A 114525-nucleotide genomic window follows, 5' to 3' on the forward strand; every position below is an offset into this window, starting at 1 on the left:
CAGATTTGGCAGAACGCGAAGTGCGTTTGCCAGCTCTGAAAACAAAAGACAGCGTGAAGTGTGCGAAGCTGGATCCGACATCTCATGAAACAAAGCCACCGGCTCGTTACACAGAGGCCAGCCTTGTACAGACTATGGAAAAAGAAGGTATCGGTCGTCCGTCGACGTACGCCTCTGTCATCGGAACTATTATTGATCGTGGTTATGTTCGTAAAAATGGCACGGCTCTAGTTCCGACATTCACGGCGATGATTGTTTCAAAACTTTTGAGCAGCTATCTTTCTGAATACGTCGATTTGGGTTTTACTTCTGAAATGGAACAAAGCCTGGATAATATCGCGGATGGCGATTTAGATTGGGAAAAGTACCTAGCTTCGGTTTATAAAGGCCCTAAAGGTCTGCGTGCGCTCGTTGATACTCAAGAAGAAAAAATCAATCCGGATGAAGCGCGTACGATGACTTTGGAAGGCATGGATAGATATAAATTCCACGTCGGTCGCTACGGTGCTTACGTCACAACGACTCGTGATGGGGAAGATGTCAGTGCTTCTTTGCCGGATAATGAATCTCCAGCAGACATCACTCCTGAGATCGCAGAAAAGCTGATTGATCAAAAAATCAATGGGGCCGATGCTTTAGGAAAAGACCCAAAAACAGGCTTGCCGATTTATGTGTTGAACGGCCGTTATGGTCCTTATGTTCAGTTGGGTGATGTGAGTCCTGAAGATGACAAACCGAAACGGGCGTCTCTTCCGCCGAACACACAGCCAGAGCAAGTGGATTTGCAAATGGCCTTGGATCTTTTGTCTTTGCCAAAACTTTTGGGAACTCACCCAGGGACCGGCAAAGAGATCAAAGCGGGCTTAGGTCGCTTCGGACCTTTTATCGTGCATGACGGTGACTATCGTTCGATTCCTAAGGGCGAAAGCATTTTCACAATCACGCTGGAGCGCGCTCTTGAGATGCTGAGCCAGCCGAAAAAGGGTCGTGGAAAAGCAGCTCCTTTAAAAGAGCTTGGTGTTTATCCTGAGACTACAGACGCAGTCCAAGTTTATAACGGACCTTACGGACCATATATTAAATGCGGAAAGGTGAACGTGTCTCTGCCAGAGGGAACAACTCCGGACACAGTGACCTTGGAACAAGCGGTCGCTCTTATCAACGAAAAGGGTGGACCCGCGAAGGGCAAAGGAAAGGCCAAAGCCAAGGGTAAAAGTGCGGGCGCGGCGAAATCCGCAGCTCCCAAAGCGGCTCCGAAAAAGTCTTTAAAGCAAGCTGAGACGGCGAAAGAAAAAGCGCAAGTCTTAGGTGTCAAAAAAGTAGTCACTCGCAAGTCAAAAAAGTAATTTGTTCATCCCCCTTTTCCCAAGGGGGATTCTTTGCTAAATTTGCTCCACGTTATTCGGTCTATGCGTTGGAGTTCGTATGAGTAACAGTTCCCGTAAGGGACAACTAGAATTAGGGATCAACCGTTCCCCAGAGAAAGATAGAAACTTTCATCTGGGCGGTCGTAGTTTCTATTTCTTCGACTTCGACGACAACATTGCTTTCTTGACCACACCTTTGATCCTTTTCCATAAAACCGATCGTCATGAAGTGAAAATCTCCAGTGGAGATTTCGCCCAGTATCATCAGTCTATTGGGAAATCCGGTCCGTATGCGGACTATGATTTAGATTTCTGTGACATGACCGGGACGTTCCGTAATTTCCGTGACCATCACATCGAGGATATTGAAAAGCTTCAGGGAAAAAAACAGATCTTCGTGCAGGATGTGGCTGAAGCCCTAGGCTTTCCTGATTTTCAGTGGAAGGGCCCGTCATGGGAATGCTTCTATCATGCGACGTTCAATCAACGTCCTTTGTCGGTGATCACTGCCCGCGGACATCATCCCGAAACTTTGAAAGACGGGATTCGCGTTTTTGTGCAAAACAAGCTTCTTCCTTTGGAGCCCAATTACCTAAGCGTTTATCCTGTGAGTCACAAAGAGACACGGGCACTTTTGGGAGACGCAGAACTCAAAGAAGGAACTGCGGAGCTTAAACAACGCGCCATCCGTGCGAGTGTGGAAACTGCGATTGAAACTTATGGTTACAATCCTCATCATCGCTTTGGGATGTCGGATGATGACCCCAAGAATATCCAACTCATCGCCGAGGAGATGACTCGACTTAAGGCGAGATTCCCCGAGATGTCTTTCTTCCTGATCGAGACTCAGCATGGAAATTTCGTGAAACATGAAATAAAGTTGGGCGGGCTTCGCGGTGAAAAAGTGGAGAACCTCTCACAACTGTCATTCTTCGAAGAAGATCGACAAAAGTCTTAACAATAAATAACAAGTCCTAATTTATAACGTCCTTCATAAATTGCATGCCTCCTTCTAAATCTTTGATAATCTAGTGAAATCAGTATGGCTTCCTAGAGGGGAAGCTGCATGGAAGGATCAGCATGAGTTCATTCTCAAATGGCGTTAAAGGTTTCATTATTGCCGGCTCTTTAGCCGTTTCCTCTTTGGCATCTGCCCAGTTGAAAGAGGGCTTAGAGTGCCGATATCTTACTGTGATCGAACAAGGTTTCTTAGCGAATCACGTGAAATATTCTAACCGCGATACAGAATTGCAAGTTCGCGTGATGGATCAATATCTGAAGCGTTTAGATCCTTCCAAAATTTATTTAACTCAAGCCGATGTTGATTCCATTAAAAAAACAGCCGGAAATGTTTTTGATAAAACGAAAAACCGTGACTGTTCATTCTTAGAAGCCACTCAGAAAATCGTTCTGCAAAGAGTGCAAGATCGCGCGGAGTTTGCAAAAAAATATCTGGGCAAAGATTTTAAATTCGATGCGCAAACGGAATTTACTTTTGATCCGGATAAAAAACCTTGGCCTAAAGACTCTAATGAAGCCAATGAGTATTTGAAAAAATACATTCAGTTCCAGATTGGTAACTATCTAGCGACCGACATGAAACTTGATGAAGCCAAAAAGAATGTAGCTAAGAACTACGAGCGTGCAGTGAAGAGAACTCAAGAAACTTCATTGGATGATTTATTCTCTGGCTATCTTGATTCTTTCGCGAGAGCTTTAGATCCACATTCCAGCTTCTTCTCTCGTGACGTGCTTGAAGACTTTGAAATCCAAATGCGCCTTTCTTTGGAAGGTATTGGGGCGACACTTTCTTCTCAGGACGGTTTCACAGTTGTTGAACAACTTGTACCTGGTGGCGCCGCTGCGAAATCAGGTTTGATTGAACCTCAAGATAAAATCATCGCTGTTGGTCAGGAAAAAGGACCGATGGAAAACGTGATCGACATGGATTTAAAAGACGTTGTCAAAAAAATCCGTGGTAACAAAGGCACGAAAGTGCGTTTGACGATCTTGCGTAAATCCGGTGATGCGAAAAATCGTTTCGATGTTACTTTGACTCGTGAAAAAGTAAATCTTGAAGACGAAGCAGCTTCTATCATTTATCAAGATAAAGAAATCAACGGTCAGAAGAAGAAATTGGGTATCATCAACTTCCCATCTTTCTATGCGGATTCTCGCCGTGGGGGGCGCTCTTCAGCTTCTGATATGAAAAAGCTGATCAAAGAAGCGAACGAAAAGAAAGTTGATGGCTTGGTGCTCGATCTTTCTAATAACGGTGGTGGATCACTTGAAGACGCGGTGAAAATCGCCGGTCTGTTCTTCCAAACTGGAAACGTTGTAAAACAATCTTCTAAAAACGAAGGTCGTGCAGAGTCTGCATTGCGTGATACGGATCCGGCTGTGGACTGGGCGGGACCGCTTGTCGTTTTGACCAGCCGTATTTCTGCTTCCGCTTCAGAGATTGTGTCTGGAACTTTGCAAGATTATAAACGGGCCGTGATCGTCGGTGGCGACCACACTTACGGTAAAGGTTCTGTTCAATCGGTATTGCCGATTCCAAATAATTTGGGCGCGATTAAAGTCACTGTAGGTATGTTCTTCATCCCTGGTGGCAAGTCGACTCAGCACCGTGGTGTTGATGCCGACGTGGTTCTTCCGGGTCCATTCAGCACGGATGATATCGGTGAAAAGTACATGGATTACTCTTTGCCTCCGAAAACTATCGAGGCGTTCTTGTCTCCAGATGCTTACGTGAAAGAAGGCCCTGGAACTTGGAAAGAGCTGAAGTCCGATTGGATCAAGTCATTGAAAGAAAGATCTGCGGATCGCGTTGCTAAAAACGATGAGTTCAAAAAGATCGTTGATGAGTTGAACAAAGCCAAAGCGCGCGGAAAATTAATCCGTGTCAGCGAAGTGCTAAAAGATAAAAACGAAAAAGATAAAAAAGAAAAAGCGAAAAAGACTGCTAGTAAGGCTAAGAAAAATGAAGAGTACTTAAAGCGACCTGATATTCAGGAAGCGGAAAATGTACTTCTTGATTTGATTCAGCTGCAAGAGGGGAAAGCTCTCGTGCCCCCCAAACAAGCCAGCGCCAAGTAGCTTCGTTCCACGTTCGTTGTTGTTAAGCCCAGAAGAAATTCTGGGCTTTTTTTTGCTTCGAACGGAGGGAGGGGAGGCTTCGAGCGACGGATTTGCGGTGGCAAGGAGGGGGTGGCAGCTTATGGCTCCAATCGCTTCGTGCGGCACGCGTCCTTGCTCATCGCCGCCGCCCGTTCGGGCGGTTCGCGCATCCTGCGCCGGCGAAGGCCGCACTTCGCGCTTGGTCCCTAAGCTGCCACCCCCTCCTTGCCACCGCAAATCTGTGCTGGAATTCCTTTTCCTTTCTTTGAAAGAAAATCCCGGAATTTGTTTTGAGTTTGGTCGTTTTTTCGTGGAATGAAGTGGCCTTTCCGGTGTTTTTTTGGTGGGAGGGCGGTTTAATTGGTTTTCAGCGGGTTTTTGGGGTTCTTTGGCCGTGACAAAAGCTTCTCTTTTCGCTTAGATAGAGCGGCAATTTGGGTCCTATTTTAAGGGGTAGTTCATGTCTAAAAAGACCACTGTGAAAGCTGGCAGTAAGTCTGCGGCTAAGAAGTCTGTGAAGACTTCGGCTAAGACGGCTGTGAAGGCTTCTAAGAAAGCTTCGGCCAAAGCGGATAACTTTGGTGGGTTGTCGGAAGATCTTTTACTTCGTATTCATGATTTGATGGTGAAATCGCGCGTTCTTGAAGAGCGTTTGATTAAAATCTATAAAGCGGGTGAAGCTTATTTCTGGATCGGTGGACCTGGTGAGGAAGCTTTTGGTGTTCCGCTCGGGTTGTTGGCTCGTAAGGGGCAAGGGCCTGCTTATGATTGGTTCCACTTGCACTACCGTTGTACTCCGACGATGGTGGCTTTAGGAATGAACATGGTGGATTCGATTCGTTTGATTATGAATCGTGCGACAGATCCTTCAACAGGTGGTCGTAACTTTGCCAATCACTATTGCTTCCCTCAGTGGAACGTAGCTCCTGTGACTTCTCCTATCGAAGTTCAGTATCCATTGGCTTGCGGTACGGCTCACGTGCAAAAGCGCTTTGGTAAAAAAGCTCTTTCGATTGTGACTGGTGGTGATGCGGGTACGGCGGAAGGTGATTTCGCTTCGGCATTGATTCTAGCTTCTCGTAAGGGACAAGAGCTTCCGGTTCTTATCACTGTTCAAAATAATAAATTCGGTATCTCGACTCCGTTTGAAGGTCAGCATGGTGAAACGCACATTGCGGATCGCGCGAAGGCTTTCAACATTCGTGCTCGTGTGATCAACGGGAATGATCCTGTTGAGACCTACTTGGCGATGCAAGAAGAGATGGAATACATCCGTAAAACAGGTAAGCCTTCGTTTATCGAGGCTCACGTCAGTCGTTTGTATGGTCACTCCTCGGCCGATGGAGCTAATAAGAAAGCTCACTTGTTAGATCCGGTTTTCACTTTTGAAAATCGCCTGATCGACGCTGGAATCTTGACTGAAAAAGCAGCGAAGAAAATCTGGGAAATCTACGAAGCAGAAGGTGTAGCGGCTCAAGAGCAAGCTCGTACCGAGCCCGTACCGACACCAGAATCTGTTTGGGAACATGTTTACGTTGATAGCGAAAATGCAGACTGGAGAAAATTCTAATGGCAAGCGTAGCACAAGCTATCAGAATGGCCCTTCACTACGGTGAAACTAATTTGGGCGTAAAAGATATTTTCGGACAAGACGTGGGAGCTCCACTCGGTGGTGTTTTCACGGCGACTCAAGGCCTTAAGACAGCGTGGAATTCTCCGCTTGATGAGCGTGGTATCATTGGTATGGCGATGGGTATTGCGATGGGTGGCGACAAGTGTGTGGCTGAAATCCAATTTGCAGACTACATCTTTAACACAATCGACCTCTTAAAAATTGCTGGAAACACTTTGTGGTGTACGAACGGTCAAGTTCAGTTGCCAATGGTTGTGATGACTCCGGTAGGTGCTGGGATTTTCGGATCTGTCTATCACTCTCACTCATTTGATGCGTGGGCGTCTCGTCTTCCAGGTTGGAAAATCGTGATGCCATCAAATCCTTTGGATGCTTACGGCTTGATGCTGGCAGCGATCAAAGATCCAAATCCAGTGTTGTATCTTAAATCAAAAGCTTTGATGCGCCATAAGGGTGACGAATTGATCCCTGGTGAGCCTTCAGACGAAAAAGAATTAAAAGCGATGATTGATAAGCCTGTGCAAAACGCCGAAGGCTGGAAACCTCGCTGGCCGGATTTGGAAGAGTACATCGTTCCAATCGGTAAGGGTAAAATCACTCATGCAGGTGAGCACATCACGGTTGTTACTTACAGTCGTATGGTTCATCTCTGTGATGAAGTGGCTCACAAACTTGCGGGCGAAGGTATCTCTGTTGAAGTGATTGATCTTCGTTCGATCTATCCTTATGACTGGCAGATGATTAAATCTTCTATTGAAAAAACGGGTCGCGTTCTTTTCGTGAACGAAGATACTGAAGTGACAAACTTCGGTGAGCACTTGGCTTATCGTGCAACACAAGAGCTATTCTATCAATTGATGGCGCGCCCTCGTGTTCTTGCTGGTAAAAACTTGCCAGGTATTGGTTTGCATCCAAATCTAGAAAAGAATTCCGTTCCTCAGTTGCATGATATTGAAACGGCAATTCGCGAAGTTGTGGCGGAAGTACCTTAATGGCAAAAATGGATCTGGCTCATAAGAAAAAAGTTCGCCGTCGTGTGAACAAAAAAAGTTCGAAGGTTCACTTCGACAAATACGAACTTTATCGTAAGGCTGTTCAATCCGCTGAAAACGATGTGGTTTTTATCCGTGATACTTACAAAGAGTTGAAAGGGAAGAACCCACGCACATTCCGTGAAGACTTCTGCGGAACTTTTGCGCTTTCGACAGAGTGGATTAAACTCAATCCTCGTCACGAGTCGGTCGGGATTGATCTAGATCCAGAACCGATGGCTTACGGACGTCAGAACTATCTTGTTAAACTGCGTCCGGAACAGCAACGCCGTATGAAGTTGATCGAAGGCAACGTTCTTGATCCGAACTTGCCAAAGGCAGACATTATCGCTGCAATGAACTTTTCTTACTTCTGCTTTAAGCAGCGTGAAGTGATCAAAAAGTATTTCGTGAATGCATTAAAGTCTTTGAATAAAGACGGCATGTTCTTAGTGGATATTTTCGGTGGCAGTCAGTGTTACGATGCTATTGAAGACACCATCAAGCATGAAGGTTTCACTTATTACTGGGATCAAACGAACTTCGATCCGGTGACGAATGAAGCTCTTTTCCACATTCACTTCCGTGTGGGTGGAAAAAAGATCGAACAAGTTTTCACTTATGACTGGAGAATTTGGACGATCCCTGAAATTCGCGACATCATGATGGAGGCGGGTTTCAGAAAAACGCATGTTTATTGGGAAGGAACCGCGAAAGATGGTTCCGGTGATGGAAACTTCACTCGTGTCGATCACGGGGAAGCTTGTCAAAGTTGGATTGCCTACGTCGTAGGTGAAAAATAGGAAAGGCGGGGAGACCCGCCTTTTTTATTTTCCATTTTTCAGAAACAAAACATAGTAAGCTAAGGAAGCTCTTTCGTCTTCGCTTAAGGTCTTAAATGGTGCCATCGCAGTTCCTGGAATGCCGTCGCCGATCGTTTTAAGTACATTTTCTGGCTTATCACCATTCACGAATGTCGCATGTTTAAAGTCGCGAGGTTTGGGTTTCATCATTTTCCCTGCGGGACCTGCGCCATCTCCCTTTTCACCGTGACAGGCTAAGCAGTTTTTCTGATACAGCGCTTTTCCAGCTTCGATGCGTGCGGGAGTGGAGGGGGGCATTTCTGCGTGCGTCGTTGGCGCACAAAGAATTAGCAATAGTCCGAGGGTGGATAGGATCGCGCGATGTTGTTTCATTTCAAGGTCTCCTTTAGGTGAACTCTTTGTCCGTCTGATTTATCGGCGAGATTTTATGAAGATCCATCACGGCCCGAGGTGGATTTATTAAAATTTTATCGAGTGTCTCTTGATGAGGCTTGGTGATTGACCGAATAAGGGCCATCACTCATCAGGAGTTCTTGCATTATGAAGGTCAGTTTAGAGACGAAGATAGCTGTGCTTATCACCATTCCGCTTTTTGCTTTCGTCGCTTTAAGTGGATTCTATATTCATAATAATTGGCGCAGTTATAAAGAGGCCAATAATACACTCGTCATAACACAGCTTTTTGCCTCCACCGCAAAACTTGTTAAGGAATTGCAGTCTGAAAGAGCCAACGTGGGCCTGATCTTAATCGGGACCCAGAATCTGGAGGAGATTCAAGCGAAACGTCAAAGTTTGGATTCGTCTTTAGAGAAATTTCGATCTCTGCTTTATGAAAGCTCCTTGCCCGAAGAAATGAAAATGTCGCAGTTGAAGATGGCCGAAGACCTGGCGCATGTTCGTAAGGCTGTGGATACTGAGATTTCCGGTGAAGTATTTGAAAGCTATGATGGCTTGGTTTCGCGATTGATCCATTTTGAAATTTTAGTGGCGCGACAGATCTCTTTAGCGCATGTGCAGTCCAATCTTATCAATATTAATATCCTGGAACAGTCCCGTGAATCCGGAGCGCGCTTGCAGTCCATGCTGCTTCCGATTTTATTGTCGAATGCACCGTTAAGCACCACCAATGTCGGAAAGATGGAAAAGCTGTATAACGGCGTCGTGGGGAATATTGATAATCCCTTGTTAGATATCTCTCCTGAGGTCAAACAAAGTCTTGAGGCTTTTCGCCAGAATGAAGATTGGCAGATGATTTCGATGATCTATGAGGCGATCATTGCTAAATCAGCCGAGGGTCAGTACGGATTGGATCTTGGTGGGTTTAATGAAGCCATGGCAAAGGCCGTTTTGCTTTTGGATGGGCCGATTGACCAGATTTTAGTTGAAATCAAAGGGCAGGTGAATGTTGTTACTCAGAATGCCATCCGCTCAGCTCTGATTATGTCGGGAATTATTCTGGTTTCGTTATTGGTGATATTTATCGTGGTAAAGAGTTTCACCGCGAAGCTTTCTCGCACTTTGGTGAATATTGCAGAAAATCTGTTGTCGAATGCCGAAAATGTGGCGCATGCCTCGGAAGGTATGGCTCTGACGGCAGAGACTTTATCGGCAGCGACGTCAGTTCAATCGCAATCTTTACAGCAAACCACTGACAGTGTTGAAAATATCTCAACGACAATTGGTTTGAATGCGCAAAACGGTGTACAGGCCAGTGTGCTTTCAGGATCAGCAAAGTCAGCAGCGGAAAAAGGTGAAAGTGAAATCTCTAAATTGATTGCTGCGATGGAGGATATCGCAGGCAGTTCCAAGCGCATTGAAGAGATTGTCACAGTTATTGATGACATCGCTTTTCAGACAAATCTTTTAGCCTTGAATGCGGCTGTAGAGGCTGCTCGGGCGGGAGAGCAAGGAAAAGGTTTTGCCGTCGTCGCAGAAGCCGTTCGCAGCTTGGCACAAAGAAGTGCTTCTTCAGCAAAGGAAATCAGTGATTTGATCAAAGACAATGTCGAGAAATCTCATCACGGTTCTGAAGTCGCGCACTCCAGTAAAGTCGCTCTGTCGGAGATCATTGATTACGTAAATAAAGTCGCTTCGATCAACTCAGAAATTGCGACCGCCAGTCAAGAGCAGTCTCGTGGCATTGAGGAAATTACGCACGCCATGACCAGTCTTGATGATATCACTCAGAAGAACAATCAAACGAGCGAACAAGCCGTGAAATCCGCAGAGTCGTTGGCTGCTCAGTCCGTGGGACTTAAGGATGCGATCAACTCGTTGGTGGACTTGGTTCATGGAGGCAAATCACATCCTCAAAGCTGAGTTTTTGGTCCTGTCTTTGCTCTTTCAGAAACCGTGACATTCAAATGCTCTAAAACCTTTCTGGAGTCCTAAAGAGACGCAGGCTGGCGCTTGCTGTCTATTTATTAGTCGGTCTTTCCGGCAAGGGGATTTTCGGGTTTAAGGGCAAGATTTACGGTTTTTGAAAGGACGTCGTATGAAGTTAGCTGCAGGATTGATTCTGTCATTAAGCTTGGTTTCGCAATTGGCTTTGGCAAAAGTGCTGGTGATTTCGGATATTGATGACACCATCAAAGTCAGCAATGTTTTGAATAAAAAACGGGCGGCGACGTCTTTCTTTGATGACGACAGTCGTTTTGCCGGTATGACCGATCTTTATCAAGAGTTGAAAAAGACTTATGGTCGCAATATTGAATTCCATTACGTCAGTTTGGCTCCGCGAATTCTTATGGCCGATAAGCACGAAGAGTTTTTGGAAGAGAATGACTTTCCACTCACAAAGTTGCACACGAACCCTGGTATCGCTCAAGATCCCGAGTTAAAACAAAAAGTGATTCGCGAGCTCTTGGCGAAGAAGCGCCCTGAACTTGTAATTTACTTCGGCGACAACGGCCAGTTCGATGCTACGGTGTATGATCAAATGGTCAAAGAGCATCCGCACATTCCAGCGGTTCAGTACATTCGCGAAGCCTATTCGAAGCTTGTCGATTCCAAATATCCGACGATGGAAGGCCAAATCGGTTTTGTAACTTCCGTGGAACTGGCAATTGATCTGATTCAAAGAGAAATTCTGCCTGTCAGATCCTACAACCGCATCGAAAAAGTCGTCTACAAACGCCTCAAGCGCGACGACGGCTCTGAAAACTACGGCCACATGGTTTTCCCAAGCTGGCAAGACTGCCGCGACTTCAAATGGCAATGGGATGTAACAGGCACAACAGATAAACTCGAAGTCATCAAAGCCGCTATCGCCGAGCGCTGCTCGCAAGAATAATTTTTCTTCGGAGTTTTTATGAAAAGAACCCTAGCGCTCAATCTAATTTTAGCTTCCTCACTGGCTGTGAGTGCGTGTTCATTTCAAAAGAACCCGAACAAACTTCCACCGGCCACTCCAGAGCCAGTGAAAATCGGGATGACGAAGGAAGAAGTTCGTGAGCAAGTTATCAAAATGGAAGGTGCTTCATTTCCCGATAAGTTACTCGGAGCGATCAAACTTAAAGATGAAGATTTGCTTTTCAAATTGGTTAGAGACGTTGATCAAAATGAAGTTAATCAATACGCGGTAACAGGTGAAACGGCTTTAGAAATTGCTATCACTCATGGTTGGGAAGAAGTTATCATTGCTCTGTTGTCTAAAGGTTCCTCGCCCTATAAGCCACATAAGAAGGGCAGTTATACGCCTATTCAGATGCTTCAGGTGCCGGGGCGGTCATTCAATGAAGCAACCGGAATTATTACGGCGAATGAAGTAAAGTACTTTGAGCAAGCCAAGTCGTCTATGAATCTTGGTCCCGCGTACTTAATCAATTTTTATTCTGAAACTAGATTCCCTCTTCTTAAAGTGCTTAGCGATGGCTCTAGAACGATTGATTTTATTTACGAAAGCGGAACAGATATCGCGAAAAACGGTATAAATCTTTCTTCTAGGTGTGACCTGTACGTCGATTTTTTTGAGGCATTGGAGCGTCTCGAAGGTCCTTTGAATCTTGATCCAGAAAGACTTCTGAAGTTAGCTACCGATACGAAGAGCGCGAAGTTGTTAGCTTATATTTTATCCAAAAAGAGTTTATCCAGTGTCGAGATTTTAGAAAAGGTGAAAAGAGATAGCGTAGATTGGAAAGTTCAAGTGGCTGAAGTTCTTTCTCTTACGAGAGAAGAAAAAGAATCCGTTCAGGAAGAAATGATTAAAGTTATAGAGACAATCACACCTCAAGTCTTACAGAATGACCTGAGTAAGTGTGAGTCGGTCGTATCGCTTAAAGCGAATTTCCCGCAAGCTTTTGAGAGATTGGTTAATAAGCTAGGTGCGGACGTTATAGATGCAAAAGTGATCGACTGTTTACCTAGAGGCAAGCAGCAGGGTTGGCAGAAGCTTTACGAAGACATCTTAGAGGGAAATTTGGTTGGATACTGCGAATAAAAAAAGCCCTTTCGGGCTTTTTTTAGTTAATACCTTTTCCTGATGTTGCAGGTCTTGGTGGTGGAGGCATTCGGCCGCCGCCGCCGCCACTAAATGGTGGCGGCTGAGTTGTCGAAGCGGGGCGAAGTCCCATACCTCTGTGAGCACAGAAATCCAGTCCACGATCTAGTGAACCCCGTTGGATATCGCAAGAGTCAGCGATAACTCCGCACATTTTATAAGTTTCCTGATCTGACATTTGTTTTCTGAAGTAACGTTCGCGGATGTCAGACAAACATCTTTTTAGGCCTTTGCCTTCATCACCGGAGCGTACGAACTCGATGGATTTGTTCTTCTTATCTCCGGCTACCGTGTAGTCCGGCTCAAGCGCTTGATTTAGCTTTTCTTTAAAGAGGGAACGTTTTTCGTCTAAGGTCAAATTTTCCATGTGACCTTCAAATAAATAATCAAGACTTGCCTTCGGCCCTTTGTCGCTGCCGAAAAGACCGTTGTTAGATTTGAAGCCTAACTTCTTCGCAAACTTATCGTAAGTATCATCAGAGGGAACTTTGTCGCCGGTAATGAACATCGAGAACTCTTTCCAGTCCTGCGCTGTCATGTCGTGCATGTTTTTAGAACGGCTTCCCATTTCTGAAACCGTAAACTCGTTGCACACACCGTATACTTGGATTCTTTTGATAACCTCTTTCACGAAGACTTCATGGGCTTCAGTATCGCGAACGATGCCGCGACCGCCTTGCGGAGTCAGTTTGTTTTCGCGAACCATTAAACCTAGTAGAGCTACCCAACGGTGAGATGGGTTCATTTCAATTCCTTGATCGGCGTAGTACTTAGTGATTCCACAAGTCACGCATTCTAAGGAACTCAATTTTAAAGAACTATTCGTTACGCAACTAAACTCATCATACTCCGCAAGCGCACTTGCGGAAGACAAGCAGAGGGCTGCCGTTGTAAGGACTGATAGAAGCCTTTTCATTCGGATTCTCCTGGTAGGTAAACCAGTCCTTTTTATCGGCTAAAAATCGGATTTCTTGAAGAGCGGACTTAGGGCTAGGCCGATCTCGGTGAGCTTGGGCTCAGGAAAGACTGGGCCGCGATGGATCACGCATAAGACGTGGCTGATGTTTGCGCCGATAGAGCGTAAATCCGCTGTGGATAGAACCACTTGGCCGCCTGTGGTGACGACATCTTCAATCACGCAGACGTTTTTACCTTTGACGTCTAAGCCTTCAGCAAACTGGCAGGTACCGTATTCTTTGGCTTCTTTGCGAACGAAAACGCATGGCAAGCCCGTTTCTAAAGATAATGCTGTTGCGATCGGAATGCCGCCCATTTCAAGTCCCGCTAAAACTTCTGTTCCGGGAGGAATCATTGGAGCCATGTGTTTTGCAATTTCACGAAGCAAAGCGGGTTGTGCCTCAAAACGATACTTATCAAAGTACTCGTTTGAAACTTGGCCTGAACGAAGTTTGAATTCTCCGGTCAAGTGCGCGACGTCATAGATCTTTTTAGCGAGTTCTTGCTTAGTCATGATGGCTCCTGCGGTTTTAGGCCATCATATTGGCTACTTCATGCTTTCTTCAAGCCACTTCTTATAGGATTCATTGATTCCTAGGACGGGGAGAGTCATCACGCACGGAACTTCATAAGGATGCAGCTCCATCACTCTTTTTGTGACTCTTTCCTGTGCGTCAGATCTTTTCAATGTTTTTAAGATCAGGATATACTCGGAGCTTGTCTCGATTTTTCCTTCCCACCAATACATCGATTCCATTCCAGGAATGATGTTAGCGCAGCCCACAAGCTTTTCTTCCAATAAAGATTGAGCGATCTTTTGCGCGGTGACTTTGTCGGGGCAAGGAACATAAAGAAGGATCATGATTAACTCCGACGGAGTTTTTGTTTACGAAGTTGCCATTGTTCTAAAGCAAACTTACGCATGTCTTCGACGTTATCCAGTTCGTCGACAATTTCAACTCCCAGAAGAGTTTCCACCGCATCTTCAAGACTGACAAGACCCGCAACAATCCCGTATTCATCGACAGCTAAAGCAACGTGTTCTTTTTCTTTAATGAAAAAATCAAGCACTTGGGAAACTGTCATGCGCTCTGGAATGCTAGAGATCGGAGTCACCATCTCGCCGATCTTTTTTTCGTGTTGATCGTTCGACAGGGCCTCATGGATTTTATAGCGATAAGTCATCCCGGTGATGTTATCAAGACTTCCAGCATAGACAGGAATTCGAGAAAAGCGGATAGGGCGATACTTCGTGAAGACTTCTTCCACGGTCAGATCTTTTTCAAGGGCAAAGAACACAGATCGCGGAGTCATAATATCGGAAACGTAAATCTTATCGAGCATCAAAAGATTCTTAATAATGTTCGACTCTTTACCTTTTAAAGTTCCTTCTTCAACACCGATCTCTGCCGTCATAAGAATCTCTTCACGAGTCACTTCCGGATCTTCGGATGTTTTCTGGAATAACTTACCTAAATACTCTGACATGAGCACCAGAGGGTATAGCAGAATGATCATCAGTTGGATTGTGTAAGCCGCAAATGGCAGAAGAGACTTCCAGTGGGCGGCTCCAATAGATTTAGGAATGATCTCTGAAAGAACCAAGATCAAGAAAGTCAGAACGAACGACGCAATCGTTACGGCGTGCTCACCGTACTGCACTTGAATCTGATAAGCGATGGCTGCGGAGCCCAAGGTATGAGATACCGTATTCAAAGTCAGAATGGCAGAAATAGGGCGATCCAGATTTTCTTTAAGATGCTCTAGCAGTTTTGCACTTCGTCTGTTTTCTTTTACCAAAACGCCGATGTACGCAGAGGTCGAAGTCAAAAGAACCGCTTCGAGCATTGAACATAGAAATGAAATACCAATTGTGGTGAAGAATAAAACAATGATCAATGTCATAGATGAGAGTCGTCAGAGATGATTAATAGGATGGGCTTGCGCCTATAATGGTTCATGAGGTTTATAGTGTAACACAGGAGGCAAGGAGCCTGTCTATAACGCAACTTGCAACCCGGTCCTGTTTGCACCCCAAAGGACGCGCTTTTGCGTCAGAGCAGTTTTAGAAGCTCTCTTTTGACCAGAACGAGGAGTCTACATAGACTTTAGTCATAGAAAAGGAGTTCGAATGAAAGGCTTAGCATCAGCATTGGCTCTCGTGGGCTTTTTGGCAGCATCTTCATCCGTTGCTGCGATCAAAACAGAAACAGTGGAGTACAAGGACGGAAAAACCGCATTAGAAGGGCACATCGCATACAATGAGGATGTAAAATCGGCGCGCCCGGCAGTCTTGATTGTTCATCAATGGATGGGTTTAACCGACTATGAAAAAATGCGCGCTCAGCAACTTGCTGAAAAAGGCTATGTTGCATTTGCTATCGATATTTACGGAAAAGACATTCGCCCGACAAACCCGGAAGAAGCGGGTAAAACGGCAGGTCAGTACCGCAGCGGTGATATGAAAATGTACCGTCAAAGAATCAAAGCGGCATTGGATCACATCACGAAAGATAAAAAAGTAGATGCCAAAAACATCGTGATCATTGGCTATTGCTTTGGTGGAACTGGTGCTTTAGAGGCGGCTCGCGCAGGCTTCCCAGTCAAGGGCGCCGTCAGTTTTCATGGGGGCTTAAAAACAGCAAAACCTCAGGATACTAAAAGTATCAAACCAAAGCTCTTAGTTCTTCATGGAGCCATTGATCCCAATGTTCCTCGTGCTGAAGTCGAAGCTTTCATGGATGAAATGAATAAGGCTAAAGCAGATTATCAGTTCATCGCGTACTCCGGGGCTGTACACGCTTTCACCCAAAAAGACGCGGGAAATGATATCTCGAAGGGAGTGGCTTATAACGAAGCTGCGGACCGCAGATCGTGGCAGGCCTTCATGGATTTCATGAATGAAGTCAGCCCTGTGACTAAATAGTCGACACACGTGAAATTTTTCAAATGGAAGGCTTCTGCCCCTGGCGGAGGCCTTTTTTTGTGGTAAAGACTCCTTTCGATATCAAAAGGGGTTATTCATGAAATCAGTATTATTCGTAGCACTTATTGCTCTGTCATTCACAGCTCACTCTGCTGTAGCTACTGCATCTCAGGCGGAAGACGTTGTTTCCGCAAAAAAAGGAAAAGGTAAATCTGAACCAGCTCCTAAAGACCGCGATGAACGTGATGGCGGCGGTGAAGAAGTGGATCCTCGTCAAGAAACTTACGAAGGTAACGATCGCAGTGAAGGCGGCGGTTACTTCGATGGTGGTGGTTATAATGACGGCGGCGGAATGATCGGAGAGATCTTCACAGTTCCTTCTGGCAAAACATATCCTGTAACTACAAATGTGAAAAAAGAAGATCGCGGTGACGTAATCGTTTACACGACGACAGTTCAGGAAGACATCAGTGCTTCTGAAACTTGCACGACAATCGTAACGACTGTGGTTGATAAGGTGACAGGTAAAGCGATTTCTTCTGATAGCAACGAGTTCTGCAATCGCTGGCCTTTATAATATCTAATTTCAAGATTATTGAAGTAAAAAGGCTGACGTTATGTCAGCCTTTTTTATTTGGAGCATTCATTTTTTAAGAAGCTTCAGACTCTTTTTCTTTTCTTCGGCTCTGGCGTTCTTCTACAAAATCCATCACTAGTAAAGCGACAGCACTTTCGAGAGCACCACTTTTTCCTTGGCTACTCGAAGGTTTTTCACCAAAGCCCATAGCTTTAAGCCATGTTTGCCGGCGAAGGCTGTAAATTAAAACGGCCGCTGAGATCAACGTCATTCCCAAGTAGATCCACATGCCTGTTGAAAAATAAAAAGCTTCGTCACTGTCAAACTGACCAGCGATTCGAGAAATCAACAAAGAAAGCCCTACGCAGAAAAGCGCCAGTGCTCCAATGCACGAAGTAACGATTAAACCCAGCGATCTTAAATGCAAAACAAGTTGCTGAGTCAAAGCAACCCCAGGCTCTTTAAAAAGATTCTTCGCACTGCCCATGAAAAAAGAAAGAAGAGGTAAGAGAAGCTTCATCATACTAATCGTCCTTCCTTCTATAAATCATACGCGCAATAACGAACCCTGCCAAAACAGCCATGCCCACCGAAGCCCACGGATTTTCTTTTACAAAAGCCGTCGCAACGTCCTTGGCTTCTTTGGCTTGCTTCTTTTGTTCGTCAGGAATTTTGTCTTCCAAAGACTTTTTGTAGTGCTGCAATTCTTCTTGCAGTTGCTTTTTAATTTCCGCAATCAATTCACTGCGATCCATGCTGCCGTCCTAGGTTGATAAATATTTCTCTGTTTCGGCAGAATGAGCTCTCTGTTTTAGCTCGAAGGCGGACTCCAGGTCTATGGTCTGGAGCTTTCGATTAGAATTTGGATTTAGAGATCGCTTCTAAGATAGCTTTTCCGGTGGCGGTGCGCTTAAGACTGGGACGATAGACTACGCACAAGGAGTCCTTAAAGCTTGCCACGTGATCGTGGGCTTCCTCGATAGAAGAGAAGTTCGACATAATCACGCGTTTAGGAAGAATCGCATGCCCCGCACCTGCTTGCAGAAGAGTCGCGATGACTTCTAAATTTGAAGATGCAATCTTACGGGCGTAGCGAATGCCTTTTTTTTGAAGACGTTCCAGAATGGTTTGAGCCTGAAAAAGATTGGCATCATAAATCAATGTGTCCTGAATCGGAGCACCCTTCTTTTTCCAAACCGTCACTTCATCTGCGCAGATCTCTTTGATAACCAGATCAGGATGCCTTTCAGGATTTACGACAAGACCGATATCGACGAAACTATCACGAACCATTTGTAAAATATTTCGCGAAAGATCATGCATTAATTGTACGTTGAGTTGCGGATGATCTTTCAATAATGTCGGTAAAAAAACGGGCAGTGTATAGCGGCCTACGGAAGGGTGTACACCCAAACGCACAGTGCCTTTGACCGTTTGATCTAAAGATCCGGCTTCACGCACCATCTCGTCCCACAGCTCCAGCATTTGATCTGAGTACTGATAGATCTGAAGGCCCGTCGGAGTCAACGTCACACCTTTTTTTGACCGTTCAAAGAGAGTGACTCCTAACATGTCCTCGAGCTTACGCATAGCCACGGTCAGTGTCGGTTGACTGACATGGAGCTCTTGAGCCGCGCGAGACATATTTCCCGTTCTAGCGATAGTCTTAAAGTATTTAAGAACGTCAATATCCATAGTTAAAATTAATCACAGTTATAGATAATCATCAATTTTAATTATCATAGTTTATAGTAAATATAGCCCCGTGCTTTGCACATAACACCAAACGGGGGATATATGAAACTAGTTAAGATCGTTTTAGGGCTTGGGTTCCTTTTGACCGTGAGCTTCAATGCCAACGCGAACATCACAGAGACAGTTATTTCCGAAAAGACATTCCGCTTGCCAGTGGATATTTCAACGGCCCAAGTGCGTAAGACCAATGCGGGCTACGGCGAACTTTATTTGGTCAAAGTTCTAATTCCGGGACTAGCGGCCGTGACAGTTCTGAATCATCGCAACGTCGGCGAAAATGCCCCTTGCATGGCTACTTACGAAACAACAAGTATCGAAGACGTCATTCAGAATAATCCGGCAACAGAACATTACGACATCACGGTAACCCAAACTAAACTTGCTTACCCGGATTGGGAAAACACAAAATGTATAGTTCATTTGCAAGAAAAGGTATCTGCGAAGATCCGCGGTTATAACTTTGTGCATTCAGCCAGCACACCACTTCAAGAACGTCATATTGACGATTGTAAATAAACATGTCGGCGGGCTTTGATAAGAAGCTCGCCAAGGCCGTGCTTTTGAACCTCTACCTAGGTCTGGTATTGCCTCAAACCTTTGTCGTAAGACAAGCAAACTGCAAAACTGAGAAAAGTCTTAATACTCATTACCAAGAGGGGAACGTAATGAAGTTTTTGAATCATCTTGTTTTAGCAGTACTTATTCTGACAACGGGCACTTCATGGGCCGTTGACGACGTTCAATCAAAAATCGTAGGCGGAGTCGAAGCCACTCCCGGTGAATTTCCATTCATCGTATCTTTGCAGGGTTCAACAGGCCACTTTTGCGGCGGATCGTTGATTCGCAAAAACTGGGTGCTGACGGCTGCTCACTGTGTAAAAGGTTCTACCGTAAGAAGTGTAGCCATCGGATTGCACGACCAAAAACAAATCTCTAAAGCCGAAGTGATTAAAACAAAGCGCGTGATTCCGCATCCACAATACGATGATAACAATGCCGACTTCGACTACGCCTTGATCGAGCTGCAAAAAGATTCTACGTATGAGCCCATCGCGATCAACACAACCGAAATCGAAGTTCCTGAAACGGCTGATGGCGAAATCGTAGCGACAGTAGCAGGGTGGGGCGCAACGAGAGAGAACTCTTACAGCTTGCCATCACGTCTGCAAAAAGTAGATGTGCCTTTAGTACCGCACGAACTTTGCAATAAGAACTACAAAAACAACATCACAAGCCGCATGCTTTGCGCAGGTTATGCACGTGGTGGAAAAGACTCATGCCAAGGCGATAGCGGAGGCCCCTTGATCGCAAGAGGCGGCATGATGGGACAAAGTGTTCTTATCGGAGTCGTCAGCTGGGGTGAAGGCTGCGCTCGAGCAAACCTTCCAGGCGTTTACGCGAAAGTCAGCGAAGCAACAACATGGATTGAGCAAACAGCTCGCTAAAAAATAAAAAGGGAAAGGATCAAACCTTTCCCTTTTTTCTTTTCAAATTAAGAAACAAAAAATCAAATCATTCGACGAGTTACAAGAACGGCCACAAAAGCCGAAAGCAATCCCAACAAGGGACTAGCAATCAAATAACTAAGACTCAAAAAAGCCTTCCCTTTAAAAAGTAAATCCAGAGACTGAACCGAATAAGCCGAAAAAGTAGTGAACCCACCACAAAAGCCAACCATCAATCCCGTCAACAAAGCTTGCGACATGATCCCACGCTCCCCCAGAGCATAAATAACACCCGCAACAAAACATCCCAGAATATTGATTGTAAAAGTGCTTAGAGGAAATCCCGCCGAAGAAGGCGCAATCAAACGATCAACACCATAGCGACTCAAAACTCCCAAAACACCAAAGGAAATGACAAAAAGAATTTGCATGTCTCTATGAAAACAAAATTAAAACCTTAATGTCAAAACATACAAAAAGGGCACTCGAAAATATAATTTTCAGCGTCCTTCCAACCAAATGAAAGCCGAACGAAATCCTAATGAGAAACGTCTAAGATGCCGGTGTATTTTTTAGGTCGCTTTATTGACGAGAAGCATTTTTAGGAGTGACATCCTCGACAAGAAAAGAGGAGTTTATGAAAAAATATTTTTTCTTAGCAGCACTATCCTGCGCACTTATCACTCAGGGCGCTCAAGCCGCCACACATGAAATCAAAATGCTAAACAACGGCAAAGACGGCATCATGGTTTTCGAGCCAGGTTACCTAAAAGCCAACAAAGGTGACACCATCAAATTCGTCCCGACAGACCCAGCCCACGACGTCTCATCCGTATCGATCCCCACGGGCGCCAAACCCTTCCAAGCCGCCGTAGGTAAAGCCATCACAGTGAAAGTTAGCGAAGAAGGCATTTACCTCTACGAATGCAAAGCCCACTTACCAATGGCCATGGTCGGAGTCATCCAAGTAGGAACCCCCAAAAATCTAAGCGAAGTAAAAAAGAGCGCACAATCCTTATCACCCCAATTCGTGATGCACAAAGATCGCCTCGATAAATACCTAGCCCAAGTAAAATAAGAAAAAGAAAAAAAGCCGGATGGTTCAGCCTCCCATCCGGTTCCTTAGATAAACAATCAATCACGACACGACGGGCGCTGATAAAAAATCAGAATCTCTATCCCCCAAAAACACAGGCTGAATTTACAGAAGTAATTCCAAAAAATTGAACTCAAAACACTCAACACCAGGGACTTTTATTTTGCCTACCCGGACTTCGTCGAGATTGGAAGAGGGTTTAAGGGTTAACACGTAGAGCGGCCTTCGGCGGGGCCTGGACGGCCCGAACCAACGGCAAAGCCGTTGGCGCCGACTGAGCCACGAAGGCGTGCCGCACGAAGTGCTAACCCTTAAACCCTCTTCCAATCTCGCAACGACAGCCCGAAAAAGGCAAAAAAAAAGCCCCGTGTCTCCACGGGGCTTTGTGATTCAAAAAAGAACCAAGAATTACTTCTGCTCAGCTGCGCGCTTCGCTTGGTATTTCTTAACAAGTTCCTCTTGGATATTACGAGGTACAGCAGCGTACTTCGCGAATTCCATAGAGAACTCACCTTTACCTTTAGTCGCAGAACGAAGATCCGTAGAGTAACCGAACATTTCTGTTAGTGGTACTTCGGCTTCGATCACACAGTTACCTTCGAAAGCTGTAGTAGCTACGATAGTACCGCGGCGTTGGTTGATTTGACCAACAGCTGCACCTTGGTATTCGTCTGGAACTGTCGTCTCAAGCTTCATGATAGGCTCAAGAACAGTTGGTTTTGCTTGAGGGTACACTTCACGAAGAGCCGCCATACCAGCGATTTTAAACGCCATGTATGAAGAGTCGACGTCATGGTATGCACCGTCATCCAAGTGAACTTCAACACCCACGATTGGGAAGCCGATAAGAGGACCTTTAACAGTTTGCTCTTTGAAACCTTCTTCAACAGCTGGGATGAATTCTTTAGGGATACGACCACCGACAACGTTGTTAACGAATTTAAACGTTGAACCGTCTTCTTGTGGTGCAAGTGGAAGGATTTTACCCACACACTTCGCGTATTGACCCGAACCACCCGTTTGTTTTTTGTGAGTGTAATCGTAAGCAGCCTCTTGAGAGATTGTCTCACGGTAAGCAACCTGTGGTTGACCCACGATCACTTCACAGTTGAACTCACGTTTCATACGTTCGATGTAGATCTCTAAGTGCAACTCACCCATACCAGAGATGATAGTCTCGTTGGATTCCTCGTCACGGTGAACGCGGAAAGTAGGGTCTTCCTTACGGAATTTTTGCAACGCTTTAGAGAAGTTATTAGCACCGGCTTTGTCTTTTGGAGCAACAGCCAAGCTGATAACTGAATCAGGAACGTGCATTGATTGCATAGAAGCTTCAATTTTGTCGTCACAGAAAGTGTCACCAGACGCACAGTCGATACCGAACAATGCAACGATGTCACCAGCGTAAGCTGTGTCGATGTCTTCCATTTTATCAGAGTGCATACGAACCAAACGAGGAATCTTAACAGATTTCTTGTTAGATTGGTTGATGATGAAATCACCTTTGCCCATTTTACCTTGGTAAATGCGCATGTAAGTCAACTGACCAAATGGAGTTTCTTGAAGTTTGAACGCCAAAGAAACCAATGGTTTTGTGCTGTCTGGGAATAGGTCAAATTTTTCTTCGTTCTTAGTAAGATCAAGAGCTTGCTCTTTTTTCTCAGCTGGAGAAGGAAGGTAGTAAGTAACCGCATCCATCAAACGTTGAACACCTTTGTTCTTAAACGCTGAACCGCAAAGAACTGGAACGAACTTCAAGCTGATAGTTCCTTTACGGATAGCCGCACGGATTTCTTCAGTTGTTGGTTCTTCTTCCATCAAGAATTTTTCTTCGATAGCAGAGTCAACGTCAGCCAATTTACCGATCATGATTTGACGGTATTTTTTAGCTGTTTCAACTAGGTCTGCAGGGATGTCCTGAACAGAAACGGTTTCACCGTTTTCACCTTCGTTGATGTAAGCTTTCATGTCAGTCAAATCAACGTGACCACGATGTTGATCTTCCAAACCGATTGGGATTTGGATCATAACTGCGTTCAAACGCAATTTTTCGATCAAAGCATCAGTAACACGGTAAGGGTTCGCACCTTGGCGGTCCAATTTGTTAACAAAAGCCAAACGAGGTACGTTGTAACGTTTCATCTGACGGTCAACAGTGATGGATTGAGATTGAACGCCGGCAACACCGCAAAGAAGCAAGATCGCACCGTCAAGAACGCGAAGAGAACGTTCAACTTCAACTGTGAAGTCCACGTGCCCCGGTGTATCGATCAAGTTAATTGTATAATCCTTCCACTGAACCTGAGTCGCAGCAGATTGGATTGTGATACCTTTTTCTCTCTCTAGATCCATGGAGTCCATTGTTGCACCAACGCCGTCTTTTCCACGAACTTCGTGGATAGCGTGGATTCTTCCTCCATAGAACAAAATACGCTCAGAAGTCGTCGTCTTACCCGAGTCGATGTGAGCCGAGATACCGATGTTTCTGACCATATCAATATTCCACTTTTTGGACATATCTTTACCCTTCGTATTTGGTCGTTAAGTGATTTATCCAAACTCCGTTTCGGAGTCGATTTTAGCCACTGATTTTGTTAACTTTTATGAAAGTATTCGAAGTACCATCAATTACAAATAAGTGCAAAAGAAGATTCTACGCCACCCTTACGACGCAATGCCACAAAATTCTTTTGGCAGAGGGTAAAACCTTCTCCTAAAAGCCCCCTATGATAACCTCAAAACATGACCGATTTAAAAAGCCTTTTGAAAACCGCCTTCCCCTTTGATTCATTCCGGGGCGAGCAAGAGCACATCCTGCAAAAAGTCTGGGCAAACGAAGACTTACTCGCATTAATGCCCACGGGAATGGGAAAAAGTCTCTGCTTTCAGTTCCCGGCAAAACTCCGCGAAGGCCTGGTGGTGGTCATTTCCCCGTTGATCGCCCTGATGCAGGATCAGGTTTTTAAGGCCGAAAAATTCGGAATTCCGGCGACCTTTTTAAGCTCCACTTTGGGGAAAGATGAAAGGGAGGCGCGTCAGGCGCGATTGGCCAAAGGGGATTACAAGCTTCTTTACGTGACCCCGGAGCGATTTCGCAAACCCGAATTTTTAAAGGCTATTGAGGGTCGCAAGATCCAATTGCTGGCAGTGGATGAAGCGCACTGTATTTCTCAGTGGGGGCATGACTTCCGGCCCGATTACTCTCGCGTGGGAGAGTTTCGTAAAATTCTGGGAAATCCTCCCACCTTGGCGCTGACGGCAACGGCCACACCTGAGGTTCAAAAAGATATTCTGTCTAAACTTTTTATTCCCGAGGCACCGATTATTTCAGCGGGAATTGAAAGGCCGAATTTAAGTCTAAATGTTCATGATATCTACGGCATCGATGAAAAGATTCGCGGCATCGTGGGACTTCGTCATCAAAATCCCGGAGCAGCCATTATCTATTGTTCGCTGATCCAGACCTTGAAAAAGGTGTCTTCGGCATTACACCGAATGAACATTCCGCACCTGGTTTATCACGGCGACCTTTCACCTCAAGATCGCAAGCGCAATCAAAATCGTTTTATCAGTGAAGAAAATCCTTTGATGATTGCAACGCCAGCGTTTGGTTTGGGAATTGACAAAGAAAATGTCAGACTTCTGGTGCACATGGAAACTCCAAGTGCTTTAGAGTCCTATTTTCAAGAGGTGGGGCGTGCAGGCAGAGATGGCAAAGAGGCCTCTTGCCATTTGCTCTATGACCAGGATGATGTCACCATTCAGATGGAGTTCTTGAAGTGGTCTCATCCAGAGCCGGATTTCATTCGCAAAATCTATCAGTTGATCGAAGAAAAGCGCATGCAGGTCGATCAAGGTGGTTTTGATTTTCTGCGCGAGCAGATGAATTTCCGAAACCGTCGCGACTTCCGCTCTGAAGCGGCCGTGAGTATTCTGGAGCGCTGGGGATGTTTGGAAAAATCGGACGATCCATTTCCATACACTTGTGTGCACGCGCCCACGGATGAGCAGTTTCAGACGGAAAATGGCGTGGAGATTTTGAAAGCACAGAATACAAAGCTTTTGAAAATGGTGCAGTGGGCGTCGCAGAATTCCACGTGCCGCATGAATTTGATTTACGCTTACTTCGGACATATCCACGATGAGCCTTGCGGAAAGTGTGACGTCTGCAAAGCGTCAGTTGAAAACCAAAGATGAGATTTGGAGGAGTGATGGGACGTTTGATTTTTTTTGGAATTATAATTTTTATTTCTTTGAACTCACTTGCTGCGAAATTGCCCCTCGAAAAATTGAAAATGCCGAAGGGCTTTAAGGTGTCGGTGTGGGCCACAGTTCCTGGAGCTCGCTCGTTGGCGCAGACTGAAGATGGTCGTGTCTTTGTCGGTTCGCGCACCGGTGACAAAGTCTATGTCGTGCAAAATGGAAAAACTTCCGTTGTCGCAGAAGGCTTAGATTCTCCCAATGGAGTGGCCTATCGCGATGGTAAACTCTATGTCGCAGAAATTAGCAAGATCTCTGAATACGATGTCTCAAAGCCTATCACGAAGCCGTTGAAGCCTCTTCGTACTTTGGCGCAAAAGTTTCCTAGCGACACTCATCATGGCTGGAAGTTCATTCGTTTTGGTCCCGATGGAAAGCTGTATGTTCCTGTCGGTGCGAACTGCAATATCTGTGATCCGCAAAAGGATTACGCACGTATTTATCGCATCGACGTGAATGGAGATAGCAAAGAGGAAGTCGCACAAGGAGTTCGTAACACCGTCGGATTTGATTTTCATCCCACGACAAAAGAACTTTGGTTTACCGACAACGGCCGCGACTGGATGGGAGATGACCGTCCGCCTTGCGAGGTCAATCGTTTGACGAAAGTGGGTGAAAACTTTGGTTTTCCTTTCTGTCATGGAAAAGACACTTTAGATCCTGAATTTGGTAAGGGTAAAAAATGTGCAGACTATACGGCGCCCGTTGTTGAGTTGCGTGCTCACGTCGCTCCTTTGGGGATGCGCTTTTACACGGGAAAGATGTTTCCCGCAGAATATCAGAACAGCATTCTGTTGGCTGAACACGGATCATGGAACCGCTCGACTCCGCAGGGCTATCGTTTGACGTTTGTGAAGTTAGATGGTTCTAAGGCGCAAAAAACAGAGACCTTTGCTGATGGCTGGTTGCAAGGGGATTCTGCGTGGGGACGCCCGGTCGACATTGAAGTTTTAAAAGACGGTTCGATCTTGGTTTCTGACGACAAAGCGGGCGTGATTTATCAAATCACTTATCAAGGAAATTAATTTTTCATGTACATGCGTTCTTCCGTAGAGTTTCCAGATCCCCGTGACACCCTGGCAGAAGGAATCATCGCTGTCGGCGGGCGGCTTGATGTTGGCACTTTGTTTGCCGCATATTCACGCGGGATTTTTCCTTGGCCTCAACCGGGACTACCGATGCTTTGGTTCTCTCCTGAAAAGCGCGGCGTTTTAGAGTTTAAAGATTTCAAAGTCCCCGAGAGTTTGCGCCGTTTTCGTCGCAAAAATCCGCAGATTCAAATTACGGTGAATACCGCCTTTCACCAGGTGATTGAAGAGTGTTCCAAGCAGCCTCGCCCAGGACAAGAGGGAACCTGGATCACTCCCGCCATGCGCCGAGCTTACTTGGATTTTTATAAAGAGGGTTTCTGTCTTTGTGTTGAAGTGCGCGAAGACAACATCATGATCGGCGGCATTTATGGTGTTCTCGTTCAAGGTGTGTTCAGCGGCGAAAGTATGTTCTATAAAAAACCAAATGCCTCGAAGATCGCGTTGTGGGCCTTGATTGAGCTGCTTGAAGGGCAAGGTCACAAATGGATTGATGTACAGATGGTTACGCCTGTCGTAGAAAGTATGGGAGGTAAGTATGTGGATCGTGAGACCTATTTGGAAATGTTAGAAGAACGCCATCGGGAACTAGGACTTGCCTAGCGACCTGACGACCTTCAGACTTCGCGTCTCATTCTGAGACGTGTGAACCGTTAATTGTTCCTTGATTAAAATCTCGACATCTTGAAAGCCTCCCAAAGCAGGTTTTTAGCGGCACACCCGTTGCAAAAGTACTCACGAGTGTATGAAAGATACGGCGGGAGGTTCTGAAATGTCGAAAAAATGGATTACTAAAGGTTTGATGGCTTTAGGTATGCTGACTCAAGAAGTGGCGATGGCCCAGTCATCTTCAAGCACTCAAAGACCTCCTCAATTCGTTTTATTGGCATTTGATGGTTCTTATAACAACGATGTATGGCAGTATTCTCGTGATTTCACGAAGCTTAAGAAAAGCCATGGCGTCGACAGTCGTTTTACTTACTTTATCAATCCGGTTTACTTCTTAACACCAGACTCTAAAGGCAATTATCAACCTCCGGGAAGTCGTCTTGAATCTCGCAATGGTCAGACGGTGGCCGTGAAAAATCGTGGATCTGCGATTGGCTGGGGTGATGACAATGCCGACGTATCTATACGCATTGATCATATGAACGATGCGTATCTTGAAGGGCACGAAATTGGTTCGCATGCGGTGGGACACTTTGATGCAGGATACGCACAATGCAGTATGAATAAGCTGACACGCAAATGTGATCGCGATGAAAATAACAAAATTATTTGGAAATGGGATCTACGTTGGTCTGAAGCGGACTGGAGATCTGAGTTCGAGCAATTTTATACCATTTTAGATAACGTGTTCAGATTTAACGGTCTTCGCCCCACGGCGAAACAATCGCGCGGCCTTTTATTCCGCGATGAAATCAAAGGCTTTCGAGCTCCTGTTCTGGGGATCAGTGATGGTCTATGGCCGAATCTTCCTAAGTACGGTATTCAATATGACACATCCAAAACGAATTATGAAAACTATTGGCCTCAACGCAATGAATACGGCACTTGGAACTTCCCGTTGGCGGAAATCTTAGAGCCAGGTGGCGCTCGCCGCTGGATCTCGATGGATTACAACTTCTGTGTGCGTGATTCTGCTCGCGTTTTGACGGAAGAGCCAGAAACGATGAGTCTTATGAAGCGCGATGCCAATGGCCAACAAGTCAAAGCCAACAAAGCTCGTGATTGCTTGAATATGGTTTCGGCTAAACAAAAAGCCAAAGCAAAAGCGAATATGATGAATCTTTACCGCGCTTACTTTGATCGCAACTACTACGGAAATCGTGCGCCTATTCACATTGGTCATCATTTTTCGCAGTGGATGGGTGGCGCTTACTTTGAGACTTTCTTTGAGTTTGCAAATGAAGTCTGCGGTAAGCCTGAAGTGAAATGTGTGACTTATGCAGAACTTATGAATTTCATGAACAATAAATCTTCATCTGAAATTGAAGCTTATAAAAAAGGAAACTTTGCTAAACTTCCTCGTCCTAAATCAGTCACTTTGGCTCGCCACTGGGATTTGGATGTGGATATGACGGCGGATGAAAACGTGATGAAGTTCGCTCTTTCGGGTCGTGATGCTTCTCGCCGTGGGCTGACACAATTAGTGACGGTCAATGGAACGGTGGTTTCTGAAAGTTTAGAGACAAAGCTTTCAGAAGTCCGCAGAATCACGCCTGCGGGTGAGTCCGCTGACGTTCGTATGGCGATCTTTGATTTTAATGGCAAAGAAGTCGCGACGGCGACTTACAAAGTGATGAATGTGGGAACCAAAGACGAAGTGGTCAGCGAAGATAATATTGAAGAGCGTTGGACACAAGGTCACTTGCCTGAAGCTCACCAAGGCGAGATGGACTTTACAAGAGGACACTAATGCGCAATTGGGCGAAGGCCTTTTTAGGAATCATTTTTATTCAGATGGCAGGGTGCGGGTTTGATGCCGCACCCACATCTCTTTTAGACTCTGGGAAAGCGTCTCGGGCGCATGTAATTTATGGTGCTGATTCCATCAAAGATGTTTCGTTGGAAACTAAAAATTCCGACACCAGCGTGGCTTTGATGACGAAGCCAATGGCTGCAAGCCTTTTAAAACACGATAAAGTTCAGACAGTCCAAGATGTTTTTGGATTTTTGGGATTAACTTGGGTTGAGCAACCCTCATTGGCTTTTTGCTCAGGCGTTTTGGTGGCTCCGGATCTGGTTTTGACCGCAGGCCACTGTGTTCAACGCATAAAATGTGAAAACATCGCGCTGGTATTTAATTACCAAAAAGAATCTCTGGATCTTGCTGCGATGGTGGAATGCAAAGAAGTGATTGCTAAGAAAGACTCTTTAGAAATCGGTTTGGATTACGCACTTATTCGCCTTAATAAAAAAGTGGAGTCTTCCGTTGCGAAGCTTTCAAAAAAACAGGTGAAGGTCGACGACAAAATTTATTCCTTGGGTTATCCCTTGGGAAGTCTTAAGAAATATGCTGAAGGCACCGTTCGCGAGCTTTGGAGCGATCCGACTTTGATAATTTCCAACTTGGATGTGTTTGAAGGGAACTCTGGTTCACCTGTGTTCAATGCTGAAACGCACGAGCTTATCGGTCTTCTTTCATCCGGAGAACGTGATTTTGAAACAGATAGCAATGACCCTTCCCAGGACAATCTTAAAATCTGTGAAGAAAAAGGCTGTACGGGCGAATTTATTGTTCCTATCGAAAAAATCCTAGCGGACCTGCCTAAATAGACGTACTTTAGGTCCATGCTTCTTATTAGTACCTATAAATTAGAAAAAGCTTTTGCCGGGAAAACCCTTTTTAAAAATGTCAGTCTGGGCATTGAAGAAGGAGAACGTGTAGGACTTGTCGGACCTAACGGCGCTGGTAAATCGACTCTTTTGCGTATTCTTGCAGGAAAAATGGAAGCAGACTCAGGCGATGTGACGGCGAAAAAAGGTCTGCGCATGGGATTCCTTGAACAGACTCCGCTTTTTAAAGACGACGAAACAATTCTGGATGCCATCTTAAGCAAGTGCGCGGACTATCATGAATCTTTGGCGGATGGTTACGAATGGATGGCTCGTTTAGAGCTTTCTCAGTTTGGCGAAAACTTTTTGGTGAAGGATCTTTCTGGGGGATGGCGTAAACGCGTTGCCCTGGCTCGAGAGCTTGTCCTTGAACCTGAACTTTTGATGCTTGATGAACCGACGAATCACCTGGACGTCACAAGTATTCTTTGGTTGGAAGAATTTCTTTCGCGTGCGCCTTTTGCAACTTTGATCATCACGCATGATCGTTTGTTCCTACAAAGAGCGACGAATAAAATTTTCGATTTAGATCCGAAGAATCCCAACTATCTTTTGTCTGTAAAGGGCGGGTACCTAGAATATCTTGAAGCCAAAGATCAATTGCTTCAGGCCCAAGAGCAGCGTGAAGTTGTTCTTAAGAACACTCTCCGTCGCGAGACGGAATGGCTTCGTCGTGGGGCAAAAGCTCGTCAAACCAAACAAAAAGCACGCATCGAAAGAGCGGGCGATTTGAAAGAGGACGTTCAAGAGCTGGCTGCTAAAAATGCGGCACGTGTGGCTAAGATTGAATTCAAAGACGCTGAAAGAAATCCCCAGAAGCTCATGGAAGTCGATCATATTACGAAGGCCTACAATGGTCGCGTGCTCTTTAAAGATTTCTCTTACTTGGTAAATCCAAAAACACGCTTGGCTCTTTTAGGAGACAACGGTTCGGGTAAGTCGACGTTGATTCGCATCCTTTTAGGTGAAGAGCAGCCCGATACCGGACGGGTGGCTCGCGCCGACAAACTGAAAGTGGCGTACTTCGAGCAGAATCGTGAAACCTTGAAGCCGAAAGAGTCTGTTTTAAAAAATATCTGCCCTGAAGGTGATTACGTTCATTATCAAGGTCAGTACGTTTTTGCGCGCAGTTATTTGGAAAGATTCCTCTTCAATCGTCAGCAAATGGATCTTCCTGTAGAAAAACTTTCGGGCGGGGAGCAGAGCCGATTGCGTTTAGCGCAATTGATGTTGAATGAAGCCCAAGTTTTAATTCTGGATGAGCCGACGAATGATTTAGATGTCGGTACATTGACGGTGTTAGAAGACTCGCTGAAGGATTTTAACGGCGCTGTCATTTTAGTGACGCATGATCGTTACTTCATGGATCAGGTGGCTTCAACCATCCTTGCCTTTCATAAAAAGCCTGACGGAACGACCAGCTTAGAAAATTTCGCCGGTTATTTGCAATGGGAAGAGTGGTACGAGGAACAAAAAGAGCTGGAGGCTTTAGAACAAAAGAAAGCCAAAGCCGAAGCTGAAACTAAGGCGGCCGCGAAACCGGGAAAGCTGTCTTTCAAAGAAAAGTTCGAGCTTGAAAACATGGAGGCCACGATTCTGGGTTTGGAAGAAAAGCTCAGTGGGCTGCAAATTGAATCTGGGAAACCTGAAGTCGTCAGTCAAGCGTCGAAGGTTCAGGAGCTTTACGTTGAGATTTCAAAGGTTCAAGCTGAGCTGGAAAAGCTCTACGCTCGATGGGCGGAGCTTGAAAAGAAAAGTGCCGGTGGATAAAAAAAGGGAGCTTCAAAGCTCCCTTTTTAATTTCTTATTTGATTTTGTTTAAGACAAATTCGCCTTCAAAACCGTTTACATTGGAAACCCAAGTTCCCTTATAAGTGTCGCCATCAAGGACACCGTCAATCGTCGCTTTATAAGGCGAAGAAGGGAACAAACGAGGAATGCCCGTCAATACCAGGCTAGGTGGAGTTGTTTCACCACGGTACAGGCCTGTGAGCGTCAATGTTGCCGTGTTTTTCGGATCGTCAGAGCGAGTCAGCTCGCCGATGATTTTCGGAACGATACCTTCTTTAACCACTTGCAAACGGATCTGGAATTGGAAAGCGGCTTTGCCATCCTTCACGTTGTTGCCAACATAAGTTCCAGCAAAAGATTCATACTGACGACGAAGTCTTTCATAGAACTCATTTTCCTCGGTGTTACCTGGAGCTGAAGATTGATTTGAAGCCAGTGTCAAATCAAGGACGCCGATTACGCCTGAAACAGATTTCACTTCGCCGACGATTTTTTGACCAACTACTTTTGCATTGATCGTGTGAACATCGTCGATACCAGGGCTTGCAGCTTCATTTCTCAGAATCAGTTCTGAAGTTTCCGGGATGAAACGAGCTTTCATGTTTACCAATTGCAGCTTGTTGCTGTTGAACTGGAATTTGCCACGCAAAACAATGCGGTAGCGTTCTTCACCGTTGGCATTTGTGCCGGACTCATCTTCCAAAGTGAAAAGGCGAAGTTCAACGTCCTGCTGAGTTGCCGTTGTTGTTAGTTTGCCGGTATAGAAACCCGTCACACGGTTGTACGTGTTTAATTGCTTCTGTCTGTCAGAAACTTCTGTGGCATTGTTGTTTGGATTGTCTTTGTTAAAAGCACAACCTACCACTCCTAGAAGCGCTGTTGCTAGGATCAGTTTTTTCAACATAATTCCCCCAAGTATTTACTTCCCCGAAGCCGTTTCGTCAGGGATGAGTTCGTCTCTGGCGGCGGCCCATTCGTTCAAGGCGATCGCGTAATCACCCAAAGAACGGAAGTACTGCACTTCAGAATCGAAGTAATTGTTCATAGCTGTAATTAAAATTTGAATATCGGTACGACCTTGATTGTAAGAGCGGTTCAGCTCTTGTGATGCACGCTCGCGGAATTCACGTTGTTTTTTCGTGCTGATCGCGATCGCATAAGCCGCATGTACCTTACGTTCCGCTTGGAACTCAAGATCTTGCGCTTCAAGAAGTGCACGGTGTAAACGCGTCTCTTCAAGATCTTTTGTCATCTTACGATTGATAACTGTTTCATTTTGTAAATCAGATCCGAAGTAGTAACGGAAACGAAGTCCCATGTAGTATTTGGGTTGAGTTCCGGAAACCACTTCTGAATAAGAGTCTCCCGCGTCTTCATCCACGCCGGTTGTGTAAACGCGACCTACGAAATCCAAATCCGGGTAAGACAAAGATTCTGCGGCTACTAAAGATTCTTTAGCAGCATCGACTCTGAGTTTTTGTGCGCGGATCAAGCGAAGTTCTTCGACTTTCTTTTCAACAAGCTTTGGAACTGCGGGGATGTCGTTTGGAATTTCAAACTTCACATTCGTGCCGGGGTCCAAATTCAGAAGCGTCAAAAGATTTTCAACGGCGTTCAGATAATCGCGAGACGTTGTTTTTACACGTTGTTCACGCGTTTCGAATTCGGCTTGCACTTGCGGTAAGTCCCCGGGGTTGGAATAACCCAAAGATGTTTTTCTTTTTACCGCATCAACCAACTTCTTATAACGATCGCGAGAATTCACTGCTTCTTTGAAGCTTTCTTGCGCAACATAAGAGTTCCAGAATTGGCGAATGGCCTCAAGAACCACGTCTTCCAATTCATTAGCGCGAGCCACGGTTTGAGCTTCGTAAGTTAATTCCGCCGCATTCACTGTGCCACGGTCCGCAACCCCGAAGAAGTTTCCAAGAAGGGCTTGCTCAAGAATAAGTCCCGCGCTGTCTAAAGTTTGTTGTGCGGGTGGAGGATTGGAGGCAAAACCTTCTGTATCCACTTTTTGTGAAAGACGGCTTAGCTCCACACCTAAAAGAGTTCCTGAGGTGAAGTTCTTTTGTACACTCGCTGTTGTTTTATAGCGTTCATACTTAGAGTTCACGGGATCTGAAGTTTGCAGAAGGCCGACAGATTTATCGTATTCAAAACCACTTTCAATCGCCAAGTTCCAGTCATACGCTGAAAGCGCTTGAACCGGCGTTAAACGCAGAGTTTGGTAGCGAAGATTTACTTCTTTCGTCTTCGGTCCTTGCTTCAAAACAAGTTCCGCCACCGATTTTTGAGATAAAGTGATTTCCTTAGGAGCTTGGGCATAAGCTCCTTGCATTGCCGTCGTACTGAGAAGTGCAAGAAATGTTTTTACCATGTGACTTTTGTTCCTAACTCAAAGTTGTCGCGTTGAAGCGCGATTTCATTGCTGCCTTTAAGACTTTTTTGAGAATACTCTGTAAACACGGACCATTTTTTTGAAAGCGCCACATCCAGTCCGTAACCCCAAGACTCAAAGCTTGCCTGCTTCGAGAAAGCCGCAAAATCGTTAGAGCTTGATTGAGTGTAGATCACAGTTCCAAATTGCGGAGACACCGTCAAAGACAACCAGTCAAAGCGATCCCAAGACATGGCAACCACAGGGCCACCGCTGAAAACTGTTGTGTTTAAACGAGCGTCGTTGATTTCGTAACCTGATTCCAACTTCACATCCGTTTCTTGAGAAGTGAATCCTGCTTTTGCACGAACACCGAATTTCCAAAGAAGAGCTTTTGTTTGTAACGGCGTGCTGATCACACCCAACTCAAGACCGGGCATGAAGGTTTGACTGTTGTTACCCAAATTGAAAACGCCCGAACCTTCTTTAGAGACGGTGCCTTCTGCTTGGAAAGCTTGACCCGTGAAAGCCGCGAAGTAAGACCAGGAACGAGTCACAACTTCAGGGCGTGGATCTTTCAGTGTTAACATTCCTGAAACTTGAGCGTCGCTGGCAGAAACTTGTTTTTTACTTTCCGATTGAGATTCGGCGATAGCTTTTTCACGCATCGTCAGTTCTGGAGCAGCAGGAACTTGCGCTTTAGATTTGCCTTGAGCCGCACAAATGCTTGCGGAAAGTGAAAGAGCTAAAAGAAGCGATAGTTTCATAATCCCACCCCTGAAAAACCAACTGGCCTTAGAATTAAATGCGGCGTCAGGAATAGCCCTCCATAGTGGCGGTGTCAACACTTCGATTAGCCTCCTAAGGGGACCAAATTTTTATTTGATTTCAATGCCTTGCAGGGGCGTGCCATTGCTAATTTCGTAATGACTATTTTACAGGATTTACCTAGATTTCTTTCTATGAGGGGTCCGAATGAAACTTTCTGATATTTCGATTAAAAATCCCGTTTTTGCTTGGATGTTAATGTTTGGTCTGATGATGTTCGGACTGATCTCGTTCTCAAGAATGGGCGTGAGTCAAATGCCTGACGTCGATTTCCCGACAGTGAACGTCAGTGTTACATTGGACGGTGCAGCACCTGAGGTCATGGAGACACAAGTCGTGGATCCCATCGAAAGTGCCCTCATGACAGTTGAAGGCATTCAATCGATCAAATCCAGCAGTAAAACGGGAAATGCGTCGATCACCGTCGAATTTGATCTTGATCGCAATATCGACGTGGCTTTGCAAGATGTGCAAGCGAAGGTCGCAGCGACGCAGCGTCTTTTGCCGGATGATGTGGATCCTCCAACACTTTCAAAAACGAATCCGGATGATCAACCGATTTTATGGTTGGCTCTGACTTACGATAAAAACGATCCTGAATTTTTGATGAGTTATGCCCGCGATTACCTGCGCGATCGTTTTACAACAGTTGAAGGTGTCGGTGATATTTTCCTAGGTGGTTATACAGATCCGGTGATGCGCGTGCATGTGCGCCCGAAAGATCTTCTTCGCTACAATATTTCTGTCAATGACGTGATGGATGCGGTTCGCAATGAGCACTCGGAACTTCCAGGCGGCTATATTGAGACCGACAAAAAAACTTTCAATGTCCGTACGATGGGTGAGGCAAAAACCGAAGAAGAATTCCGCTCTATCGTGATCAGTCGTCGTGCCGGAGTGACGGTGGCTGATCCAACGAACATGGTGAAAATCAATCAGGTCGCTGATGCCAGCATGGGGCTTGATAAAATCACCAGAATGTCGCGCTTCAACGGTCAACCTGCATTGGGTGTGGGTATTCGTAAACAACGTGGCACCAATGCCGTGGCCGTTGCCAGTGCCGTGAAAGAAAAGATTGAAGAGATTCAGCCGCAGCTTCCTGAAGGTATGAAAATCCACGTCAACTTTGACAGTACTAAGTTCATTGAACAATCCGTGCATGAATTGAATAAGCACTTGATGTTAGCGGTCGTGCTGACATCTTTGGTGTGTTGGCTTTTCTTAGGCAGTTGGTCTGCGACTTTCAACGTTCTTCTTTCGATTCCAACGTCACTTTTAGGTGCGTTTATTGGTTTGTATTTCCTTGGGTACACGCTAAATACGTTCACTCTATTAGGTCTTACACTTGCGATTGGTATCGTCGTCGATGACGCGATCATGGTTCTAGAGAATATCTTCCGGTATAATGAAAATGGACGGGGACGTATCGAATCGGCAATTCTCGGCGCCCGCGAAATTTCGTTTGCGGCGATGGCCGCGACGGCAGCGGTTATTGCGATCTTCCTTCCAGTGGCTTTCATGAAAGGTATTATCGGAAAGTTCTTCATGCAGTTCGGGGTGACGATCTCGATCGCGGTTTTCCTTTCTTTGGTTGAATCATTAACGATCACGCCAATGCGTTGTGCAGGCTTTGTTCACCATGGTGAAAGAACGACAAAGATCGGTCGTGCTTTCGAAGCCTTTATGGAGGGATTGAAGGTTTCTTACGACAAGTGGTTGCGCATCTGCCTTCAACATCGTTGGAAGGTTCTAGTGGGATCTTTGGTGTTCGTGGCGGTGTCGTTTGTTTCGATCAAGTTCTTAAATAAAGAAATGTCACCAGCCCAAGATCAAAGTATTTTTATTGCTCGTCTGGTTTTGCCGGTGGGTACTTCCTTGGCTTACACGAACGCGCAGACTTTGAAGGCAGAGCAGTGGCTGATGGCACGCCCTGAAGTGGAAAAAGTATACGCAGCCATCGGTGGATTCGGTGGTGGTATTTCCGATGCGAATACGACGATGATGTTTGTGACCTTGAAAGAAAAGCCACAGCGTGGAAAAGATCCTGCGTCAGGCAAGGTTCTGTCTCAGCAAGAATTCATGCAGATTGCGCGTAAAGAGCTTGCGAAGATTCCTGATGTGCGACCGGTTCTGATGGACTTGTCACAACAGGGCTTCTCGGGCGGTCGTGGTTATCCGATCGAGTTCACGCTTCTAGGCTCGGATTGGGATAAGCTTGCGAAATACACAGAGCAAATGATGAAAGAGATGGAAAACAGCGGTCTGATGGTCGACGTGGATTCTAACTATCTTTTGGGTATGCCTGAAATCCAGGTGCAACCGGATCGCGTCGCCGCAGCTCAACACGGTGTGAGTATCAACTCTATCGGTTCAACAGTGAATGCGTTGATTGGTGGGGTGAAGGTTGGGGAGTATCCTCAAGGCGGTCACCGTTACGACATCAAGGTGAAGCTATTAGATCAAGGTAAACCAATGGACGAAATCAAAACTTTGTTCGTTGGTAACAGCCGAGGAAACTTGATTCCGCTTCCACGGGTAACCAAAGAGGTGGAAGGTTCAAGCTTGCAATCCATTTCGCGTTCAAACCGTCAACGTGCGATCACCATCACAGCAAATATGAAGCCGGGCGTGTCTCAGCAGGCCGCGATGAATTTTGTCGAGGCTACGGCGAAGAAAATGTTAGAGCCGGGTTATATGATTGATCAGGGTGGAAGTTCTAAGACCTTTAAAGAGTCCTTTGAAAGTTTGATCTTTGCTTTGGTATTAGGTCTGATCATTGCCTACATGGTGTTAGCAAGTCAGTTCAACTCGTTCATTGATCCAGTGACGATTCTGATGGCATTGCCGTTTAGCTTTAGTGGAGCTTTCTTTGCCCTTCTGATCACAGGGCAATCTTTGAACATGTTCTCGATGATCGGCTTGCTTCTTTTGATGGGTATTGTGAAAAAGAATTCGATTCTTCTTATCGAATTTACGAACACAGTTCGTGACCGAGGAACAAGCGAAGCTAATGCGGCACTGATTGAAGCCTGTCCGATTCGCCTTCGTCCGATTCTGATGACGTCGATTGCCACGATTGCTGCCGCGATCCCTTCTGCCACGGCGACGGGAGCGGGTTCAGAGACGATGCGACCGATGGCGATCTGTTTAATCGGAGGCGTTTTTGTTTCAACAGCTTTGACACTGTTTGTGGTTCCTGTGGTTTATTCGTTGATGGATAAATTCAAAACCCGCGATGAGGTCCGAGAGAAAACTAAACAGGCCTTTGCCGCTGTAGGGAACGAGGCTTTAGACGCTTAAGTCTTTAAGGCACAATAAAAAAGGGAAGCAAAAGCTTCCCTTTTTTATTTGTCGATATCAAAAAGCTCTTAGCCTTTTTTCTCAACAGGTTTATTGGCTTCAATTTTGATGATCAAAGTCACTTCGTCGCCGACAACAGGGCCTGCTTCGACGGCTTTACTCCAAGTTAAACCGAAGTCCTTGCGATTAATAAGACCGCTTGCTGAAAAAGCCACTTTGTGATTTCCAAACGGATCATTCACATCACCCAAATACTTCACATCCAAAGTCACTTCTTTAGTTTTACCTTTCAAAGTCAGGTCGCCCACAAGTTTCAACTTGTCAGCTGTACCAATGACCTTCTTTGTAACAAACGTCATTTTAGGATTTTTAGCGACGTCAAAGAAGTCGGGGCTTTTTAGATGGTCATCGCGGTCTTTGTTGTCTGTATTAATGGTCGCAACATCGACGTTCAGATTTGCTTTTGATTTTTCAAGCTTCGGATCAATCACAATCGCGCCATCAAAACCTGTAAAGCGGCCTTCGACGGTTGCAATCACCAGGTGGGGGATCTCAAAGCCGACTTTCGAGTGGGCTGTATCAATTGTATAAGTTCCTGCTGGGATGCTCTTTGCGAACGCGGAAGCACTGATCACTGTCATCAACGCACTTAATACTAGCTTTTTCATTTGTAGTTCTCCTTGTTTTAAAGTCTTAACGACCTGCTTAGTATCGTGTGATTTTGATTATTGCGTAAGGTGACAGTATTGCGATAGACTGTTGCGTATATGGAACAATTAGACCTCAATCAAATACGTACCTTTGTGAGACTGGTGAAGACCGGAAGCTTCACTAAAACCGCGCAGTTAATGCATCAGCCTAAATCACGCATCAGCCGAAAGCTTGCGGCGTTGGAAAAGGACTTGGGTGTGCAGTTGATCTATCGAACGACGCGGCAATTTCAACTGACTGAAACCGGCCGTCAGTTTTACGAGCGGGCACAGGGCCTGATTGAAGGCTTGGAAAATCTGTCAAACGAAGTTAGCGAGGCGACAGCTGAGGTGTCAGGTTTGATCAAGGTTACGGCTCCCGACGATATGGGTGTAAAGAACTTGCCACCGCTCTTAGACGAGTTTTCAAAAATCTATCCTCTTGTCTACTTCGAGCTGCAATTAAGCCAGGCGTATATTGATCTGGTGAAGGAATCTGTCGACGTGGCGATTCGTGTCGGCACTTTGAAGGACAGTTCTTTAAGGGCTCGTAAAGTGGGGTCGGTCAAAAATATTTTTGTCGCCACTCCGGGATTTTTAGAGCGCTATCGCAGTTGGGAAGAGGTTTCGCAACTAAGCCATCTGCCCTTTGTTGGAATGTCGGGCAAAGGCATTGAGGTCGTACGCGCGTCTGATTCGAAGAAGCTCGACATCAAGCCGAATTATGTATTTCGTGCGAACAATCCGGGAGCTCTGGTGGAGTTTGCTCTTTTAGGAAAGGGACTGGCTTTTGTTCCAGAGTTTCTGTGTGTAGATCATTTGCGATCGGGAAGGCTGATTCATGTGCATAAGAATTTGCGCGGACCTGAAGTGCCGATCAATATCGTGACACCGGATCAAAAAGAAGTGCCCCTGAAGATCAAGAAATTCACCGAGTTTATTGCAAAAAGATTGAAGGAAACTTTGGCGTCGCAGTCTTAGAAAAGACCCAGAAGTTTTTTGTAAAGACCTGCATATTCAAAACGCAGCAAACTCCAAATGGCCCCGCACCACAAAGTCGCTAAAAGCCCCATCATCACCAGTTGGGGCAAGTTGGCTAAACTGACTTTGGGACGCGTGCGATTTAAAAGACCATCGATTTCGCTGCGCTCTTGGTTTTCTTTGAATTTGCGAGCCAAGCCTTGGGCTAAAACAATTCTTTGTGACATCTCGAGTTTGTAGAAGTGAACTCCTACAAGCGTGCGAGATTCCGAAATGTTTTCTAAGCGAGTGACGATGCCATAACACGCCATTTGTTTTGCGCCTGGTGGAACAAACTGAATCTTCACGACCTCACCTAACAGCGGGCAAAGATCGTCGGGAGCGGTGAACGCCAAACCCGTTAAAGAAACATTTTTAATTTCAGTGCCTTCTTCCCAAGGAACTTGCTTGGGACCCGCGACGCGAATAAGACTTTCGTCCTCAGTATCGAGGATGTATCGCGGGGATCGGCCATGATAGCGTGCAAGACTCGTCATACTGAACTTTTCGGAAAAAGAGCCCGACGTCTGAAGAAGCTTTCCGACTTTCCCGGGCGATTCTCACTCTGAGACGCTCAATTAAAAGTGTTTCCAGCCTTTAAACTCTAGAATTTCTTCTTTCGAGTTTTTGTCACTTAAAAACACACCTTTTTCAGACGTAAATTGACCGACCATATGCCATTTAGAAAAGTGCCCGTAGCAGTCGGCGGGAATAGCGATCAAAAGTTCGTAGTCTTCACCGCCCCAAAGAGCGAAGTCGGTGGCGGGGATGTTCAGCTTTTTGGCAAGCTCTAAAGTCTCTTCATGTAGAGGCAGACTCTCTTTGAAGAATGTGATGCCGGAATTTTCAGGAAGCAGACGAAGGGCGTCGTTCACTAAACCATCACTGCAATCCATCACAGCGTGAATTTCAAATCGGCGCTGAATCATGTCTGCGACTAAATCCAGTCGAGGGGTTGGGCGCCGGTGTTTTGTCTTTGCAGTTGCACAACCCTCCAGATTTTTTTGCAGAGCCAGCAAACCGGTATGCGAAAGTCCCAAGGGGCCACTGCTTAAAAGAAGATCACCCACGCAAGCCCCTTTTCGTGTCAGTGGTTTTTCGCAAGAGCCGTGGACGCTGACATCAATCACCAATTTGTCATCTGAAAAAGCGAGATCGCCGCCGACAATTTCGCATTCAAACTTATCAGCTAAATCGCTCATACTTTTGTAAAATGCGTCAAGCCAAGATTCCGTTATATTTTTTGGCAGGGCTAGCGAGACTTGCGCGAAGTGAGGTCGAGCTCCCATCGCGGCAATATCGCTTAAATTCACGGCCAAAGCTTTGTGACCTAAGTCTTCCGCAGAGCAGTAGTCGAGTCGAAAGTGCACGTTTTCGACCATCATGTCCTGACAGATCACTGAATAGCCCGGAAAATTTTTGAAAACAAACGCATCGTCGCCTAAAGGGACGACAGTGTGTTCATTTGGACGCTGGACCCTCTGTCGAATCTTATCTATGAGAGACCATTCTTTAGGTGTATTGCGCATGCCGTTTTCCTGGGAAGACATTGCCAAAAAATTGGCTTTATTGTGAAATATACGAAGCAAGAGTCAAGGAGGATTCTTTGAACACGCCAAAAGTGGCTTCGCCGAAAAGAACATCTAAAAAACAGTCCACGCGTAAGCCGAAGGTTGTTGAACATCCTCTGTCATCTGAAAGTCTTTTTTCCAGTCGTGAAATCGGATGGCTTAATTTCAATCGACGTGTCTTGGCTGAAGCTGAAGACGTGCGCAACCCGCTTTTAGAGCGTGTGCGATTCTTAAGTATTTCTGGTTCAAATTTAGATGAATTTTTTATGAAGCGCGTGGGTGGATTAAAGCGTCACGTGGCGTATGGTATTTCACCGAAATCAGCGGATGGTAAAACGCCGCTGCATCAGTTGCAGGAGATTCGTTCTTTTGTAAACCCCATGCTGCAGGATCAAGCCCATTGTTTCAGTAAGAGTTTGAAACCTGCTTTGGAAAAAGAAGAAATTTTTCTTCTTTCATGGAATGAGCTTTCTGATAAAGAAAAAGAACAGGTTAAAAAGTACTATCACAAAAATGTGTTCCCAGTGCTGACGCCTTTATCGGTAGATCCAGGACATCCATTCCCATTCATCTCAAATCTTTCTATTTCATTGGGTGTCACGCTCAAGCATCCGCACAACGAAGATAAACTTTTTGCGCGTGTGAAAATTCCTAAGGTGTTGCCACAATGGATCCGGGTAGATCCGGAATCTTCGGTCTATCGCTTTGTCAGCTTGTTGGAAGTTATTAAAGAGAATCTGGCGGATCTATTTCCCTCAATGCAAGTCTTAGACATCATGCCGTTTCGTCTGACCCGGAATGCGGACTCGGACCAGGATCAAGAAGATGCGGAAGATTTATTGGAAGCGATTGAAGAAGAACTTCGTCAGCGTCGGTTTGCGGAGGTCGTGCGTTTAGAGCATGGACCAAAACCGGATCCATGGATGCTGAAGTTTTTAATGGAAGAGTTGGAGCTGACGGAAGATGATATTTATGAACTTCCCAGTATGCTCGACTTTACGGATTTGGGTATTATCGCGGATTTAAATCTTCCTAAGTTGAAGTTTGAGCCCTACACTCCGGTTGTATCTCCGGCCTTTGCTGATGACGGGGCGGGGATTTTTAACGCCATCAAAATGTCGGATCAGCTGGTGCACAACCCTTACGAAAGTTTCAAAGCTTCCGTAGAAAATTTTATTCGTGTTGCTTCAGAAGACCCGAAGGTTTTGGCGATCAAAATGACTTTGTACCGCACAGGTGACAACAGTCCATTCATCAAAGCGTTGATTCGTGCAGCCGAGCAAGGAAAGCAAGTCGTCTGCTTGGTGGAGTTGAAAGCCCGCTTCGATGAAGAAAGAAATATCTATTGGGCAACCGAGCTTGAAAATGCCGGTGTTCACGTTGTGTACGGTGTCGTGGGTTTGAAAACACACGCGAAGACCGCGCTCGTGGTCCGACAGGAACAAGAAGGCCTTAAGTGTTATGCGCATATCGGGACGGGGAACTATAACGTTGCTACTTCTCGCTTTTATACGGACTTGGGACTTCTGACGGCACGTGAAGAGATCACGAGCGACATCGTTGAGTTCTTTCACTATCTGACGGGAAGATCCTTAAAAAGCAATTATCAGAATTTGTTAATTGCGCCGGTGAACATGTTCACACGCTTTAAGGCGATGATTGAACGTGAAGCCGAACATGCAAAACAGGGAAAGCCTGCTCAGATCATCGCGAAGTTTAATAACTTTGAAGAAAATGATATTGCCGTCGCTCTTTATGCGGCTTCGCAAAAAGGTGTCGATATCGATATGATTGTTCGGGGTTTTTGTTGTTTACGTCCCGGCGTCCCCGGAATGAGCGAGCGCATCCGTGTCAGTTCCATCATCGGCAGATTCTTAGAACATTCTCGGCTTTTCTATTTCCGCAATGGCGCCAAAGACCCTGTGGATGGAGAGTTTTATCTGGGTTCGGCGGATTGGATGTATCGCAATCTGCATGCTCGTGTGGAAGCCATCGTGCCGATTTTAGACCGAAACTTGAAAGAGAAATGCTGGGAGATTTTAAATCTCTGTGTAAAAGAGCAGCGTCAGTCATGGCACATGAATTCTGACGGAACTTATACACGCCGCAACTCTACGGATATCGGAATTCACCAAACTTTGATGCAAATGGCGAAAGCTCGCGTTACATTGGTGGAGGATAGTCACTCAGGGGCCGATTAACGTGGAACTTATCATCATTCGACATGCAGTTGCGGAAGAGCGCGAAGAATTTAAGAAAAAAGGCTTGGAAGATCATTTTCGTCCTTTGACTTTAAAAGGACGAAAAAAGATGCAAAAAGTCTGCGTCGAACTTCGAGACCACGTGAAAGAATTGGATTTGATTGTTTCCAGTCCTCTGACGCGTGCAAGGCAAACCGCCGAAATTATCTCACAAATTTATTTCGAAACTAAAGTTGTTGAAGCTCCCGAGTTGGTCCCGCACAGTCCGCCTCAGGCTTTTTTGAAATGGATGCGCACCCAAGTCCGTCATGCCAAGCGCATCGCTATCGTCGGCCATGAGCCTCATTTAAGTTCTTTTGCCAGTTATATGTTAACCGGGAAGACTGAAAGCTTTATTGATCTTAAAAAAAGCGGAATCATCGCTTTGGAACTTGAGTCTTTTACTCATGCCGAAGCGGGTGGGGCGCAATTGCTGTATTCAATTCCGCCGAAGTTCTTAGTCGATTAACGGGATTTTGCCATATCCCAGATCAAACCATCGCGAAGTCCCACGCTGGGAATTAAGATCTTTTGCGTCTCTGCTTGGCGCATAATGGTTTCCACTAACATCGCTGCGGGTACAATCACATCGGCGCGGTCCGGGCGAAGTTTTAATTTTTCGATACGCTCTTTCACTTTAAGTGCTCGTAGTTTGGCGATAATTTCTGAAAGTTCGGGCAAGGTTAAAAAGGTGTGCGGTGTTTTCTTGAGCAGATCGACTTTGAGTTTACCCAAGCACTCCAGATTTCCACCGGTGCCGATAGCAAAATCAACCGGGTCGTGATCGCAGTTCTTATAAATATGTTCACCTAAGTCTGCCAAAAACTCGCCGAGCACGATATTAAGATGGCTTTCATCCAGCTTTCTTTTAGTCAGGTTCTCTAGGATACGAACGGTTCCCATGGGGAAAGATTTTGTTGCAATCATTTTGTCGCCTTTCGAAAAGGTGACTTCAACACTGCCTCCGCCAATATCAATCAACATGCTTTTTTTGCCGTCTAATTCGATTTCGTTGCGAACGGCTTGGTGAATCAGGCGGCCCTCTTCGGTGCCATCAATGATTTCAATCTTAATTCCTGAACTTTTGAAGATTTCGTCAACGAAGTGCTGACGGTTTTTAGCTTCGCGACAAGCACTTGTGGCGACGGCCCGGCAGCGTACGACGTGTTCTTTTTTATTGGTCTCTGCATATTGGCGAAAGGCGGCTTGGGCACTTTCAATCGTTGTCGGAGTTATAAGACCCTCGGTGAAGACGTCATGGCCTAGGCGCACAGCCGCACGAAACTTTTTTACCACATGCAAAGTCGGAGAGTTTTCAGACACATCGGCAATCATCATACGAATTGCGTTAGAACCAATATCGATAGCAGACAAACGACGTGACACGATAAACTTCTCCATCCTTGGCAATAGTATATAAAACTGGCAGCATAAGAGGCATGAAAAAATACAGTTTTGCCTTTTTATTTTTGCTTTTTGCCTCCTCGCAGGCAAACGCTTTGTCGGACTTAGAAATCTCAGGTGAGGTGGATATTTCTGCCACTGTCTGGAATCTTCCGACGGGTGAGCGCGGCAACAGTGCGTTTAATATTCCCAGTTTGTTTTTAAACTTCGATGCTCCCTTGAAAGACGATAATTTGTTGGTATTGAAGCTAGAGGGTTCAGAGCAAGAGATAAACTCTGACGAGCGTTTTGAGGTGCGTGTTCGTGAAGCTTATCTGGATTTAGTCAGTGTTTTTTCTGGTATGCACGCTCTCCGCGTGGGTTTGATTCCTCAGACTTGGCAAGAAGCCCAGTATGAGCAGTATGGTTACCGTTTTTTGGGAACCGATGCCTGGGCGATCACCGAAAAATGGAAGTATCTGAATTATTCTGATTTAGGTGTCTCGTTCATGTCCCAGCTTCCCGCAGATTTGGGAGAGTGGGCGTTCACCTTGGCCAATGGTGAAGGTGCGAACGAAAAAGAAGAAGGTTCTCAGAAAGAAGCGGCTTTGTTTGCACGCTTCACATTGTGGTCGCCTTTGAGTGTGTCTTTCAATTATGTTCGCGGAAGTTACGACAAGTACTCAGGCAGTGCTGCGGTGAAAGAGCGTATTCAGGCTTTGGTTGAATATGACAAGGAAGACAGTTTCGTAGCCGGTCTTGAACTTTTGGTGACCAAAGACCCTGCTGACGCCATCAGTGATTTAAAAATGGCTGAGGCGGTGGACGTGACAGACTTCTTGGGTCAGTCGGTAGAAGGACGTGCGGCGAGTTTTTACACCGTGATCAGCACCGGGCCAAAAGCCGAAGTTCTTCTACGTTATGATTATTTGGATGCTTTAGCCAATGAAGACGGCAAGGACCTGCAAACGGTTCTGGCGTCATTAGGGTATCAGGTGAGCGAGGATATTAAGGCCGCTTTTGCGGTCGACTACACTCGATATGCTGAAAACTATGCTCCGGGAGTGAGAGATCGCTCTAAAGTCGAGTTGGCAGCGCAAGTTCTGTTTTAGAGGGGTCTTTAAAATCCCGCCTCTCATGCTTGAGCGTTACAGAGGCGTCGAGGATTATGAAATGACTTCTTAACTGTGTTAGGATTCTGTTAGAATCCCTAGAGATGCCGTGTTAAGCGGTGCTTTTCTTTCGTAAATAATTATAACCAAAGCCAAGTGCTGGAATGGAATGCCATGGAAAGAGCGATTGATACTCTCATTGAAGACCTAAAAAAGATGATTCTTCTTATGGGTGGTCACGTCGAAAAATCCCTAGCGCAAGCGACAGCGGCCTTATTGTCGAAAGACCTTTCATTGTTTGAAAGTGTTCACGCAATTGAGAAGTTGATCAATGAAGATCATATCAAAGTCGATAATGCGTGCATGCAGCTTTTGGCGAAGCAAGGGCCGGTTGCAAAGGATCTTCGTTTGATCCTTTCGGTTATTAAAATTAATAACGACCTTGAACGTATGGGTGACCAGGCCGTGAACATTTCTCACACTGGAAAAGACTATCTAGGTCGCAGACCCATTCCGGCGCAACTGGGTGACATCCAAAAGATGTCTGAGATTGCGGGAAGAATGGTGAAGGGCTCCTTGGACTGTTTTGTTCGCGGAGATGTGGAGCAGGCTAAAAAAATTCTGATGATGGACGATGAAGTCGACCACTTGAAGAATAAAGTTTTCAAAGACTGCATGGCCCACATGAAATCGCACTCGGAAGATATCGAGGCGGGTTTGGATTTGATTTTAATCGCAAGAAATCTAGAGCGTTTAGGTGATCATGCTACAAATATCGCCGAAGACGTGATTTTTGCGTTTACAGGTAAAGATGTGCGACACGGGGGCAAGTTTGGCTGACAATTCGATTCAAGTGCTAGTGGTGGAAGATGAGCAAGAAATCCGCGAGCTCATGGCCTTGCATCTTTTAAGACAAGGCTATCGCGTGACCGAATGCTCTTCGGCTGAAGAAGCACTGAACGAAATGAACCGCCAAAGTTTTCATGTCTATGTTCTTGATTGGATGCTGCCGGGTCTGAGCGGTGTTGAAATCGTCGAAAAAATTAAAGCTAAAAATCCGCAGGCCTCGGTTTTGATGGTGACGGCAAAAGCTGAGCCTAATGACATCGTGTCCGGTCTCGAAAAAGGGGCCGATGATTATTTGACCAAGCCATTTAATCCTTCGGTTTTCTTAGCTCGCATCAAAGCTCTTCTTCGTCGCACTCAAGTGACGGCTTCTCCTCCAGCGGACCAGAACGATGTGGTGCTTTCTGGTTTGCGTATTAATTTTAAAACTTACGAGATTTCCTATAACGGGGAAGCTCTTCATTTAACTCCCTCTGAATTCAAGCTTTTGGGGACTTTAGTGCAAAACCAAGGTGTGGTTTTGACCCGCGAGCAACTTATTGAAAATATCCAGGGCGAAGGCATTAACGTCGTTGGACGCACTATCGACACCCACGTCTTTGGATTACGCAAGAAGTTAGGAGAGTGGGGAGATCGCATTGAGACTATCCGAGGCGTGGGATATAGGGTTAAAGTAGATATCGCATGAAGCGATTTGTAAGATTCCCTTGGCGCGTATATTGGAAATTCTTTTTTACTCAATTGGTGGCTTTCAACATTCTGTTTATCGCCATCATCTCAATCATTGATGTTCGCTATCGCGTTCGTCCCTTTGTTTACAACGAAGCCCTGCTGAACTTCTTTCTTTTCAGTCTTATCGTTGCGGCCTTAACGTCTTATCGGTTCGCGCGCCCTATTCATCGCATGATCTTGAAAGCCCTTCGCATTTCAAGTAAGCGCACCTACGGAAGTTTGGTGGACCCGCAAGAAGACGACCTTTTGGATGACGAGGTCGACGACATCTCGGAGTTGGATGTAGCTCTTAATCACATTCACCGTAAGATGAAAAAGCGCAAAGCCCAGTACCTTCAGGCGCAAGAGGAGTCTCAAGCTTTTATGAGCGCGGTGGCCGAAGGTTTGGTCAGTGTCAGTCTGGATGAAAAAATTCTTTATTTTAACTCTCAGTTTGCAGCGCAATTTATTTCTCCGAACTTGGTGAATTCGACGGTTCTGCGGTTGAAAGACGCCATTCGTTCTTCGGATGTTTTGGAAGGTTTTAGTAAGACGATTCAAGAAGGAAAAGTGCAGCGCTTTACCGTGAAGCTTCCGACCCTGGTAGATAATCAGCCACGTTACTTTGCAGTCTCTGTGAATCCGATTCGTAATGAAAAAACAAAAAATATTTATGGCGTCGTGGGTATTTTCCATGACATCACCGAGTTAAAAAAGGTGGAGCAGATCCGCATTGATTTCGTAGGCAATGCGTCTCATGAGCTACGCACTCCGCTGACATCCATCAAAGGGTATGTCGACACTTTGAAAGAGGATGTAAAGACCGGACAGATTCAGCAAGCTGGAAAATTCTTGGATATTGTTTCTCGAAATATCGATCGTTTGATGGACTTGGTGAACGACCTTTTAAGCTTGAGCACCTTGGAATCCCACGCCGAGCTGAAATTAGAAATGATTCATCCACTTCAGGTTTCTGAGCATATTCTTGCCGAAATGGCAGTGCTCGCCGCTGAAAAGAATATAGCGATTCGCGTGATTGGTGAAGTTCCACCGTTCATGGCAGATGCTCACAAGGTAGAGCAAGTTCTAAGAAATCTTGTGTCCAACGCGATTAAATTCATTCCCTCTGGTAAAACTGTGCAAATTCGTTGGGAAGCAGCAGGGAAAGACGCCGTCATTTTAAGAGTGATAGATGATGGTCAGGGCATTCCCGAAGAACACTTGGATCGTTTATTTGAGCGCTTCTATCGCGTGGATAAAGGGCGGACTCGCGACGCTGGTGGAACGGGCCTGGGCTTAGCTATTGTGAAGCACATTATGCAAAGCCATGGTGGGACGGTGTCTGTGAAAAGTGGGCGCGACAAGGGTTGCGAGTTTATCTGTACCTTCCCTCTTAAAACTTAGTATTTGTCTGGCTCTGGTGTCTTGCCTTCAGCATCGACGCGCTTTATAATGCGTCGATGCAGTCTTTTTTCGATCACTTTCAGAAAATCTACGGGGAACGTTGGCCAGCGCTTTATGAAGCCTTGGTGAAGGGCGAACAGCAAGTCGCTCGAAAAAATAATTTAAGCCTAGTAGATGACCTTAATACGAAAAAATGGAGTTCCTTTGCCGAAAAGCCTGAGCTCCCTGGCTGCTATTGGATTCCATCTGGTCAACATGTGCAGCCCGAGCGCAATGCCGACGAGCTTTTAGATATTTACATTATGGACCCCGCCAGCGTTATGGTGGCGCGAGCCTTGGATGTGCAATCAGGCGATCGTGTTTTGGATATGTGTGCGGCCCCTGGCGGTAAAAGTTTAGTGCTGATTGAATCCTTGAAGGAAGAGGGTGAAATCTTTTGCAATGATCTTTCACCAGAGCGTCGTGAGCGTCTTAAGAAAGTCATTCAACAGTACGTCCCACGCCATGTGCGAGACCGCGTATGGGTGACGGGTAAAGACGGTGTGCAATTTGGTCTCAAAGAGCCTGCGAGCTTCGACCGTATCTTGCTGGATGCACCTTGTTCTGGCGAACGCCACATCTTGGAAAACAAAGCGGCGCAAGATGAGTGGAGTCCTCGACGAACAGAACATTTGGCTTCGCGCCAGTATTCTTTATTGGCGGCAGCGCTCTTGGCGGTGAAGTCGGGCGGACGTATCGTCTATTCGACCTGCTCTATCAGTCCGGCAGAAAATGACGATGTGATTAGGAAGCTTCTTAAAAAGAAAAAAGACGCCGTAAGATTGGTTGAGGCGTCTTTGGGAGTCGGCGGGGAGCGCACTGAATTTGGCGTTGTCTACTTGCCGGATCAATGCGGTTTTGGCCCGCTTTATTTTTCAATCATAGAAAAAACTTAGTTGTCGTTTTTTTGACGAAACTTGTGGCGACGATAGTCCTCTAAAGTCAGGTAGCCATAAGTTTTCTTGCGATAAATTTCGATGGTTTCAGCTTCCACGTCAGCAAGAACATCTTCCATGAAGTCCAAAGGAATGTTCCCTTGTTTCATTAGCTGGAGGGTGTAAAGATGCACGATCTTGTTGATAAAGTCGGGCGTCTTTTCACGCATATTCTTGGTTTCTTGAAGCTGCGTTTCGATCATTTTTAATAACAAATCTGTGTTCATACAAATCAACTATCGGATTTCCGCTTACGAACCTGAGCATCACCCGTAGAAATTTGGTCCAAAGGATGTTTCAATGGACTGATGAAAGCCCTGACTCAGCAAGAATTGCAGCAATTTGTTCACTACTTCGCACCAATTTTAGACGGTGCCCAGTTGCAGGATATCCTAGTTAATGACCGAGGTCTGGCTTTGGGTTTTCGTAAAGACGTGCATTTTTGGATGATCCTGGACCTTGTTCCCAATGCGCCGATGCTATTGCTTTTTGAAGAGGAATGCCCCTTTAAAAAAGGGCCCAAGGCGAAGCCTGTCGGGCTTTTCCTGAACTCCCACGCAAAGAATCTTTATCTAACCAGCATGAGTGTTCAAGAGGAATTTGGTCGCGTGGTGAAGCTTGAACTTAGGAATTCTTCTACTGATTGTGAATTGGAAATTCGCATGATTCCGAAGCAGTGCAACCTGATCGTGAAAGCCCAGGGAAAGCAGATTGCTTGGGAAAGGCCTTTGGAGTTGACACCTCCACCGGTTGTTGAAAACCCTCCGTCACCACGCACGATTGAAGCTATTCATGAAGAGTGGTTGCAGGAGCAGGGGACGCAGAAAAAATCTTCATTGGATCCTGTCTCCCAATGGGAGAAACAAAAAGAAAAGGACCTGATCAAGAAGCGTAAGGCCCTCTCAGAAATTCAAAAGCAAATTGAAAGTGATAAAGAAGATCTTTGGTACGAGGCGGGACTTTATCTAAAAACTCACGGGACGCTGTTAGTGCCTGAGCATCTTAAGCCTTGTATCAATGACAAAGAATCTTTGAGTTGGAATATTGAACATTGCTTTGCAAAAGCGAAGCAGTTGGCCGGAAAAAAGGACGGAGCCAAAGAGCGGTACGACGAATTGGTCATTGAAATTGCAAAACTTGAAAAGTCTCGATACCAGGAAAAAGAAAAAAAGCCAGCTTTGGTCGATCTTATGCACAAAGCAGAGGCTCGAGGTCGAAAACTTCATTTGGACAATGGTGCTTTAGCTTATTGTGGGAAGTCGGCTGCGGACAATCTAGCGCTGCTTCGCCAGGCGAAGGCTTGGGATTATTGGCTGCATTTGCGCGATTATCCCGGGGCTCACGCCATCATTCACCGTCAGCGCGATCAATTGATTTCAGAAAACGACATTCAAGAAGTCGCCGAATGGGTCGCGAAAGAGTCTTTGTCAGCTAAGTCCTTGATGGTGGGGCAAAAAGTCGCTGTCGTTATCGTGGAATGTCGCTTCGTCCGTCCCATCAAGGGAGATAAATTAGGTCGCGTTACCTATCATTCAGAGAGAACTCTGAGTTTTACCTTGCGTCATGCTTAAGGGGTCTTGACTGACACCAGAGTGAGTCTAAAATTTTCTGTTAGAGTCCCGTCTGGAAAGTTTTCTCTGCGTTGCCGCGTCGTCGCTGTACGGTGTACAGCTTCCTCCTTGCGTCTTGATAAAACTTTCCTGACGGAACTCTAAGTTTTATTTTTGCAGCAGAGGAGATTCACCATGATTGAAGTCAGAGATCTCACGAAAGATTACGGACCAAGACGTGCCATCAATAAGCTCAACTTTTCCATTTCAAAAGGGGATGTTGTTGGTTTCTTAGGACCGAACGGAGCGGGGAAATCCACGACGATGAAAATCATCACCGGATTCATGGCTCCGAGTCACGGGACGGCCTCCGTCGCGGGTTTCGATGTTTTCGAAAATCCCTTGGAAGTAAAAAAGCGCATTGGCTACTTGCCTGAAACGCCGCCGGTCTATGGCGATATGTATGTGCGGGATTATTTACGTTACGTTGCGGCCCTTAAACAGGTTCCCAAAGACAAGATTGAAAAAGCTGTTGATATGGCGATTGAAAAAACAAATTTGAAAGAAGTGCAGAAGCGTTTGATTCAGCATCTTTCAAAAGGTTTCAAACAACGTGTCGGTATTGCTCAAGCCATCGTGTCCGAACCTGAAGTTCTTATTCTGGATGAGCCTACTGTCGGACTTGACCCCAAACAGGTGGCAGAAATTCGTGACCTGATCAAAGCCCTTAAAGGCCAGCACACAATCATTCTTTCGACACACATTCTTCCTGAAGTGGAAGCGACATGCGAAAAAGTCATCATTATCAACAAAGGCCAAATCGTTGCGGAAGACAGCATTCATAACTTGGCGACGATGGATAAAGGCCAAAGCCGTTTGCACATCCGCTTGCGTAAAGATGTTGAAGATATGAGAGCCGTGATTGGCGATATACAGCAAGTGGTTGCATGCAATTCCGGAACCTCTCAAAGGGAATGGAATATTGACGTGAAAGGCGGAGAAGACGTGGTTGAAGCAATCTCGTCTCGCTTAGTCACGAAAGGTTACGGCTTGCTAGAGCTCAGCCCTTCCAAAGTGGACTTGGAAGATGTCTTCTTGAAATTGACTTACGGTAAAGAGCAAGGAAGTGAAGTATGAATGGAACTTTGACAATCCTTAAAAAAGAACTCAAAGGCTTTTACGCCAATCCTACTTTCTGGGTGATCTGTTTTCTTGTCAGCGTGATCTTTAGCTGGGTTTATCCGATTCAGCTGAATTTGTTCGCGCAGCTTTTAACAAACTACGTAATGCAACAGGGTGTTCCGACAAATCAATTGAACATCCATTACGGTGTTTTCTTAAGGCAGCTTTCTTATCTGAATTTACTTTTGATTTTCGTAGTGCCGGCACTGACGATGAAGCTTTTTGCCGAAGAAAAGAAACTTCGCACTTTCGATTTGCTTTTGACGTCCCCTGTGACTTCTTTGCAAATCGTTCTGGGTAAGTATTTCGCCGCACTAGGAGCGGTATTGGGTATAGTGTTCCTGGCCGTCCTTTATCCATTGGCGACATCGACATTGGCGACCATTAACTGGATGCCATTGGTTATTGCTTTCTTTGGAATTTTCTTGGTGGGTGGCGTTTACGCTGCGATGGATTTGTTTTCGTCCTCTTTAACTGAGAATAGCATTGTGGCTTATGTCACTTCCGTTATTTTCAATGTGTCGATTTGGTTTATCGGAATTGGCGCTGAAGTGGTGGATGGCGAAACCGCTCGTAAAGTTTTCGAACACGTTTCGTTAAGCAGCCATCTCTCAAGCTTGGTAGAAGGCACAGTTCGCACCAATGGTTTGGTGTTTTTCTTAAGCATCATCGTTTTGTTCTGCTTCCTTGCAGAGCGCGTTGTTGAATCATCACGTTGGAGATAAACATGAGCAAACTTGGTAAAATCGCATTTCTTTTTGCTGGTATTTCCTTAGTGTCTATGTCGATCACTCGTTACCTGATTGGTGATTGGGTGCCATTTTGTTGGTTGGCGTTGGGCTTGGCCGTGTTTTTCCTAGGACTGGGCTTAGCGAAGGATCGCGCTTTCTTTAAAGAGTTCTTCGTTATGAAGACGACAAAAGAAGGCATGAGCATGGGTGTCTTGATTGTGCTTATGCTGGCAGTGTTGGCATTGGTGAACTACCTAGGCGTAAAGCACTATAAAACGTGGGACTTTTCATCCGCTCAATCTAACACTTTGTCAGATCAGTCGGTAAAGCTGATCAAATCTTTGGATTCTGATTTAAAAGTTCTTTTCTTTTACAAAAAAGGTGTGGAAGGAAATGAAGAAAACCGTCGCATGTTCCGCGAACTGATCAAGAAGTACCAGGATCAAAGTTCCAAAGTTCAATTGGACTTTGTTGAAGTAAATGAACGACCGGACCTGGCTCAAGAGTATGGCGTGGATAAAGGAAGCGGTGTCGTCTTTTTGGATTACAAAGGTCGTCGCAACCGTGTTGAACGTATTGATGAGCAAGAATTTACGAGTGCTCTTGTAAAAGTAACTCGCGAAAAAACAAAGACGATTTACTTCACTGTCGGCCACGGCGAAAAAGATTTGAATGACAGCAAAGAAGGTCTGGGACTTGGCTCTTTAAAACTAATGCTTGAAAACAATCGGTACGTGGTGAAAGAGCTGCCACTGATTCAGAATCCGAAGATTCCGGATGATGCCGACGTGATCGTGATTGCTGGTCCTATCCAAGGCTTTCAAGCTTTTGAAATCACCGCTTTGGAAGAGTATCTAAAAAAAGGTGGTAGCCTTTTCTTAGCGTTAGAATCCCAGAACTCGGCAGGACTTGATGGACTTGTTGGTAAACTGGGAGTGCAACTTGAGAACAACTACGTGATGACGATTGTAGATACGGTCATGGGTCGTGGTATCAATCAAGGTCCTACAGTCGGTGGGGTGTTCTCGCAAACAAATCAAATCACGAAAAGTTTTGCTCGTAGTGAGGTGACTTTGTTCCGCTATCCACAGTCTTTGAAAAAAGGCAAAGTGCCTGAAACCATGATTGTCGAAGAGATCGTAAAAACTCCCGCAAACAGCATGGCTTTCCAAAGCATGAAAATTTCAGGCGATGGCCCTGAAGGCAGCTTTGCTTTGGTTGACGAAGTCGTTGGACGCTTTCCAGGAACTCCTGAGGATGCGAAACAGTTTTCGGCGATCATCGCCGGGGACGTTGATTTCATGTCGAATCAGATGCTTTATCAAAACCTGAACCGCGACTTGGTTTTGAATTCCATTGCGGCGTTGGCTAAAGAAGAAAATCTGATCAGCATTACTCCGAAGGACCCGGCGGCGACGCAAATGTTGCTTACCGAAACGAAGTTCGGCGTCTTCTTGTTTGCCTTTATTATTCCATTGCCATTGCTACTACTAGGAACCAGCGTAGGTCTTTATCTTAGAAGGAGAAATGCCTAATGAAACTCAAAGGTCGTACGATTCTTGTTCTGTGTCTTTTGATTTTGGGTGGTTACGCTTACTGGGACTATCTTCGCGACAAAAAAACCGAAGATACGAATATGGAGCAAGCCCGTCTTATGACTCTGAATTTCGAGCACGTCGACTCTTTTGAGATTCTGAAAGGCGAACAAAAAATCGTTCTGAAACGCAGTGTGGATGGATGGGAATTGATCGAACCCCTTAAAGACTTGGCAGACAATGCCGCCGCCGATGATTTTGTTAAAAACGTCTTCCCAGAAAGAGTGATCGAAGTGGCGCGCGAGGGGGGAGAGATTGACTGGGCCATGTACGGTCTGGATAAGCCCTTAGCGCAAATCACCTTCAAAACCTCTGATGGAAAAGAAAATGTATTTCAGATTTCCAATAAAAGAAATTTTGAAGAAAATGTTTTTGCCCGCCGCGGAAATGAAAATCGTGTGCTGATTGTGAATTCGGTATGGCAGAACCGCGCAAATAAAACGGCTTCGGATTTCAGGGACCGTCGCTTTCTTCGTCACAAAATTGCAAGCGTCGATGTTCTAAAACTTAAAAATTCCAAAGGCACGATGGAACTTAAAAGGGTCGATGGTGTTTGGCAGCTTGTCGGTGCGAAGAAAGACTACAAGCTTGACCAAAACAAGGTGCGTGAAGTCCTGAGCGCGATCGCTGAAGCCAAAGCGGCAGAGATTCTTGCTAACAAAGAGAAAATTCCTGCGGGAAAGTCCTTGTTCACTATGGATTTACAAATCGCGGATAAGTCTTGGAAGGCAGAAGTGACTCAGGCTCCTGATCTGCTGATTTATGCAAAGGTCAGTGATCCGGCTTTCCAGATGAAGATGGAAGCCGGGGCTTTGGATAGATTTATTAAAATGTCACCGGATGACTTAAAAGAGACTCCACCTTCAAAACCGGAAACCAAAGAAGGTGAAGATCAGCAACAAGCCATGGCTGGCCAGAAAGAAAAGAAGTAATGCAAAAGATTGTTGTCAAATCACCAACACGCGTGGATCTAGCAGGGGGCACACTGGATTTGTGGCCTCTGTATCTGTTTATCAATGGAGCTTCCACGGTGAATGTCGCCATTGACGTTTATACGACGGCGGAACTGACTCCTCATGATGATTCGACGATTGTACTTGAATCCGTCGATTTGAAACTGAAAAAAGCTTATACGAATTTGGTCGATGCTCTTTCCGACACTGATCCCAGAATGATTTTGTTGCAGACGCAGCTTCGTTACTGGATGCCGACAAAAGGTTTTACTTTGAAAACTTCTTCGGACAGTCCAGTTGGGGGTGGCTTGGGCGGAAGCTCTAGCTTGACGATCAGTTTGATGAAAGCGTTTTCTCTGTTTTGTGGAAGGCCTTTCAAAGACATTCATCAAATGGTGCATGCTGCTCACAATATTGAAGCTGAAATTTTAAATACTCCGACGGGGACTCAAGACTATTACCCGGCGGCTTCCGGTGGTCTTAATGTTCTTCGTTACAGCTATGATGGCGTTGAACAAGATGTCATGAAAGTCAGTCATTCGCCGCTGGCTGAAAAGTTCATGCTGGTCTATACGGGAAAAGCGCATCATTCGGGTCTTAACAACTTTGAAGTGATGAAAGACTCGGTGGCCAAAGACGCGACCACCTTACAAGCATTGCGTGACCTCAAGGTTGTCGCTATTGAGACAGAGCATGCGGTGCGAGCTGGCAACTGGAATGAACTTGGCACACTTTTTAAACGGGAATTTGATGCGCGCGTGCGTTTAGCTCCCGAGTTTTCGAGTCCTGAGATCTATAAGCTTGCGGAAGTCTCTTTGCGAAATGGGGCTGAGGCTGTTAAAATTTGTGGAGCAGGAGGCGGTGGCTGTGTTCTAGTCTGGTGTCCTCCTGACAAACGCAAAGGGGTCGCTCAAGCATGCCAAGAAGCCGGCTTTCAGGTGATGGACGCAAAACCCGTCGATCCTCTGTAAAAAAGAAAACGACGAAGAAGTCTGCTGTTAAAAAAATGGCAGCTTCTTCCACGGCATCTCACGCCGGTGAGGTGCACCGCTTTATTGGAGTCTCCCTTAGTGGTGGCAAATCCGACAAAGCCTGTGTTTCAGTTCTTGAATACTATCCCAAGCACAAAAAAGTCTTTCTTTCCCGGCTCGTTGAAAAAATCAAAAGCGATGAAGTGCATTCGGCAGATTTTAAAATCCTGGAGATCATCCAGCAGTATCACCAAGAAATAGAGAGCGTCGCTTTTGATGTGCCTTTCAATCCGCCATTCTGTTTGCGCTGTGTTCCTCACTGTCCTGGCATTGAGGGATGTCCGGAAGAACATGTGAAGTGGATGTGGGATTACACCCGCAAGCAGCATAAAAAAAAGAAACCGCGCAAGCTCTTTACTCCGTACACCCAACGCTGCGTTGAGCTTTATCTTTCAACGGAGCTTGAAGAGCCTTTCAATCTTCAACACGCAATGGGGGCGAACACTGCACCTCTTTTGGCTCGCGCTATGTTTATCAAACGGCGTTTGGTCATGCCATGTATTGAGGTGTTTCCGAAGTTATCGGTCTGGAGAGTCGGGCGTTCTTTGAACGTGATGAAAAGCCACTTGCGCTTTCATAAGCACTCCATAGGCGGCGACGAAAGCCGTCGTGAGATCTTAAATGCCCTGAGCTCCCACAACGTGGCTTTCGTCTATGACCAAGACGTGAAATTGATGATCGAAAACAATCATGCCTTTGAATCCTTTATCTGTGCTCTCACGGCGTTCTTGCAGTTTAAAGGATTAACGGAAGCTCGACCTGAGGGATTCCCGCGTCGCGAAGACTGGATTGAGTTCCCGAAGCCTTCGATCAAGTGGGATTCTTTTTGAAACATAATTCTTAAGTTTTTTTGGGGCTCGTTTTTTAAACTAGCCCCGTTTTTGTTTGCCTCCGCATCAAAGTCATTTCACAATTTTGGATGTCTAACCAAATCACACACGGAGGTTTTCAGTGAAATTGGTAAATGTCGTTCTTGTAGCATTGTTGGTATCTGGTGTTGCTCACGCTCAAAAGAAAAGCGGTCTTTTGTCACAAGTTTCTGGCCAAGGTTATGGTTCAGCAGGTTGTGGTTTCGGTTCTATCGTTATGGGTTCTGATGGCAACCAAGTTCTTGCGGCAACTACTAACGGAACTTCTGGTTCTCAAACTTTCGGTATCTCTACTGGTACATTGAACTGTCAACAAGACGGTATCTTCAAATCAGGTCGCGAAGTTCCTGCTTTCATCGAAGTGAACAAATTGGCTTTGGCTAACGACGCAGCTCGTGGACAAGGTGAAACTTTGGCAGGTCTTGCTAACTTGATGGGTTGCAACTCTTCAGCGTTTGCTCCTGTAATGAAGAAGAACTACAATAAAATCTTCGTTGAGACAAACATGCAACCTGCAGCTATCGAAGCTAACATCAACGCAGTTGTTGCGCAAAACAACGTTTGCGGCGCTTAATATTTAGCTTCCTTTAGTGAGGAAATTCGAAACGCAGTGGCTTCGGTCACTGCGTTTTTTATTTCTCTGTTACTGATTTTTATATGTAGCTTAAAAAGAAATCCCTGAAGGATAGTTCTTGTCAAATTTGTACAGAGCCAGAAAGATGGTTCTATGCTTTTGTCGTTACTTCCTCTTCTTTTTGTACATTCTTGGTCAGCCTCGCCAATCCCAGATTCATCGTTAGCGGCGAAAGTGCTGCAAATCTCTCAAGCTAAGAAACTTTCAGAGGACCGTCAGTGGAAAAAGCTTCTTCACTTTGAACGTGATACGTTCTTTGTTACAGAAAGTCAGATCGATAGCCCGAATTTCTTCTTATCAGCCAATGGAAAAAAAGATCCTCATGCAGAACTGGAAGCAACAATTCAGGCCTTCTTTCAAGAGCCTTCTGCGGACGTGAACGAACATGCGCAATGCAAGTTTCCCGCACGCTATCAGTGGCTGAAAGATCATCTTAAAAATGAAAGCATTGCTTGGAAGGATTTGAAGTGTGATCGCTATCTTTCTTTTGCAAAAGGTATGCAGGGTGAGTCGGTTTCATTGGTTTTTTCAAGTTACTACCTAAATAACCCGTCATCTGCCTTCGGCCACACGTTTTTGCGAGTGAATAAAGCGGCAGGACAAGATGGTCAACGGCACGAGCTCTTGGATTACGGCCTTAATTATGCGGCAGAAGCCGACACGAATAACGCCTTCCTTTATGGCTTTAAGGGACTCTTCGGTCTTTTCCCCGGGCAGTTTCGCGCCATTCCTTATTATTATAAGGTTCGCGAGTATAATAATGCCGAGTCTCGTGATTTGTGGGAGTACGAACTGGATATCAAGCCTCGCGCGGTTTCGATGTTGGTCGCTCACGTGTGGGAATTGGGTCCGGCCCAGATTGATTACTGGTATCTGACTGAAAACTGCTCATACCACATGCTTTCTATTTTGGAAGCTGCTGATCCGAAGGTAGATATTTTAGCTCACTTGGACCACTATGTGATCCCGGCAGACACGATCCGTGTTCTTTGGACGAAGACTTCTTTAATTAAGAGTTATAAATACCGTCCTTCCATTCGTCAGGTTTACTTTGAGCGCGGAAAAATTCTGAATAAAGAAGAGCAGCAAGAATTTGCCGAACTTGTTCACCAAATCCGCACGCAAGACGAAATTATTTATGGAAAGTCTTTTCAAGACAGAACGCCCGAATCGCAAGCTAAAATCTTAGATGCGTTTATCGACTTCATTGATTTTCAATACTCAAAAGAGGTGCAAGAGGCGGGGCGAGAAGCGCAGCTGAAGATGCGGGTTTTAGGAAAGCGCAGCGAAATTTCCGTAGAACCTCAAATTATTAGAATCGACCCGGCGCCCGAGGAGCGTCCGCACTTGGCGCATCCTTCAGGTCGTTGGGGTGTTGGGTATCTGCACGACACTGCAGATAAGGATCTCGCACTTCTGACTCATCGCTTTGCTTTGCACGACCGTTTAGATCCGGCATGGGGATATCCAACTTATTCTCAAATCACTTTTTTTGATTTGGGTTTTTCTTATGGATCTTCTTACAACAATCCCGATGAAAAACGTTTTGAGCTTGAAAATTTCGCGGCTTTTGAACTTGTTTCTGCCAGTCCCTGGTCTTCTTTGATTCCAGACCACTCTTGGAGATTTAAGTTAGGCATCGAAAGAACTCGCAATGAAAACTTTCTGCCCACGCATGAAGGCGTTATGAAGTTGGGTGGTGGTTGGACATTTGACTATGGCACTTTTGACATCACGGCTCAGGTTCAAGGCGAAGTGCATTACGGGCCTTCTTTGGCAGATAACAATTTCTGGGTGGGTGCAGGGCCTCTTTGGGAAGTTCACTATAAAGTGAATGCGTGGTGGTTATGGCAGGGCGGCCTTTACTATCGTCGTGACTCGGCGTGGAACAAGCAGGATTACTTTAGAAGCCAAATAGAAACGCAATACAGTTTCACAAAATCCTTCGGTGTCCGAGCGTCTTATCGCAATGAGAGATTCCTTGAGGAAACGAGTCTTCAGCTGTTTAATTATTACTGACGATTCTCGATGTTCCACTGTTTCAGGGAGCTTTTTGTATGTCGCAGTCCACGGCGTTTCCTTACTTGCACGGATTTTCCAAAGACGAACAAGAGCGTTTGCGTAAGCAAGCCCGCTTTGGCGAATACACGGTTTATCAAAATATCAATCTGGCTTCCGTACAAAATCTTTTGGAAGTCGGCTGTGGTGTCGGTGCACAAAGCGAAATTATTCTGCGCCGTTTTCCTGACTTGAATTTGACGGGTATTGATCGCAGTACCAAACAATTGGAAGCGGCTCAATATCATCTATCACAAATGCCTTTTGCGAATGGCCGCTTTCAGTTGCAAGAGATGGATGCGACTTCGATGAAATTTTCTGCGAACGCGTTTGACGGCGCATTTTTGTGTTGGATCCTAGAACATGTTCCTGATCCGATACGAGTGCTTTCGGAAGTTCGCCGCGTTCTTCGTCCCGGCTCGGTGATTTATATCACCGAGGTGATGAATGCTTCTTTCTTCTTGGACCCTTATTCTCCGAATGTTTCCAAATATTGGATGGCATTTAACGAGTATCAGCTGACTCAAAAAGGGGATCCTTTTGTGGGAGCGAAGCTGGGGAATTTTTTGATGCAACTAGGATATAAAGACATTCAAACCGAGGTGAAGACTTGGTACTTGGACAATCGCTCTCCGCAAGCACGTAAGGATTGTATTGAGTACTGGACGGAACTTCTTTTAAGTGCCAGTGACCAGTTGGTGGAAGCAGAGTATGTTTCGGACGAGATCGTTCAGGGAATGAAAGATGAGATGGCAAAGGTCGCCAGTGATCCCAATGCCGTATTTTATTATTCTTTCGTACAGGCCAAGGCGTACACTTAAAGGTTGTCTTTTTTAAGCCAACCTTTTTTGAAAATCCAATAAGTAATTACGATCACCACCAGTAGCATCACGCTTAAAATGATGTAGTAACCGTTTTGGGTATGCAGCTCAGGCATATTGTCGAAGTTCATTCCGTAAATACCGGCGATAAAATTCAAAGGCAAAAAGAAGATCGAAAAAACGGTCAGTACACGCATGACTTCGTTCGTTCGATAAGAGGCTTCATTGGTTTTCTGTGACATCAACGACAGATGAAGATTTAATAGGCCAGTGATTTCTTCATGGATCCCGTCCGCATAGAAAATTAACTTTTCTAAGGGTTCGCGCACGTGATTTAAATCGCGTAAGGGGATGGTCACTTCATTGCTAACTTTGTTCAGAATATCGGCGGTGAACTTAAAAACTTTGCGATACGAGGACACTTTGCGTTTGATTGTATAACCTTCGCGTAGGATGTTTCTGCGCTTTAACGCAAAGACGCGTTCTTCAATAATATCCGTCTTCGAATCCAAATGGTCTAAAGGGATATCGAAACTCTTAATGGTCTGAAGAACTAGATTTTTTACTAAAGAATTGAGCGTGTGCTTTTCAAAAGCGGCTTTGTCTTTTTTCTCGGATGTACATGGAAGGGCCGAGCGGTGAACGGAAAGCACGAAGTCTTTCCCGATAAAGAGAACCAGCTTTGTTGTCAGCTCTTGCATCGTGGCGGCTTTCGGCTTGGCCTGTAAATCCTGATGACGCAAAATAATCATTAAGCATTTTTCATAGAACTCGGCTGTCGGTAAGTGCTCCGGATCTAAACAACTGGAAAGCACCTGGAGCGGAATGGGAAACTCTTCTGCAAGTTGAACGAAATTTTCCTGCGAAGGAGCTTCGCAGTCGACCCACTTAAAATCTTGCCATTGGTGCTCAAACCGTTTCATGATCCCAGTATGACAAAGTTTTTTAAGCTTCGCCGTACCTTTTTGAAATGCATTGCGTTGCTGTCTCTGACAGGCTGCCAGTCGTATTTCTATTTTCCTATGAAGGAAAAACTTTTTGATCCGGCGAAGATTAAAATGCAGCCTGAAGATGTGTTTTTGAAAACGCAAAGCGGAAACACAATTCATGGGTGGTATTTCCCCGCAACGACCGTGACAGAAAGCAAAGGAACTTTGCTCTTCTTTCATGGCAATGCCGAAAACTTAACGTCGCACTTTTTGATGTTCCACTGGCTGCCGGCCAAGGGATATAACTACTTTATTTTTGATTATCCAGGTTACGGTCTGTCTACGGGAAAACCTTCGCCAGAAAGCACCGTTGAAGCGGGAATGGCTGCTGCCGAATGGTTGCATCTAAAAAAAGATTCTCGTCCTTTGATCATCTATGGTCATAGCTTGGGTGGGATTGTCGCCTTACGAACCGTGGAAGAAATTAAAAATGAAGTTCCCATTCGAAACGTGATTATCGAAGCGAGCTTTTCTTCCTACCAGCAAATGGCACGCAATGTTTTAAGCCGTCGCTGGTTCACCTGGCCCCTTCAACCTATCAGCTACTTTGTGATCAGTGACAACTATGCACCGAAGTCTTTAGCAGACATTTCTCCGTTACCGCTTCTTTTTATTCATGGAGCTGACGACTACGCGGTAGAGCTTAAGAACTCCGAGAAGATGTTTGCGGCAGCTCGCAGTCCCAAAGAATTTTGGGTGATTCCGGGCGGACATCATGGAGACCTTTATGAGCTTCGTAATGGCGAGCTTCGGGATCAATTATTGGCTTACCTATCTAAAACTTTGACAGTGTCTAAGTAGTCAAAGCTCTTTTATTGCATCTTAGAAAGCATGCTTCCTGCAAGTGAGAGCGCAGGATGAAGAGCCGTCTTTTTACTCTTATTTTTACGCTTCCTTTAATAATCACAGCCTGTGCTCCCGATCAGCGCGACCAGGGTTCAACGCCGGTTACGACCTATGAACCGCCGCGCCCTACGGTGGTCGAACAAGACGGTTATAAAATTGCTCGCGGGGCGACTCGTTTGGTGGACACCAATGTTGTTTTTGATCCGACAACGAAGGCCATGACTCTCACAGGTAAAATTGAATATCTGCCCGTTCAAGGACAGTCGTTGCAAATGATTGATGTGGATCTAGCAGGGTTGGTGGATCAAGAGGGCTTCATTAATCTGCGCAGTGCCCGTAAAGAGGTGTCTTTGCCTCAAGGTGTGAAGTTAGCAGCTAAAGCGACCTGCTTAAGCGAGGAAGGCACCTGTCATTCTTCATTTATCGATATTTACTTGTATGCCGATGGTTTGATCTATCATCACCAGATTGAGTCTCATCAAGAAGCACCTAAGAAAGATTCTGGGGAAGAGAAAAAAGAAGAGCCGACTACGCCTGAACAGACCGAAGAGGAATTGGAATCCGAGGGTGGTGCCGATGAGGTCGATGGCGATCTGGGTTCGTACGTCGGCAGTGTCAAAGAAGATATCGAAAATCTTTTGGATGTAAAGCCAGAGCCCAAAAAAGAAGAACCAAAAAAGGAAGAGCCCAAGAAAGAGGAGCCACCGAAAACGGAGACTCCGAAAGCGCCAGTTCCTGCTCCTCGTCCGGAAACTCCAAAGAAGGATGAGCCTAAGAAGGAAGAACCTAAAAAAGAAGAACCGCCTAAAACGGAGACTCCAAAGGTTCCAGTTCCTATTCCTCGCCCAGAGACTCCCAAGAAGGATGATCCGAAAAAAGAGGACCCTAAAAAAGAAGAACCAGCTGCGGATGCAAAACCTGAGATTAAAAAAGTCAGTCAGGCCATTGGGCCTGTGAATCAAGGTCGTCTCGAGAACGCGATGAACATGTTGCGCTATCAAGAGACTCATGAGCCTGCGGGTTTTAAAGTCATGCGTCCGGCGCGTTTGACTCACTTTGCAACAAATGAGTTGGGTTACATCGTGGCGCAGATGGGTCTTTTCACAAAAAAAGAAATTCCCGGTTACGTGATGTCGATCGGGGATTTGTCTCGTGAAAAAGGTGGAAAGCTTGGATCCCACAAATCACATCAAAATGGTTTGGATGCGGACGTAGCCCTTTTCTTTAACAATAAGTCTTTTCAAGGCTTCTTTGCTTCGGCAGTGGCGGTTGATAAACCTCATGCAAATTGGATGGAAGAAGAACAGTGGAAGCTCTTTAAGCATGTGGTAAAGACCAACCTTATTGACCGAATCTTTATTCATAAGGTTTTAAAGAAATCGCTATGCAATATAGCTATCAAAAATGGTGAGCTGCAAAAGGGTAAAAACGAAGGTCTGGCTTACGAAACCTTGCGCCGTTTGATCGCCGACACCGACCATCACAATCACTTCCATTTACGAGTGAAGTGTTCGAGCGCCCAGGTTCGTTGCCGCCAAATGGCAGAGCCCTCTCACGGTTCGGGTTGTTTTTGACGAATCCCTTTTAGACTGACACACTTTAGATTATGGCTGATTGGCGTGATCGAAGTGAAATGAATGGGGACGTGGTTTTCTTCCGGTATGTATCGGAAGGAATGGAAAAGAGTCACGAAGAAGTCTTTATCTGGGATTTGGATAAAACTTATCTCGACACGACCATTGATTCGCTTTCGGGTCTGATGACCACAATTCTGGAGCGCGCCTTAAATAAGAAAAACATTCCTGGCACCAACGTGCTGATGCAGTCTTTGTCGGAGTACCGTAAGCAACAAAAAGGCTATATGTACTTTCCGATTTATTTCATCACGGCCTCACCTCCGCAAATGGAAGAGCGCATCTCTGAAAAATTCTCTTTAGATAATATTCGACCGTTTGGTTGTTTTTATAAAGACAACTTGGCGAATCTTCGTCCGGGCCGCTTCTGGCGTTTGACGAAACAAGTGGGATACAAACTTCAAGCCTTGATGCAACTGAGAACCAGACTTGCCGATAACGTTCGTCAAATCTGTTGGGGAGATGATAGCGAAACGGATGCGATCATCTATAATCTTTATTCCGATATCTGTTCGCGACGTTTGGGGGCTCACGACATTCGCACGACATTAGAAGGTTTGAATGTCACCGGTGAACAAGTAAATACCATCTTAGATTTGCAAGCGAATATTCCAGAGCAAGATCCGGTCGAAAAAATCTACATCAATCTTGCGACCGATACAGACCCTGATTACTATTTGAAGTTCGGGCGCCGCACGCTAGCGACGTACAATACTTTTCAAGTGGCGTTGGATCTTTACCAAGATCATCGTTTAGGCCTTGATGGAATTTACGGCGTCATTCAAGACATGATTTACAATTACGGCTACACACCTGAAGAGCTCATGAAAAGTTTTGACGAATTCATCCGTCGCGGTGTCTTAGGCGAAAGAGCCTATCAAGAGGTGAAACCTTTCTTCAACGAGAAGGGATTGCTGCACAACTCTTACGAACCTTCTGTTAGCCCGCTGAAAGAAAAAACTGTTGAGGATGGAAGAGTGTACGAAATGGAAGGAGTCCACGAGCCTTGGATTCCTGAGCGGATTGATTATCTTCACGACTATCGTTAGGGCCTTTGCGCCGGGCTTACCGTTTTAAACTTTATTGAAGCTCATAGCTGCGGGCGGCACGCCATCCGGGCTCAGTCGGTGCCGAGCCTTCGGCTCGGTTCGCGCCGTCGTGGCGCCACCGAAGGCCGTCCTTCGTATGAACTTCAATAAACTTTAAAACGGTAAGCCCTCGTTAAGGACTTACGTGTCGGAAATAACTGCGACAGGAATCAAGTTTAGGCTTCGTGCGTTTTGGGTACCTGCTTCCCTTTGTGTTGAAAAGGAACCAGGTGCGTTTATTCGAAGCGCAGAGGGAAGACTGTGGAAATGGGGTCGCCGTTGAAGGATTTGAATTCGACTCGGCGGGTGGCTTCTAGCAGGCATTTTTTGAAACCGGCGTCGTTGATGCTTGAGGATGCTATTTCGGCTTGGTTGACTTTTCCGGTGCGTTCGATGGTGAAGGTGATGGAGGCTTGTCCTGTGACTCCGGGAGTTTTTTGTAGGAGTTGGGTGTAGCATTTGAAGAATGAGCCGCGGTGAGTTTTCAAGGTGTCTTGAATGAACTCAGAAGTCAGGCCTTCTTGAATGTTGGGTGTGGGTTGTGTCGGACTTGTTTCTGCAGGGGCGAGGTCTGGCAATGTTTCTGCCGGAGCTTGTTTTTTGTAGTTCATTTCGTAGTCGGTGGCGCTCCAGCGGATGCCATCTTTAGAGATGTACACGCTGCCTTCGCGGCCGAAGTTTTCTACTTGCAGGTCGCCTCTTTTTAAAATCAAAACGATGCGATCGCTTTCTTCATCAATTGTGATCAGTGAATTTTCAGGAATGCGGATGCGGTAGGCGGAATCAAATTCCATGGTCGCGTCGCCATCCACGCCGGTTTCGACTGAATCCAACGCGAAGAGTGTCGACTTGCGCGTGAGAGTTTCTTTTTGCGTGAGGTTCTTGCGTAAGACGAAGACTTTGCCAAGATTGAGTTCAATACGCGCTAAGGGGCGAGAGCCAGGCTTTTGCTTTTCGGTTTGTGTTGCTACGAAAAGAGAAAGACCTACGCTAACAAGACCTAAAATAATCAGAGTGGAAATCAACCAGTTGTTCTTCGCCATAGAGAAACTATAGCGAAGAACTTTTTGAAGATGTACTAAAATTACTGAGCAGGAGAAGCAGCCGGTGTAGCGGCTGGAGAAGCTGCAGGAGTTGCTGTTGCTGCTGGAGTTTCCGCAGGAACTGCGGCTGCACCGTTAGTTTCTGTTGTTGCAGGAGCCGCAGCTGGAGCTGTTGGCAAAGGCAAAGAATCCACAACAGATTTAGTTTTAGAAGAAGTCAAAATAGACAACGTCAAACAGCTAACCGCGAAAAGGATTGCTGCCCAAACTGTCATTTTACCAGCCAAAGATTGTGCGCCCGTTGCACCCAACAAAGAGTTTGAACCGCTAGCGCCGCCCATACCAAGAGCGCCATCACTTTTAGAATCTTGAATCAAAACAAGAACGATCAAGACCAAAGCAACGATGATATGAAGAATTCCAATGAAAGTAGTCATTTTCTAGTATCTCCCAAAGATCCCTGAATATAGGGACAAACAGGGGTCTTCGTCCACCCCAAAGTGCCCTAAATCCAAGACATTGATGCTCTATGTCATGAGCTGGTCTTTTCAAATTTAAGCCACGCTATAGACTAAGGCTTATGAAAAAAACTCTGATCGTCCTTCTGTTTTTAAGTTTCCAATTCCTTACGGCCTGCACCTCAGATGAAAAAGTGCTTAAAACAAAGGCACTAGAGCTCGCTGAAAAGAAATTTTCTGAGCAAATTAAGCAAGAGGCCGACGACAGCCTTTCTCAATCCCAATGGCTGCATCAAGCCTATACACAGTTCATTCAAGACAATTCCAAGGTTTCTGTGGAAGAGGTGAAGATGCAAAGTGAGACCCTGGCCACGGTGTCGGTGGTGGTCGAGACTTATCCCCTGAAGTTTCGTCGCACACTTTTAGGAATTGCCTCTCGGGTGGATGCCAGCAAAAGCCGTCGCTTTAATTTTAGCGAGGCCCGCGGATTGATTGTTCAACAAGGCATGGATAAGGGCGAAGTGGAATCTCAACCCTTAGGCGTTTTCAAGTTTCACAAATCAGATAAAAACTGGATTTTGGATTAGAACATCCACCCCAGCTGAATTTTCGCGAGCGTAAAGCGGGGAAAGTAAGAGGCGATATCCAATGTGGTATTGACCTCGTCCTTGTACTCGTTGTTAGTCGCATAGTTGATATAGTCGTCATCGCGTTTTGATACGTGGATGGGTTGCGCCCAAGAAAACCAATCCACACCAATCGTAAAGTTCTTTTTGATGGTCCAACGATTGCCAAAAGCGAGATTGAATCCCCAGGCTTCGATACCCACAACTTCGGCGTCAGGATAAGAGCCGCTGATGGCGTCGATAAATTCATTTCCCAATTGCGCATTGAAAGAGAAGTAGGTGATGCCGTAACTCCAGTGAAAACTGTTGTTGTTACCATAACTGCGACGAATCAGAGAAATACGTCGCTCTGTCATCTTTCCCAAATCATCAACGAAAAAAGGCAGTGCTAAAGAGCCTTGCATGAACTCGAGCTCCCAGGATTTCTGCGCACCTTGATTGATTCCCGCCGTCACGCCCCATTTGCTTGGAATTAAAAGATCAAACGGCGCATAGTCGCCGATCACGAAATATTTATTTTCTTGGCGGTTGACTCGAGACTCATCCAGGATTCCCAGTGTCGACGAGGCGATCTTTTCAAGTTGGCTTCTTTCTGCTTCTTTTTCTTCTTGCGCCGAAGGAGTTACCGATTCTGTTTGTGTTTCTGCAACCGGTTCAGAGACCGGAGTCTGTGCCGGGACGATGAGAGGAAATAGAAGAAAAAATATAAAATATAAAATACGCATACGAATTTGTATGCTGCTGATAAATTGAAAGCAAATAAAAAAGGCGCACTCACTGTGCGCCTTTTTTAATGAGAGAAGTTGTCTTTGTCTTCGTTTTTTAAGTTCTCTCCGGGCGGGGAGGATGAGGACTTGCTCTCTTCAGGTGTTGGCACTTTGCCCTTGCCATCATACTCGTTGATGTATTCTTCAGGTGGTCCTTCCATTGTGTGAAGTTGTTTGGGCCTGTCGATAGGCTTTTGAGGTGTGGTGAAGACCGGTTGAATATTATTGATATACTTATCAGCCATGGGAACCTCCTCAAATGACATTTCTTATTCTAACAAAAGCTTCCAGCGAAATCAGAAAAGGTCCTGTTTATTATGCAATTGAAACTAAAAATAAGAGTTAGGTCTGATTTGATTCCACGGGAATAAAAATACGGAGTGATCGAGGTAGCACGCGGATTTTAAGAGGTGTGGTTGTGCGCACATCACCATCTACGTCCACGTGCATGGTGCGTTTGGTGCGAAGTTGAATTGTCTGACCTGAAAAACTTGTTACATCATTCTCGTGCTTGAACTTCCCGGTGATCAAAGCGGGAATTAAAATAAAGGAATGCCACCATTTTTTTGTTTCGGTGCTAAGACCGTGTAAAGTGGCGTCTTCTAAAGAAGCGTCTTTGTGAATGACCAGGCCGTTTCCGTAATTTCTTCCGTTGCAAATACTGACTTGCCATGAAAAAGCATTGTGGGTTTTTCCATCGAACTCCAATTGAACCCAAAAGGGTGTCATTCGTAATAATACTTTGATAGCAGTGAGTATAAATGCAAAAACACCCAACCAGCGCTTGAGGTCTGCTTGCACGACTCGATTGACTTGAGTACTTAAACCTAATCCAACTACGTTCATAAATGGAATGCCATTCACGATGCCGGTATCAACGACGTGGATCTGTCCGGTTTTTAAAAGTTCCAAAGCGTCTTTGGTGTTTGTTGGAATATTCAAAGTTCGAGCTAAGTTATTGGCGGTTCCTGAGGGAATTAAAAGCAATGGAAGGTTGTGGCGTATCAGAGCCGGCAAGGCTTCGCGCACGGAACCATCGCCACCCGAGACAAGCACGATAGGACTTTCTTTTGCGAAGTCATCAATAACTTCTGTCATCGGACGTTTCGGTGTGCTCTTGTGATCCAACACCTCATAGCCGTTTTCTTTCAGCCACGCCGTAATTTCCTCCTCGACCAAGTGGCCTTGACGAGCCTTGGGGTTGACCAACACGAGGATCTTTTTCATAGTATTTCGATGAAGAGAGTTCTGCATATTTCTGATCTCCACTTCGGGCGCATTCATCCTCCGGCCATTGAGGCGCTTGAAAATTTTTTGGCGGCTCAACAACAAAAGTTGGATCTGATCGTCATGACGGGGGATTGGACCCAACGGGCTCGCAAAGGCCAATATCAGGCCGCGGCCGAGTTCATCAAACGGTCTCCCTTTCCAGTATTAACGATTCCCGGAAATCACGATATTCCTTTGTACAATTTCGTCGCGCGTCTGGTGCAGCCTTTGAGAAACTACAATCGTTTTATCCGCAGTGTGACGACTGACACTTTTGAAGATCCCGAAATGGTGATCGTGGGATTCCGTACGGCCAGTGTTTTTCGTCCCGTTGAAGGACGCGTTTTAAAAAAAGATATCGAACGCGCGGAAAAGGTTTTTTCAAATGCGCCCGACTCGGCCCTGCGGGTGATTGCATGCCATCATCCTTTGTTTCAACCTAAAGACCTGGCTCGCATCCAGCCTGAATATCTGGCGAATCGAGTCTTGGCTCTGAAGCCGCATTTGGTTTTAAGTGGGCATTCGCACTTAAATTGGGTGGCCACCGTCAAAGATGAAGAGGGCCATCAGATTTTGCACATATCTGCAGGAAGCGCGACATCAGATCGCTTGCGCGGAGAGGTTAATAGCTTTCATATTATCACCACTGAAAATGCGGGTGTGAATATTGAAACGTATTTTCTTTCCGAGGAAGGTTTTGTGATCCCGAAGGGCGAAGTGCACAAGTCCGTCAGATGGGAGCCATTTATAAACCTGTAAGGCCTCGGCTTTCAGTGCCCTGGGAAGGTTCGATGTCGAAGGCTTAGACATACGAGCTCTCGTCCAATCAAATACTTAGTACTCGAAAAACCCGGTCTTGGCTTTGCACCAAGTCCCATCAGTATGAAAACACAGTGGCGCTTCTTATTGGTGGCTTTGCTTTTCCTTTTGCCTTCAGCACATTCATGGGCTGAAGACCCGTCTCGTATTGAGACGGAAGTTGAAGAAAAACTTCTAGATAAGGTTCAGATCGCCGACCAAGAGCGGACGCTTATCAAAATTGCCGAAGACAAGATCTTCGAGTTTGACAAGTACCCTGACCGCGAAGAGATGAAAGCAGCTTTAGGCTTAAAGCTTCCTGAAAAAGTAAAACAGCAGATTTTAGCTCGAGGCGGATCTATCGAAGAAGCCGACCCAATGCAGGCTTATGAAAGTCTTCCTGAAGATAGAAAACAAAAGTTTCAAGAAATGCGTTTGATGTTCTTGGCTAATGCGGCTCGTATTATGAATTCAACAAAGTTTGTATTCGGCGCGGGCAGTGTGGTCGGAGATGCCTTTAGTTTTGTGAAGGTAAAAACCAAGCAAGCCTTCGGAAAAACAGTCGAGCAGACGCCGACAGAAAAAAGAACTTTTTCAGTGCGCAGCCATCAAGCAGTTCAAGCTGTGTTAAAAGGTATTGATTATAAATTATGGTCCCAAGCGCCTCTGGTGATTGACTCGAACGAGTTCGGATTGAGTGTTTCTGTAGGAGCGTTAGCTGAAACCGGCGTTTTGCGTAAGGGCGGCGGTGGTGCCGAAGAAGTGGGTTTAAGTTTCGCGTTTAATAAATCAAAGCGTGCCTTCGTTTTTGAGATTTTCCACAATTCAGAAAGTTTTGATAATACCAAAGCAGCAGTTTCGGTCTTGGGTATTGTCGGTAAAGCGGGCATCACTTTGGGCCGACGAAATGGGGCTGAGACTTTAAAAGGAAGTTCGTTTTATCCACCGGCAGTGCCTGGTTATAGTGTGTCATCACCTGAGTATTTCTCAGCTGGATTGAGTTCGAGTTTAGGTTTTCCTCCGCCTCCGTTGGCGGATCTATTGACGTTCACCAACCGCTTTGAACGCCATCATCTTATTCGTGTCACGGTGTCCCCATTGGTTAAGGGCTTCGTCAGACTCGAATTTGGCGACGTTCGCGGTTCAATGCGCCTTGTCGGAATGCGTTTTGTTGACGTCTATCGCGCTATATCTGACAAAGTTCTATCGTACGGCCGTGGCCGTAGCTGCAGTGTAGTCTTTAATTAGAAGTTGGCCTTAATGAAATTTTTGGTTTTTGAAGGATTGGATGGCTCTGGGAAGAGCTCCTTGATGCGTGCCCTTGAAGGGGAACTGGCGCGTCGTGGGGTGGCTTTTCAACGCACTCGTGAACCGGGAGGAACACCTCTTGGGGATGAAATTCGCAATATGATTCTTCGTACGGAAGGGCCTTCGCCACTTCCCCGCACTGAACTTCTTTTGTATGAAGCAAGCCGCGCTCAACACGTCGAACAAGTGATTCGTCCGGCTTTGGCCAAAGGGACGTGGGTTCTTTGTGATCGCTTCACCGCAAGTTCAGTGGCCTTTCAAGGCGGCGGTCGTGATATTTCTGAAAAAGATGTGATGTCTTTAAACGACTTCGCTACGGGTGGTTTGAAACCCGATCTAACAATTCTTTTAGATCTTTCTGTCGAGGAATCTCGCTCACGTCGTCAAGGGCGTGGGGCCGCTAACGGAGAAAGTGAAGATCGCATCGAGTCTGAAGCGGATTCCTTTCACGAAAAAGTGCGTCAGTCTTTTTTAAAGCAAGCTCGCGCTGAAGCGTCTTCATGGCTTGTGCTCAATGCGCAAGAAACTCCCGAAGTTCTTTTCCAACAACTTCTGAAGGCTTTGGCCGAAAAGAATATTTTGAAATAGGTTGTTGATGGCTCGCTTGCTCGATTTCGTCTTAGGACATCAAGATATTATCGCAAAGCTGGTGGCTTCCTTTGAACAGGGAAAGCCCGGGCAGACGTATCTTTTTGTCGGACCTGCCGGCATTGGAAAAAAGCTCACCGCCAAAGGCTTGGCACAAGCGCTGGCTTGTCCACAAAGCCCTCGCGGTTGTGGCAAATGTCCATCTTGTTTCCGTATGGCGCAAGGGACGCATGAAGGTCTTAAGATCATTGAGCCTTCCGGCGCGCAAATCAAGATGGAACAAGCCCGTGAGGTGATTGAGTTCCTCAGTCTTAAAAGTCTTTCCGGAAATCGCGTGATCATCATCGATCAAGCGCAAAATTTAAATCCGCAGGCCGCAAACTCCTTGTTAAAAACTTTGGAAGAGCCTCCTGAAGGAACCTTCTTCTTTTTGATTGCTCCGAGTGTCGCGGGCTTGATGCAAACCATTCGTTCACGTTCCCGGATTGTGCAGTTCAAACCTTTGACGTCCGAAGATCTTCAGAAAAAAGTGAAAGCACCTGCCTGGGCTTTGCGCGCGGCTCGCGGAAGTTTCGAGAAGCTCGCACAGTTGCAAGAGGGTCCTGAGTTAGAGCTTCGTCAAAAATCCGTTGAGATGCTGAATCTCTTTTTGACGGATGCGGATTTTCTTTTGAATGAAACTTGGCGCACGGAATTCAAAGATCGTGCTCAAGGGCAGCGTCTGATTTCTTATTGGGTCAGCTTTATGAAGGACGCGATCTATCTTCAAGAAGGTGCTAAAACTCAGATCACGAATTTGGATCAGGCTCCCATTATTAAGACCTTGGCCGAATACAACCGCGAATTCTTATTGGCTTTAATGCAGAAGTCCCTGCAGGTAGAGCAGTCCTTTGGCGCCAACCGTGATCCTCAGTTGGTCATGGAAGAGTTCTTTATTACCCATCGTCCCTAGGGTATACTGACCCTATGGAATGGATTGATATTCACGCTCATTTAAACATGCTCGAAGAGGGCGTCGAAGCTGCAATTGCCAATGCAAAAGCTGCCGGCGTTCGTAAAATCATCACTATTGGTACCGAGCCTGGTGATCATCCCATCGTTTTGGATATCGCCCGCAAATATTATCCTGATGTGTATTGCACATTGGGAGTTCATCCCCACGACGGGAAAGTTTATACCGAAGAAGCGGGTCGCTTTATCGAAGAACATTCCAGTGAACCTTGTGTGGTGGCGATTGGGGAAATCGGTTTAGATTACTACTATGATCAGTCCCCTCGTGAACAGCAGAAAGAAGCTTTCCGTGCGCAGTTGGAAATCGCGAAACGCACGAAACTTCCGATTGAAATTCACACGCGCGATGCGGAAGAAGACACGATTGAGATCTTGAAGGAATTTAAAGGCGAAGTCACAGGACTTGTTCACTGCTTCACGGGAACAGAGTGGTTGGCAAAACAAGCTTTGGACGTGGGTTTGAATATTTCCATCAGTGGAGTTGTCACTTTCAAAAATGCCGACAGTCTTCGTGCGACGGTGAAGATGTTGCCACTGGATCGCATTCACGTTGAAACCGATGCTCCTTTCTTAGCGCCTATTCCAATGCGCGGAAAAAAGAATACGCCAGCCTACGTGGTTCACACGGCAAAATTTGTGGCGGAACTCAAAGGCATTTCAGAAGAACAGCTTTGCGAGCAAACGCGTATCAATGCTCTGAAGATGTTCCCCAAAATAAAATGGTAGTTAGTTCATTTTGTCGATGGCTTCGATGATCCAATCTGAAGCCGCGCCGACTTTCGTGGCTTGAGTTACACCCATACAGCTATACTGTCCGTTGGCGAGCTTGGGACCAAGTACGGCCGAGTTCACGCCGATAACTTTTAGCACGCCCTCTTTATGATAAAACTGCGGACCGCCGGAATCTCCTTGGCAGATAGAGGTGTCGGCACCGCTGACAGTCCAATAGCGATCGTCAGAGCGATGGTATGAAGAATCAATCGTCAAGATGCCCCGATGAAGCTGACCAAGATAAGCATAGATGTCTTGGTTTTTTCTTCCCGTATAATCTTTCGAGCGTCCGTAACCATACACATAGACTTCTTCATTAGAATAATCGGTGCGTCTGTCGGTATCGAAATCCACCGGCTGAAATCCGTCGGGTATCGAGCCTTCAAAGCGAACCACGGCAATGTCATGGTCATATAATTTTTTAGTGCTGTTATAGTCGGGATGAATTTCCCAGTCGCTAGCTTTGCGAGTGGTTGGGGAGCGTTGATACATTGAATATTTTTTCGTCGTGAAAATGATGTTCACGCCGGATAGGGACGGCAGGCGCTGTTTGTCGAAACAATGCCCTGCGGTCAAGACTGTGTGCGAGCCAATCAATGTGCCCGTACAAAAACCTAAGCCTTGGCCAAAGCGATTTGTCATCTCAACAAGAATCACACTGCGCGAAGCTTCGGTTGTTCTTTCCATGATGGGCTGGCCACCAATGACGGATGTGCCTGGCGCTGATGTCAGAGCGTCGTGGGAACTGATATCAGGGGAGCAGGCGATCAGCATCGTGGATGCTGTGAATAGAATCAGTGACTTTTTCAAGATCATCTCCTTGCATGGGGGTCCAAGAAATATCTGAGGTAGAGTATGAACTCAGGTGACGAAGAGGTAAGGTGTTTAAAGACAAGTGAAACTATTCAGCGGAATTGGGATGCGTCTTTAGAGGACAAATCTACTGCCACGGCGGCAGTAAGCAAATGCGTCAAGATTTAGTCTCCACCTCGTATCTTATTTTCGATAGTTGCTGTTCGATTCTGAAAAAATCAAGGAGGGCTCAGCCCGTCAAACGTACCTATGTAAGACAGCGCGAGGCATTCTTCTTGCGTGATAATAGACGCAGGATTAACGTGATTATGTCATTTTTCAATCTAACTTAAGGAGCTATTATGGCAAGCATCACTCTTAAAGGAAACCCAGTAAAAACAACTGGAGAACTTCCGGCAAAAGGCACAACAGTAAAAGATTTCAAACTTGTGAAAAACGATCTATCAGAAGTTTCTCTGGCAAATTTCGCAGGCAAAAAGAAAGTTCTTAATATTTTTCCAAGCGTAGACACAGGCACATGTGCGGCGTCTGTTAGAAAATTCAATCAAGAAGCGGCGAAATTGAACAACACGGTTGTGTTGAATATCTCTGCCGATCTTCCATTTGCTCAGGCGCGTTTCTGTGGCGCTGAAGGCATTAAGAACTGTGAAACGGTATCGTCATTCCGCAGCGGTTTTGGTAAAGAGTGGGGATTGCAAATCGAAGATTCTCCATTGGCGGGGCTTCTTTCTAGAGCCGTCGTGGTTCTATCAGAGGACAACAAAGTTCTTCACTGCGAACAGGTATCTGAAATCGTGAATGAACCGAACTACGAAGCGGCTTTGGCAGCGGTGGTTTCTTAGGTCGGTCACCCTTTAAGCCCCTGGCGTAAAATAAGGCCACGAACCATCAAGAACCGAACGGGACTTGTTATTCGTGGTTCTGATAAAAATTGTATTACAAGCATGTTTGCAGGCCGACGACAAATCGGCCTTTTCTTTTTGCCTCTCATTTATCCCTCTGCTCTCTTAGGGAGCACCAGCGCCGCCACGAATTGTCTGCTGTCGAAGTTTTAAACGACCCAGGGTGTTTCTAAACAAATCTGCCTCACTTTCGGAACTTCCCGTAACGGCATGATCTTTGGAATATTCGGCTTCGGAATTTGGGCTGGCTGTAATTTCTTGGGGCAACTGGTCCGACTCTAAAAATTAGTACGTTTAAAAAAACAAGTCGGAGAACACTATGAAAGCGTTTACAAAAACGTTAATGGCGATGTCTTTGCTGACATCTCACTTAGCACAAGCCTCAGGTATTGAAGATCTTCCCGGTTTCGATGAAGAAACTACACAGACAACGGCCCCCGTGGTGACCCCGGCAGTGCCCACTCAGAATACGCAAGCATCAAATCTTCTTGCGGGTTCGGTTTCCATCAACGCGATTTCTAGAAAGTCGAATGGAACGCTTTATACAGTGGACTTGAAACAGGCGCTGTCTTTAGTGCGTATCGATTTACGAGTGACAGCTCAGAAACTGAAATTGCATCGAGTGACGTTAGTGACCGACACAGGCGCACGCGTGAATGCAAGACAATTGGAAAACTCTGCCGTTCTTGAAGCGGGGAATGTGGTTTCTTCTGAAAACTTAAATCAAAGTGATCGTATTTCTTCTATCGAAGTCGTTGCAGAATCCTATGGTGCCGAGGCCAGTATTCTTCTAACGGCGATTGCCGATAGAGATGTACCGGTATTAAGACTGCGAACAATCACGACGCCGGTACAGCCCACGCGTCCCACGCCTCCAGCGCCACCAGTTCCGTCGACGCCGCCCGTTCACGGCAATGTCCCCTTGCGCTCAGGAATGGACGTGCTGTCGGGGCCGATGAACGACGGCAAGTACTACGCAGGTACTGTTGTTGAGGTCTATAACAATAGCCAAGTTTTAGTGCGAGATTATGACGATAGTAAAACCTATGTGCGTCCTCTTTCTTCAGTTTCTCGACGAGTTCAGTGTGACCCAACGGGAGTCATCTGCCAACGCTCGCAAGTTTTATCCGGCCCTTACAGCGGGAAGTACTATACCGGCGTGGTGCGCTCTATTTACGCCAACGGACTTTATTTCGTAACAGATGATGATGATGGGAAAAACTATACTCGCAAAATCAGTGAAATCGCGTTGCGTTCTCAATGCGCTCCCTCGAAGCATTGCGCTGGCGATAACGTCCTTTCGGGTCCTTTTAATGACGGCAAATACTATAACGGAGTCGTAGTCGCGGGTTACTCAAACGGATTGATTGCAGTTCGTGATTCTGACGACGGCAAAGTGTATTATCGCAATCCGGCGGTTGTTTTGAAATCCGTGCGCTGTGACGAAAAATCAGGTCTTTGTATAGGCAATGAAGTTCTTTCGGGACCTTACAGTAACAATAGATATTACTCAGGAGTTGTTACCGGCATCTACTCCAACGGCGTGATCTATATTCGGGACCATGATGATGGTAAGAGCTATGCCCGCAAGGCTTCTCAAGTAACAAAACGAATTCGTTGCGAGCAAAAAAAGGGACTCTGTGAAGGTGCACGCGTTGTTTCTGGTCCCTACCAGGGAGGCAAGTACTATGCGGGAACTATCGTCCGTGTCTATGCAAACGGAATTATCCAAGTGCGTGATGACGACGATGGCAAAACCTACGAGCGCAAAGCCCATGAGCTGACGGGCCTCAGAAATTAGTCAAAAATTGTTTTTCACAGGGAATTCATACATCTTTGGAAATCGCAAAAGGGCTTCGCAGAACGAAGCCCTTTTGTTTTTGAAGATTGCAAATCAGAGAGGCGCCCAAAAACGGTCCCTGTCTAAATTTGAGACAGCTGTCGAAACTTTAGCTGCAATATATGACAGCTTACGTACGCAACCGCAGGCACGTTCCTTGGAAATATCCGTTCGGATTAGAAAACTAGGAGCGTTATATGAACCGTCGTCTGATTGTAACAATGCTTGCGGCATTAAGTGTGGTGCAGAACTCTGCTTATGCTCAAACTATTGATGATCTTCCGGGCTTTGATGATGTGGATATCACTCCCACAACCCCTGTCGATCAGGCTCCGGTTGTTACGACGCCTGTTGAACAAAAGCCTGTCGATACAGCGCCAGTACAAACCCAGTATGCGGGTTCGGCTTCGTTGAATTCAATTCCGCGTAAGTCAGGCGGCACACTTCACACTTTAAAACTTTCTCAAGCTTTGACTTTGCTTCGTCTTGATTTGCGAGTCACGAACAGCAAGGTGAAAGTTCATAAAACTTCTTTGGTGACGGAGCAAGGTCAAAAGATTGACGTACGCCAGCTTTCACAAACCGACGTTTTGACGACAGGATCTTTATCCTCTTCAGAAAATTTGACGGCAAACTCGCGCATCGCAGCCATTGAAATCTTGGCAGAGTCTTATTCCGCTGAAGCCGACGTAATGATCACAGCCATCGCGAGTGATGCGGTTCCAAAAATGACAGTGTCTGTAGAGCAGATAGCACAACCTGTTGAGCCGGCACGTCCTTCGACGCCTTCCGTGCCGCCTCCTCCGCCACCTCCTGGAGCGACTCGTCCCGATCCATATCGTCCACCGGTTTATGAAGACAATGTTATTCGCGTGGGCGACGAAATTCTTTATGCGCGATCTTATACGGGCGTTGTGACGGCGATTTATGGTTCTCAAGCACGTGTACGTCTGAATAGTTATGGTGAAACCCAAGTTTCCGTCAACGATTTGGCTAAAGCTTTGCGTTGCTTGAAAGGAATCTGCTCTGGAGACGAGGGCCTTTATGCTCGCAGTTACAAAGGAACTGTTATCAAAGCGTACTCTAATGCTTTGCTCGCAGTTCGTTTGAATGGCTATGGTGAGTCGGTCATCAGTATGACAGATTTCGCAAAAGCGCAACCTTGCTTAGGTACGATCTGCCAAGGCGATAGCGGTCTTTATGCGCAATCTTACCGCGCAAGTGTTGTCGGTGCTTTTGATAACGGCATGCTTGAAATCAAAATGAGCGGTTATGGAAACAGCTTCGTACAGTCTCGAGATTTTGCAAAAGCGTCTTCTTGCAACCGAGAGCGCACAATGTGTGCGGGTGCTGATATCCTGTACGCCCGCAGCTATCCCGGTCGTGCTTTAGAGTTCTATGACAACGGCATGGTGTCTTTCCAAATGGATGGGTACAGCGGATCGAGTTTCAGCCGGTCATCAGATATTGCGTATTCAGTTCGCGATAGCCGCGTGGGTAGAACATATATCTACGCCGGCTCGTATCGCGCGACGGTTATGGCGGTGTACTCAAATGGAATGGCGCGAGTGAACCTCAGTGGTTATTCCGGTTCGAGCATCGTGAACTTACATGATTTAAGATAATAAAATTAAGAGTTAACAGAAAACATATTTATAACCCGAAGGAGACTTCATGAAAAAGAAACTGGTTCTTGGTTCGTTGGTAGTCGTATCCGTAGTGCAATACGCTAGCCCCGCGTTTGCGAATAAAGAAATCATCGGCAATATCATCGGTGGTGTGATCGGTGGTGGTATTGGTACGCAAATCGGCAAAGGCAATGGAAATAAAGCGGCCATCATCATCGGCGCCATCGCTGGTACGATGATTGGTGGTAAATTGGGTCGTGACATGGACGAAGCCGACCGTCGTGCTTGTGAAGAAGCGCAACGCCGTGCTCTTCGTAACCGTTTAGGTGAGCGTGAAGATTGGGATGGTCGTCGTCACGGCGGTCGTTCAGGTGCGCGTGGCTCTTTCACAACAACGCGTGAAGGTTACAACAACCGCACGGGCGAGTATTGCCGTGAATATACATCTGTTATTTATTTGAACAACCGCACAGAAGAAACTCGCGGTGTAGCATGTTCTCGTCCTGATGGTTCGTGGTATGAAGTGCGTGAAACTGAAGTTCGCTTCGGTGGTCGCGGCGGTGGTTATGGTCCAGGCCCTGGACGCCAAGAGCCTTCCAGACCTCCTCGTCACCCTGAGGTTCCTTCACGTCCAATGCCACCACCTCCTCCATCTTCATACCAAGCTCGTTATGAAGGTTCGACTCGCATCGTGAATGTGACTCGTCGTTCGGGCGGTGAATGGGTACGTGTGACTTTAAGACAACCATTGACACTTGAGCAGGTGGAAGTTCACGCCTTGGCTGCTGGCGTAAGAATCCACGAAGCGGTTCTTTACACTGACAGAAACGACCGTATCCAGATCCGTCAGTTGACTCAAACGGGCACGATCTATTCTGGTGGAGCTGTCATTTCTGAAAGATTGAACCTGAATGACCGCGTCCAAGTGATCGATATTCGCGCCGAGTCTATGGGCGGAAGTGCTGATATCATCGTAAAAGCCATTTCGAATGAGGCTTATCCGTCACTGAGCGGTTCTCGCTACTAGTGCCAATTCGGAGCTACTAGCTTCCTCGACGCCAGTCTATGACCAAGAGTGTCTAGACTGGCTTTTTTGTCTCTAAAAGTCGATAGTGAGTGGGTTTAAAAATAAGGAGCTCACTCATGTCTAAATTGCGTGTTGGTATCAACGGTTTTGGTCGTATCGGTCGCGTTCTTTTCCGTGCAGGTTATGAACAATTTGAAGTAGTCGGAATTAACTCTTTGGATAGCATTGAAGGCAATGCGCATCTTTTGAAGTACGACTCTGCTCACGGTATTTTCCCGGGCGACGTTTCTGTTTCTGGCCATGACCTTGTGGTGAACGGCAAAAAAATCCACGTTTCTAAAACACGCAACCCCGCAGAGATTCCTTGGAAAGACTGGGGAGTAGACTTGGTTCTTGAGTGCACAGGCGCATTCAAAGACAAACCTGAGTTCATGCAACACATCACGGCGGGTGCAAAACGCGTGTTGGTTTCCGGTCCTGCAGAAAAAGGCGCGGATCTAACAATGGTTTACGGTATCAACCACGAATCTTACGATCCTTCCAAGCACCACGTAGTTTCTAATGCCTCTTGCACAACCAACTGCTTGGCTCCTTTGGCAAAAGTATTGAATGAGTCTTTCGGTATTGAGCACGGCACAATGATGACGGTTCACTCTTACACGAACGATCAAAAAATTTTGGATGCTCCTCACAAAGATCTTCGTCGTGCGCGTGCCGCAGCTGTCAGCATGATTCCGACAACAACGGGTGCTGCGAAAAACGTGGGCTTGGTATTGCCAGAGTTGAAAGGTCGTATCGACGGTATTTCTATTCGCGTTCCAACTCCGAACGTTTCTTTGGTGGATTTCACATTCACTGCTAAAAAAGACGTCACAAAAGAATCTGTCAACGAAGCTTTGATTGCAGCTTCTCAAGGCGCTTTGAAAGGCATCTTGGCTGTCGAGCACAATGAGCTTGTCAGCGTAGATTTCAACGGCAACAAACATTCTTCTATCGTCGACCTCGCTTCAACAATGGTTGTAGGCCCACGCATGGTGAAAGTTCTTTCTTGGTATGACAACGAAACAGGCTTCTCAAACCGCATGGTAGACGTTGCGCACTACATGGCTAAGAAGGGTCTATAATGGCTAACGGTCTTAAAGGTATTAAAACAGTTCGTGATTTTGAACTTGAAGGAAAAGTTGTTTTCCTTCGCTTGGATTTGAACGTTCCAATGGAGAATGGAAAAATCACGGATGAAAATCGTATCACGGCGTCTTTGCCGACGATTCAGTATTGCATGGAAAAAGGGGCGAAGCTTGTTATGGCTTCCCACTTAGGCCGTCCAAAAACAAAAGATGACAAAGAATTCTCTTTAGAGCCGGTAGCAAAACGTTTGCAAGAGCTTTTGAGTGCTGAAGTGATCTTGGTGGAAGATCCAGATTCAGATGCGCCAAAACATCTTTTGCAATCTTTGAAAAAGAATCAGTTGATCCTTCTTGAAAACGTGCGTTTTGAAGAAGGGGAGACGAAAGACTCTGTCGAATTCGCACAAAAAATCGCCAACTACAGTGATATCTATATCAACGATGCGTTTGGTGCTTCTCACCGTGCACACGCGACAATCCATGCTCTTCCATCCGTAATGAAAGACAAAGGCATTGGCTTCTTGATTGAAAAAGAAATCACGATGCTGGATTCATTGTTGCAAAATCCGAAGCGTCCTTACTTGGCGTTGATGGGTGGTTCTAAAGTTTCTGATAAGATCGCTGTGATCGAAAGATTGATGGACGTGGTTGACGGTTTCATCATCGGTGGAGCGATGGCTTACACATTCTTGAAAGCGCAAGGCATTTCTGTCGGTAAATCTTTGGTCGAAAACGACAAGTTGAAATACGCGAAAGAAATGATCGAGCGTATTGAAGCTCGTAATAAGACGATTCTTCTTCCGGTAGATCACGTGACAACAAAATCTTTTGGCGACACGGCGAGTGCGCGTACGACGAAAGACGTTGTGATTGCAGATGATGAGTTGGCCGTAGATATCGGTCCTAAGACAATTCAAAACTACTCAACGGCTCTTCGCGAAGCAGGAACTATTTTCTGGAACGGCCCTATGGGGGTTTTTGAAACTCCGGCTTTTGCCAAAGGGACATTCGGTGTGGCTCAAGCCATCGCTGAAAGCAACGCGATTAAAATCGTCGGTGGCGGTGACTCGGCAGCGGCAGCAGAAGCGTCTGGCTTTGCCGACAAGATGACTCATATCTCTACAGGCGGCGGGGCTTCTCTTGAATATCTTCAAGGCGACAAGCTTCCAGGTCTTGAGATCCTAAGAGCGAAAAGATAGTTATGAATTTATTTTCTTCTCAGATCCATCTTGCACTTCCTTATTTGGGCATTTTGGTTCTGATGTATTTTGCCCTGACCGTGAACGTAATCCGCAATCGTTGGAAACATCGTGTAGGATTGGGATCGGGGCAAAATTCAATTATGGAACAGGTAATACGTATTCACGGAAATTTCGGTGAATACGTGCCCTTTCTGTCATTGATTCTGATTGTTCTAGAAATCAACAAAGCAACACCAGTCTTTCTTCACACTTACTGGATTCTTTTGATCCTTTCACGGGTAGCACATGCGTGGGGACTTTGGGGTTCACGTTCTGTCAGTCGCGGTCGCACTTTAGGCATGACCCTGACAGGAGTCGTGATGCTGGGTTCTTCGTTGATGTTGTTCGTTCAATTTTTTAAATAGAGGTCCGCGATGAAAAAAATCTTTGCTGCCAATTGGAAGCTTTTTAAATCTCCCAAAGAAACGCGTGAATTTTTCACGCAGTTTAAAGAATTGAGCAGCAAAGCCACGGGCGAAGTGGTGTTTTTTCCTTCTGCAATCTCACTAGAAGCGACAAGCACGAGCTTACAAGGAACAAATATCAAGTGGGGCGTGCAGAACGCCTACTTCCAGGCTCAAGGAGCTTTCACGGGTGAAAACTCAGCTCAAGTGGTGAAGGAACTGGGCGGCACTTATGTGCTTATCGGGCACAGTGAGCGTCGTAAGATCTTTGGAGAAAGTGATGCCTTGATTGCTGATAAAGTCGCTTTTACGCAAAGCCTAGGTCTGATTCCCATGTTGTGTATTGGTGAAACCTTAGAAGAGCGTGAAGCCAAGCACACATTCCGCGTCTGTGAAACGCAATTGCTTCAAGGCTTGGCGAAAGCCGACAAATCAAAACCGGTGGTGATTGCTTATGAACCTGTTTGGGCGATTGGTACAGGCAAAGTGGCAACACCTGAACAAGTAGCAGAAACACACACCGACGTTTTCAGCATTTTGCAAAAGTTAGGATTTGAACAAAGCCCGATTCTTTATGGTGGCAGCGTGAAGCCTGACAATGCCGCAGGCTTGATTAAGCAACCTCATGTGAATGGATTCTTAGTTGGCGGAGCTTCGCTAGAGGCGAAGTCCTTCATCGATATCGCAACGGTTTAAAATCAACCGTTGCCTTCGTCGTCTTCACGAGACGCGTTCTTCAAAGATTCTTCCAATTCCTTGGCATCTTTTTTAGGTAGGGACTTAAGGGCTTTTTCGAAAGCCTTTTTTTCTTTCTTATACAGGGGCAGTAATATCTCGGACGCCGCCTCTGAGGGGTCGTGCTCGAAAGTCAGAACAGACACACGAACAAGTTCCTTAAGGACGTCTGAAGAAACTTTTTCTTTTGAAGCTACGGCCGTATCAACTGTTTGCTCCACAGTTTTTAACATTTCTTGAGTCTTTTCACCCACAGCTGTTTCATCTTTGGCCGCTTCAAAGTCTTTTGCTGAATAGGCTTGAAGTTTCTTTAAAGAATCTTCAAGTGTGGAAGCATGAACAGTTAAGCAGAGCAGGGAAGAAAGCAGAATAGTTACCAGAGTCCTCATTTGCTCTCCTTAATCATCACACCGATCAACTCACGGTTGTGAAGAGGCTGACTTGTCGAACGATAGAAGTCACTCACGTAACCACCATTTCGGCCCCAGTCTGTTTTAATTTCGGCATGTCCTGCGTGATTGCGATCACGAGTGTTTCGGTAGACCAGGATCGCACCCTTTGGCGCATCCGCAGGGCTCTTGATTAAGTTTTTAAAGCGAGAATCTTCCAACATGTTCGTGAATCCACGACGTTTCAGGTCTCCGACCGCATAACGTGCTTTCGATCCCGGAAGATAGTCTCCGACCAAGTCGCCGCCTAAAAGGGCGCGCTTCACATAGCGGTAGCAAAGTTTTTTCGAGCGACGCTCTTTATTGCGCATGCCGTACTTAATAGAAGCTTCTACTTCTTTGCTTGTAGAATATCTAGCTACTGACGGATAGTTGCTCCATTTAGAGTCTGGCACTTCGGGTTTCGTCGAGACCTTAGCTTTACCGACTTTATTCAAATCTTCGCGATTTTTTTCAGCCGGTGTTTTTTGTTGCGAAGTGCAAGTTGCACAGAAATCGCCTTCGGTTTTTTGGGGATCCGTGTTCTTTGCTAAATTGGGATCTTCTGCCTTTTCAGGTTTTTGTTCACGTAAGACTTCTTCTTTAGTCGGAAGATGTGGAACCGCTTGCGTTCCCTCAATAGGAAGTCCGGCGCCATCTTTGATCGCGCGTGAAGTTAACGCCAACTCAGGGTCTTGCACTTCAGATCCTTGACGGTCTTTAAACGTCAACCATGGATCTTTTTGAGAGAAATAAACCCAAGTCTCGTCGCCGACTTTAGGAACGTTTTTACCGCCCTTACCGCCGACCTTTGTCACTTTGACTTTGATACCATAAGAGCCGGTGCGACTGAGTTTGCGCGTTTCAACAACAGTTCCTTCCGTTCCTTCAGGAACTAAGAATTGAACGTTGCGGGCTTTTTTTCGGAAATCCACAGAGGAGCGGCCATAAAGATCACCTGTTAAGACAAGCTCTTGCAGCTCTTCAGGTCTAAACGCGAACGAAGACGACGCGAAAAGCGTGAACGACAATAGAATGTGCAGCAATCGTTTAGATAATCTCAAATTGACTCCTAAAACTCTTTTCGGTGAACAGACGATCAACGAAAGGCTAGGAGACGGTAAACTGGACTTAAGGGAAATAAAAAAGGCCTCTTGCGAGGCCTTTTGGAATCAAAAAATGGAAAATGCCAGATTAGAACAAAGCATTTTTCGGAGTGCGCGGGAACGGAATCACGTCACGAATGTTCCCCATGCCCGTGAGGTACATCATCATGCGCTCAAAGCCCAAGCCGAAGCCGGCGTGCGGGAAGCTTCCGTAGCGGCGTAGATCCGTATAGAAAGAATATTCTTCCGGATGCAAACCCACCTGTTTCATGCGCTGTTCAAGAAGCTCTAAGTTGTCTTCACGTTGAGATCCACCAATAATTTCACCAATACCAGGTGCCAATAAATCCATCGCGCGAACAGTTTTACCGTCGGCATTCAGCTTCATGTAAAAAGCTTTGATGTCTTTTGGATAGTCCGTCACGAAAACAGGTTTTTTGAAGTGTTCTTCAGCCAAATATCTTTCGTGTTCAGACTGCATGTCGATACCCCATTGAACAGGGAACTCGAATTTTTTTCCTGACTTCTGTAAAATCTCAATCGCTTCCGTGTAAGTCACGCGACCAAAATCATTGTTCAGAACGTTGTTCAACTTATCGAACAAACCTTTTTCAACAAATTGGTTGAAGAACTCCATCTCTTCCGGACATTGCTCCATCACGTAGCGGATGATGTATTTGATCATCGCTTCACCCAATTCCATATCCGCACTTAAATCGGCAAATGCAATTTCAGGTTCAATCATCCAGAATTCAGCAGCATGACGAGATGTATTTGAATTTTCCGCACGGAAAGTTGGACCGAAAGTGTAGATGTTACGGAAAGCCGCACAGAAAGTTTCACCATTCAGCTGACCGCTGACTGTCAGGTTCGTCTCTTTACCAAAGAAGTCTTGGCTCGCATCAATCGTGCCGTCTTCTTTTCTTGGAGGTTTATCCAATTTCAAAGTCGTTACACGGAACATTTCACCCGCACCTTCAGCATCAGAGCCTGTGATGATCGGAGTATGAACATAGACGAAACCTTGTTCGTTAAAGAACTTGTGAATCGCGTACGCCAATACCGAACGGACACGGAACACCGCAGAGAATGTGTTTGTGCGCGCGCGAAGATGTGCGATCTCGCGCAAGAATTCAAAGCTGTGACGTTTGTTTTGCAAAGGATAATCGAGGTCGGCTTTTTGTACGACTTCCACTTTGCTGGCCATCACTTCAAAAGTTTGACCCGCGCCTTGAGATTTTACGACTTTACCTGTGACCAAGATCGAAGAAGAGATAGAAAGTTTGGCAACGTCTTCAAAGTTAGACAGATTTGTATCAAAAACGACCTGAACACCTTTAAAGAAGGTGCCATCATTAAGCTCGATAAATCCAAAGTTCTTCTGGTCGCGAATTTTGCGAACCCATCCCGTCAGATGGACTTCTTTATCGATGTATTTTTCAGTGTCTCTAAATAGCGATTTTACGAGAGTCGTTTCCATGGATGCCCTTTCACAGTGTTTCATAAAATACCGTTCTTTCGGGGGCTTGTCTAACGCCTCTTCATGCTTCGCGAGGTCTTCTTCGGGTTTCTGCGAAAGGGACTCTTATTGTCATGACGCGAAAAGTTAATTTACAGAAATGTGACGTAATTTCAATAGCTTAAATTGAGACCTCATATTGCTATGCAGAATGGGCAAACGTATCCTTAAGACAGGATCTATCAAGGAGTTGTACGTTGGCGCAGAGAATTCATTATCGACTTTGTCATTGTTGTGGCGGGGTGAACTCCGCCGAAGATGAACTTGTGACCACCTGTGAGTCATGCGGAAAGCATCTTGCACCGTTTTACTTTTTCGACGAGAGTAGGGCCATGGGCCTTAACCAGTCGAATTTTTACTCCAGTGTGCGTGGAGATGGTGAATCCATTCTGCCACACAAAGAGTATCCACCGATCTGGGGGTTAACGGCATATTGGGAGTCGTAGTTCACAATGAAAGTCACTTTTGCAGATATTCAAAAAGCGCGCGAACTGATTAAAGATGTTATTTGTTCTACTGAACTCAGTCATTCCGTGAGCGCCAGCAAATTGCTGAACTCAGAAGTGTACTTCAAATTCGAGAACACCCAACGCACGGGAAGTTTCAAATTCCGGGGCGCCTATAATAAGATTTCAAATCTGACGGCGGACGAAAAAGCCCGCGGTGTTGTCGCTAGCTCTGCCGGCAATCACGCGCAAGGCGTGGCTTACTCTGCGACATTGGCGGGAGTGAAGGCCACTATCGTCATGCCGGAAAACGCATCGATCAGCAAAGCCTCGGCGACACGCGCTTACGGGGCCAATGTTGTTCTTAAAGGCGAAATCTATGACGAAGCCTTCGAGCATGCGCAAAAGCTTGAAAAAGAGAATGGCTACACGTTCGTACATCCTTACCAAGACCCCTTCGTGATTGCGGGCCAAGGAACAATTGGTATTGAAATCCTAGAGCGGATTCCTGACTTAGACACCATCATTGTTCCTATCGGCGGTGGTGGTTTGATCAGCGGTATTTCTTTGGCGGTTAAATCCATCAATCCAAAAATCCGCGTTATTGGTGTGCAGAGCGATCGTTCGCCGGGCATGGCAAACATGTTCAGAAAAGAGCCACCATTGTCTCCGCAAAAAAGAGCGGCGACTATCGCGGATGGTATTGCGATTAAAAACCCTTCTCAGGTCATGTACGACAACTTCATCTCCAAATACGTTGATGAAGTCGTTACTGTGAGCGATGACGAAATTGCCGAAGCTATCGTGTTTCTGATGGAGCGTGCGAAGACTGTGGCCGAAGGTTCTGGCGCAGCGGCTATGGCAGCGGCGATGTCGCGTTCTTTGAATTTAGGTAAGAAATGTTGTGTGATTATCAGTGGTGGAAATATTGATTTGAATATCGTTTCCAAAATCATCGACCGCGGGCAAATCCTGCGCGGGCGTCTTTGTGAATTGTCGGTGATCGTCGATGACTTGCCAGGCAATTTAAGTCGTCTGACTCAAGCTATTGCCGCGCAAAAGGCCAACATCTTAGAAGTGCGCCACGACCGTGTTTCTCAAGGTCTTTCACTGCGTGAAACGCGCATCGATTTCGTTTTAGAGACTTCGAGCATTGAACATGTCGAGAAGATCAAACGAGCTCTTGAGGACACGGGGGCTAAAATCATCAAGGGCTCCTAAAGAGATCTTGGATTTTTCCCAGTCTTCCACATGATATTTATCTAAAATTCGTTGTAGTTCTCCACTGCGACGAAGTTCTTCCACTCCGCGGTTTAAAATCGCGGCGTATTCGCGCGATCGCGGATGATTGGGAGAAAAACCTATGTACAAATAGGGATCTTGCGACGCCACCCAACCAGCAACTTTCAAACTCTCTGCAGCAACGCCAAATTTTTTAAGAGCTTGGTGCAAAGCCACTGGATTTTCGATGAAGGCGTCCAGACGGTTTGTTTGAATCATACGGATCATTTGCTCTAAAGGTTTTTCACCTGAAAAGGGGATGAAAGACTTATGACGATTGCGAATCATCTGATCAATGCTATCTCCATAAGTGTAACCATTGATCACGCCGATGCGCATGTTCTGTAAAGAGTTGCGACCTGTGAACTTCCACTGTGAATCTTTTTTTGTGAAGTAGGCATTTTTCATAATGCCCATTGTGTTATGGGTAAAAATAAAATCCGGGGCATCCATGCGGCTTGCACCGACAAGAACTTGAGCTTTATTGGCACGTACGTCTTTCACCGCGCGCACCCAATTAGTTAAACGCATGTCCACCGTGTGACCTTTTTTTTCAAAGATCTGTTGAGCAATTTCAACCATGTAGCCAGGTTTTTCAGAACGAGGATCGCAAACGTAAGGGCACCAATAGTCTGAGCGCATAGAAATCACGTCAGCAAATGACAAAGACTTAAATAGCAAGATTGTCGTGATGATAAAAAACTTAGCAATCGTGATGTTCATAAGGGTCCCCCTCCTTACTTACTCTTCAGCAATACTTTGCCTATTCGCAAGTTGCATCAGGAAAAGGGGAGCCTTTCGGAATTGTAACCTATATTACTAGAACTGGATTTTGCGTTCGAAATGGCAAGTGTAGCCAGCGGGGTTCTTTTCGAGGTAATCCTGATGATATTCCTCAGCTTTCCAGAACTCACCGGCCTTCACGATTTGGGTTGCCAAAGATTGTCCCCAAGCTGCAGATTTTTCCACGCGGACTTTGATGCGCTCGGCATCTTCCCGCTGCGTCTCTGAAGTATAAAAAATTGCACTACGATATTGGGTTCCAATATCGTTGCCTTGACGATTCAGCGTGGTTGGGTCGTGAATTTTAAAGAAGAACAGAAGAAGATCTTCGTACTTTAATTTTTTTGGATCAAAAACGACTTTAACCGTTTCTGCGTGGTTTGTCGTGCCGGTTTTCACAATATTATAAGTGGCGTTTTTAGTATCGCCACCCATATATCCCACTTCCGTTTCTACAACTCCAGGAAGTTTGCGAATCAAATCTTCCATGCCCCAGAAACAGCCGCCTGCAAGATAGGAAATTTCAGTTGTTGCCATAGGAGTGCCTTTCTTCTGCGTTTTCGCTAAAGATGTACTAAGACCTAAGAATAATAAAAATGCTATTAAGTATTTCATTCTTCTATCTTAGCACTTAACACAAGGGGCTTACTAGCCCCTGTAAATTGACACTATTCTTTTCCGAAACCGCCGCCAGAACCAGAACATAATGTGAGGACGTCTCCGGCCTGGAACTTTTGCTGTCCCAATACGGGAAGTGCTGTGTGTTCTCCGGCGCGTTCCAAAGACATTTCGCTGGCATCGCCGTGACTGCAATTCTTAGGGATGCGCGGGCGGTGCAACGTGAGATCCGTCAGCCAAGCGGCTTCAACTTCGTCACGCACTTCCAACTTAACGATTATGCCACGCCCGCCGTTGTGTTTTCCTTTTCCGCCGGCAGAGTGACGTGAGTCCACGCGCTGAACTTTCACTGGAAAATCGCGTTCCATTTGTTCAATTGAAAATGGTTTTATGAGTGCAGCTTCACCTTCTTGATCAGAACGAGCTCCTTTACCTCCGGGCAAAGTCAAAAGGGCGTGCTGTTCTTTGTGCTGAAGATCGAAGTGCAGAGGACAATGACTAGATAAAGCCTTTTCATTTTTATGATGGATCTGAGACAGCGTTAGTTCCATCGCTGTTTTTATCGCCGCTACACCACAAGTCATACCTTTGTATGTCGGTGCCGGGTATTTTCCCACAAGCCAGCAACCTGTAGGCTTCGTGATTTGCAAAATTGAAAACGATCCGCTATTGGCAAATTGATCAAAGCCATAGAAACGGCTTAAAGCGTGGAAGCAAGCTCCATAAGTCGCTGACTCCGTTAACGACACGGTTTTTGCCGCTGTTGTGCCGCTGAAATCCAACGAGATTTTTCCATCGTGGATTTCCATATTCATACGCAATAGCTCACCGCTGTCTAAAACGATATCGACACGGGCTTCCCCAGACGCTCGTTCGCTGATTCTTTGAACTGCGGCATGTTTGGAAAGCTCTAAATATTCTTCGATCAACTCGCCAGTGATCGTGAAGCCCGTCAGCTCAATGGCTTCATGTAATTTTTTAGCTTTTACCGTCAAAGTTTTAATTTGTTCTTTAATCCATTCGACAAACTGAGGCGGGCAGGCGGGATGCGCTTGCATCGCCGACAGAATCATTTCATTGATCTGATTTTTTTGGCGAAGGGGAGTTGGCGGAATACGCAATCCTTCTTCCTCAACCGATTTCGTGATGCGCACAGATTTATTGATGGACTGACGAGTCACCCACAAAAGATCCTCAGACACAGCCATCACAAAAGTCATATCGCAAAGAACACTGCCGCCACTATAGGGGTCATTCAGAAGAGCAATGTCGCCTTCTTCCAATTTAAGGTATTTGCTGGCCGTGTTCGCGGCCGTCGTCAAAGTTCCATAAGTGACAGGATCTTGACCTTTGACTGCCAAAACATCGCCTTCAATAGTCAAAAGTGCCGCTTCACCTTGCAAGAAGTCGTTTAAAAGAGAGTGAAGAAGTTCAATTTGATAACTCATAATGACTCCTGCAAAGCCTTGTGACCACAAAGAGCTGTTGCGTAGGACTCGCTGAACTCTTCTGTTTCAATCAACGTGTGAGAATCTTTTTTGAATGCATTTGCAAACACTGTTGCCAAAGGCCCTGTCACAACCAATTTTTCGCTTTGGCGGTTCAAGTAGGCTTCCATCGCAAGTCTTTGCAAGGTCAGACTTTGCATTTCTTTTGTCAGATGTGAAATATCGCTGTCGCGTGTTTGGCTGATTTTAGAAAGAGCGAAGAAAGAATTTTTAAAGCGCTGAATGCCTTGCGGGGAAAAGCGATCTTCCAATCCTGGAAGCTTCGTTAGCTTCGCATTTTCAGCCCATAAGTCTAAAAGCGCAGGTTTTTGCCCGCGCCCCAAGAACATCGGGCCAGGCTCCCAGCCTTCTTGAGTTTTACTAAAATCAAATCGACCAAAGGTGTTTAAAGCGATGCCCAAGGTCGGCTGCACGCCCAGCTCAATGGTTTTTAAGTGAGGCACTTCGACGGCGCCCCAAGGGCTTTCCCAAGAAGAACTCCAGGAAGAACCTGAAATCAGCAAGAAGCTTTCAAGACCCAAGTACAAGACATCGGCTTTTTTTAAAGCGCCAAAGTAATGACCTAAAGCCGTCCCTGCAGAAAATAAACTGTTCACATTTTGCGAAGAATCTTCCTGGAACAGCTTCCCGGAAGAATTCAGGAAGTAAATTTCTTCTTTTGATAGAACGCCCTCTAATGCGGCGACGATTTCTGCTTTGCGATCAGTAAAGACGCTGGAGATCGTCGCATTCAGCGCGTTTTTGTTCCAACGACTGACCTCATGAGGGTTGTCATTATTTTCGGGAGTGAAGACTTCCAAACCTTTTTCTTGCAGATAGTTTTTCGCCACCTGAAGATTCGCGGGATGAGTAGCTGAGTGTAAGAAGTGCAAGCACACTTTCTTACAGTCCATCATCTGCAGTTTTGCAACAACGGGTTCAAGGTCATTTATATCTAACGGAATTTCAACGGTGCCATTGGCCAGAACACGCTCTTTCACAGAGAACAGCAAATCTTTGCTTGTCAGGGTCTGCTCGGGCGATTTTGCGCAAAGATGCAACCAGTGTTCGAAGCCTTCTGTCGTGATGTGCGCCACCGCTCCACTGAGCTCGTAGCTCAAAAGTTTTTTTGGCAGGCGCAAGCTCACAAAAGCTTGAGTGGGTTTTTGTCCGGCGTTGTCGTTAACGAATTGGGACAGGCTTTGTTTAAGACTTTCGCGCGCAAGATAAACTCTTTTTTGCGCTACTGGTTTTGTATCTGACAGAAGCGAGTACTCAGCGAAGGACTCACCAACGCTCACCCCTAACAAGAAACGGTTTTGCATTTTTAAACGCTCTCTATTGAAAATACTCTGGAATATGTTAAAGCTAGACGCACAGGTATACCAAAATAAAGTCTGTAAGCAAAGGATTCTAAAGTGAAGATTTCTCCCGAAATTCTAAACCTGGTTCCCTATAAACCTGGCAAGCCGATTTCAGAAACGCAACGCGAATACGGTTTAACGACAGTTTATAAACTGGCAAGTAACGAAAATCCCCTGGGTCCCAGCCCTAAAGCCATGGAAGCGGTTAAAAGAGCTCTGGATCATCAAAATCTTTACCCAGATCCTTCTCACTATGAGCTATTGCAAACGCTTTCTAAAGAGTGGGGAGTTCCAACCAAACAATTGGCGATTGGCAACGGAAGTGATGAACTCATTGATCTATTAACTCGCATTTACTGTGAGCCCCAGGATGGCGTTTTGACGTCCGTAGCGGCTTTTAATGCTTACGAAGTCAGTGCTCCGGCCAACCGAGCGGTGATTCGTAAAGTTCCAATGAAAGAGGGCTATCGCTTTGATTTAGCAGCGATTGCTGAACATTTCTTCGCTCATCCTGAGCAAAATATTCGCCTTATCTTCGTTTCAAATCCGAACAATCCCACGGGAACTTATGCTCCCAAACAAGAGGTCGAAGCCTTCTTGGAAAAACTGGGCAATCGCGATGATGTGATGATTATTTTTGACGAGGCTTATAACGAGTTTGTTCGTGCCTCTGATTATGTGTCTGCTCAAAAATACATCAGCACATATAAAAACCTGATCGTGCTACGTACTTTCTCTAAAATCTATGGTTTGGCGGGATTCCGCATTGGCGCCATGGTGGCTCCTCCGGAGGTTGTGGAGGTCTTTAACCGTGTGCGCAAACCGTTTAATGTCAACGATTTAGCGCAGGTCGCGGCAAATGCGGCTCTGCAAGATAAAGAATTTATTGAGCGTTCGCAGCAGATTTGCTGGAAAGGGCTTGATTACTTCTATAAGAAGTTAGAAGAATTAGGCCTGCCTTACATTCCATCTCAAGGGAACTTTGTCATGTTTGACACCCTTCGCGACGCCGCCAAGGTGAATGAAGCCTTGTTACGTCGTGGAATTATTATGAGACCGCTATTGAACTACGGGTTCAAGACGCATCTGCGTTTGAGTGTAGGCCTTGATCATGAAAACCAAGCGGCGATTGCAGCCTTGGCAGAAGTGCTCAAAGAAATACCGGCGCTGTCGTAAGACAACGCCCTAGTTGGAGAGTAAATGGGAATGGTTATTACGATTGATGGCCCTGCGGCCTCTGGGAAATCTTCTGTGAGTAGAGAACTTGCTCGTCGTTTGGGCTGGCAATGGGTTTCTACCGGAGCTTTCTATCGTGGTTTGGCCTTCGCCGCTCTTCAATTGCAAATCGATCTTGATGACGTGAAGTCATTAACAGACCTTACGCACAATCCGGTATGGAGCGTGCGTATGGAGCATGATCGCACGAAAGTTTTCTTCAAAGACCAAGATGTCACTGATTTGATTGCTCACGAAGACGTTGGTAATTTCGCCAGCAAAGTCAGCCACTATCCCGAAGTACGCAAAGCTCTTTTGGAAGCACAAAGAAACTGCAGCAGTGGCCCCCAAGGTTTGGTTGCTGAAGGCCGTGACTGTGGAACTGTGGTATTCCCTCAAGCAGAGGCCAAGGTTTATCTGACAGCGAACAGTGAACACCGTGCCGCTCGCCGAGCGGCGGAGTTAGGGCTGGATCAAGACGATATGGTCAAAGCTCAACAACAGCGTGACCACCAAGACTCCACTCGCAAAGTGGCGCCGATGACAGTTCCGGATGATGCCTTGGTAGTCGACACAACAGCCCTGAATCTTGAACAGGTCGTCGATAAAGTCGTTGAATACGTCAAAAATAAAATTTAACCAAAGATGATAGGGGAGTTCTGGCTTTAGCGATGGCAGGATTCTAAAAGAATTTTTTTGCCGTTAGCCGGACCTTGCATCACCGTGTAATCGGTGAAAATACCGCGGCCCGTTTTGTAATTCACTTCCAGGGACTGTTTCGCCGTGATCATGCCCATTCTTTTCTTGCTGCCCACAATGTGAAGACCATCGCCGTCATTCTTCAGCAATTGATTCTCATGATGAATAGCAATAACGGTCGCGCTTTCATTTTTCTGCGCGGATTCAACAGCGATGTCACCAAAATCTGTTAAAGCAATATTGTAGTCGCGACAGCTTACCACGATTTCATTGGCTGCAGAGGCCGCACCGGCAAATGACATCATCACGATGAATAGACTGAGTGTTTTAAGTGTCATAGGGCCTCCAAAAGACTGTGCTTTCCACTATACAAGCTCTGTGCCCTGTCAGCTCGCGTATACACGTCATTCATCGCGAAAGTGACGCCCAAGGCCTGCACACCCGTGAAAAAAACTCAAAAACCCTTTCTGTTTTTAGTCAGGGTCGAGCCAAGAGTTTTGGAATTTAAACGAGCTTCTTTTCTAATAGAAATCTATGAAAACACTTGGCGGAATTATTTTAGATGTGGATGGAACTTTGATTGATAGCAATCACGCCCATGCCGAGGCTTGGGTTCGGGCTTTAGGAGAGTACGGTATTATCACAACCTACGCCGAAGTCCGCGAAAAAATTGGAATGGGTGGAGACAACCTTTTGCCTGCGGTCAGCGACATTGAAGAAGACAGCGAAAAAGGAAAAAAGATTTCTCGCCGACGCGCTGAAATTTTTCAGATCGAATATTTACCTTACCTAAAACCTTTCAAAAAAACGCGACAGTTGATTCAATTCTTTCAGCAAGAAGGAGTGAAGATGGTCGTGGCGAGTTCTTCTTCAAAAGAGGATTTGCAAGGTCTGTTAAAGATGGCTCATGTCGATGATCTTTTGCCGTTAAGAACATCGAAAGACGATGTGGAAGTTTCCAAACCCGCCCCAGACATTATTCAGGCGGCGTTAAAGAAGCTGCAAATACCTGCCGCGAATGCGGTGATGTTAGGGGATACACCTTATGATATTATGGCCGCAAAAAAAGCGGGAGTGGAAACCATCGCTTTAACCTGTGGCGGATGGAGTGCAAAGGATCTTTCCGGAGCGGTCGCAATTTATCGAGACCCCGAAGATTTGCTCCGTCACCTAGAAAAAAATGGCCGTTCTGAAATCACGAGTGATTCAAAACTTCGTTAATTTTATGCAAAAGGGCTGCGCGATTCACGGGCTTCGTTAAGTGAGCATCACAGCCGGCAGCTATCGAGTTGTCGATCTCTTCAGGCAGCGCGTGCGCCGTCAGTGCGATGATGGGTTTTTTATAACCTTGAGCTCTTAATCGGCGCGTGGCCTCCAGGCCATCTAAACCCGGCATTTGCACGTCCATCAGAATGACGTCGAAATCATCTTGAAAAGCTTTATCAATGACCTCATAGCCATTCACCGCAGAGTCCACGCGGAAGTGACTGTTTTTAAGAAAGTGCCGGATCAGCAGCTCATTGTCTGGCATGTCTTCGGCAAGCAGAATGCTTTTTTCATGCCCATCGACAGTGATGGAAGGATCTGGAACCTCTGTTTTTTTCTTTTCAGCTTCTTTAATTCCCTGCAAATGATCTTCATCTTCCGATGTGATGCTCAAAAGGAAAGTACTTCCTTTACCCAACTCGCTTTTTTCTAAAATCAGATCGCCCCCCAAAGACTTTGCAATGTGGCGAGACAAAATCAGCCCTAATCCCGTGCCGCCAAACTTTCTGGCAATAGAGCTGTCCGCCTGACTGAAAGGTTGAAAGAGTTTGCTTTGGCCTTCACCTGAGATGCCGATACCCGTGTCTTCCACTTCGACATAAAGGACGTTCTTGTCATAGATGTGTTCAGCTCGTAAACGCAAAGTGATGATACCTTTTTCAGAAAACTTGATGGCATTTCCTATCAGATTGACGAGTATTTGACGCAGGCGCAGTTGATCGGAACAAATCTTCTTCGGCAAAGTGCTTTGCTTGATAACGTGAATCTGAATTTTCTTTTGTTCTGCGAGCAGACGTAAAGAGCTGACAACCTCATCAATAAGTTCCGTAAAACTGAATGCCGATTTTTCGATGGGGACTTTGCCGGCTTCAAACTTCGAAAGATCTAAAATGTCATCAATCAGACGCAATAGCTGGCTGCCATTGGCCTGGATGCGCGACAGATGTTCTTTTTGTTCATCGTTAAGGGGTTCTGTGGAAAGCAGATCCGCAAAGCCTAGAATTGCGTTCATGGGCGTACGGATTTCGTGACTCATGTTTGCCAGAAACTGCATCTTAGCTTGAGTCGCGGCCTGGGCCACTTCTTTCGCCTTCTTTTCTCTTTCAAAGGACCTGTTTAACTCTGCGGTTCGATCTGCCACTCTCTGCTCAAGTTCAACCCGCGCTTGAATCAGCTCCTCCTCGATCGCCTTGCGATCCGTAATGTCCTGAGTCGTTCCGAGCATGCGAACCACGTTTCCTTCATTGTCTAAGAGCACTCGTCCACGACTTTGCACAAATCGAAAGACGCCTTTAGCGGGAATGATTTTGTAATCGATATTCAAATAAGATTTATGAATCAAAGATTCTTTAAAGGCCACCTCAACGCGATGGCGATCTTCGGGGCTGACCAGCCGAAATACATTGTGAATGTTCACGGTCGTGTTCATCTTTTCCATTGAAAGTATGGCATACATTTCATCGGACAAAGAGACAGTATTGTCGATTGTGTTCCACTCCCAACTTCCTACGTGGGCGATCGCTTGAGCTTCGCGCAATTGAGCTTCCCGCGTGCGAATGACTTCGTCTGCTTCTTGCTCGCGGCGAACCAAAATGCGATCAAAGATCGAGCCTGTCAGTGCGACAATAAGAATCATGCACGTCAATCCGCCCACAACATATGCCAAAGTGTTCGTGCCCAGCACAGCGCCCGCAAACGAAGGATAGTCATGTAAGTGCTCAAAGGTGGCGGCCTTCATACCGACATAGTGCATGCCAGAAACCGCAGCCCCCATCAACAGACTGGCAAAGACGTGAAGAGCGAAAGGATTTTTGGAAGTTCTAAATTGAAGCGAGACTCCCAATGCGGCGAAAGAGGCGAACGCGGCGATAGCAACGGACCAGGCCACCAACTTATAGTCCCAAATAATTCTTGCAGGCATACGCATGGAAGCCATGCCTATATAGTGCATACCCGCGATGGCAATGGCCATCACCATTCCGCCTAAAATAATGGAATAGATAGGAACCTTTTTGCGACTGACGATGAAAAAAGCTAAACCCGAAGCACCGATCGCCACCACTATGGAAAGAATTGAAAGCCACACATCATAAGCCATTTCCATCCCGGGCATTTTCAAAGCCAGCATTCCGATAAAATGCATGCTCCAGATGCCTATGCCCATGACGATAGCGCCGATGGTAAGCCAATAAAGACTTGAGCGACCTAAGGTCTGTTGAATACGTAGAATAATATCCAAGGCCACATACGACGCCATCGTGGCGACGACGATAGAGAGAGCGATAAGGCCTGGACTCCAGACGGTTTGCATTTCCATACACTCATATTAGCACTCATAAAAAAACGAGTTAGTGTTTTGTCTTATCACCCTTCGGTTTGTGCCAAAGAGCAATTATGAGAACAACCCTATTTGATACAGGAAGGAGGGTGGATCTTTAAAAAATTGACTCGGATCATTTTCTTATCGAATGACATAGCAGATGCTCCAGACAAGGAGTTATGTATGTCATCACTGAAGACGTTCACAATTGGAACATTGGCGGTTCTAAGCCTCGCCGCTCAGGGGGCTTGGGCATCTGAAAACATCAAAGGGGAAGAAGTGGCCGTATTGACGGATGCGCCGGCGGTGCCACCACCCATTCAAAGAAAACACGCAACAAAAGTCATTGTTAACTTAGAGACTAAAGAAATAAAAATGAGACTGGCCGACGGAGTGGATTATACATTCTGGACATTCGGAGGCAAAGTTCCAGGTAAGTTCATTCGCATTCGTGAAGGGGACCATGTGGAGTTTCACCTGCACAATCATCCTTCCAGTAAATTACCCCATAATATCGATTTGCATGCGGTGACAGGGCAAGGTGGTGGAGCAGAGGGAAGTTTCACAGCTCCCGGTCACAGCTCGACTTTCAGCTTTAAGGCCTTGAATCCAGGCCTCTATGTTTATCACTGTGCGACAGCGCCAGTGGGTATGCATATCGCTAACGGAATGTATGGATTGATCTTGGTAGAACCCAAAGAGGGTTTACCCAAAGTGGATCGCGAGTTTTACGTCATGCAAAGTGAGTTCTACACTAAAGGCAAATATGGATCACCAGGTTTGCAGCCTTTCAGCATGGCCAAAGCGGTGGAAGAAAAAGCCGACTACGTGGTCTTTAACGGCAGCGTGGGCGCTCTTGCCGGGGACAATGCGATGAAAGCTAAAACAGGCGAGACTGTACGTCTGTTTGTCGGTAATGGCGGTCCGAATCTGGTGTCTTCTTTCCACGTCATCGGCGAAATCTTCGACAAGGTTTATGTCGAAGGAGGTAAGCTGATCAATGAGAACGTGCAGACAACTTTGATTCCCGCTGGTGGTTCGGCCATCGTTGACTTTAAAATTCAAACTACAGGAACTTACATCCTCGTCGATCACTCGATTTTCAGAGCTTTCAACAAAGGAGCGTTGGGAATGTTGAAGGTCGAAGGAGATGCTGACAAAGACGTCTATTCTGGAAAAACTAAAGACGGAATTTACCTGCCTGAAGGCGGCGTCATCCAAGAGATCAGCACAAAAGAACCTAAGTTGATTCCCGCGAAAACTTTGGAAGACCGTATTGCTGCCGGCAAACGAATCTATGAGTCTTCATGCTTTGCCTGTCACCAAACGAATGGACAAGGTTTGCCGGGCGCATTCCCTCCATTAGCAAAATCGGACTACCTCAATAACAACAAAGAAAAGGCGATCTCGGCCGTAGTGAACGGACTTGAAGGAGAAATCAAGGTGAACGGCAAAGACTACAACTCTGTGATGCCGGCTCAGTTGTTGAGTGATGAAGAAGCAGCCAATGTTTTGACTTACGTCTATAGCGTCTGGGGAAATTCGAAAAAATCGGTTTCTCCTCAAGAAGTGAAAGCTGCAAGAAAGAAATAGGTGTCTTATGAAGCATTATCAAAGATGGATCCTTGCCGGAATGATGATAGTGCTTCCTTGTCTAGCGAGAGCTACGGACAGAGTTCTTATACCCGCCGGCGAATTTAAAATGCCGGCGGTCTTAAGCAAAAAAAGTATTCCGGTAAAAGCGTTTTATCTAGATCGCGATCCCGTCACGAATAAAGAATTTCTGGAATTTATAAAACTGAATCCTGAATGGGCTAAATCAAAAACTAAAAGAATTTTTGCCGACAAAAACTATCTGAATCATTGGAGCCATGATTTTTCTTACGAGGATTCCCGTTATGACAAGATGCCGGTGGTTCAAGTGAGTTGGTACGCAGCCCGCAGTTATTGCTTTTGGAAGGGCGGAAGGCTGCCAACGATTGCAGAGTGGGAATATGTCGCTCTTTTTCCTTTTCCAGGTGGTCCTCCACTTCAAAGCTTAATTTTAGAGTGGTATGGCAAGTCGTCAGAGTGGCCACTCCCTGCTGTTATGAGCGGTCCCGCGAACTCAGCAGGTATTTATGATTTACACGGACTTATCTGGGAGTGGGTCGAAGACTTTAACTCATCCCTTGTCACCGGTGAGTCCCGCGCGGATTCCGCTTTAGATAAGAATTTATTTTGTGGTGCCGGCAGTGCGGGCGCCGCAGATCCCTCAGACTATGCGGCCTTTATGCGCTATGCATTTCGCAGCAGCCTCAAGGCGGCCTATACAGTGCAGAACCTGGGATTTCGTTGTGCCCAGGATAAGGAGCCATTATGAAAAAATATATTTTACCTTTGCTACTCTTAGGGCTGTTGTCGGGAGCAGGTTTTCCCGATGATTCCATCTACAACTTAAATTCCGCATTTCTCAATGAACAAGGCAAAAGTGTCTCGCTCACGGACTTGCAGGGAAGTCCGGTTGTGATCTCGATGGCCTATACAGGGTGTGTCTACACCTGTCCGCTGATACTGGCACAAATGCAGAACATCGAGAAAGAAATGGATAAGCAAGGGCGCCCAGATGTTCGTTACCTGCTGATCAGTTTCGACCATGAACGCGATACGCCCGCGGTTCTGCAGAAATATCTAGCTGATAAAAAACTCAGTAAGAAATGGTCTTTATGGACAGCGAAGACAGATAAAGCCCCTCGTGAAGTCGCGAACGTCTTAGGCATTAAGTATAAAAAAATGGATGGAGGGGATTACGACCACTCATTCATTATTTCTGTATTGGATGACAAAGGCAGAATTAAATTTCAACAAACAGGCGCTGACGGTAAACCTGAAGAAATGGTGCTGGCTCTGAAAAAGTAAAGAGTTTTGATCGTGATCAAGGAAAGCAAGCTGTAAATGGGTTTAACTTAGAATCAAGGAGACATCATGAAAGAGTTTGTAATTGAAGCCCAAAAAATTCCACCGCAACAACGTCACAGTCACATCTTTGAGACCTTTGATAATTTGGAGGCGGGTGAAAGTATACTGATCGTCAACAATCACGATCCCGTCCCTCTGTTACGTCAATTCGAAGAAAACCGCAAAGAACAGTTTCAACCTGAGTACTTAGAAAAAGGACCTGAGACATGGAAACTGCGTCTGACGAAACTTAAAAAAGAAGGCTGTTGCGGTTTCTGTGGCGGCTAAGACAAAAGTTTTTCACACAAAATAAAAAGGCATCCGTCTTCTTTAGCGATATGCAGCTTCAATAGACGGATGTACTCGTTTTTTAAAGAAGCGAAAAAATCTTGATACAGCTTTTCTTCGGGGCGGTTCTTCAAAAAAAGAAGGGCTTGCGCCAGTTCATCACTTAAAACATGTTCACCCATGGGCATGCTTAAAGGATTGTGCTCATTCAACCAATCAAACTGCGGATAGGCATGGGGACGAGGTAAACCCTGACTATAAGCCTGCTTCAAGAGTTCTTGCGCCGCAGACTTCGGATTTAAGTCCAACTCCATGCCGCGAAAGTATGTGCACAAAGGACCGCCCTCTTGAAGGAGGGGATGGCTCGCAATCAAAGGAAAGAGCGCTTGTTCTTCTAAAGGGTGATGGATGTTTTCGACCAGTTTGATGATATCAAAAATATCTCTATCTTCAGAGATCATGTCCAGCAGCGTTTGATGCTGCTGACGAAGCTCTTCTAATATTTTTGCCATGGCGAATGTCCTCCAGAATCTGCGGATTCAATATTTCAATGTGTCTATCATCAGTGCGGATCCAACCGTGTTTTGTCCACTGGCTAAGGATACGAATCACCGTCTCGCTTTGAGCTCCGATGCGTTCGGCGATATCTAAGCGGGTTAATGGAATTTGCAGACGATAGCTGCCTAAAAGATCTTGTTTCTTTAAAAGTCGTATTAAAAGGTCAGCAACTCGAGTGGGAGTCAATTGATGAGAGATACAAATGTCGTTTTGTAATTCCAAAAATCTTTCAGAAATCTGTCGGTTTACCACACCCCGAATTTCGGGCATTTTCTTTAGCAAATCGTTATATACTGAAAGTGGCATGCTTATAAAAGTGCAGTCTTCAATGCATTGAACAGTCGCTGGATGCTGTGGAGTCGGCAAGCCCGCCATCGCTATTCCCAAATATTCTCCGCGAGCTAGAAAATTAAAAATCTTTCGTTCCGAAGTGGAAACTGCATCATATACTCGCACCGAGCCGCACAGAAGAATGAAGATGTCGTTGATCTTGTCATTTTTGCGGTAAAGCACCTCGCGAGCAGAGTGGCGGACACATCTCATGAACGAAGCCCATTGCTTCAATTCAAGTTCTGAGGCTTTATTGAATCCATCCAATGATTTTAAACGTCGGACTATCTCATCCATAGTGTCTCCCTGTATTAAGGCTGACATTGATGTCCTGCTAACAACATGATCGGGATCAATATTTCTCAATTTTGATCTGGATCATGTTCTTTTTCTGCGAAGACATCCAATCTAGGAGGAGTCAGGAGTTCATTATGGAACAAAATCAACTAGATGCTTACCGAATTTTCTTTCCCGCGGGCTGGCTTTTATCAATCTGGGGTGTAGTTTTATGGGTTCTCTTTCCTTGGAAGCTGGTCAACTATCCAGGTTTTAGTCATCCTGAGATTATGATGGGAGGATTCTTTCTGTGCTTTGTGTGCGGTTTTCTGATGACGGCCGTTCCTCGTTTCACAAATACTTTTGGTCCTACTCGGAGCGAACAAAATTTTTCACTTCTGGCAATCGCCGGACTATTTGCAAGCTTACTGATTCCTCAGAAAGCGGCTTTTTATGGGGCCGTCCTCTTCTGCCTTTTCTTTTTAGTTTTTTACAGCGCGCGCAGATTTCTTCAAAGAAAAAGCAATCCACCGGATTCTTTCATTTTCGTTGCCGCTGGCTTGCTTTCAGCCATCGCGGGAACTTTCATTCTATTTCTTGGAGAGTTCTTTAACGTTCCTTCAGAGTTGTATTTTTTGGGACGAAGTCTTTTTCTGCAATGCTATATTATGTGTTTGATTTTAGGAGTTGGCTCAAGACTGATTCCAGCTTTACTCGGTTGGGCTCCACTCCCTACAGAGACGCATAAAACTTCTCGTCAGGGTTGGCTGTTTGTGGTACTTTCTTTCTTTTTTGTCCTGAGCTATTTTTGTGAAAGCCAGGGGCACATTTTAGGGGCAGCCCTTCTGAGAGCAGCGATCGTGACGCTGATTTGTTTTAAATTCTGGAAACTGCATAAGTTCCCACAAAGACAAGGCGTGCAGACTTGGGGATTGTGGATCTCTGGCTGGTCCTTGTTAGTGGCGTTTTGGGCCTTGGCCTTTTTACCGTCATTCCGCATTCATATTTTGCATATTGTTTATGTGTCTGGAATGGGGCTTATGACATTTATGATCGCGGTGCGTGTGATTCTTTCTCACGGTAAGCACGATATGATTTTAGAAAAAAGCTCCAAGCTTTTGGGGCTCGGAGCTTTCTTGCTTTTCTTTGCGGGGCTGACTCGTTTTTCTGCGGGACTGGCTCCACATATTTACCAGTCCCATCTTTTGTACGCGGCGGTTACGTGGATTGCTGGAGCTCTGGTTTGGGGCTGGATGTTCCTGCCCAAGATTTTTCATGTTGGGCCTTCACATGATAAAAGCGTTTAGCCGCTTCTTTCTGCCGAGCGGAACTAAACGAGGAGATCCTTTTCAAATACCCAATGACCCGTGTGGCATGATCGACGTTTTCGCTGCCACACTGAGAACAGTGATGCAGAGTGCGTTTGTCGATGGATTCACACTCATTGCAAATCGTGATTTTCACATTCACGCACCAGTAATTGCATCCCGTTAAGGCCGCAGCATGGATCAATTTGTAAAATCCTTGAGCGGTTAGTTTTTCTTCAAGATTGAGATGCAAAGCGGATCCACCGTCAAGATACTCCATCATTTCTGCCCCATGCAGAATCATTTTATCAACAGCGTTGACGTCGTCGTTTTCAACAACATAGAAATAAGAATTGTAGCACTCTCTTGAAGCGGCTAATCCGTCGGCGCGATCCCAGGCCGAATTTTTGACTCCTAGATTTTCTGCCGGAACAAACTCGGTATTGAACATATATCCATAAATTTCACGCGCGGCACGGTTGGCATCAAAAATCGTTTTCAGCTGCTGTTTCAAGAAAGCTTTGTAACGAGCATTGTTAGAAACTTGATAGCCTAGATATTCTGCCGCTTCGACCATGCCATTAATACCGATTGTCAAAAATTGTTTATCGAGAGTGATAAATCCCGCAGAGTACGCCGTTAAAAGGCCGTGATCGAAATAGTCCTGCATTAATTTGCGATAAGCGACTTGGTACTTCTGAATTTTTTGAACCGCTTCAAGCAAATCCAAATTTTTTTGGACCAGACGATTCATATTCAAAGTGATCACATTGATAGAGCCTGTAGCAACGCCACCTGCTCCTAAAGAATAGCTAAAGGTGCGATCCGAGATCTCATTGCGCAAGCGACAGCAGCTGGCCAAGCTGTCGGCGGAGTCGCTCATGTACATAAAGAAACTATTGCCTTCGCTAAGCTCTTTGGCGCACATGTGGGCGAAGCTGGGATTCAAAGGTCCTTGTTCGCCGGTCAGCATCGCGGCGGTCACGACTGGAAAAGTTAATAGCGCCTTGGTTCTTTCTTGATTGAACCAACTCATGAAATGCGCTTGGAGTTTTTCCACCGTTTTCCAGCAAGGTCTGTCGCCGTCAGGGAATACGAAATCTTCGAAAAGAGATTTAAAGTAGGACTCATCATAAAGCGAGATATTCCAAAACACGGATTGGTAACCGCGCGCAGCTGCGGGTTGGTTTAAGGCATACACCACATGTTGCAGATGATTGTTAATAAGACGCGTGTGAGTTTCCAAATATTTGTCACCATAGTCTTTGCGCGCAAAGTGGTCAAAATACATCAGCCACTCTACGGTCGCGACGGCTCCAGCAAATTGTGACGAGATGGCAAAGACCAGATTCACAAAACAGCCGCAGAAACTTTCCAGATGTTGAGGAGCTTGGGATTCTCCTCCCAATTTCTTTAATCCATCCAGCAAGAGGGGGTACATAGAGATGGAGGCGCAATAGGGTTTCAGTGAGGTTTCGTCATGCACGTAAATTTCATGGGCTTCGATTTGACGGATGTATTCATCGGCAAGTTCCTTGCCGAAAAGAGCCTCAATTTTTTTGCGAACCAAGGCGCGATTGACTTGGATATTAATATCCTTATTCAGTTCTGATTCCATCGTCGCAATATTTTTATGAGTGACATTGGCATTGGCATCAAACTTTGATCCTTCGGCGGCGTTGGCGGCGCGAATGTAGTTTTCGATAAATTGAATTTTTGTGTTGAGCTGTTGCTCGTTCAGGCGAAGCATGTTGTCTCCTTGGTTGTTATCTTTGAAAAAGATGATTGAGTGTCTGTTGGGTTTTTAAATCGATAAATTTTTGATTGGTCGTCGGCGAGTTCAGCCCGCCCAGCTCGGCACGCCACGGACCGATTTTGAGGAAGTCCAAATGATCTTTAATAGATGAAGGAATGTCGTCTAGTCCCGTATAAAGAGCCGTGAGCAATCCCTGCTGCTGACAATGAGTGAGCAACGAAATAAGGTCTTTCGCGTGCCACTCACCACCTAAGAAAAGAACGCAGGTGATTTTGTTTTTATAATCCGCCAAAAGCTGGTGCAGCAGGTCCATCGTGAGTGGAGAGCCTGTTTTTTCTGTCCAGAGTTCTGGAGAATGGCAGCCTGGGCATTTCAGGGGGCAGCCGCAAACGTAGAAGGCGAGGCTGATTTGATCGGGTACTTCTTGAAAGACGATGTCGTACTTGTAGATGTTCATGGTCACCTTCCGTAAAGAAAGGATAGACCTTAGAATTTTACGATCACTGCATATTGTTCAAAAATATGATTAACATCACTGTATCTAGTGATGCTTATGACAACAGTTGGATTTGCTTGTGGTTCATCTTAATTTTTCCTTCGCTTTCAAGTTCGGCCAAAGCGCGGGAAAAAGTTTCCGGACGAAGTCCCAACATCAAAGCCACATCGTGTTTCTTACCGTCTAGCTTTATGACGGGTGTCTTTTGTTGCTCTTGCAGACGTCCTAAATGAAGCCACACGCGATCCTTCGCAGACGGGGTGTTGATGTTTTCAATAACCACATCCAGATTGTTCATCCATTTAATCAGTGAACCTACGACGGCTTGATACAAAGACAGATTGGACTGAATGATATTTTGAAATTCTTTTTTAGGAAGGAACATGACTTCGGTATTTTCATTTGCGACAAAAGTGTCACCGTGGCGGTCTTGACCCAAGACACTGCCTTCACCAAAAGTTTTTCCTTCTCCGAGAATTTGTAAGACGATTTCTTTTCCTGAAGGAGAAAGCTTAGAAATTTTCACAGACCCGCTAGTTATAAGATAAAGACCATTGATCTCTTCACCGGCTTCAAAGACGAGCGAATTTTTCGCGAACTTTTTTTTCTTCATAAAAGAAAGTAAATCCGAGATCACTTTTTCTTCCTGCGAAGAACAGATGGGGCAATTCAGTTTATTTGCTTCACTCATAAAAGTCTCCTTCACGGGTGCCGGACCCCTACCTTATCAATTTCTATTGTGAATAGAAATTGATAAGAAGGGCCTGATAACTAATTGAGTGAATCTACCAACCTGGGTGGAGGTCATCTCAAATAAGGTTCAGATAAAAGTAAAGCTTTCGCTGATAAAGCCGTGGTGTAAGCTGAAGACCGCCAAACGACGGGGTAGCGTGCGATAAAAGTGGCGGCATAAAATACTTGTCCAGCCCAATAAGTTCGTCCTCCGGAATCTTTCTGTGCTTGAGAAAGTAAAAAGCGAACGCCTCTGTTTACGCGTGCGCGATGCAGTTCATTTTCGGAGTCACCCAGAAGGATGAGTGTATTAAGAGCCCACGCCGTTGAGTGAATATAATCCGGTCGTGCTAAAAAGCTGTTGCGCCAAGAGCCGTCTTTGCGCTGTTTGCTGATAATATAATTAATCAACCTCTCTTTTGATGGTTCTAGGCAAGACACTCCCGATTGAAGAGCCGTTGCCATGGTGTAGGGCAGAGCATAGTAGCTGGGATAGTACATTCCACAGAAGTAAAATTGCTTGTTCCTGACAACACGATTCAGATGATCGCAACTAGCCCGGTATCCCGGGCCTGAAGTTTTTTGTGCGAGATTCAGAAGTTTTAAAACATTGCCGTTCACCACGCAGTCCACGTCATTAAAGTTAAACGGAATTCGGGTCCCGCGGTGAGGAGCTGCAAAAATATTTCGAGGCATATCGGGATTTTTCTCATCCCACAACCAGGTCAAAAACGCGCCGGTTTTAAAATGTCCCTGTGCTGCATTGTAAGCATGAGGCACCCGGTTTAAGTCGCGTGCGTAAGAAAAAGCATTTATCACTTGCGATGGAAGATCGGGTGAGGCGCGATTTTCGATCATGTCCCGATAACGCATCAATGTGTAGGATACGGAAGTTGTATCCGCATCGGGTGGGATGTTCGCAAAACCTTTCCATTGCGGCGCCAAATACATATATCGCGGTTGTCGAACGCGGACTCCCTTGAAAGTCGCTGGAGGATAAAAGTTGAAAAGAGATCCCCAATAATATTTTTGAAAGCCGTCGATGGTTTTATCGATCATCGGTGGAATCAAGGTATAGCGTGAGTCGTGCAAATAAATTTCTGCCAAAACATTGGCGACAGACGAGGCGACAAACGCGGTGGGCTCTTCAAATGGAACATTGAACTTACCGACACCGATCGCGCTAGGTACATAGGAGGTCACCCGCGCTCGCCACTGGCCTAAATCGTAACCATCTTTACCAGTTGTTTGATAGTGCTCGATAAATTCCAAAGCAGATGAAATCTGTTTGTCAAAATAAGGGCGCGCGTCCGCGCTCAGTGAAACGAACAATAACAAGATTCCAAATAAGCTTCCCTGCACAAGGCCTCCTGATTTGAAATATGCTTTTCAAAAACAAAGGCTTTGTCAGGAAAAAGAGCTTCTTCTTGCTGGCAAACAACCGCGGAATCGGGACATTCTGGAAGGACTCACTCGCCGGAAGTGGCGCACGGGGAGCGGATTTTTCGGGAAATTGAAGCCTCATCGGGCCGGGGATTCAAAACTGAGGGCGGCGGAAACTGCTTCAAATGCAATACATTCGTTTTAAGGCCCCTCTCGGCAGGACCCCTTTTGCCGCCCTTAACAGAGTGCGCAAAACCTTTGACTTTCGCCCCCTTAGCTCGCTAAACCATTGATTCGCCCAAAAGAGGTGAAGAAAGGTTACGGGTAGGATCCTAGAGGTTCTACTACGTGGGAGGTTTACAAAAACTAATATGACAAAACAATTAAACAAAGCCGAGCTTGAAAAACAGAAAGTTCTAGCTTTCTTGGATGCTGAAGACGCTAAGGTTCCAGCAAATCCTGGTATCTTGAATGCGAAAGCAGATAAAGGTGACTTCGAAAATCTATTTGAAGCATCTATGAAAGAGCAAGACTTCAAAGTCGGCGACGTTGTTACTGGTACTGTAGTCGAAGTTCAGTCTGACTACGTTCTAGTTGACATCAACTACAAGTCTGAAGGTTTGATCGCTATCAATGAATTCCGTATTGTTGACGGTGTTCGTGAAGTGAAAGCTGGAGACAAAGTAGAAGTTTTGATCGACCGTATCGAAAACGAAAACGGCATGATCGTTCTTTCTAAAGACAAAGCTGACATGCTTCGCGCATGGACTGACATCTCTAAAGCAGCTGAGAACGAAGAAGTTATCGAAGGTACTGTTGTTGCTAAAGTTAAAGGCGGCTTGAGCGTTGACATCGGCGTTAAAGCATTCTTGCCTGGATCTCAAATCGATCTACGCCCTGTTCGCAACATGGACGTTTACCTTGGTAAGAAATTTAAATTCAAAGTTATCAAATTCAATAAGAAACGTGGCAACATCGTTCTTTCTCGCCGCGCTCTTCTTGAAGAAGAACGTGACAGTCTCCGTTCACAAACTCTTGATACTATGGCGGAAGGTTCTATCGTTACTGGTGTTGTTAAAAACATCACTGACTACGGAGCATTCATCGACCTTGGTGGCATGGACGGATTGTTGCACATCACAGACATGTCTTGGGGCCGCGTAAAACATCCTTCAGAAATGTTGAATGTTGGCGACGAAATCCAAGTTAAAGTTCTTAAATACGACAAAGAAAAAGAACGCGTTTCTTTGGGCATGAAGCAATTGACTTCTGATCCTTGGGAATCTGTTAAAGCTTCTTATCCTCCAGGCACTAAGCTTAAAGGAAAAGTTGTATCTTTGGCTGAATACGGTGCATTCGTTGAACTTGGCGAAGGTATCGAAGGTTTGATCCACGTTTCTGAAATGTCTTGGACTAAACGTGTGAAACATCCTTCTCAAATCGTAAACGTTGGTGACGAAGTTGAAGTTGTTGTACTTGAAGTAGACACTGAAAACCGTCGCATCAGCTTGGGTATGAAACAGCTTCAAACAAATCCTTGGGTTGAAATGAAGGAATCTTATCCTCCAGGAACAATCATCGAGGGTGAAGTTAAGTCTGTAACTGACTTCGGTATCTTCATCGGTATTGAAGAAGGTATTGACGGTCTAGTTCATATCTCTGACTTCTCTTGGACTAAACGCGTAAACCACCCAAGTGAAATGTTCACTAAAGGTCAAAAAGTACGCGCGGTTGTTCTAGGCGTAGACATCGAGAACGAAAGATTCTCTTTGGGTATCAAACAACTTGAGTCTGATCCTTGGTCTAACATCGAGAACAAATACGCTATCGGTACACAACACGACGTTAAAGTAACTAAAACAGCTGATTTTGGTGCTTTCGTTGAGCTTGAGTCTGATATCGAAGGTTTGATCCATATTTCTGAACTAACAACTGACAAAATCAACTCAGTTGAAGACTTCATTAAGCCAGGTCAAACTGTAAAAGCTGAAGTGATCTCTATCGACAAAGACGCTCGTAAGATCGGTTTGTCAGCTAAGCTTGTTAAACTTCGCGAAGCAAAAGCGGACGTTGACGATTACGTTAAAAAAGCGACTGCAACATCTAAGTCTACTTTCGGTGACTTGTTTGCTGACCAGTTGAAAAACGTAAAAACTGACAAGCAATAGTCTGGGCGCATACCGCCGAGGCGTTGACTAAAAAGTCATAAAGAGGGACCCTAAACAGGTCCCTCTTTCTTTTTCGGGACGTCGGAACGGGAGCGCATCATGAAGGGCAGTTTCTTTAAAAAGCTTGTTATCATTTTTCTAGTTTTTGTCGGTATCGGAGCTCTACTAAAAATGAGCATGGATTCTTTCGGAGAATCCGAAAAGAAAGTCCTTTCCCAAAATTCCATTCTTCACCTTGAAATGAACGGTGTGATTCTGAATGGGAAAAAGTTCCTTAAAAATCTTAAGAAATACAAAGACGACGACAAAGTCAAAGCGATCTTGATCTCTATCAACTCTCCGGGTGGATCTGTCGGCCCTTCTCAAGAAATCTTTGCCGAGATCAAACGCGCGCGTGAAGAACTTAAAAAACCGGTGATCTGTGTGTCGACGGGTGTGATGGCTAGTGGCGCTTATTACTCGGCGGTCGCTTGCGACAAAATCGTTGTGGCCCCGGGGGCCTTGATCGGTTCTATCGGTGTGATCATGGAATTTGCAAACATCGAAAAGCTTTACGACTGGGCGAAGATCTCTCGTTATTCTATTACTTCGGGAAGGTTCAAAGACTCCGGTGCTGAGTACAGAGCTATGCGTGAAGACGAAAGAGCTCTTTTCCAAAGCATGATCGACGAGGTTTATGGCCAGTTTAAAGCGACCGTGGCGAAAGAGCGTAATTTGAAAGAAGAAGTTGTTAGCGAATACGCCGACGGCCGTGTGTTTACTGGTGCCACAGCGGTGAAAATGGGTTTTGCCGATCAAGAGGGTTTCTTTGAAGACGCTGTTAAATTGGCGGCGGAAACTGCAAAGTTAGGTGATGACTTTGATGTTTTCGAAATTCCTAAAAAACGTATGAGCATTTTTGATCTTGGGGGCGGTGACTCTGAAGATGACTTAAACAGTCTTTCTGAATACGCCGACCTTCTTAAAGGAAAATCCTTCGGTCCAGATATGGAAGGCGCAATGAAATACATCCTGCGCGCGAAATATCTGAATCAGCCTTTGTTATTGATGCCTGGTTACTGGGAGTAATCGGTGGCTAAAAAGGCAAAAAAGAAAGCATCAGCAAAACCCAAGGTCGGTAAGAAGACTGCAAAGGCAGCGACCGGTAAAATGCAGATCGGAAAAGACGTTTGGCCTTTAGAGCGCGACGTTCTTTTTCGTCCTGACCGCATGAAGTACGTGCGTAAGCTGATCAAGCCGGAAGGTTGTGTTTTCTGTAAAGCCGCAAAAGACGATCCCTCTTTTGACACTCTTTGTGTTTATCAAACAGAGCATTCCATGGTGGTGCTCAACAAATTCCCCTATAACAGCGGGCATCTTTTAGTTCTGCCTCGCCGTCATTGCGGGGATCTTCTGCAATTGTCAGAAGAAGAGTTTCGCGATTTGCAAGACACCATTCGTTTGGCCATGAAAGCGCTGAATGATGCTTACGAACCGGGTGGAATAAACTTGGGTTTGAATCACGGGGCTGTGGCCGGCGCGGGAATTCCTGAACATCTTCATTATCATTTGATCCCGCGTTGGGCCGGGGATCTTAATTTCTTTCCGCTCATCGCAGAGACCAAAGTCTTGGTTGAAAGTCTGGAGCAGACCTACGATAAGCTTTCGGGTATTTTAAGAAAATATGAATAGAGGCGTGACCTTCCAAACAGCTCCCCTCACTCCTGCAGTGAAGTGGTTGCTGATCATCAATGTGGCTATCTGGTTTGTTTTCCAAGTGATTATGGAAGGCTTCTTGCGCGTTCCATTCACTTCTTTGTTCGGTCTTTTCCCGGGCAAGGTTCTTTTCGAATTCCAGATCTGGCAATTAGGTACCTACATGTTCCTGCACTCTTTGCAGGTGACGCACATCCTTTTCAATATGCTGATGCTTTGGTTCTTCGGAGCCGAGCTTGAACAGCGCTGGGGCACGAAGTTCTTCCTGATCTATTACTTCACTTCGGGTATCGGGGCCGCCATTCTTTATTGCTTAGGCATCTGGATCTACGCTTTGACGACAGGGTCCCAAACGGGCTTGATCGTTCCGGTTGTGGGAGCTTCGGGCGCCGTCTTCGGTCTTTTGTTAGCTCAAGGGATCATCTTCGGCGAGCGCATTGTTTACTTCTTTATGCTTTTCCCGATGAAGACTCGCTACTTCGTGGCTTTGATGGGTCTTGTTCAATTAGCCTCCATGATGACTTCAAGTGTCAGCGGGGGAGAGGTCGCTTACCTGGCTCACTTGGGTGGTTTGGTTTCGGGTTATCTGTGCCTTAAATTCAAGGGCTGGTTTGACCGTAATGAGTGGAAAAAGAAGTCCAAAGCCAAAGGCCGCAACCTGCGCCTGGTGGTTGATAACGAAAAGAACGATAAGCCGCCCAAATACTGGAATTAACGGGAAAAAGGTACTTGGTGCCTTTTTCCGAGGCTGGACTCGTCGCGCGAAGTGCGCTATAAAAGGTTTTCGCACAAAAAGGGGTACGCAATGTCATTGGCTCAAGCTAATAAAAATTTGAAGTTCGACAAACGATTGACTGAAAGAAACTTGAACGTTGGTGAGATGTCGAAAGAAGAATTGCAAAAGCACCTAGAGTCGCTTCCTGATCTTGCCCATAACGTAGAGAAATTCACAATCGACGGTAAGAACACATCGTCTTCTGACGAATCTCACTAAGATCTTTTTTAAAGACTTAGAACTCAAAAAGCCTCGCAAGCTGCGGGGCTTTTTTTATTTTAAGGGGCCGTCATATTCAAAGCAGCGGCGATCTTGTTTCGTAAGATTTCTTTTTCCGCAGGCGTGGGTTCTTCGCCCCATTTTTTGATGAATTCGGCTTCGGCACTTTTATAAGCTTGATCGAATTGCTCACGCTTGATTTGAGTCACGGCGTTTTCTGCCTGTCGGCCTATTTCCTGAATCTGTTGGATCGTCTGGTCGACGTGACGATTGTGATAATCTTGAATTTGTTCGTAGCCATTATGAACGTTCAGGGCGAAGAGAACTCCGAAGATCACACGTCCATAGATCTTTTTAAATGTATTGTAGGCCTCAATGTGGTTTTGCGAGCGTAAAGCGATGCGGGCTTCTTCGGCATGAGTCTTAAAACCGTCACGGATGATTTTGTACATCAGTTCAGGTGGAACTTCCGCATTCTTCATTGAAGGAAGAGCCAGGGGAATGCGCAGCCATTCGAAAGTGCGATGTTGTAGCAAAGTCCACAGTTTATCTAAACTTTTTCGAGCGATAC

Annotated in this window: 111 protein-coding genes (2 of these 111 cut by a window edge); 70 read left to right on the top strand and 41 right to left on the bottom strand. The window is 45.8% G+C overall.

The window, feature by feature from the left end; translation table 11 throughout:
• The 6 genes from topA to AZI87_RS14915 all read left to right on the top strand — a co-directional run.
• Nucleotides 1–1346, top strand: the 3' portion of a protein-coding gene (topA, locus tag AZI87_RS14885; protein ID WP_063208745.1) for a type I DNA topoisomerase. 1375 nt of this gene lie to the left of the window's left edge; only the last 1346 of its 2721 coding nucleotides appear in the window; its start codon lies beyond the left edge, outside the window; the stop codon is at nucleotides 1344–1346.
• A 79-nt stretch (nucleotides 1347–1425) separates the two neighbouring features.
• Nucleotides 1426–2325, top strand: a complete 900-nt coding sequence (locus AZI87_RS14890; RefSeq protein ID WP_063208747.1) for a hypothetical protein — start codon at nucleotides 1426–1428, stop codon at nucleotides 2323–2325.
• Between the two features lie 122 nt (nucleotides 2326–2447).
• Entirely contained in the window at nucleotides 2448–4466 is a 2019-nt protein-coding gene (locus tag AZI87_RS14895; protein WP_063208748.1) for a S41 family peptidase, read from the top strand.
• A gap of 481 nt (nucleotides 4467–4947) precedes the next feature.
• Nucleotides 4948–6057 (top strand): thiamine pyrophosphate-dependent dehydrogenase E1 component subunit alpha, encoded by a 1110-nt coding sequence (locus tag AZI87_RS14905; RefSeq protein WP_081112244.1) that lies wholly within the window; start codon nucleotides 4948–4950, stop codon nucleotides 6055–6057.
• On the top strand, nucleotides 6057–7112 hold the full coding sequence (locus tag AZI87_RS14910) for an alpha-ketoacid dehydrogenase subunit beta (RefSeq protein WP_063208752.1): 1056 nt from the start codon (nucleotides 6057–6059) through the stop codon (nucleotides 7110–7112). The genes AZI87_RS14905 and AZI87_RS14910 overlap by 1 nt, the downstream gene beginning before the upstream one ends.
• Nucleotides 7112–7954: a class I SAM-dependent methyltransferase gene (locus AZI87_RS14915; protein ID WP_063208754.1), complete on the top strand. Its 843-nt coding sequence runs from the start codon at nucleotides 7112–7114 to the stop codon at nucleotides 7952–7954. Before AZI87_RS14910 ends, AZI87_RS14915 begins: the two co-directional genes overlap by 1 nt.
• A 24-nt stretch (nucleotides 7955–7978) precedes the next feature.
• Here AZI87_RS14915 and AZI87_RS14920 read toward each other — a convergent pair whose 3' ends face one another.
• On the bottom strand, nucleotides 7979–8347 hold the full coding sequence (locus AZI87_RS14920) for a c-type cytochrome (protein ID WP_063208756.1): 369 nt from the start codon (nucleotides 8345–8347) through the stop codon (nucleotides 7979–7981).
• Nucleotides 8348–8515: 168 nt separating this feature from the next.
• Here AZI87_RS14920 and AZI87_RS14925 point away from each other — a divergent pair, with 168 nt between their 5' ends.
• The 3 genes from AZI87_RS14925 (at nucleotide 8516) to AZI87_RS14935 (ending at nucleotide 12413) form a co-directional block, all read left to right on the top strand.
• The gene (locus tag AZI87_RS14925; RefSeq protein WP_063208758.1) at nucleotides 8516–10294 is read left to right on the top strand and encodes a methyl-accepting chemotaxis protein; all 1779 of its coding nucleotides are present in this window, start codon (nucleotides 8516–8518) and stop codon (nucleotides 10292–10294) included.
• A 175-nt stretch (nucleotides 10295–10469) separates the two neighbouring features.
• Nucleotides 10470–11267 carry a phosphatase domain-containing protein gene (locus AZI87_RS14930; protein WP_063208760.1) on the top strand — a complete coding sequence of 266 codons (798 nt, stop codon included), beginning with the start codon at nucleotides 10470–10472 and terminating at the stop codon, nucleotides 11265–11267.
• Between the two features lie 18 nt (nucleotides 11268–11285).
• The gene (locus tag AZI87_RS14935) at nucleotides 11286–12413 is read left to right on the top strand and encodes a hypothetical protein (RefSeq protein ID WP_063208761.1); all 1128 of its coding nucleotides are present in this window, start codon (nucleotides 11286–11288) and stop codon (nucleotides 12411–12413) included.
• Nucleotides 12414–12435: 22 nt separating this feature from the next.
• On the opposite strand, the gene AZI87_RS14940 is transcribed toward AZI87_RS14935, so the two are convergent.
• The 4 genes from AZI87_RS14940 to AZI87_RS14955 are packed head-to-tail and all read right to left on the bottom strand — an operon-like array spanning nucleotide 12436 to nucleotide 15335.
• The gene (locus AZI87_RS14940; protein WP_063208762.1) at nucleotides 12436–13389 is read right to left on the bottom strand and encodes a hypothetical protein; all 954 of its coding nucleotides are present in this window, start codon (nucleotides 13387–13389) and stop codon (nucleotides 12436–12438) included.
• Nucleotides 13390–13428: 39 nt separating this feature from the next.
• Nucleotides 13429–13944, bottom strand: coding sequence for an orotate phosphoribosyltransferase (locus AZI87_RS14945; protein WP_063208763.1), 516 nt, complete (start codon nucleotides 13942–13944; stop codon nucleotides 13429–13431).
• 33 nt (nucleotides 13945–13977) lie between these two features.
• Entirely contained in the window at nucleotides 13978–14292 is a 315-nt protein-coding gene (cutA, locus tag AZI87_RS14950) for a divalent-cation tolerance protein CutA (RefSeq protein ID WP_063208765.1), read from the bottom strand.
• Between the two features lie 2 nt (nucleotides 14293–14294).
• Nucleotides 14295–15335, bottom strand: a complete 1041-nt coding sequence (locus AZI87_RS14955; protein WP_063208767.1) for a CNNM domain-containing protein — start codon at nucleotides 15333–15335, stop codon at nucleotides 14295–14297.
• Nucleotides 15336–15561: 226 nt separating this feature from the next.
• Here AZI87_RS14955 and AZI87_RS14960 point away from each other — a divergent pair, with 226 nt between their 5' ends.
• Both AZI87_RS14960 and AZI87_RS14965 read left to right on the top strand, forming a co-directional pair.
• On the top strand, nucleotides 15562–16356 hold the full coding sequence (locus AZI87_RS14960) for a dienelactone hydrolase family protein (RefSeq protein WP_063208769.1): 795 nt from the start codon (nucleotides 15562–15564) through the stop codon (nucleotides 16354–16356).
• A 97-nt stretch (nucleotides 16357–16453) separates the two neighbouring features.
• Entirely contained in the window at nucleotides 16454–16933 is a 480-nt protein-coding gene (locus AZI87_RS14965; protein ID WP_063208771.1) for a hypothetical protein, read from the top strand.
• A 73-nt stretch (nucleotides 16934–17006) separates the two neighbouring features.
• Here AZI87_RS14965 and AZI87_RS14970 read toward each other — a convergent pair whose 3' ends face one another.
• The 3 genes from AZI87_RS14970 to AZI87_RS14980 all read right to left on the bottom strand — a co-directional run bounded on the left by AZI87_RS14970 (nucleotide 17007) and on the right by AZI87_RS14980 (nucleotide 18628).
• A complete protein-coding gene (locus AZI87_RS14970) occupies nucleotides 17007–17456 on the bottom strand; it encodes a hypothetical protein (RefSeq protein ID WP_253696877.1) in 450 nt (149 codons plus the stop codon).
• A 1-nt stretch (nucleotide 17457) separates the two neighbouring features.
• Complete coding sequence (locus AZI87_RS14975) at nucleotides 17458–17688, bottom strand: DUF883 family protein (protein ID WP_063208773.1); 231 nt, start codon at nucleotides 17686–17688, stop codon at nucleotides 17458–17460.
• Nucleotides 17689–17788: 100 nt separating this feature from the next.
• Nucleotides 17789–18628 carry a LysR family transcriptional regulator gene (locus AZI87_RS14980; RefSeq protein ID WP_081112245.1) on the bottom strand — a complete coding sequence of 280 codons (840 nt, stop codon included), beginning with the start codon at nucleotides 18626–18628 and terminating at the stop codon, nucleotides 17789–17791.
• A 102-nt stretch (nucleotides 18629–18730) separates the two neighbouring features.
• On the opposite strand from AZI87_RS14980, the gene AZI87_RS14985 reads away from it, so the two are divergent.
• Together AZI87_RS14985 and AZI87_RS14990 are read left to right on the top strand one after the other, a co-directional pair.
• Nucleotides 18731–19204, top strand: coding sequence for a hypothetical protein (locus AZI87_RS14985; RefSeq protein ID WP_063208777.1), 474 nt, complete (start codon nucleotides 18731–18733; stop codon nucleotides 19202–19204).
• A gap of 149 nt (nucleotides 19205–19353) precedes the next feature.
• On the top strand, nucleotides 19354–20133 hold the full coding sequence (locus AZI87_RS14990) for a S1 family serine peptidase (protein WP_063209568.1): 780 nt from the start codon (nucleotides 19354–19356) through the stop codon (nucleotides 20131–20133).
• 62 nt (nucleotides 20134–20195) lie between these two features.
• On the opposite strand, the gene AZI87_RS14995 is transcribed toward AZI87_RS14990, so the two are convergent.
• Nucleotides 20196–20564: a fluoride efflux transporter FluC gene (locus tag AZI87_RS14995; RefSeq protein ID WP_063208780.1), complete on the bottom strand. Its 369-nt coding sequence runs from the start codon at nucleotides 20562–20564 to the stop codon at nucleotides 20196–20198.
• Between the two features lie 206 nt (nucleotides 20565–20770).
• On the opposite strand from AZI87_RS14995, the gene AZI87_RS15000 reads away from it, so the two are divergent.
• Nucleotides 20771–21211 (top strand): pseudoazurin, encoded by a 441-nt coding sequence (locus AZI87_RS15000; RefSeq protein ID WP_253696878.1) that lies wholly within the window; start codon nucleotides 20771–20773, stop codon nucleotides 21209–21211.
• 426 nt (nucleotides 21212–21637) lie between these two features.
• Here AZI87_RS15000 and fusA read toward each other — a convergent pair whose 3' ends face one another.
• Complete coding sequence (gene fusA, locus AZI87_RS15005; RefSeq protein WP_063208782.1) at nucleotides 21638–23746, bottom strand: elongation factor G; 2109 nt, start codon at nucleotides 23744–23746, stop codon at nucleotides 21638–21640.
• 225 nt (nucleotides 23747–23971) lie between these two features.
• Between fusA and AZI87_RS15010 the strand changes: the two genes are divergently transcribed.
• The 6 genes from AZI87_RS15010 to AZI87_RS15035 all read left to right on the top strand — a co-directional run bounded on the left by AZI87_RS15010 (nucleotide 23972) and on the right by AZI87_RS15035 (nucleotide 31686).
• Nucleotides 23972–25426 (top strand): RecQ family ATP-dependent DNA helicase, encoded by a 1455-nt coding sequence (locus AZI87_RS15010; protein ID WP_063208784.1) that lies wholly within the window; start codon nucleotides 23972–23974, stop codon nucleotides 25424–25426.
• 14 nt (nucleotides 25427–25440) lie between these two features.
• Nucleotides 25441–26514, top strand: a complete 1074-nt coding sequence (locus tag AZI87_RS15015) for a PQQ-dependent sugar dehydrogenase (protein ID WP_063208786.1) — start codon at nucleotides 25441–25443, stop codon at nucleotides 26512–26514.
• A 6-nt stretch (nucleotides 26515–26520) separates the two neighbouring features.
• Complete coding sequence (gene aat, locus AZI87_RS15020) at nucleotides 26521–27180, top strand: leucyl/phenylalanyl-tRNA--protein transferase (protein ID WP_063208788.1); 660 nt, start codon at nucleotides 26521–26523, stop codon at nucleotides 27178–27180.
• Nucleotides 27181–27349: 169 nt separating this feature from the next.
• Nucleotides 27350–28996 (top strand): hypothetical protein, encoded by a 1647-nt coding sequence (locus tag AZI87_RS15025; RefSeq protein WP_063209572.1) that lies wholly within the window; start codon nucleotides 27350–27352, stop codon nucleotides 28994–28996.
• Nucleotides 28996–29856, top strand: coding sequence for a trypsin-like serine peptidase (locus tag AZI87_RS15030; protein ID WP_063208790.1), 861 nt, complete (start codon nucleotides 28996–28998; stop codon nucleotides 29854–29856). Before AZI87_RS15025 ends, AZI87_RS15030 begins: the two co-directional genes overlap by 1 nt.
• Nucleotides 29857–29871: 15 nt before the next feature.
• On the top strand, nucleotides 29872–31686 hold the full coding sequence (locus tag AZI87_RS15035) for an ABC-F family ATP-binding cassette domain-containing protein (protein WP_063208792.1): 1815 nt from the start codon (nucleotides 29872–29874) through the stop codon (nucleotides 31684–31686).
• 34 nt (nucleotides 31687–31720) lie between these two features.
• Here the strand turns inward: AZI87_RS15035 and AZI87_RS15040 are convergent, their stop codons facing one another.
• From AZI87_RS15040 to AZI87_RS15050, 3 genes are read right to left on the bottom strand one after another with little or no spacing between them, the layout of a single operon-like run.
• Complete coding sequence (locus AZI87_RS15040; RefSeq protein WP_063208794.1) at nucleotides 31721–32611, bottom strand: hypothetical protein; 891 nt, start codon at nucleotides 32609–32611, stop codon at nucleotides 31721–31723.
• 15 nt (nucleotides 32612–32626) lie between these two features.
• The gene (locus AZI87_RS15045; RefSeq protein WP_063208795.1) at nucleotides 32627–34087 is read right to left on the bottom strand and encodes a TolC family protein; all 1461 of its coding nucleotides are present in this window, start codon (nucleotides 34085–34087) and stop codon (nucleotides 32627–32629) included.
• On the bottom strand, nucleotides 34081–34854 hold the full coding sequence (locus AZI87_RS15050) for a hypothetical protein (RefSeq protein ID WP_253696880.1): 774 nt from the start codon (nucleotides 34852–34854) through the stop codon (nucleotides 34081–34083). Before AZI87_RS15050 ends, AZI87_RS15045 begins: the two co-directional genes overlap by 7 nt.
• A gap of 208 nt (nucleotides 34855–35062) precedes the next feature.
• Between AZI87_RS15050 and AZI87_RS15055 the strand changes: the two genes are divergently transcribed.
• Nucleotides 35063–38215, top strand: coding sequence for an efflux RND transporter permease subunit (locus AZI87_RS15055; protein ID WP_063208797.1), 3153 nt, complete (start codon nucleotides 35063–35065; stop codon nucleotides 38213–38215).
• A gap of 68 nt (nucleotides 38216–38283) precedes the next feature.
• Here AZI87_RS15055 and AZI87_RS15060 read toward each other — a convergent pair whose 3' ends face one another.
• Nucleotides 38284–38883, bottom strand: a complete 600-nt coding sequence (locus tag AZI87_RS15060) for a YceI family protein (RefSeq protein WP_063208798.1) — start codon at nucleotides 38881–38883, stop codon at nucleotides 38284–38286.
• 99 nt (nucleotides 38884–38982) lie between these two features.
• On the opposite strand from AZI87_RS15060, the gene AZI87_RS15065 reads away from it, so the two are divergent.
• Nucleotides 38983–39885 (top strand): LysR family transcriptional regulator, encoded by a 903-nt coding sequence (locus AZI87_RS15065; RefSeq protein WP_063208799.1) that lies wholly within the window; start codon nucleotides 38983–38985, stop codon nucleotides 39883–39885.
• Here AZI87_RS15065 and AZI87_RS15070 read toward each other — a convergent pair.
• On the bottom strand, nucleotides 39882–40421 hold the full coding sequence (locus AZI87_RS15070; protein ID WP_063208800.1) for a PilZ domain-containing protein: 540 nt from the start codon (nucleotides 40419–40421) through the stop codon (nucleotides 39882–39884). The genes AZI87_RS15065 and AZI87_RS15070 overlap by 4 nt on opposite strands.
• A gap of 81 nt (nucleotides 40422–40502) precedes the next feature.
• A complete protein-coding gene (gene thiL / locus AZI87_RS15075; protein WP_063208801.1) occupies nucleotides 40503–41453 on the bottom strand; it encodes a thiamine-phosphate kinase in 951 nt (316 codons plus the stop codon).
• 77 nt (nucleotides 41454–41530) lie between these two features.
• On the opposite strand from thiL, the gene ppk1 reads away from it, so the two are divergent.
• Nucleotides 41531–43696 (top strand): polyphosphate kinase 1, encoded by a 2166-nt coding sequence (gene ppk1 / locus AZI87_RS15080; RefSeq protein WP_063208802.1) that lies wholly within the window; start codon nucleotides 41531–41533, stop codon nucleotides 43694–43696.
• Nucleotide 43697: 1 nt separating this feature from the next.
• Entirely contained in the window at nucleotides 43698–44204 is a 507-nt protein-coding gene (sixA, locus tag AZI87_RS15085) for a phosphohistidine phosphatase SixA (RefSeq protein ID WP_063208803.1), read from the top strand.
• On the opposite strand, the gene AZI87_RS15090 is transcribed toward sixA, so the two are convergent.
• Nucleotides 44201–45121, bottom strand: a complete 921-nt coding sequence (locus AZI87_RS15090; RefSeq protein ID WP_063209575.1) for a Ppx/GppA phosphatase family protein — start codon at nucleotides 45119–45121, stop codon at nucleotides 44201–44203. The two genes, sixA and AZI87_RS15090, sit on opposite strands and share 4 nt — an antisense overlap.
• 53 nt (nucleotides 45122–45174) lie before the next feature.
• Between AZI87_RS15090 and AZI87_RS15095 the strand changes: the two genes are divergently transcribed.
• The 5 genes from AZI87_RS15095 to AZI87_RS15115 all read left to right on the top strand — a co-directional run bounded on the left by AZI87_RS15095 (nucleotide 45175) and on the right by AZI87_RS15115 (nucleotide 50126).
• The gene (locus AZI87_RS15095; protein WP_063208804.1) at nucleotides 45175–46230 is read left to right on the top strand and encodes a hypothetical protein; all 1056 of its coding nucleotides are present in this window, start codon (nucleotides 45175–45177) and stop codon (nucleotides 46228–46230) included.
• A gap of 156 nt (nucleotides 46231–46386) precedes the next feature.
• On the top strand, nucleotides 46387–47070 hold the full coding sequence (phoU, locus tag AZI87_RS15100) for a phosphate signaling complex protein PhoU (RefSeq protein WP_253696884.1): 684 nt from the start codon (nucleotides 46387–46389) through the stop codon (nucleotides 47068–47070).
• A complete protein-coding gene (locus tag AZI87_RS15105; protein ID WP_253696886.1) occupies nucleotides 47063–47764 on the top strand; it encodes a response regulator transcription factor in 702 nt (233 codons plus the stop codon). Before phoU ends, AZI87_RS15105 begins: the two co-directional genes overlap by 8 nt.
• Nucleotides 47761–49191 (top strand): sensor histidine kinase, encoded by a 1431-nt coding sequence (locus tag AZI87_RS15110; RefSeq protein ID WP_063208807.1) that lies wholly within the window; start codon nucleotides 47761–47763, stop codon nucleotides 49189–49191. Before AZI87_RS15105 ends, AZI87_RS15110 begins: the two co-directional genes overlap by 4 nt.
• Before the next feature lie 56 nt (nucleotides 49192–49247).
• Complete coding sequence (locus AZI87_RS15115) at nucleotides 49248–50126, top strand: RsmB/NOP family class I SAM-dependent RNA methyltransferase (protein WP_063208809.1); 879 nt, start codon at nucleotides 49248–49250, stop codon at nucleotides 50124–50126.
• Here AZI87_RS15115 and AZI87_RS15120 read toward each other — a convergent pair.
• Entirely contained in the window at nucleotides 50123–50392 is a 270-nt protein-coding gene (locus AZI87_RS15120) for a DUF936 domain-containing protein (protein ID WP_253696888.1), read from the bottom strand. The two genes, AZI87_RS15115 and AZI87_RS15120, sit on opposite strands and share 4 nt — an antisense overlap.
• An 81-nt stretch (nucleotides 50393–50473) precedes the next feature.
• Between AZI87_RS15120 and AZI87_RS15125 the strand changes: the two genes are divergently transcribed.
• The 10 genes from AZI87_RS15125 to AZI87_RS15170 all read left to right on the top strand — a co-directional run bounded on the left by AZI87_RS15125 (nucleotide 50474) and on the right by AZI87_RS15170 (nucleotide 61589).
• Nucleotides 50474–51736, top strand: coding sequence for a DUF814 domain-containing protein (locus AZI87_RS15125; protein ID WP_063208811.1), 1263 nt, complete (start codon nucleotides 50474–50476; stop codon nucleotides 51734–51736).
• Between the two features lie 174 nt (nucleotides 51737–51910).
• On the top strand, nucleotides 51911–52852 hold the full coding sequence (locus AZI87_RS15130) for an ABC transporter ATP-binding protein (protein ID WP_063208813.1): 942 nt from the start codon (nucleotides 51911–51913) through the stop codon (nucleotides 52850–52852).
• Nucleotides 52849–53622 (top strand): ABC transporter permease, encoded by a 774-nt coding sequence (locus AZI87_RS15135; RefSeq protein ID WP_063208815.1) that lies wholly within the window; start codon nucleotides 52849–52851, stop codon nucleotides 53620–53622. Before AZI87_RS15130 ends, AZI87_RS15135 begins: the two co-directional genes overlap by 4 nt.
• A gap of 2 nt (nucleotides 53623–53624) precedes the next feature.
• On the top strand, nucleotides 53625–55163 hold the full coding sequence (locus AZI87_RS15140) for a GldG family protein (protein WP_063208818.1): 1539 nt from the start codon (nucleotides 53625–53627) through the stop codon (nucleotides 55161–55163).
• Entirely contained in the window at nucleotides 55163–56155 is a 993-nt protein-coding gene (locus AZI87_RS15145) for a DUF4340 domain-containing protein (RefSeq protein ID WP_063208820.1), read from the top strand. Before AZI87_RS15140 ends, AZI87_RS15145 begins: the two co-directional genes overlap by 1 nt.
• Nucleotides 56155–57147: a GHMP family kinase ATP-binding protein gene (locus AZI87_RS15150; RefSeq protein WP_063208822.1), complete on the top strand. Its 993-nt coding sequence runs from the start codon at nucleotides 56155–56157 to the stop codon at nucleotides 57145–57147. Before AZI87_RS15145 ends, AZI87_RS15150 begins: the two co-directional genes overlap by 1 nt.
• Nucleotides 57093–58037, top strand: coding sequence for a DUF429 domain-containing protein (locus tag AZI87_RS15155; RefSeq protein ID WP_063208824.1), 945 nt, complete (start codon nucleotides 57093–57095; stop codon nucleotides 58035–58037). The genes AZI87_RS15150 and AZI87_RS15155 overlap by 55 nt, the downstream gene beginning before the upstream one ends.
• A 121-nt stretch (nucleotides 58038–58158) precedes the next feature.
• Nucleotides 58159–58650, top strand: coding sequence for a DUF3015 family protein (locus AZI87_RS15160; protein ID WP_155722587.1), 492 nt, complete (start codon nucleotides 58159–58161; stop codon nucleotides 58648–58650).
• 153 nt (nucleotides 58651–58803) lie between these two features.
• Nucleotides 58804–60729, top strand: coding sequence for an Lnb N-terminal periplasmic domain-containing protein (locus AZI87_RS15165; RefSeq protein WP_063208826.1), 1926 nt, complete (start codon nucleotides 58804–58806; stop codon nucleotides 60727–60729).
• A 38-nt stretch (nucleotides 60730–60767) separates the two neighbouring features.
• On the top strand, nucleotides 60768–61589 hold the full coding sequence (locus AZI87_RS15170; RefSeq protein WP_063208828.1) for a class I SAM-dependent methyltransferase: 822 nt from the start codon (nucleotides 60768–60770) through the stop codon (nucleotides 61587–61589).
• On the opposite strand, the gene AZI87_RS15175 is transcribed toward AZI87_RS15170, so the two are convergent.
• Nucleotides 61586–62512, bottom strand: coding sequence for a CorA family divalent cation transporter (locus AZI87_RS15175; protein WP_063208830.1), 927 nt, complete (start codon nucleotides 62510–62512; stop codon nucleotides 61586–61588). The two genes, AZI87_RS15170 and AZI87_RS15175, sit on opposite strands and share 4 nt — an antisense overlap.
• A gap of 9 nt (nucleotides 62513–62521) precedes the next feature.
• Here AZI87_RS15175 and AZI87_RS15180 point away from each other — a divergent pair, with 9 nt between their 5' ends.
• Genes AZI87_RS15180 through AZI87_RS15190 form a run of 3 tightly spaced genes read left to right on the top strand, consistent with a single transcriptional unit; the run spans nucleotide 62522 to nucleotide 66107 of the window.
• Entirely contained in the window at nucleotides 62522–63379 is an 858-nt protein-coding gene (locus tag AZI87_RS15180) for an alpha/beta hydrolase (protein ID WP_063208832.1), read from the top strand.
• A gap of 56 nt (nucleotides 63380–63435) precedes the next feature.
• Nucleotides 63436–64998, top strand: coding sequence for a penicillin-insensitive murein endopeptidase (locus AZI87_RS15185; RefSeq protein WP_063208834.1), 1563 nt, complete (start codon nucleotides 63436–63438; stop codon nucleotides 64996–64998).
• A gap of 32 nt (nucleotides 64999–65030) precedes the next feature.
• A complete protein-coding gene (locus AZI87_RS15190; RefSeq protein ID WP_063208836.1) occupies nucleotides 65031–66107 on the top strand; it encodes a phosphatase domain-containing protein in 1077 nt (358 codons plus the stop codon).
• 275 nt (nucleotides 66108–66382) lie between these two features.
• Here AZI87_RS15190 and AZI87_RS15195 read toward each other — a convergent pair whose 3' ends face one another.
• Nucleotides 66383–67189 carry a TonB family protein gene (locus AZI87_RS15195; RefSeq protein ID WP_063208838.1) on the bottom strand — a complete coding sequence of 269 codons (807 nt, stop codon included), beginning with the start codon at nucleotides 67187–67189 and terminating at the stop codon, nucleotides 66383–66385.
• Between the two features lie 41 nt (nucleotides 67190–67230).
• Nucleotides 67231–67626, bottom strand: coding sequence for a preprotein translocase subunit SecG (secG, locus tag AZI87_RS15200; protein WP_063208840.1), 396 nt, complete (start codon nucleotides 67624–67626; stop codon nucleotides 67231–67233).
• Between the two features lie 143 nt (nucleotides 67627–67769).
• On the opposite strand from secG, the gene AZI87_RS15205 reads away from it, so the two are divergent.
• Nucleotides 67770–68234 carry a hypothetical protein gene (locus AZI87_RS15205; protein ID WP_063208842.1) on the top strand — a complete coding sequence of 155 codons (465 nt, stop codon included), beginning with the start codon at nucleotides 67770–67772 and terminating at the stop codon, nucleotides 68232–68234.
• Here AZI87_RS15205 and AZI87_RS15210 read toward each other — a convergent pair.
• The 3 genes from AZI87_RS15210 to AZI87_RS15220 form a co-directional block, all read right to left on the bottom strand.
• Complete coding sequence (locus tag AZI87_RS15210) at nucleotides 68231–68998, bottom strand: hypothetical protein (RefSeq protein ID WP_063208844.1); 768 nt, start codon at nucleotides 68996–68998, stop codon at nucleotides 68231–68233. The two genes, AZI87_RS15205 and AZI87_RS15210, sit on opposite strands and share 4 nt — an antisense overlap.
• Before the next feature lie 65 nt (nucleotides 68999–69063).
• Entirely contained in the window at nucleotides 69064–69285 is a 222-nt protein-coding gene (locus AZI87_RS15215; protein WP_063208846.1) for a hypothetical protein, read from the bottom strand.
• 97 nt (nucleotides 69286–69382) lie between these two features.
• The gene (locus tag AZI87_RS15220) at nucleotides 69383–70267 is read right to left on the bottom strand and encodes a diacylglycerol/lipid kinase family protein (RefSeq protein WP_172795532.1); all 885 of its coding nucleotides are present in this window, start codon (nucleotides 70265–70267) and stop codon (nucleotides 69383–69385) included.
• A 9-nt stretch (nucleotides 70268–70276) separates the two neighbouring features.
• Between AZI87_RS15220 and AZI87_RS15225 the strand changes: the two genes are divergently transcribed.
• From AZI87_RS15225 to AZI87_RS15245, 5 genes are all read left to right on the top strand, one after another.
• The gene (locus AZI87_RS15225) at nucleotides 70277–71068 is read left to right on the top strand and encodes a metallophosphoesterase family protein (RefSeq protein WP_063208850.1); all 792 of its coding nucleotides are present in this window, start codon (nucleotides 70277–70279) and stop codon (nucleotides 71066–71068) included.
• Nucleotides 71069–71191: 123 nt separating this feature from the next.
• Nucleotides 71192–72355, top strand: a complete 1164-nt coding sequence (locus AZI87_RS15230; RefSeq protein ID WP_063208852.1) for a hypothetical protein — start codon at nucleotides 71192–71194, stop codon at nucleotides 72353–72355.
• 12 nt (nucleotides 72356–72367) lie between these two features.
• Nucleotides 72368–73003 carry a dTMP kinase gene (gene tmk / locus AZI87_RS15235; protein WP_063208854.1) on the top strand — a complete coding sequence of 212 codons (636 nt, stop codon included), beginning with the start codon at nucleotides 72368–72370 and terminating at the stop codon, nucleotides 73001–73003.
• A 7-nt stretch (nucleotides 73004–73010) separates the two neighbouring features.
• Nucleotides 73011–73955, top strand: a complete 945-nt coding sequence (locus AZI87_RS15240) for an ATP-binding protein (protein ID WP_063209581.1) — start codon at nucleotides 73011–73013, stop codon at nucleotides 73953–73955.
• Nucleotides 73956–73969: 14 nt separating this feature from the next.
• A complete protein-coding gene (locus AZI87_RS15245) occupies nucleotides 73970–74740 on the top strand; it encodes a TatD family hydrolase (protein WP_063208856.1) in 771 nt (256 codons plus the stop codon).
• Here the strand turns inward: AZI87_RS15245 and AZI87_RS15250 are convergent, their stop codons facing one another.
• Nucleotides 74741–75595 carry a S1 family peptidase gene (locus tag AZI87_RS15250; protein ID WP_063208858.1) on the bottom strand — a complete coding sequence of 285 codons (855 nt, stop codon included), beginning with the start codon at nucleotides 75593–75595 and terminating at the stop codon, nucleotides 74741–74743.
• A gap of 344 nt (nucleotides 75596–75939) precedes the next feature.
• Between AZI87_RS15250 and tpx the strand changes: the two genes are divergently transcribed.
• The 8 genes from tpx to tpiA all read left to right on the top strand — a co-directional run bounded on the left by tpx (nucleotide 75940) and on the right by tpiA (nucleotide 84463).
• Nucleotides 75940–76440: a thiol peroxidase gene (gene tpx, locus AZI87_RS15255; protein ID WP_063208860.1), complete on the top strand. Its 501-nt coding sequence runs from the start codon at nucleotides 75940–75942 to the stop codon at nucleotides 76438–76440.
• 379 nt (nucleotides 76441–76819) lie between these two features.
• Nucleotides 76820–78301 (top strand): beta-sandwich domain-containing protein, encoded by a 1482-nt coding sequence (locus AZI87_RS15260; protein ID WP_063208862.1) that lies wholly within the window; start codon nucleotides 76820–76822, stop codon nucleotides 78299–78301.
• 236 nt (nucleotides 78302–78537) lie between these two features.
• Nucleotides 78538–79965, top strand: coding sequence for a beta-sandwich domain-containing protein (locus AZI87_RS15265; protein WP_063208864.1), 1428 nt, complete (start codon nucleotides 78538–78540; stop codon nucleotides 79963–79965).
• A 49-nt stretch (nucleotides 79966–80014) separates the two neighbouring features.
• Nucleotides 80015–80995 carry a beta-sandwich domain-containing protein gene (locus AZI87_RS15270; protein WP_063208866.1) on the top strand — a complete coding sequence of 327 codons (981 nt, stop codon included), beginning with the start codon at nucleotides 80015–80017 and terminating at the stop codon, nucleotides 80993–80995.
• Nucleotides 80996–81111: 116 nt separating this feature from the next.
• Complete coding sequence (gene gap, locus AZI87_RS15275; protein ID WP_063208868.1) at nucleotides 81112–82119, top strand: type I glyceraldehyde-3-phosphate dehydrogenase; 1008 nt, start codon at nucleotides 81112–81114, stop codon at nucleotides 82117–82119.
• Nucleotides 82119–83321 carry a phosphoglycerate kinase gene (locus AZI87_RS15280; RefSeq protein ID WP_063208870.1) on the top strand — a complete coding sequence of 401 codons (1203 nt, stop codon included), beginning with the start codon at nucleotides 82119–82121 and terminating at the stop codon, nucleotides 83319–83321. Before gap ends, AZI87_RS15280 begins: the two co-directional genes overlap by 1 nt.
• A gap of 2 nt (nucleotides 83322–83323) precedes the next feature.
• Complete coding sequence (locus AZI87_RS15285) at nucleotides 83324–83728, top strand: MAPEG family protein (RefSeq protein WP_063208872.1); 405 nt, start codon at nucleotides 83324–83326, stop codon at nucleotides 83726–83728.
• Between the two features lie 9 nt (nucleotides 83729–83737).
• On the top strand, nucleotides 83738–84463 hold the full coding sequence (tpiA, locus tag AZI87_RS15290) for a triose-phosphate isomerase (protein WP_063208874.1): 726 nt from the start codon (nucleotides 83738–83740) through the stop codon (nucleotides 84461–84463).
• A gap of 2 nt (nucleotides 84464–84465) precedes the next feature.
• Here tpiA and AZI87_RS15295 read toward each other — a convergent pair whose 3' ends face one another.
• The 3 genes from AZI87_RS15295 to asnS all read right to left on the bottom strand — a co-directional run bounded on the left by AZI87_RS15295 (nucleotide 84466) and on the right by asnS (nucleotide 87516).
• Nucleotides 84466–84891 (bottom strand): hypothetical protein, encoded by a 426-nt coding sequence (locus AZI87_RS15295; RefSeq protein WP_063208876.1) that lies wholly within the window; start codon nucleotides 84889–84891, stop codon nucleotides 84466–84468.
• Nucleotides 84888–85994, bottom strand: coding sequence for a hypothetical protein (locus tag AZI87_RS15300; RefSeq protein WP_155722588.1), 1107 nt, complete (start codon nucleotides 85992–85994; stop codon nucleotides 84888–84890). The genes AZI87_RS15295 and AZI87_RS15300 overlap by 4 nt, the downstream gene beginning before the upstream one ends.
• 130 nt (nucleotides 85995–86124) lie before the next feature.
• A complete protein-coding gene (gene asnS / locus AZI87_RS15305) occupies nucleotides 86125–87516 on the bottom strand; it encodes an asparagine--tRNA ligase (protein ID WP_063208880.1) in 1392 nt (463 codons plus the stop codon).
• Nucleotides 87517–88007: 491 nt separating this feature from the next.
• On the opposite strand from asnS, the gene ilvA reads away from it, so the two are divergent.
• On the top strand, nucleotides 88008–89222 hold the full coding sequence (gene ilvA / locus AZI87_RS15310) for a threonine ammonia-lyase (protein ID WP_063208882.1): 1215 nt from the start codon (nucleotides 88008–88010) through the stop codon (nucleotides 89220–89222).
• On the opposite strand, the gene AZI87_RS15315 is transcribed toward ilvA, so the two are convergent.
• From AZI87_RS15315 to AZI87_RS15330, 4 genes are all read right to left on the bottom strand, one after another.
• Nucleotides 89139–90005, bottom strand: coding sequence for a substrate-binding periplasmic protein (locus AZI87_RS15315; protein WP_063208884.1), 867 nt, complete (start codon nucleotides 90003–90005; stop codon nucleotides 89139–89141). The two genes, ilvA and AZI87_RS15315, sit on opposite strands and share 84 nt — an antisense overlap.
• Nucleotides 90006–90101: 96 nt before the next feature.
• Nucleotides 90102–90680: a peptide-methionine (S)-S-oxide reductase MsrA gene (gene msrA, locus AZI87_RS15320; RefSeq protein WP_081112249.1), complete on the bottom strand. Its 579-nt coding sequence runs from the start codon at nucleotides 90678–90680 to the stop codon at nucleotides 90102–90104.
• A 53-nt stretch (nucleotides 90681–90733) separates the two neighbouring features.
• Complete coding sequence (locus AZI87_RS15325; protein ID WP_063208886.1) at nucleotides 90734–92131, bottom strand: hydantoinase B/oxoprolinase family protein; 1398 nt, start codon at nucleotides 92129–92131, stop codon at nucleotides 90734–90736.
• Nucleotides 92128–93495: a hydantoinase/oxoprolinase N-terminal domain-containing protein gene (locus AZI87_RS15330; RefSeq protein ID WP_063208888.1), complete on the bottom strand. Its 1368-nt coding sequence runs from the start codon at nucleotides 93493–93495 to the stop codon at nucleotides 92128–92130. Before AZI87_RS15330 ends, AZI87_RS15325 begins: the two co-directional genes overlap by 4 nt.
• A 93-nt stretch (nucleotides 93496–93588) precedes the next feature.
• On the opposite strand from AZI87_RS15330, the gene hisC reads away from it, so the two are divergent.
• Nucleotides 93589–94710 (top strand): histidinol-phosphate transaminase, encoded by a 1122-nt coding sequence (gene hisC / locus AZI87_RS15335; RefSeq protein WP_063208890.1) that lies wholly within the window; start codon nucleotides 93589–93591, stop codon nucleotides 94708–94710.
• Between the two features lie 24 nt (nucleotides 94711–94734).
• On the top strand, nucleotides 94735–95388 hold the full coding sequence (gene cmk, locus AZI87_RS15340) for a (d)CMP kinase (protein WP_063208892.1): 654 nt from the start codon (nucleotides 94735–94737) through the stop codon (nucleotides 95386–95388).
• Between the two features lie 26 nt (nucleotides 95389–95414).
• Here the strand turns inward: cmk and AZI87_RS15345 are convergent, their stop codons facing one another.
• A complete protein-coding gene (locus AZI87_RS15345; protein WP_063208894.1) occupies nucleotides 95415–95786 on the bottom strand; it encodes a hypothetical protein in 372 nt (123 codons plus the stop codon).
• Between the two features lie 196 nt (nucleotides 95787–95982).
• Between AZI87_RS15345 and AZI87_RS15350 the strand changes: the two genes are divergently transcribed.
• Nucleotides 95983–96669: an HAD family hydrolase gene (locus AZI87_RS15350; RefSeq protein ID WP_063208895.1), complete on the top strand. Its 687-nt coding sequence runs from the start codon at nucleotides 95983–95985 to the stop codon at nucleotides 96667–96669.
• Here AZI87_RS15350 and AZI87_RS15355 read toward each other — a convergent pair.
• On the bottom strand, nucleotides 96644–99031 hold the full coding sequence (locus AZI87_RS15355) for an MHYT domain-containing protein (RefSeq protein ID WP_063208896.1): 2388 nt from the start codon (nucleotides 99029–99031) through the stop codon (nucleotides 96644–96646). The genes AZI87_RS15350 and AZI87_RS15355 overlap by 26 nt on opposite strands.
• A gap of 186 nt (nucleotides 99032–99217) precedes the next feature.
• On the opposite strand from AZI87_RS15355, the gene nirK reads away from it, so the two are divergent.
• The 4 genes from nirK (at nucleotide 99218) to AZI87_RS15375 (ending at nucleotide 102259) form a co-directional block, all read left to right on the top strand.
• Nucleotides 99218–100627 carry a copper-containing nitrite reductase gene (gene nirK / locus AZI87_RS15360; protein WP_063208897.1) on the top strand — a complete coding sequence of 470 codons (1410 nt, stop codon included), beginning with the start codon at nucleotides 99218–99220 and terminating at the stop codon, nucleotides 100625–100627.
• A gap of 7 nt (nucleotides 100628–100634) precedes the next feature.
• Nucleotides 100635–101396, top strand: coding sequence for a formylglycine-generating enzyme family protein (locus tag AZI87_RS15365; protein ID WP_063208898.1), 762 nt, complete (start codon nucleotides 100635–100637; stop codon nucleotides 101394–101396).
• Nucleotides 101393–101932 carry an SCO family protein gene (locus tag AZI87_RS15370; protein ID WP_063208900.1) on the top strand — a complete coding sequence of 180 codons (540 nt, stop codon included), beginning with the start codon at nucleotides 101393–101395 and terminating at the stop codon, nucleotides 101930–101932. The genes AZI87_RS15365 and AZI87_RS15370 overlap by 4 nt, the downstream gene beginning before the upstream one ends.
• 66 nt (nucleotides 101933–101998) lie before the next feature.
• The gene (locus AZI87_RS15375; RefSeq protein WP_063208902.1) at nucleotides 101999–102259 is read left to right on the top strand and encodes a DUF2249 domain-containing protein; all 261 of its coding nucleotides are present in this window, start codon (nucleotides 101999–102001) and stop codon (nucleotides 102257–102259) included.
• Here the strand turns inward: AZI87_RS15375 and AZI87_RS15380 are convergent.
• Complete coding sequence (locus AZI87_RS15380) at nucleotides 102256–102771, bottom strand: hypothetical protein (protein WP_253696889.1); 516 nt, start codon at nucleotides 102769–102771, stop codon at nucleotides 102256–102258. The genes AZI87_RS15375 and AZI87_RS15380 overlap by 4 nt on opposite strands.
• Entirely contained in the window at nucleotides 102710–103444 is a 735-nt protein-coding gene (locus AZI87_RS15385) for a Crp/Fnr family transcriptional regulator (protein ID WP_063208906.1), read from the bottom strand. Before AZI87_RS15385 ends, AZI87_RS15380 begins: the two co-directional genes overlap by 62 nt.
• A gap of 134 nt (nucleotides 103445–103578) precedes the next feature.
• Between AZI87_RS15385 and AZI87_RS15390 the strand changes: the two genes are divergently transcribed.
• The gene (locus AZI87_RS15390; protein WP_063208908.1) at nucleotides 103579–104730 is read left to right on the top strand and encodes an NnrS family protein; all 1152 of its coding nucleotides are present in this window, start codon (nucleotides 103579–103581) and stop codon (nucleotides 104728–104730) included.
• On the opposite strand, the gene nrdD is transcribed toward AZI87_RS15390, so the two are convergent.
• From nrdD to AZI87_RS15410, 4 genes are all read right to left on the bottom strand, one after another.
• Complete coding sequence (gene nrdD / locus AZI87_RS15395; protein WP_063208910.1) at nucleotides 104642–106480, bottom strand: anaerobic ribonucleoside-triphosphate reductase; 1839 nt, start codon at nucleotides 106478–106480, stop codon at nucleotides 104642–104644. The genes AZI87_RS15390 and nrdD overlap by 89 nt on opposite strands.
• A 16-nt stretch (nucleotides 106481–106496) precedes the next feature.
• The gene (gene nrdG, locus AZI87_RS15400; RefSeq protein ID WP_063208912.1) at nucleotides 106497–106943 is read right to left on the bottom strand and encodes an anaerobic ribonucleoside-triphosphate reductase activating protein; all 447 of its coding nucleotides are present in this window, start codon (nucleotides 106941–106943) and stop codon (nucleotides 106497–106499) included.
• 94 nt (nucleotides 106944–107037) lie between these two features.
• On the bottom strand, nucleotides 107038–107673 hold the full coding sequence (locus tag AZI87_RS15405) for a Crp/Fnr family transcriptional regulator (protein WP_063208914.1): 636 nt from the start codon (nucleotides 107671–107673) through the stop codon (nucleotides 107038–107040).
• Between the two features lie 113 nt (nucleotides 107674–107786).
• The gene (locus AZI87_RS15410; RefSeq protein WP_253696890.1) at nucleotides 107787–109076 is read right to left on the bottom strand and encodes a prenyltransferase/squalene oxidase repeat-containing protein; all 1290 of its coding nucleotides are present in this window, start codon (nucleotides 109074–109076) and stop codon (nucleotides 107787–107789) included.
• 392 nt (nucleotides 109077–109468) lie between these two features.
• On the opposite strand from AZI87_RS15410, the gene AZI87_RS15420 reads away from it, so the two are divergent.
• The 5 genes from AZI87_RS15420 to AZI87_RS15440 all read left to right on the top strand — a co-directional run bounded on the left by AZI87_RS15420 (nucleotide 109469) and on the right by AZI87_RS15440 (nucleotide 113954).
• The gene (locus AZI87_RS15420) at nucleotides 109469–111265 is read left to right on the top strand and encodes a 30S ribosomal protein S1 (RefSeq protein WP_172795317.1); all 1797 of its coding nucleotides are present in this window, start codon (nucleotides 109469–109471) and stop codon (nucleotides 111263–111265) included.
• Nucleotides 111266–111364: 99 nt separating this feature from the next.
• Nucleotides 111365–112333, top strand: coding sequence for a signal peptide peptidase SppA (gene sppA / locus AZI87_RS15425; protein WP_063208918.1), 969 nt, complete (start codon nucleotides 111365–111367; stop codon nucleotides 112331–112333).
• Nucleotides 112334–112336: 3 nt separating this feature from the next.
• Entirely contained in the window at nucleotides 112337–112936 is a 600-nt protein-coding gene (locus AZI87_RS15430; protein WP_253696891.1) for an HIT family protein, read from the top strand.
• Nucleotides 112929–113675 carry a rhomboid family intramembrane serine protease gene (locus AZI87_RS15435; protein ID WP_253696892.1) on the top strand — a complete coding sequence of 249 codons (747 nt, stop codon included), beginning with the start codon at nucleotides 112929–112931 and terminating at the stop codon, nucleotides 113673–113675. Before AZI87_RS15430 ends, AZI87_RS15435 begins: the two co-directional genes overlap by 8 nt.
• A 90-nt stretch (nucleotides 113676–113765) precedes the next feature.
• On the top strand, nucleotides 113766–113954 hold the full coding sequence (locus tag AZI87_RS15440) for a hypothetical protein (protein ID WP_063208920.1): 189 nt from the start codon (nucleotides 113766–113768) through the stop codon (nucleotides 113952–113954).
• Nucleotides 113955–114013: 59 nt separating this feature from the next.
• Here AZI87_RS15440 and AZI87_RS15445 read toward each other — a convergent pair whose 3' ends face one another.
• A protein-coding gene (locus AZI87_RS15445) for a hypothetical protein (protein ID WP_063208922.1) crosses the window boundary here: on the bottom strand, nucleotides 114014–114525 show its 3' portion. It continues 454 nt past the right edge of the window; 512 of the gene's 966 nt are visible here — the last part of the coding sequence; the start codon falls outside the window, past its right edge — the gene reads right to left on this strand; the stop codon is at nucleotides 114014–114016.

It is taken from the genome of Bdellovibrio bacteriovorus, assembly GCF_001592745.1.
GTDB classification, from domain to species: domain Bacteria; phylum Bdellovibrionota; class Bdellovibrionia; order Bdellovibrionales; family Bdellovibrionaceae; genus Bdellovibrio; species Bdellovibrio bacteriovorus_B.

Bases quoted from the DNA above. Each gene is read 5' to 3' on its own strand.
- AZI87_RS15050 (WP_253696880.1), bottom strand. From the start codon at position 34,854: ATGAAACTATCGCTTCTTTTAGCTCTTTCACTTTCCGCAAGCATTTGT.
- AZI87_RS14905 (WP_081112244.1), top strand. From the start codon at position 4,948: ATGTCTAAAAAGACCACTGTGAAAGCTGGCAGTAAGTCTGCGGCTAAG.
- AZI87_RS15150 (WP_063208822.1), top strand. From the start codon at position 56,155: ATGCAAAAGATTGTTGTCAAATCACCAACACGCGTGGATCTAGCAGGG.
- AZI87_RS15070 (WP_063208800.1), bottom strand. From the start codon at position 40,421: ATGACGAGTCTTGCACGCTATCATGGCCGATCCCCGCGATACATCCTC.
- fusA (WP_063208782.1), bottom strand. From the start codon at position 23,746: ATGTCCAAAAAGTGGAATATTGATATGGTCAGAAACATCGGTATCTCG.
- AZI87_RS15135 (WP_063208815.1), top strand. From the start codon at position 52,849: ATGAATGGAACTTTGACAATCCTTAAAAAAGAACTCAAAGGCTTTTAC.
- AZI87_RS15015 (WP_063208786.1), top strand. From the start codon at position 25,441: ATGGGACGTTTGATTTTTTTTGGAATTATAATTTTTATTTCTTTGAAC.
- AZI87_RS15040 (WP_063208794.1), bottom strand. From the start codon at position 32,611: ATGTTGAAAAAACTGATCCTAGCAACAGCGCTTCTAGGAGTGGTAGGT.
- AZI87_RS15115 (WP_063208809.1), top strand. From the start codon at position 49,248: ATGCAGTCTTTTTTCGATCACTTTCAGAAAATCTACGGGGAACGTTGG.
- AZI87_RS15060 (WP_063208798.1), bottom strand. From the start codon at position 38,883: ATGAAAAAGCTAGTATTAAGTGCGTTGATGACAGTGATCAGTGCTTCC.
- AZI87_RS15110 (WP_063208807.1), top strand. From the start codon at position 47,761: ATGAAGCGATTTGTAAGATTCCCTTGGCGCGTATATTGGAAATTCTTT.
- AZI87_RS15210 (WP_063208844.1), bottom strand. From the start codon at position 68,998: ATGCGTATTTTATATTTTATATTTTTTCTTCTATTTCCTCTCATCGTC.
- AZI87_RS15065 (WP_063208799.1), top strand. From the start codon at position 38,983: ATGGAACAATTAGACCTCAATCAAATACGTACCTTTGTGAGACTGGTG.
- AZI87_RS14935 (WP_063208761.1), top strand. From the start codon at position 11,286: ATGAAAAGAACCCTAGCGCTCAATCTAATTTTAGCTTCCTCACTGGCT.
- nrdG (WP_063208912.1), bottom strand. From the start codon at position 106,943: ATGAACATCTACAAGTACGACATCGTCTTTCAAGAAGTACCCGATCAA.
- AZI87_RS14930 (WP_063208760.1), top strand. From the start codon at position 10,470: ATGAAGTTAGCTGCAGGATTGATTCTGTCATTAAGCTTGGTTTCGCAA.
- AZI87_RS15265 (WP_063208864.1), top strand. From the start codon at position 78,538: ATGAACCGTCGTCTGATTGTAACAATGCTTGCGGCATTAAGTGTGGTG.
- aat (WP_063208788.1), top strand. From the start codon at position 26,521: ATGTACATGCGTTCTTCCGTAGAGTTTCCAGATCCCCGTGACACCCTG.
- AZI87_RS15095 (WP_063208804.1), top strand. From the start codon at position 45,175: ATGAAAAAATACAGTTTTGCCTTTTTATTTTTGCTTTTTGCCTCCTCG.
- AZI87_RS15375 (WP_063208902.1), top strand. From the start codon at position 101,999: ATGAAAGAGTTTGTAATTGAAGCCCAAAAAATTCCACCGCAACAACGT.
- AZI87_RS15215 (WP_063208846.1), bottom strand. From the start codon at position 69,285: ATGGCTGATAAGTATATCAATAATATTCAACCGGTCTTCACCACACCT.
- tmk (WP_063208854.1), top strand. From the start codon at position 72,368: ATGAAATTTTTGGTTTTTGAAGGATTGGATGGCTCTGGGAAGAGCTCC.
- AZI87_RS15205 (WP_063208842.1), top strand. From the start codon at position 67,770: ATGAAAAAAACTCTGATCGTCCTTCTGTTTTTAAGTTTCCAATTCCTT.
- AZI87_RS15025 (WP_063209572.1), top strand. From the start codon at position 27,350: ATGTCGAAAAAATGGATTACTAAAGGTTTGATGGCTTTAGGTATGCTG.
- AZI87_RS15245 (WP_063208856.1), top strand. From the start codon at position 73,970: ATGGAATGGATTGATATTCACGCTCATTTAAACATGCTCGAAGAGGGC.
- AZI87_RS15385 (WP_063208906.1), bottom strand. From the start codon at position 103,444: ATGGATGAGATAGTCCGACGTTTAAAATCATTGGATGGATTCAATAAA.
- AZI87_RS15180 (WP_063208832.1), top strand. From the start codon at position 62,522: ATGACAAAGTTTTTTAAGCTTCGCCGTACCTTTTTGAAATGCATTGCG.
- nirK (WP_063208897.1), top strand. From the start codon at position 99,218: ATGTCATCACTGAAGACGTTCACAATTGGAACATTGGCGGTTCTAAGC.
- AZI87_RS14990 (WP_063209568.1), top strand. From the start codon at position 19,354: ATGAAGTTTTTGAATCATCTTGTTTTAGCAGTACTTATTCTGACAACG.
- AZI87_RS15035 (WP_063208792.1), top strand. From the start codon at position 29,872: ATGCTTCTTATTAGTACCTATAAATTAGAAAAAGCTTTTGCCGGGAAA.
- AZI87_RS14975 (WP_063208773.1), bottom strand. From the start codon at position 17,688: ATGGATCGCAGTGAATTGATTGCGGAAATTAAAAAGCAACTGCAAGAA.
- AZI87_RS14970 (WP_253696877.1), bottom strand. From the start codon at position 17,456: ATGATGAAGCTTCTCTTACCTCTTCTTTCTTTTTTCATGGGCAGTGCG.
- AZI87_RS15195 (WP_063208838.1), bottom strand. From the start codon at position 67,189: ATGGCGAAGAACAACTGGTTGATTTCCACTCTGATTATTTTAGGTCTT.
- AZI87_RS14925 (WP_063208758.1), top strand. From the start codon at position 8,516: ATGAAGGTCAGTTTAGAGACGAAGATAGCTGTGCTTATCACCATTCCG.
- cmk (WP_063208892.1), top strand. From the start codon at position 94,735: ATGGGAATGGTTATTACGATTGATGGCCCTGCGGCCTCTGGGAAATCT.
- AZI87_RS15190 (WP_063208836.1), top strand. From the start codon at position 65,031: ATGGCTGATTGGCGTGATCGAAGTGAAATGAATGGGGACGTGGTTTTC.
- AZI87_RS14980 (WP_081112245.1), bottom strand. From the start codon at position 18,628: ATGGATATTGACGTTCTTAAATACTTTAAGACTATCGCTAGAACGGGA.
- AZI87_RS15420 (WP_172795317.1), top strand. From the start codon at position 109,469: ATGACAAAACAATTAAACAAAGCCGAGCTTGAAAAACAGAAAGTTCTA.
- AZI87_RS15145 (WP_063208820.1), top strand. From the start codon at position 55,163: ATGAAACTCAAAGGTCGTACGATTCTTGTTCTGTGTCTTTTGATTTTG.
- AZI87_RS15330 (WP_063208888.1), bottom strand. From the start codon at position 93,495: ATGCAAAACCGTTTCTTGTTAGGGGTGAGCGTTGGTGAGTCCTTCGCT.
- AZI87_RS15295 (WP_063208876.1), bottom strand. From the start codon at position 84,891: ATGAGGACTCTGGTAACTATTCTGCTTTCTTCCCTGCTCTGCTTAACT.
- AZI87_RS15045 (WP_063208795.1), bottom strand. From the start codon at position 34,087: ATGGTAAAAACATTTCTTGCACTTCTCAGTACGACGGCAATGCAAGGA.
- AZI87_RS14920 (WP_063208756.1), bottom strand. From the start codon at position 8,347: ATGAAACAACATCGCGCGATCCTATCCACCCTCGGACTATTGCTAATT.
- AZI87_RS15120 (WP_253696888.1), bottom strand. From the start codon at position 50,392: ATGAACACAGATTTGTTATTAAAAATGATCGAAACGCAGCTTCAAGAA.
- AZI87_RS15405 (WP_063208914.1), bottom strand. From the start codon at position 107,673: ATGAGTGAAGCAAATAAACTGAATTGCCCCATCTGTTCTTCGCAGGAA.
- AZI87_RS15350 (WP_063208895.1), top strand. From the start codon at position 95,983: ATGAAAACACTTGGCGGAATTATTTTAGATGTGGATGGAACTTTGATT.
- AZI87_RS15365 (WP_063208898.1), top strand. From the start codon at position 100,635: ATGAAGCATTATCAAAGATGGATCCTTGCCGGAATGATGATAGTGCTT.
- AZI87_RS15230 (WP_063208852.1), top strand. From the start codon at position 71,192: ATGAAAACACAGTGGCGCTTCTTATTGGTGGCTTTGCTTTTCCTTTTG.
- AZI87_RS14995 (WP_063208780.1), bottom strand. From the start codon at position 20,564: ATGCAAATTCTTTTTGTCATTTCCTTTGGTGTTTTGGGAGTTTTGAGT.
- asnS (WP_063208880.1), bottom strand. From the start codon at position 87,516: ATGGAAACGACTCTCGTAAAATCGCTATTTAGAGACACTGAAAAATAC.
- secG (WP_063208840.1), bottom strand. From the start codon at position 67,626: ATGACTACTTTCATTGGAATTCTTCATATCATCGTTGCTTTGGTCTTG.
- AZI87_RS15325 (WP_063208886.1), bottom strand. From the start codon at position 92,131: ATGAGTTATCAAATTGAACTTCTTCACTCTCTTTTAAACGACTTCTTG.
- AZI87_RS15175 (WP_063208830.1), bottom strand. From the start codon at position 62,512: ATGAAACGGTTTGAGCACCAATGGCAAGATTTTAAGTGGGTCGACTGC.
- AZI87_RS15225 (WP_063208850.1), top strand. From the start codon at position 70,277: ATGAAGAGAGTTCTGCATATTTCTGATCTCCACTTCGGGCGCATTCAT.
- AZI87_RS14915 (WP_063208754.1), top strand. From the start codon at position 7,112: ATGGCAAAAATGGATCTGGCTCATAAGAAAAAAGTTCGCCGTCGTGTG.
- AZI87_RS15440 (WP_063208920.1), top strand. From the start codon at position 113,766: ATGTCATTGGCTCAAGCTAATAAAAATTTGAAGTTCGACAAACGATTG.
- cutA (WP_063208765.1), bottom strand. From the start codon at position 14,292: ATGATCCTTCTTTATGTTCCTTGCCCCGACAAAGTCACCGCGCAAAAG.
- AZI87_RS15315 (WP_063208884.1), bottom strand. From the start codon at position 90,005: ATGAACATCACGATTGCTAAGTTTTTTATCATCACGACAATCTTGCTA.
- AZI87_RS15055 (WP_063208797.1), top strand. From the start codon at position 35,063: ATGAAACTTTCTGATATTTCGATTAAAAATCCCGTTTTTGCTTGGATG.
- AZI87_RS15125 (WP_063208811.1), top strand. From the start codon at position 50,474: ATGAAAGCCCTGACTCAGCAAGAATTGCAGCAATTTGTTCACTACTTC.
- AZI87_RS15165 (WP_063208826.1), top strand. From the start codon at position 58,804: ATGCTTTTGTCGTTACTTCCTCTTCTTTTTGTACATTCTTGGTCAGCC.
- AZI87_RS15370 (WP_063208900.1), top strand. From the start codon at position 101,393: ATGAAAAAATATATTTTACCTTTGCTACTCTTAGGGCTGTTGTCGGGA.
- AZI87_RS14890 (WP_063208747.1), top strand. From the start codon at position 1,426: ATGAGTAACAGTTCCCGTAAGGGACAACTAGAATTAGGGATCAACCGT.
- AZI87_RS15285 (WP_063208872.1), top strand. From the start codon at position 83,324: ATGAATTTATTTTCTTCTCAGATCCATCTTGCACTTCCTTATTTGGGC.
- gap (WP_063208868.1), top strand. From the start codon at position 81,112: ATGTCTAAATTGCGTGTTGGTATCAACGGTTTTGGTCGTATCGGTCGC.
- AZI87_RS15240 (WP_063209581.1), top strand. From the start codon at position 73,011: ATGGCTCGCTTGCTCGATTTCGTCTTAGGACATCAAGATATTATCGCA.
- AZI87_RS14960 (WP_063208769.1), top strand. From the start codon at position 15,562: ATGAAAGGCTTAGCATCAGCATTGGCTCTCGTGGGCTTTTTGGCAGCA.
- thiL (WP_063208801.1), bottom strand. From the start codon at position 41,453: ATGCGCAATACACCTAAAGAATGGTCTCTCATAGATAAGATTCGACAG.
- AZI87_RS15260 (WP_063208862.1), top strand. From the start codon at position 76,820: ATGAAAGCGTTTACAAAAACGTTAATGGCGATGTCTTTGCTGACATCT.
- AZI87_RS15030 (WP_063208790.1), top strand. From the start codon at position 28,996: ATGCGCAATTGGGCGAAGGCCTTTTTAGGAATCATTTTTATTCAGATG.
- AZI87_RS15155 (WP_063208824.1), top strand. From the start codon at position 57,093: ATGCCAAGAAGCCGGCTTTCAGGTGATGGACGCAAAACCCGTCGATCC.
- AZI87_RS14910 (WP_063208752.1), top strand. From the start codon at position 6,057: ATGGCAAGCGTAGCACAAGCTATCAGAATGGCCCTTCACTACGGTGAA.
- AZI87_RS15390 (WP_063208908.1), top strand. From the start codon at position 103,579: ATGGAACAAAATCAACTAGATGCTTACCGAATTTTCTTTCCCGCGGGC.
- AZI87_RS15270 (WP_063208866.1), top strand. From the start codon at position 80,015: ATGAAAAAGAAACTGGTTCTTGGTTCGTTGGTAGTCGTATCCGTAGTG.
- AZI87_RS15140 (WP_063208818.1), top strand. From the start codon at position 53,625: ATGAGCAAACTTGGTAAAATCGCATTTCTTTTTGCTGGTATTTCCTTA.
- AZI87_RS14945 (WP_063208763.1), bottom strand. From the start codon at position 13,944: ATGACTAAGCAAGAACTCGCTAAAAAGATCTATGACGTCGCGCACTTG.
- AZI87_RS15170 (WP_063208828.1), top strand. From the start codon at position 60,768: ATGTCGCAGTCCACGGCGTTTCCTTACTTGCACGGATTTTCCAAAGAC.
- msrA (WP_081112249.1), bottom strand. From the start codon at position 90,680: ATGAAATACTTAATAGCATTTTTATTATTCTTAGGTCTTAGTACATCT.
- AZI87_RS14940 (WP_063208762.1), bottom strand. From the start codon at position 13,389: ATGAAAAGGCTTCTATCAGTCCTTACAACGGCAGCCCTCTGCTTGTCT.
- AZI87_RS15280 (WP_063208870.1), top strand. From the start codon at position 82,119: ATGGCTAACGGTCTTAAAGGTATTAAAACAGTTCGTGATTTTGAACTT.
- AZI87_RS14965 (WP_063208771.1), top strand. From the start codon at position 16,454: ATGAAATCAGTATTATTCGTAGCACTTATTGCTCTGTCATTCACAGCT.
- tpiA (WP_063208874.1), top strand. From the start codon at position 83,738: ATGAAAAAAATCTTTGCTGCCAATTGGAAGCTTTTTAAATCTCCCAAA.
- nrdD (WP_063208910.1), bottom strand. From the start codon at position 106,480: ATGCTTCGCCTGAACGAGCAACAGCTCAACACAAAAATTCAATTTATC.
- AZI87_RS15380 (WP_253696889.1), bottom strand. From the start codon at position 102,771: ATGGCAAAAATATTAGAAGAGCTTCGTCAGCAGCATCAAACGCTGCTG.
- AZI87_RS15355 (WP_063208896.1), bottom strand. From the start codon at position 99,031: ATGGAAATGCAAACCGTCTGGAGTCCAGGCCTTATCGCTCTCTCTATC.
- AZI87_RS14895 (WP_063208748.1), top strand. From the start codon at position 2,448: ATGAGTTCATTCTCAAATGGCGTTAAAGGTTTCATTATTGCCGGCTCT.
- tpx (WP_063208860.1), top strand. From the start codon at position 75,940: ATGGCAAGCATCACTCTTAAAGGAAACCCAGTAAAAACAACTGGAGAA.
- ilvA (WP_063208882.1), top strand. From the start codon at position 88,008: ATGAAAGTCACTTTTGCAGATATTCAAAAAGCGCGCGAACTGATTAAA.
- AZI87_RS15220 (WP_172795532.1), bottom strand. From the start codon at position 70,267: ATGAAAAAGATCCTCGTGTTGGTCAACCCCAAGGCTCGTCAAGGCCAC.
- AZI87_RS15345 (WP_063208894.1), bottom strand. From the start codon at position 95,786: ATGACACTTAAAACACTCAGTCTATTCATCGTGATGATGTCATTTGCC.
- sppA (WP_063208918.1), top strand. From the start codon at position 111,365: ATGAAGGGCAGTTTCTTTAAAAAGCTTGTTATCATTTTTCTAGTTTTT.
- AZI87_RS14985 (WP_063208777.1), top strand. From the start codon at position 18,731: ATGAAACTAGTTAAGATCGTTTTAGGGCTTGGGTTCCTTTTGACCGTG.
- AZI87_RS15000 (WP_253696878.1), top strand. From the start codon at position 20,771: ATGAAAAAATATTTTTTCTTAGCAGCACTATCCTGCGCACTTATCACT.
- AZI87_RS15435 (WP_253696892.1), top strand. From the start codon at position 112,929: ATGAATAGAGGCGTGACCTTCCAAACAGCTCCCCTCACTCCTGCAGTG.
- AZI87_RS15010 (WP_063208784.1), top strand. From the start codon at position 23,972: ATGACCGATTTAAAAAGCCTTTTGAAAACCGCCTTCCCCTTTGATTCA.
- AZI87_RS14955 (WP_063208767.1), bottom strand. From the start codon at position 15,335: ATGACATTGATCATTGTTTTATTCTTCACCACAATTGGTATTTCATTT.
- AZI87_RS15130 (WP_063208813.1), top strand. From the start codon at position 51,911: ATGATTGAAGTCAGAGATCTCACGAAAGATTACGGACCAAGACGTGCC.
- AZI87_RS15185 (WP_063208834.1), top strand. From the start codon at position 63,436: ATGAAGAGCCGTCTTTTTACTCTTATTTTTACGCTTCCTTTAATAATC.